Annotated in this window: 123 protein-coding genes and 1 pseudogene (2 of these 124 cut by a window edge); 82 read left to right on the top strand and 42 right to left on the bottom strand. The window is 40.1% G+C overall.

Going from position 1 to position 114,395, the window contains the following annotated elements; translation table 11 throughout:
• On the top strand, positions 1–115 hold the final stretch of the coding sequence (locus HNR53_RS00335; protein ID WP_184521379.1) for an AAA family ATPase. Its footprint begins 2,876 nt before the window's first position; only the last 115 of its 2,991 coding nucleotides appear in the window; its start codon lies off the left edge, out of view; the stop codon is at positions 113–115.
• A 58-nt stretch (positions 116–173) separates the two neighbouring features.
• Here HNR53_RS00335 and HNR53_RS00340 read toward each other — a convergent pair whose 3' ends face one another.
• Complete coding sequence (locus HNR53_RS00340) at positions 174–1,412, bottom strand: HD domain-containing protein (protein ID WP_184521381.1); 1,239 nt, start codon at positions 1,410–1,412, stop codon at positions 174–176.
• Positions 1,413–1,619: 207 nt separating this feature from the next.
• Between HNR53_RS00340 and HNR53_RS00345 the strand changes: the two genes are divergently transcribed.
• The gene (locus HNR53_RS00345) at positions 1,620–1,802 is read left to right on the top strand and encodes a sporulation YhaL family protein (protein WP_184521384.1); all 183 of its coding nucleotides are present in this window, start codon (positions 1,620–1,622) and stop codon (positions 1,800–1,802) included.
• A 69-nt stretch (positions 1,803–1,871) separates the two neighbouring features.
• Here the strand turns inward: HNR53_RS00345 and HNR53_RS00350 are convergent, their stop codons facing one another.
• Positions 1,872–2,756, bottom strand: a complete 885-nt coding sequence (locus HNR53_RS00350) for a peptidylprolyl isomerase (RefSeq protein WP_184521386.1) — start codon at positions 2,754–2,756, stop codon at positions 1,872–1,874.
• A 153-nt stretch (positions 2,757–2,909) separates the two neighbouring features.
• On the opposite strand from HNR53_RS00350, the gene HNR53_RS00355 reads away from it, so the two are divergent.
• Complete coding sequence (locus HNR53_RS00355; RefSeq protein ID WP_377802067.1) at positions 2,910–3,026, top strand: YjcZ family sporulation protein; 117 nt, start codon at positions 2,910–2,912, stop codon at positions 3,024–3,026.
• A gap of 76 nt (positions 3,027–3,102) precedes the next feature.
• Complete coding sequence (locus HNR53_RS00360; RefSeq protein ID WP_184522704.1) at positions 3,103–3,189, top strand: YjcZ family sporulation protein; 87 nt, start codon at positions 3,103–3,105, stop codon at positions 3,187–3,189.
• A gap of 63 nt (positions 3,190–3,252) precedes the next feature.
• Here the strand turns inward: HNR53_RS00360 and HNR53_RS23120 are convergent, their stop codons facing one another.
• Together HNR53_RS23120 and HNR53_RS00365 are read right to left on the bottom strand one after the other, a co-directional pair.
• The gene (locus HNR53_RS23120) at positions 3,253–3,432 is read right to left on the bottom strand and encodes a hypothetical protein (protein WP_246439145.1); all 180 of its coding nucleotides are present in this window, start codon (positions 3,430–3,432) and stop codon (positions 3,253–3,255) included.
• 163 nt (positions 3,433–3,595) lie between these two features.
• On the bottom strand, positions 3,596–4,150 hold the full coding sequence (locus HNR53_RS00365) for a DUF3267 domain-containing protein (protein ID WP_184521388.1): 555 nt from the start codon (positions 4,148–4,150) through the stop codon (positions 3,596–3,598).
• Between the two features lie 136 nt (positions 4,151–4,286).
• Between HNR53_RS00365 and HNR53_RS00370 the strand changes: the two genes are divergently transcribed.
• Entirely contained in the window at positions 4,287–4,670 is a 384-nt protein-coding gene (locus HNR53_RS00370) for a DUF1878 family protein (RefSeq protein WP_246439147.1), read from the top strand.
• 4 nt (positions 4,671–4,674) lie between these two features.
• Here HNR53_RS00370 and HNR53_RS00375 read toward each other — a convergent pair whose 3' ends face one another.
• The 5 genes from HNR53_RS00375 to HNR53_RS00395 form a co-directional block, all read right to left on the bottom strand.
• Positions 4,675–5,253, bottom strand: coding sequence for an HTH-type transcriptional regulator Hpr (locus HNR53_RS00375; RefSeq protein WP_184521390.1), 579 nt, complete (start codon positions 5,251–5,253; stop codon positions 4,675–4,677).
• A gap of 280 nt (positions 5,254–5,533) precedes the next feature.
• Positions 5,534–5,920, bottom strand: coding sequence for a YtxH domain-containing protein (locus HNR53_RS00380; RefSeq protein WP_184521393.1), 387 nt, complete (start codon positions 5,918–5,920; stop codon positions 5,534–5,536).
• A 193-nt stretch (positions 5,921–6,113) separates the two neighbouring features.
• Positions 6,114–6,650: a tryptophan transporter gene (locus HNR53_RS00385; RefSeq protein WP_184521395.1), complete on the bottom strand. Its 537-nt coding sequence runs from the start codon at positions 6,648–6,650 to the stop codon at positions 6,114–6,116.
• Positions 6,651–6,754: 104 nt separating this feature from the next.
• A complete protein-coding gene (serC, locus tag HNR53_RS00390; RefSeq protein WP_184521397.1) occupies positions 6,755–7,837 on the bottom strand; it encodes a 3-phosphoserine/phosphohydroxythreonine transaminase in 1,083 nt (360 codons plus the stop codon).
• Between the two features lie 178 nt (positions 7,838–8,015).
• Positions 8,016–8,435 carry an HIT family protein gene (locus HNR53_RS00395; protein ID WP_184521399.1) on the bottom strand — a complete coding sequence of 140 codons (420 nt, stop codon included), beginning with the start codon at positions 8,433–8,435 and terminating at the stop codon, positions 8,016–8,018.
• A 653-nt stretch (positions 8,436–9,088) separates the two neighbouring features.
• Between HNR53_RS00395 and HNR53_RS00400 the strand changes: the two genes are divergently transcribed.
• From HNR53_RS00400 to HNR53_RS00415, 4 genes and pseudogenes are all read left to right on the top strand, one after another.
• Entirely contained in the window at positions 9,089–9,829 is a 741-nt protein-coding gene (locus HNR53_RS00400) for an ABC transporter ATP-binding protein (RefSeq protein WP_184521401.1), read from the top strand.
• Complete coding sequence (locus HNR53_RS00405; RefSeq protein ID WP_184521403.1) at positions 9,822–11,036, top strand: ABC transporter permease; 1,215 nt, start codon at positions 9,822–9,824, stop codon at positions 11,034–11,036. Before HNR53_RS00400 ends, HNR53_RS00405 begins: the two co-directional genes overlap by 8 nt.
• A 58-nt stretch (positions 11,037–11,094) precedes the next feature.
• A complete protein-coding gene (locus HNR53_RS00410) occupies positions 11,095–11,811 on the top strand; it encodes an EcsC family protein (protein WP_184521405.1) in 717 nt (238 codons plus the stop codon).
• Positions 11,812–12,124: 313 nt separating this feature from the next.
• A pseudogene (locus tag HNR53_RS00415) lies at positions 12,125–12,769 on the top strand (phosphatase PAP2 family protein); the annotation flags it as partial.
• A gap of 71 nt (positions 12,770–12,840) precedes the next feature.
• On the opposite strand, the gene HNR53_RS00420 reads toward HNR53_RS00415, so the two are convergent.
• Entirely contained in the window at positions 12,841–13,353 is a 513-nt protein-coding gene (locus HNR53_RS00420; protein WP_184521409.1) for an antibiotic biosynthesis monooxygenase, read from the bottom strand.
• A 235-nt stretch (positions 13,354–13,588) separates the two neighbouring features.
• Here HNR53_RS00420 and hemE point away from each other — a divergent pair, with 235 nt between their 5' ends.
• The 3 genes from hemE (at position 13,589) to hemY (ending at position 17,124) form a co-directional block, all read left to right on the top strand.
• Positions 13,589–14,635, top strand: coding sequence for a uroporphyrinogen decarboxylase (gene hemE / locus HNR53_RS00425; protein ID WP_184521411.1), 1,047 nt, complete (start codon positions 13,589–13,591; stop codon positions 14,633–14,635).
• A gap of 93 nt (positions 14,636–14,728) precedes the next feature.
• Entirely contained in the window at positions 14,729–15,670 is a 942-nt protein-coding gene (gene hemH, locus HNR53_RS00430) for a ferrochelatase (RefSeq protein ID WP_377802068.1), read from the top strand.
• 41 nt (positions 15,671–15,711) lie between these two features.
• Positions 15,712–17,124, top strand: a complete 1,413-nt coding sequence (gene hemY / locus HNR53_RS00435) for a protoporphyrinogen oxidase (RefSeq protein ID WP_184521415.1) — start codon at positions 15,712–15,714, stop codon at positions 17,122–17,124.
• A gap of 148 nt (positions 17,125–17,272) precedes the next feature.
• Here hemY and yhfH read toward each other — a convergent pair whose 3' ends face one another.
• The gene (yhfH, locus tag HNR53_RS00440; protein ID WP_184521417.1) at positions 17,273–17,407 is read right to left on the bottom strand and encodes a protein YhfH; all 135 of its coding nucleotides are present in this window, start codon (positions 17,405–17,407) and stop codon (positions 17,273–17,275) included.
• 187 nt (positions 17,408–17,594) lie between these two features.
• On the opposite strand from yhfH, the gene HNR53_RS00445 reads away from it, so the two are divergent.
• The 5 genes from HNR53_RS00445 (at position 17,595) to HNR53_RS00465 (ending at position 22,901) form a co-directional block, all read left to right on the top strand.
• Entirely contained in the window at positions 17,595–18,329 is a 735-nt protein-coding gene (locus HNR53_RS00445; protein ID WP_184521419.1) for an MBL fold metallo-hydrolase, read from the top strand.
• Positions 18,330–18,523: 194 nt separating this feature from the next.
• Positions 18,524–19,525 (top strand): ABC transporter substrate-binding protein, encoded by a 1,002-nt coding sequence (locus tag HNR53_RS00450; protein ID WP_184521421.1) that lies wholly within the window; start codon positions 18,524–18,526, stop codon positions 19,523–19,525.
• 107 nt (positions 19,526–19,632) lie between these two features.
• Positions 19,633–20,616, top strand: coding sequence for an ABC transporter permease (locus HNR53_RS00455; RefSeq protein WP_184521423.1), 984 nt, complete (start codon positions 19,633–19,635; stop codon positions 20,614–20,616).
• A gap of 59 nt (positions 20,617–20,675) precedes the next feature.
• Positions 20,676–21,470, top strand: coding sequence for an ABC transporter ATP-binding protein (locus HNR53_RS00460; protein WP_184521425.1), 795 nt, complete (start codon positions 20,676–20,678; stop codon positions 21,468–21,470).
• A gap of 153 nt (positions 21,471–21,623) precedes the next feature.
• Entirely contained in the window at positions 21,624–22,901 is a 1,278-nt protein-coding gene (locus HNR53_RS00465; protein ID WP_184521427.1) for a M48 family metallopeptidase, read from the top strand.
• Positions 22,902–23,036: 135 nt separating this feature from the next.
• Here HNR53_RS00465 and HNR53_RS00470 read toward each other — a convergent pair whose 3' ends face one another.
• Entirely contained in the window at positions 23,037–23,267 is a 231-nt protein-coding gene (locus HNR53_RS00470) for an IDEAL domain-containing protein (protein ID WP_184521429.1), read from the bottom strand.
• A 224-nt stretch (positions 23,268–23,491) separates the two neighbouring features.
• Between HNR53_RS00470 and HNR53_RS00475 the strand changes: the two genes are divergently transcribed.
• Positions 23,492–24,103 (top strand): competence protein ComK, encoded by a 612-nt coding sequence (locus HNR53_RS00475; RefSeq protein WP_184521431.1) that lies wholly within the window; start codon positions 23,492–23,494, stop codon positions 24,101–24,103.
• A gap of 65 nt (positions 24,104–24,168) precedes the next feature.
• On the opposite strand, the gene HNR53_RS00480 is transcribed toward HNR53_RS00475, so the two are convergent.
• Positions 24,169–24,549 carry a YhjD family protein gene (locus HNR53_RS00480; RefSeq protein ID WP_184521433.1) on the bottom strand — a complete coding sequence of 127 codons (381 nt, stop codon included), beginning with the start codon at positions 24,547–24,549 and terminating at the stop codon, positions 24,169–24,171.
• A gap of 171 nt (positions 24,550–24,720) precedes the next feature.
• Between HNR53_RS00480 and HNR53_RS00485 the strand changes: the two genes are divergently transcribed.
• Positions 24,721–25,038 carry a hypothetical protein gene (locus tag HNR53_RS00485; protein ID WP_184521435.1) on the top strand — a complete coding sequence of 106 codons (318 nt, stop codon included), beginning with the start codon at positions 24,721–24,723 and terminating at the stop codon, positions 25,036–25,038.
• Between the two features lie 84 nt (positions 25,039–25,122).
• On the opposite strand, the gene HNR53_RS00490 is transcribed toward HNR53_RS00485, so the two are convergent.
• Positions 25,123–25,296 carry a hypothetical protein gene (locus tag HNR53_RS00490; protein WP_184521437.1) on the bottom strand — a complete coding sequence of 58 codons (174 nt, stop codon included), beginning with the start codon at positions 25,294–25,296 and terminating at the stop codon, positions 25,123–25,125.
• A gap of 555 nt (positions 25,297–25,851) precedes the next feature.
• Between HNR53_RS00490 and HNR53_RS00495 the strand changes: the two genes are divergently transcribed.
• From HNR53_RS00495 to addA, 4 genes are all read left to right on the top strand, one after another.
• Positions 25,852–26,805: an LCP family protein gene (locus HNR53_RS00495; RefSeq protein WP_281391600.1), complete on the top strand. Its 954-nt coding sequence runs from the start codon at positions 25,852–25,854 to the stop codon at positions 26,803–26,805.
• 178 nt (positions 26,806–26,983) lie between these two features.
• Complete coding sequence (locus tag HNR53_RS00500; protein WP_184521439.1) at positions 26,984–27,607, top strand: TVP38/TMEM64 family protein; 624 nt, start codon at positions 26,984–26,986, stop codon at positions 27,605–27,607.
• 172 nt (positions 27,608–27,779) lie between these two features.
• On the top strand, positions 27,780–31,277 hold the full coding sequence (gene addB / locus HNR53_RS00505) for a helicase-exonuclease AddAB subunit AddB (protein ID WP_184521441.1): 3,498 nt from the start codon (positions 27,780–27,782) through the stop codon (positions 31,275–31,277).
• Complete coding sequence (addA, locus tag HNR53_RS00510; protein ID WP_184521443.1) at positions 31,246–35,022, top strand: helicase-exonuclease AddAB subunit AddA; 3,777 nt, start codon at positions 31,246–31,248, stop codon at positions 35,020–35,022. Before addB ends, addA begins: the two co-directional genes overlap by 32 nt.
• Before the next feature lie 66 nt (positions 35,023–35,088).
• Here addA and HNR53_RS00515 read toward each other — a convergent pair whose 3' ends face one another.
• The 5 genes from HNR53_RS00515 to HNR53_RS00535 all read right to left on the bottom strand — a co-directional run bounded on the left by HNR53_RS00515 (position 35,089) and on the right by HNR53_RS00535 (position 37,159).
• A complete protein-coding gene (locus HNR53_RS00515; RefSeq protein ID WP_184521445.1) occupies positions 35,089–35,307 on the bottom strand; it encodes a spore germination protein in 219 nt (72 codons plus the stop codon).
• 1 nt (position 35,308) lies between these two features.
• Entirely contained in the window at positions 35,309–35,713 is a 405-nt protein-coding gene (locus HNR53_RS00520) for a spore germination protein GerPE (protein WP_343065249.1), read from the bottom strand.
• A gap of 177 nt (positions 35,714–35,890) precedes the next feature.
• Positions 35,891–36,496, bottom strand: coding sequence for a spore germination protein GerPC (gene gerPC / locus HNR53_RS00525; protein WP_184521447.1), 606 nt, complete (start codon positions 36,494–36,496; stop codon positions 35,891–35,893).
• Positions 36,497–36,567: 71 nt separating this feature from the next.
• Complete coding sequence (locus HNR53_RS00530) at positions 36,568–36,783, bottom strand: spore germination protein GerPB (protein WP_184521449.1); 216 nt, start codon at positions 36,781–36,783, stop codon at positions 36,568–36,570.
• Positions 36,784–36,937: 154 nt separating this feature from the next.
• The gene (locus HNR53_RS00535) at positions 36,938–37,159 is read right to left on the bottom strand and encodes a spore germination protein (RefSeq protein ID WP_184521451.1); all 222 of its coding nucleotides are present in this window, start codon (positions 37,157–37,159) and stop codon (positions 36,938–36,940) included.
• A 254-nt stretch (positions 37,160–37,413) separates the two neighbouring features.
• Between HNR53_RS00535 and HNR53_RS00540 the strand changes: the two genes are divergently transcribed.
• The 3 genes from HNR53_RS00540 (at position 37,414) to HNR53_RS00550 (ending at position 40,185) form a co-directional block, all read left to right on the top strand.
• Positions 37,414–39,006 carry a long-chain-fatty-acid--CoA ligase gene (locus HNR53_RS00540; RefSeq protein ID WP_184521452.1) on the top strand — a complete coding sequence of 531 codons (1,593 nt, stop codon included), beginning with the start codon at positions 37,414–37,416 and terminating at the stop codon, positions 39,004–39,006.
• 90 nt (positions 39,007–39,096) lie between these two features.
• Positions 39,097–39,642 (top strand): signal peptidase I, encoded by a 546-nt coding sequence (gene lepB / locus HNR53_RS00545; protein WP_184521454.1) that lies wholly within the window; start codon positions 39,097–39,099, stop codon positions 39,640–39,642.
• A gap of 195 nt (positions 39,643–39,837) precedes the next feature.
• Positions 39,838–40,185 carry a YisL family protein gene (locus HNR53_RS00550; RefSeq protein WP_184521456.1) on the top strand — a complete coding sequence of 116 codons (348 nt, stop codon included), beginning with the start codon at positions 39,838–39,840 and terminating at the stop codon, positions 40,183–40,185.
• Positions 40,186–40,532: 347 nt separating this feature from the next.
• On the opposite strand, the gene HNR53_RS00555 is transcribed toward HNR53_RS00550, so the two are convergent.
• Positions 40,533–41,093 carry a DUF2777 domain-containing protein gene (locus HNR53_RS00555; RefSeq protein ID WP_184522711.1) on the bottom strand — a complete coding sequence of 187 codons (561 nt, stop codon included), beginning with the start codon at positions 41,091–41,093 and terminating at the stop codon, positions 40,533–40,535.
• 183 nt (positions 41,094–41,276) lie between these two features.
• Here HNR53_RS00555 and asnB point away from each other — a divergent pair, with 183 nt between their 5' ends.
• Positions 41,277–43,124 carry an asparagine synthase (glutamine-hydrolyzing) gene (gene asnB, locus HNR53_RS00560; protein ID WP_184521458.1) on the top strand — a complete coding sequence of 616 codons (1,848 nt, stop codon included), beginning with the start codon at positions 41,277–41,279 and terminating at the stop codon, positions 43,122–43,124.
• A gap of 155 nt (positions 43,125–43,279) precedes the next feature.
• Positions 43,280–44,773, top strand: coding sequence for an alpha-amylase family glycosyl hydrolase (locus tag HNR53_RS00565; protein ID WP_184521460.1), 1,494 nt, complete (start codon positions 43,280–43,282; stop codon positions 44,771–44,773).
• 56 nt (positions 44,774–44,829) lie between these two features.
• Here HNR53_RS00565 and HNR53_RS00570 read toward each other — a convergent pair whose 3' ends face one another.
• Positions 44,830–45,321 (bottom strand): YajQ family cyclic di-GMP-binding protein, encoded by a 492-nt coding sequence (locus tag HNR53_RS00570; protein WP_184521462.1) that lies wholly within the window; start codon positions 45,319–45,321, stop codon positions 44,830–44,832.
• A gap of 167 nt (positions 45,322–45,488) precedes the next feature.
• On the opposite strand from HNR53_RS00570, the gene HNR53_RS00575 reads away from it, so the two are divergent.
• The gene (locus tag HNR53_RS00575) at positions 45,489–46,352 is read left to right on the top strand and encodes a S1-like domain-containing RNA-binding protein (RefSeq protein WP_184521464.1); all 864 of its coding nucleotides are present in this window, start codon (positions 45,489–45,491) and stop codon (positions 46,350–46,352) included.
• A gap of 50 nt (positions 46,353–46,402) precedes the next feature.
• Here HNR53_RS00575 and HNR53_RS00580 read toward each other — a convergent pair whose 3' ends face one another.
• From HNR53_RS00580 to HNR53_RS00600, 5 genes are all read right to left on the bottom strand, one after another.
• Positions 46,403–46,534 (bottom strand): DUF3941 domain-containing protein, encoded by a 132-nt coding sequence (locus tag HNR53_RS00580; RefSeq protein ID WP_184521466.1) that lies wholly within the window; start codon positions 46,532–46,534, stop codon positions 46,403–46,405.
• Between the two features lie 87 nt (positions 46,535–46,621).
• Positions 46,622–47,482 carry a DegV family protein gene (locus HNR53_RS00585; RefSeq protein ID WP_184521468.1) on the bottom strand — a complete coding sequence of 287 codons (861 nt, stop codon included), beginning with the start codon at positions 47,480–47,482 and terminating at the stop codon, positions 46,622–46,624.
• Between the two features lie 161 nt (positions 47,483–47,643).
• Positions 47,644–47,829 carry a DUF3813 domain-containing protein gene (locus HNR53_RS00590; protein ID WP_184521470.1) on the bottom strand — a complete coding sequence of 62 codons (186 nt, stop codon included), beginning with the start codon at positions 47,827–47,829 and terminating at the stop codon, positions 47,644–47,646.
• A gap of 2 nt (positions 47,830–47,831) precedes the next feature.
• Complete coding sequence (locus tag HNR53_RS00595; protein ID WP_184521472.1) at positions 47,832–47,984, bottom strand: hypothetical protein; 153 nt, start codon at positions 47,982–47,984, stop codon at positions 47,832–47,834.
• Positions 47,985–48,093: 109 nt separating this feature from the next.
• The gene (locus tag HNR53_RS00600; RefSeq protein WP_184521474.1) at positions 48,094–48,909 is read right to left on the bottom strand and encodes a Cof-type HAD-IIB family hydrolase; all 816 of its coding nucleotides are present in this window, start codon (positions 48,907–48,909) and stop codon (positions 48,094–48,096) included.
• Between the two features lie 269 nt (positions 48,910–49,178).
• Between HNR53_RS00600 and HNR53_RS00605 the strand changes: the two genes are divergently transcribed.
• The 4 genes from HNR53_RS00605 (at position 49,179) to moaA (ending at position 52,813) form a co-directional block, all read left to right on the top strand.
• A complete protein-coding gene (locus HNR53_RS00605; RefSeq protein ID WP_184521476.1) occupies positions 49,179–49,952 on the top strand; it encodes a prolyl oligopeptidase family serine peptidase in 774 nt (257 codons plus the stop codon).
• A gap of 88 nt (positions 49,953–50,040) precedes the next feature.
• Positions 50,041–50,349, top strand: coding sequence for a metal-sulfur cluster assembly factor (locus HNR53_RS00610; RefSeq protein WP_184521478.1), 309 nt, complete (start codon positions 50,041–50,043; stop codon positions 50,347–50,349).
• 127 nt (positions 50,350–50,476) lie between these two features.
• A complete protein-coding gene (locus tag HNR53_RS00615) occupies positions 50,477–51,592 on the top strand; it encodes a TIGR04053 family radical SAM/SPASM domain-containing protein (protein ID WP_184521480.1) in 1,116 nt (371 codons plus the stop codon).
• A 204-nt stretch (positions 51,593–51,796) separates the two neighbouring features.
• Positions 51,797–52,813, top strand: coding sequence for a GTP 3',8-cyclase MoaA (moaA, locus tag HNR53_RS00620; protein WP_221452166.1), 1,017 nt, complete (start codon positions 51,797–51,799; stop codon positions 52,811–52,813).
• A 101-nt stretch (positions 52,814–52,914) separates the two neighbouring features.
• Here moaA and ric read toward each other — a convergent pair whose 3' ends face one another.
• Positions 52,915–53,610 carry an iron-sulfur cluster repair di-iron protein gene (gene ric / locus HNR53_RS00625; RefSeq protein WP_184521481.1) on the bottom strand — a complete coding sequence of 232 codons (696 nt, stop codon included), beginning with the start codon at positions 53,608–53,610 and terminating at the stop codon, positions 52,915–52,917.
• 119 nt (positions 53,611–53,729) lie between these two features.
• Between ric and mobB the strand changes: the two genes are divergently transcribed.
• The 3 genes from mobB (at position 53,730) to HNR53_RS00640 (ending at position 55,983) form a co-directional block, all read left to right on the top strand.
• Positions 53,730–54,251, top strand: coding sequence for a molybdopterin-guanine dinucleotide biosynthesis protein B (mobB, locus tag HNR53_RS00630; protein ID WP_184521483.1), 522 nt, complete (start codon positions 53,730–53,732; stop codon positions 54,249–54,251).
• A gap of 155 nt (positions 54,252–54,406) precedes the next feature.
• The gene (locus tag HNR53_RS00635) at positions 54,407–54,835 is read left to right on the top strand and encodes a respiratory nitrate reductase subunit gamma (protein ID WP_184521485.1); all 429 of its coding nucleotides are present in this window, start codon (positions 54,407–54,409) and stop codon (positions 54,833–54,835) included.
• A gap of 422 nt (positions 54,836–55,257) precedes the next feature.
• Positions 55,258–55,983, top strand: a complete 726-nt coding sequence (locus tag HNR53_RS00640) for a YwiC-like family protein (RefSeq protein ID WP_184521487.1) — start codon at positions 55,258–55,260, stop codon at positions 55,981–55,983.
• 78 nt (positions 55,984–56,061) lie between these two features.
• Here HNR53_RS00640 and HNR53_RS00645 read toward each other — a convergent pair whose 3' ends face one another.
• The gene (locus HNR53_RS00645) at positions 56,062–56,754 is read right to left on the bottom strand and encodes a Crp/Fnr family transcriptional regulator (RefSeq protein ID WP_184521489.1); all 693 of its coding nucleotides are present in this window, start codon (positions 56,752–56,754) and stop codon (positions 56,062–56,064) included.
• Positions 56,755–57,079: 325 nt separating this feature from the next.
• Between HNR53_RS00645 and argC the strand changes: the two genes are divergently transcribed.
• The 9 genes from argC to clpB all read left to right on the top strand — a co-directional run bounded on the left by argC (position 57,080) and on the right by clpB (position 69,796).
• Positions 57,080–58,114, top strand: a complete 1,035-nt coding sequence (gene argC, locus HNR53_RS00650) for an N-acetyl-gamma-glutamyl-phosphate reductase (RefSeq protein ID WP_184521490.1) — start codon at positions 57,080–57,082, stop codon at positions 58,112–58,114.
• Positions 58,115–58,192: 78 nt separating this feature from the next.
• Positions 58,193–59,425 carry a bifunctional ornithine acetyltransferase/N-acetylglutamate synthase gene (gene argJ, locus HNR53_RS00655; RefSeq protein WP_184521492.1) on the top strand — a complete coding sequence of 411 codons (1,233 nt, stop codon included), beginning with the start codon at positions 58,193–58,195 and terminating at the stop codon, positions 59,423–59,425.
• A 17-nt stretch (positions 59,426–59,442) separates the two neighbouring features.
• Entirely contained in the window at positions 59,443–60,219 is a 777-nt protein-coding gene (gene argB, locus HNR53_RS00660) for an acetylglutamate kinase (RefSeq protein WP_184521494.1), read from the top strand.
• The gene (argD, locus tag HNR53_RS00665; protein WP_184521496.1) at positions 60,212–61,366 is read left to right on the top strand and encodes an acetylornithine transaminase; all 1,155 of its coding nucleotides are present in this window, start codon (positions 60,212–60,214) and stop codon (positions 61,364–61,366) included. The genes argB and argD overlap by 8 nt, the downstream gene beginning before the upstream one ends.
• Before the next feature lie 90 nt (positions 61,367–61,456).
• A complete protein-coding gene (locus HNR53_RS00670; protein WP_184521498.1) occupies positions 61,457–62,539 on the top strand; it encodes a carbamoyl phosphate synthase small subunit in 1,083 nt (360 codons plus the stop codon).
• Positions 62,532–65,645 (top strand): carbamoyl-phosphate synthase (glutamine-hydrolyzing) large subunit, encoded by a 3,114-nt coding sequence (gene carB / locus HNR53_RS00675; protein WP_184521499.1) that lies wholly within the window; start codon positions 62,532–62,534, stop codon positions 65,643–65,645. Before HNR53_RS00670 ends, carB begins: the two co-directional genes overlap by 8 nt.
• On the top strand, positions 65,642–66,613 hold the full coding sequence (gene argF, locus HNR53_RS00680) for an ornithine carbamoyltransferase (RefSeq protein WP_184521501.1): 972 nt from the start codon (positions 65,642–65,644) through the stop codon (positions 66,611–66,613). Before carB ends, argF begins: the two co-directional genes overlap by 4 nt.
• A 265-nt stretch (positions 66,614–66,878) precedes the next feature.
• Positions 66,879–67,058 carry a YjzC family protein gene (locus HNR53_RS00685; protein WP_184521503.1) on the top strand — a complete coding sequence of 60 codons (180 nt, stop codon included), beginning with the start codon at positions 66,879–66,881 and terminating at the stop codon, positions 67,056–67,058.
• A 140-nt stretch (positions 67,059–67,198) separates the two neighbouring features.
• A complete protein-coding gene (clpB, locus tag HNR53_RS00690; protein ID WP_184521505.1) occupies positions 67,199–69,796 on the top strand; it encodes an ATP-dependent chaperone ClpB in 2,598 nt (865 codons plus the stop codon).
• Positions 69,797–69,861: 65 nt separating this feature from the next.
• On the opposite strand, the gene HNR53_RS00695 is transcribed toward clpB, so the two are convergent.
• The gene (locus HNR53_RS00695) at positions 69,862–70,053 is read right to left on the bottom strand and encodes a YjzD family protein (protein ID WP_184521507.1); all 192 of its coding nucleotides are present in this window, start codon (positions 70,051–70,053) and stop codon (positions 69,862–69,864) included.
• A 331-nt stretch (positions 70,054–70,384) separates the two neighbouring features.
• Between HNR53_RS00695 and HNR53_RS00700 the strand changes: the two genes are divergently transcribed.
• Both HNR53_RS00700 and HNR53_RS00705 read left to right on the top strand, forming a co-directional pair.
• Complete coding sequence (locus HNR53_RS00700) at positions 70,385–71,119, top strand: alpha/beta hydrolase family protein (protein ID WP_184521509.1); 735 nt, start codon at positions 70,385–70,387, stop codon at positions 71,117–71,119.
• Positions 71,120–71,213: 94 nt separating this feature from the next.
• The gene (locus tag HNR53_RS00705; protein WP_184521511.1) at positions 71,214–71,993 is read left to right on the top strand and encodes a hypothetical protein; all 780 of its coding nucleotides are present in this window, start codon (positions 71,214–71,216) and stop codon (positions 71,991–71,993) included.
• A 97-nt stretch (positions 71,994–72,090) separates the two neighbouring features.
• Here HNR53_RS00705 and HNR53_RS00710 read toward each other — a convergent pair whose 3' ends face one another.
• The gene (locus HNR53_RS00710; protein ID WP_184521513.1) at positions 72,091–72,447 is read right to left on the bottom strand and encodes a hypothetical protein; all 357 of its coding nucleotides are present in this window, start codon (positions 72,445–72,447) and stop codon (positions 72,091–72,093) included.
• A 235-nt stretch (positions 72,448–72,682) separates the two neighbouring features.
• Here HNR53_RS00710 and HNR53_RS00715 point away from each other — a divergent pair, with 235 nt between their 5' ends.
• The 4 genes from HNR53_RS00715 to HNR53_RS00730 all read left to right on the top strand — a co-directional run bounded on the left by HNR53_RS00715 (position 72,683) and on the right by HNR53_RS00730 (position 76,711).
• On the top strand, positions 72,683–73,615 hold the full coding sequence (locus tag HNR53_RS00715; RefSeq protein ID WP_184521515.1) for a beta-ketoacyl-ACP synthase III: 933 nt from the start codon (positions 72,683–72,685) through the stop codon (positions 73,613–73,615).
• Positions 73,616–73,665: 50 nt separating this feature from the next.
• Positions 73,666–74,904, top strand: a complete 1,239-nt coding sequence (gene fabF, locus HNR53_RS00720) for a beta-ketoacyl-ACP synthase II (protein ID WP_184521517.1) — start codon at positions 73,666–73,668, stop codon at positions 74,902–74,904.
• Between the two features lie 106 nt (positions 74,905–75,010).
• The gene (locus tag HNR53_RS00725; protein WP_184521518.1) at positions 75,011–75,775 is read left to right on the top strand and encodes a DUF2268 domain-containing putative Zn-dependent protease; all 765 of its coding nucleotides are present in this window, start codon (positions 75,011–75,013) and stop codon (positions 75,773–75,775) included.
• Between the two features lie 186 nt (positions 75,776–75,961).
• Complete coding sequence (locus HNR53_RS00730) at positions 75,962–76,711, top strand: YjbA family protein (RefSeq protein WP_184521520.1); 750 nt, start codon at positions 75,962–75,964, stop codon at positions 76,709–76,711.
• 52 nt (positions 76,712–76,763) lie between these two features.
• Here HNR53_RS00730 and trpS read toward each other — a convergent pair whose 3' ends face one another.
• Both trpS and HNR53_RS00740 read right to left on the bottom strand, forming a co-directional pair.
• Complete coding sequence (gene trpS / locus HNR53_RS00735) at positions 76,764–77,753, bottom strand: tryptophan--tRNA ligase (protein WP_184521522.1); 990 nt, start codon at positions 77,751–77,753, stop codon at positions 76,764–76,766.
• A 193-nt stretch (positions 77,754–77,946) separates the two neighbouring features.
• Positions 77,947–78,138, bottom strand: a complete 192-nt coding sequence (locus HNR53_RS00740; RefSeq protein ID WP_184522715.1) for a hypothetical protein — start codon at positions 78,136–78,138, stop codon at positions 77,947–77,949.
• 430 nt (positions 78,139–78,568) lie between these two features.
• Here HNR53_RS00740 and spxA point away from each other — a divergent pair, with 430 nt between their 5' ends.
• From spxA to pepF, 5 genes are all read left to right on the top strand, one after another.
• Entirely contained in the window at positions 78,569–78,964 is a 396-nt protein-coding gene (gene spxA, locus HNR53_RS00745) for a transcriptional regulator SpxA (protein ID WP_184521524.1), read from the top strand.
• A gap of 315 nt (positions 78,965–79,279) precedes the next feature.
• Entirely contained in the window at positions 79,280–79,939 is a 660-nt protein-coding gene (mecA, locus tag HNR53_RS00750) for an adaptor protein MecA (RefSeq protein ID WP_184521526.1), read from the top strand.
• Positions 79,940–79,988: 49 nt separating this feature from the next.
• A complete protein-coding gene (gene cls / locus HNR53_RS00755; protein WP_184521527.1) occupies positions 79,989–81,503 on the top strand; it encodes a cardiolipin synthase in 1,515 nt (504 codons plus the stop codon).
• A gap of 98 nt (positions 81,504–81,601) precedes the next feature.
• Positions 81,602–82,792: a competence protein CoiA gene (locus tag HNR53_RS00760; RefSeq protein ID WP_184521529.1), complete on the top strand. Its 1,191-nt coding sequence runs from the start codon at positions 81,602–81,604 to the stop codon at positions 82,790–82,792.
• Positions 82,793–82,944: 152 nt separating this feature from the next.
• Complete coding sequence (pepF, locus tag HNR53_RS00765) at positions 82,945–84,756, top strand: oligoendopeptidase F (protein WP_184521531.1); 1,812 nt, start codon at positions 82,945–82,947, stop codon at positions 84,754–84,756.
• Positions 84,757–84,950: 194 nt separating this feature from the next.
• On the opposite strand, the gene HNR53_RS00770 is transcribed toward pepF, so the two are convergent.
• The 5 genes from HNR53_RS00770 to HNR53_RS00790 all read right to left on the bottom strand — a co-directional run bounded on the left by HNR53_RS00770 (position 84,951) and on the right by HNR53_RS00790 (position 88,433).
• On the bottom strand, positions 84,951–85,124 hold the full coding sequence (locus HNR53_RS00770; protein WP_184521533.1) for a hypothetical protein: 174 nt from the start codon (positions 85,122–85,124) through the stop codon (positions 84,951–84,953).
• Positions 85,125–85,522: 398 nt separating this feature from the next.
• Positions 85,523–86,416, bottom strand: coding sequence for a ClpXP adapter SpxH family protein (locus HNR53_RS00775; RefSeq protein ID WP_343065250.1), 894 nt, complete (start codon positions 86,414–86,416; stop codon positions 85,523–85,525).
• On the bottom strand, positions 86,413–86,820 hold the full coding sequence (locus HNR53_RS00780) for a globin domain-containing protein (protein WP_184521535.1): 408 nt from the start codon (positions 86,818–86,820) through the stop codon (positions 86,413–86,415). The genes HNR53_RS00775 and HNR53_RS00780 overlap by 4 nt, the downstream gene beginning before the upstream one ends.
• 390 nt (positions 86,821–87,210) lie before the next feature.
• Complete coding sequence (locus tag HNR53_RS00785; RefSeq protein ID WP_184521537.1) at positions 87,211–87,822, bottom strand: lytic transglycosylase domain-containing protein; 612 nt, start codon at positions 87,820–87,822, stop codon at positions 87,211–87,213.
• Positions 87,823–87,845: 23 nt separating this feature from the next.
• Positions 87,846–88,433 (bottom strand): CYTH domain-containing protein, encoded by a 588-nt coding sequence (locus tag HNR53_RS00790; RefSeq protein ID WP_184521540.1) that lies wholly within the window; start codon positions 88,431–88,433, stop codon positions 87,846–87,848.
• 168 nt (positions 88,434–88,601) lie between these two features.
• Between HNR53_RS00790 and HNR53_RS00795 the strand changes: the two genes are divergently transcribed.
• Genes HNR53_RS00795 through HNR53_RS00810 form a run of 4 tightly spaced genes read left to right on the top strand, consistent with a single transcriptional unit; the run spans position 88,602 to position 91,403 of the window.
• Complete coding sequence (locus HNR53_RS00795; protein ID WP_184521542.1) at positions 88,602–88,967, top strand: UPF0738 family protein; 366 nt, start codon at positions 88,602–88,604, stop codon at positions 88,965–88,967.
• 15 nt (positions 88,968–88,982) lie between these two features.
• Positions 88,983–89,621 carry a GTP diphosphokinase gene (yjbM, locus tag HNR53_RS00800; RefSeq protein ID WP_184521544.1) on the top strand — a complete coding sequence of 213 codons (639 nt, stop codon included), beginning with the start codon at positions 88,983–88,985 and terminating at the stop codon, positions 89,619–89,621.
• A 48-nt stretch (positions 89,622–89,669) separates the two neighbouring features.
• Positions 89,670–90,467 carry an NAD kinase gene (locus HNR53_RS00805; protein ID WP_184521545.1) on the top strand — a complete coding sequence of 266 codons (798 nt, stop codon included), beginning with the start codon at positions 89,670–89,672 and terminating at the stop codon, positions 90,465–90,467.
• Positions 90,468–90,506: 39 nt separating this feature from the next.
• Positions 90,507–91,403, top strand: coding sequence for an RluA family pseudouridine synthase (locus tag HNR53_RS00810; protein WP_184521548.1), 897 nt, complete (start codon positions 90,507–90,509; stop codon positions 91,401–91,403).
• Between the two features lie 41 nt (positions 91,404–91,444).
• On the opposite strand, the gene prpE is transcribed toward HNR53_RS00810, so the two are convergent.
• A complete protein-coding gene (prpE, locus tag HNR53_RS00815; protein ID WP_184521550.1) occupies positions 91,445–92,194 on the bottom strand; it encodes a bis(5'-nucleosyl)-tetraphosphatase PrpE in 750 nt (249 codons plus the stop codon).
• Between the two features lie 301 nt (positions 92,195–92,495).
• On the opposite strand from prpE, the gene fabI reads away from it, so the two are divergent.
• From fabI to spoVIF, 9 genes are all read left to right on the top strand, one after another.
• The gene (fabI, locus tag HNR53_RS00820) at positions 92,496–93,269 is read left to right on the top strand and encodes an enoyl-ACP reductase FabI (protein WP_184521552.1); all 774 of its coding nucleotides are present in this window, start codon (positions 92,496–92,498) and stop codon (positions 93,267–93,269) included.
• Between the two features lie 142 nt (positions 93,270–93,411).
• Positions 93,412–94,056, top strand: a complete 645-nt coding sequence (locus tag HNR53_RS00825) for a CotO family spore coat protein (RefSeq protein ID WP_184521554.1) — start codon at positions 93,412–93,414, stop codon at positions 94,054–94,056.
• 58 nt (positions 94,057–94,114) lie between these two features.
• Complete coding sequence (locus HNR53_RS00830) at positions 94,115–94,468, top strand: DUF1360 domain-containing protein (RefSeq protein ID WP_184521556.1); 354 nt, start codon at positions 94,115–94,117, stop codon at positions 94,466–94,468.
• A gap of 140 nt (positions 94,469–94,608) precedes the next feature.
• A complete protein-coding gene (locus HNR53_RS00835; protein ID WP_184522719.1) occupies positions 94,609–95,094 on the top strand; it encodes a sporulation protein in 486 nt (161 codons plus the stop codon).
• A gap of 15 nt (positions 95,095–95,109) precedes the next feature.
• Complete coding sequence (gene spoVAC / locus HNR53_RS00840; protein ID WP_184521558.1) at positions 95,110–95,589, top strand: stage V sporulation protein AC; 480 nt, start codon at positions 95,110–95,112, stop codon at positions 95,587–95,589.
• Positions 95,589–96,602 (top strand): stage V sporulation protein AD, encoded by a 1,014-nt coding sequence (gene spoVAD / locus HNR53_RS00845; protein WP_184521561.1) that lies wholly within the window; start codon positions 95,589–95,591, stop codon positions 96,600–96,602. Before spoVAC ends, spoVAD begins: the two co-directional genes overlap by 1 nt.
• A gap of 12 nt (positions 96,603–96,614) precedes the next feature.
• On the top strand, positions 96,615–96,971 hold the full coding sequence (gene spoVAE, locus HNR53_RS00850) for a stage V sporulation protein AE (RefSeq protein ID WP_184521563.1): 357 nt from the start codon (positions 96,615–96,617) through the stop codon (positions 96,969–96,971).
• 140 nt (positions 96,972–97,111) lie between these two features.
• A complete protein-coding gene (locus HNR53_RS00855) occupies positions 97,112–97,240 on the top strand; it encodes a YjcZ family sporulation protein (protein WP_184521565.1) in 129 nt (42 codons plus the stop codon).
• A gap of 136 nt (positions 97,241–97,376) precedes the next feature.
• Complete coding sequence (gene spoVIF / locus HNR53_RS00860) at positions 97,377–97,631, top strand: sporulation-specific transcription regulator SpoVIF (protein ID WP_184521567.1); 255 nt, start codon at positions 97,377–97,379, stop codon at positions 97,629–97,631.
• A gap of 51 nt (positions 97,632–97,682) precedes the next feature.
• Here spoVIF and HNR53_RS00865 read toward each other — a convergent pair whose 3' ends face one another.
• On the bottom strand, positions 97,683–99,965 hold the full coding sequence (locus HNR53_RS00865) for an ATP-dependent helicase (protein ID WP_184521569.1): 2,283 nt from the start codon (positions 99,963–99,965) through the stop codon (positions 97,683–97,685).
• A gap of 123 nt (positions 99,966–100,088) precedes the next feature.
• Positions 100,089–100,511, bottom strand: a complete 423-nt coding sequence (locus HNR53_RS00870) for a GNAT family N-acetyltransferase (RefSeq protein ID WP_184522721.1) — start codon at positions 100,509–100,511, stop codon at positions 100,089–100,091.
• Between the two features lie 292 nt (positions 100,512–100,803).
• Between HNR53_RS00870 and HNR53_RS00875 the strand changes: the two genes are divergently transcribed.
• From HNR53_RS00875 to HNR53_RS00890, 4 genes are all read left to right on the top strand, one after another.
• Entirely contained in the window at positions 100,804–101,793 is a 990-nt protein-coding gene (locus HNR53_RS00875; RefSeq protein ID WP_184521571.1) for a TAXI family TRAP transporter solute-binding subunit, read from the top strand.
• Between the two features lie 148 nt (positions 101,794–101,941).
• The gene (locus HNR53_RS00880; protein WP_184521572.1) at positions 101,942–102,469 is read left to right on the top strand and encodes a DUF1850 domain-containing protein; all 528 of its coding nucleotides are present in this window, start codon (positions 101,942–101,944) and stop codon (positions 102,467–102,469) included.
• The gene (locus tag HNR53_RS00885) at positions 102,462–104,417 is read left to right on the top strand and encodes a TRAP transporter permease (protein WP_184521575.1); all 1,956 of its coding nucleotides are present in this window, start codon (positions 102,462–102,464) and stop codon (positions 104,415–104,417) included. Before HNR53_RS00880 ends, HNR53_RS00885 begins: the two co-directional genes overlap by 8 nt.
• Before the next feature lie 115 nt (positions 104,418–104,532).
• Complete coding sequence (locus HNR53_RS00890) at positions 104,533–104,787, top strand: hypothetical protein (RefSeq protein ID WP_184521577.1); 255 nt, start codon at positions 104,533–104,535, stop codon at positions 104,785–104,787.
• A gap of 247 nt (positions 104,788–105,034) precedes the next feature.
• On the opposite strand, the gene HNR53_RS23365 is transcribed toward HNR53_RS00890, so the two are convergent.
• Both HNR53_RS23365 and HNR53_RS00895 read right to left on the bottom strand, forming a co-directional pair.
• The gene (locus tag HNR53_RS23365) at positions 105,035–105,169 is read right to left on the bottom strand and encodes a hypothetical protein (protein ID WP_281391611.1); all 135 of its coding nucleotides are present in this window, start codon (positions 105,167–105,169) and stop codon (positions 105,035–105,037) included.
• A gap of 64 nt (positions 105,170–105,233) precedes the next feature.
• The gene (locus HNR53_RS00895) at positions 105,234–105,380 is read right to left on the bottom strand and encodes a DUF2292 domain-containing protein (RefSeq protein WP_246439152.1); all 147 of its coding nucleotides are present in this window, start codon (positions 105,378–105,380) and stop codon (positions 105,234–105,236) included.
• Positions 105,381–105,768: 388 nt separating this feature from the next.
• Here HNR53_RS00895 and HNR53_RS00900 point away from each other — a divergent pair, with 388 nt between their 5' ends.
• The 9 genes from HNR53_RS00900 to HNR53_RS00940 all read left to right on the top strand — a co-directional run.
• Entirely contained in the window at positions 105,769–106,833 is a 1,065-nt protein-coding gene (locus tag HNR53_RS00900) for a sulfate ABC transporter substrate-binding protein (RefSeq protein WP_184521581.1), read from the top strand.
• Positions 106,834–106,975: 142 nt separating this feature from the next.
• Positions 106,976–107,809, top strand: a complete 834-nt coding sequence (cysT, locus tag HNR53_RS00905) for a sulfate ABC transporter permease subunit CysT (RefSeq protein WP_184521583.1) — start codon at positions 106,976–106,978, stop codon at positions 107,807–107,809.
• Positions 107,810–107,819: 10 nt separating this feature from the next.
• Positions 107,820–108,689, top strand: coding sequence for a sulfate ABC transporter permease subunit CysW (gene cysW, locus HNR53_RS00910; RefSeq protein ID WP_184521585.1), 870 nt, complete (start codon positions 107,820–107,822; stop codon positions 108,687–108,689).
• 11 nt (positions 108,690–108,700) lie between these two features.
• Entirely contained in the window at positions 108,701–109,774 is a 1,074-nt protein-coding gene (locus HNR53_RS00915) for a sulfate/molybdate ABC transporter ATP-binding protein (protein WP_184521587.1), read from the top strand.
• A 326-nt stretch (positions 109,775–110,100) separates the two neighbouring features.
• Positions 110,101–111,078: a sulfonate ABC transporter substrate-binding protein gene (locus HNR53_RS00920; RefSeq protein WP_184522724.1), complete on the top strand. Its 978-nt coding sequence runs from the start codon at positions 110,101–110,103 to the stop codon at positions 111,076–111,078.
• A 15-nt stretch (positions 111,079–111,093) separates the two neighbouring features.
• Positions 111,094–111,852, top strand: a complete 759-nt coding sequence (gene ssuC / locus HNR53_RS00925) for an aliphatic sulfonate ABC transporter permease SsuC (protein ID WP_184521589.1) — start codon at positions 111,094–111,096, stop codon at positions 111,850–111,852.
• A gap of 16 nt (positions 111,853–111,868) precedes the next feature.
• The gene (locus HNR53_RS00930) at positions 111,869–112,639 is read left to right on the top strand and encodes an ATP-binding cassette domain-containing protein (protein ID WP_184521591.1); all 771 of its coding nucleotides are present in this window, start codon (positions 111,869–111,871) and stop codon (positions 112,637–112,639) included.
• 212 nt (positions 112,640–112,851) lie between these two features.
• Positions 112,852–113,490: a Bax inhibitor-1/YccA family protein gene (locus HNR53_RS00935; protein ID WP_184521593.1), complete on the top strand. Its 639-nt coding sequence runs from the start codon at positions 112,852–112,854 to the stop codon at positions 113,488–113,490.
• 264 nt (positions 113,491–113,754) lie between these two features.
• A protein-coding gene (locus HNR53_RS00940; protein ID WP_184521595.1) for a class I SAM-dependent methyltransferase crosses the window boundary here: on the top strand, positions 113,755–114,395 show its 5' portion. Its footprint extends 7 nt past the window's final position; the window shows 641 of its 648 coding nt (coding positions 1–641); its start codon is at positions 113,755–113,757; the stop codon falls past the right edge of the window.

Here is a 114,395-nt window from a genome sequence, read left to right on the forward strand (position 1 = left end):
GCTGCATGGACATCAGATTTTGTTTTTTACCTGTCACAAACATCTCTTAAAATATTTTAATCAAGAAGATATCATTGTATTGAATCCGATTCATAAGGCAGTTGCCGAAAAATAATCATGTAAAAAGGAGACCTTAAAGAATGTTTACCAGTCTAAGTGTCTCCTTTTTATCATTATTTAATAGCCTCCGTATTTTCATAGCGGCTGTCCAAATAGTCTACGATGTGAATTAAATATCCCTCAAGAGTCTGTGGTTTTGAGACGCAGGAGCCCCATTCAGGGAGTCCGTGATGGCAGAGAATGCAATGAGACATATGGTGAATATCTTCCAATGAAACAGGGATAGATTCGGATTCTATAACTTTTGTGAGCATGAGCACCCCATATGGAATATGACCAATCATCACTCCTAATTCATCCATAATAATCCCCGTTTGCTTTCGGCTTGCTAAATGAGCGGTATTTGCTGTCGGATATAGAAAGTTAAACTCTGCGAATTTTTTTCCGGCATGATCATATTCGAATATTTTTCCGATGTCATGAAAGAGGATGCTTGTCAGCAGCAAGTCATATTGTGGAACGGAATCCTTAAAGGGCATCATCCCGTAAAACATCGTATATAAATGATCAATTGTATCTTTCCAAACAAGCTGCTGTAGTTTGACCTCATCAGCATTCAACTGGGTCCAAATGTCTCGTTTATGGGCCTTTTCAACACAATTAATCAGCTTGAGTACTGCCTGATAGTGGTCTTCTTCAAATTTAACAACGTAGCGGGTAAATCTCATTAAGCCCACTGTATGCTTCAATAATCCTCCCAAATAATTATGATGATGTCCTTTTGCGGCAGGTCTTATTGAAAATTGATCCCAAAAGCGGCGCAGTGCAGCGAAGGAAATCTCTTTAAAGGGAGATTCCAATTCCTGAAGATAAGAAACTAATTCAACAGTCAATTCCTTCAGGTCTTGCCTTGTATAGGACAGCAGAGAAAAGGGGTTTATCTCCCCGGTGCAGGGCTGAATCCTGTTGATGGTCAGAGATTTATGACCGCGGTAATCATCCACCTTTGCTTCAATATCGAAAACAGAGTATTCCTCCAGTAAAGAAATGGTTTTTTCAACAGAGCCTTGATTATCCCACATTTTCGTGTTAATCGTTCCGGCATTATTGGAAAATCTCATTTTTAAATATTGTTTATTTGTCTTTGTTACTTCCACACTGTATTCATTCAGCAGTAGACGTACTTTCACATTACTGCCGCCGGCCTCTTCCTGTATTTGAAATAGTTCTTCGCCATCCGGCAGCCTTGGCGGCGGAAATTCTCTAAGAATTTTTTCTTTATCCTCAGCGGAAGCTTCGTATTGAACCGGTATAAATTGATAAAAATAGGTTTGTGTTTGTTGTTCAGACATTATATCACTCCAATATGAAGTTACTTGTAATACAGTTATATACTTGACTCTACCATTTTACATCATTTTCAAGGTGCTATTACAACTGATATGTTTTTTCAAAGCTAATATTCGAATCTAATAGTGAAAATAACATAGAAAAGATGGACATAACAAAAGGAAATGATTCATAAAATATAGGGATATTCAAAAAATGAGGTGAATAATATGGATCTGCCATTTTGGATTTATTTTGTTGTGGCTGGAATCATGACTAGTGCTTATATGGTGATTAAAACCGGAAGGGAAGATAGACGTGTCGAAGAGGAAATAATCGAACGGGAAGGGCAAATATATATGGAGCGGTTAGAAAAGAAACGTTCTGAAAAAAAGGAAATGGAACACGGTTGATGCTAAATGAAGGGGCTGTCCCATAAAAAACATCTATGATGTGGACAACCCCTTTGATAAGGATAACGATTATTTCTTTTCTTCTGTTGCTTTGTCGCTAGATTTTGCATCTGTACCCTGAATGACACCCTGCAGATCTTTGTCGTTAATTTTTACGTTAGCAGATTTCATTTCATTATCCATTGCTTTTTGGACGCTGGCTTGATCTATCTTGGACAACTTTAATTGATATTCCATCTCATCTTTAACATCAGCAAATTTTTCTTTTGGCTTTTTATCAAGTAATTGAATGATATGGTAGCCATATTGTGATTGAACAGGCTCACTAATCGCATTTTTCTCTAATGCATAAGCCGCTGCTTCAAATTCGGGAAGCATTTTACCTGGTCCAAACCAGCCAAGATCTCCGCCTTTTGCCGCTGTCCCTGTATCTGTAGAGTATTCCTTCGCTAAATCCTCAAATTTACCGCCGGCATCAAGCTTAGCTTTCACTTCTTTTGCCGTAGCTTCATCAGCAACTAAAATATGACGTGCTTTGATTTCCGGTTTGTATTCCTTGTCGTAATATTCTTTCACATCTTTTTCTGATACTTTGACTGATTTAAGAGCGGCTTTTTCCTGAAGCATGCTTGTTTTGACTGCCGCTTTAAACGCAGCTTCATCTTTATAACCATATTGAAGCAGGGCCATTTGGAAGCTGTCACCTAATTGCGTTTTAATTTCATTAAACTTTTTATTTAATTCTTTATCGGATACTTCGTATTTGTCTGCAAGGACTTTTTCGTACAATAGTTCTTGCAGGGTGGCTTGTCCGTATTTATCCTTCATTGCTTCGTAAAGCTCATCTTTTGTAATTTTTCCAGCGTCCGATTCCACTACTGCTTCCGAACTGTTGCAGGCTGTTAATGCTAATACCCCAGCAGCAAGTGAAAGAGATAAGATCCATTTTTTCACGTAGAAACACTCCTAATTTAAATTGTAGTCATGCTTAATCAACAAAGAATACTATATCATAAATTCGAATTAGAACAAATATTTACCACTTTGCCTTCATGATTTTTTTGAAATCTAGGTATTTAACCTATCCCCAATTTTCCCTTACTTCATATGATAAGACAAAGAGGAAAGGGGGTTAGGATGATGGGTTACGCATGCGGTGGAGGTTTCGCATTAATCGTTGTGCTGTTCATTTTATTAATTATTGTGGGGGCTTCCTTTATTTAAAGTAACAAGTTACTAATAATTCATTTCTGAATATGTTGTATGAGCTGGGAGAGGAATCCTTAAAGGAGGTGTTAATATGGGTGGAGCCGCATACGGTGGAGGATTTGCGTTAATCGTAGTCCTATTTATTTTGTTAATTATTGTTGGAGCAGCGTGGCTGTAAGATAATAAATTATCCATTCAGCAAGAAAGAAAGCGGTGAGAACCCTCTCACCGCTTTTCTAATTCAAGCAAATAAAATTTCTACATAAGATGAAATTAATAAAATGGTCACCAGAATGTTGATTGTGTGAAATACTTTTGGGTGGCGTTCCTCAGGGATCTCCTTTTGAAGACATAGAGTATTTGTCATTTTATTAATATAGAACAAAATAAAGCAGGCAAATAAAATAAAAATGGAGATCATTAATCGTTCCTCCCTTTGAGAGGCGTTTGTAATTGCGTGAAGCTACAAATTCACCTATAGAAAATGACTATGTGTTTACATTAGCAAATAATTGCTAAAAAAGATAGTTTTAATTTGCACCATTTAATAGACTGCCTTTTTGCGGGTGTTCTCTATAGAAAGATTAAATGAATTTTTGTGTCTGTCTTAATAAAATATCGAAGCCGTTTTCAGTCTCTTCAATATATGCCCGATTTGGTGCCGTTAAGACATTTTTAGTACAAATAAAATCTGACACACAGATGCCAATATGGTAGGCTAATAGAATAATCATATAATGTACATAATGACTAAAAAAGTAACAGGAAATCAACAGCAGCGTATTGATCATAAAAAATGGCGTAATTAATGAAAGTAGGAACATCCATTTTGGGATTGGTTCATTCACTCTGATATGAATCTGAGGGAAAATACGATACTTCATCACAAATGACTTTTTAACCTTTTTGCCTAAATGTAAAAGGGGCAATAAATGGAAAAACTTATGGATAAAGAACATAAGCCAGAGACAGGTTAAAAATAGTACGAAATGGTTATCATAAAAAGCCTTTGGTACAAAAACATATGTGGCAGGAACAAAAAGAAAAATAAACGCAAACAACATGGTTAAGGAAGACAGAAAAAATACTCTTTTTGCTCCATATTGTTTATGAATATTAATCGCCTTCCAGCAATTCATCCGATCAGCCTCCGTTAGGAGATATTAAAAAACGTTAACTTACTAGGATAATGTACGATAAGAGTTTAAAAAAATCAATAGAAAAAAAAGCTTTTCATGATGTAATATAAAAAGGGAATCATTTGCAGGATGATTCATGCAGGTATTTAATGAATATGATATTTCAATAATAAAGCGGGGAAGAGAGTATATGGAGTCTATTTTAGCGAGAATAAAACTTCTTGAATATCATCAATCTCTATTACTTAAAATGATCTCAAAATCAACGGATCAGTTCTATAAACTGATTATCGAAAAGGGCCTGGGGGAGGAAGAGGTTCGAAAATTCCAAAAAAAATGTGATGCATTGAGCATAAAGTTTGAAGAACAAAAAGCGGAAGGTTTTGTTTATTTTCATCCGCTTTTTAAGGAATTTTCCATGAATCTGCCTCCCAAAATACAGGCTGAAGAAGTCATTGAAGCATGTATAAGACAAGGCTTATATTTACCATTAATGTCAGAGTTTAAAAAGTATGTGTAATCAGTTACACCAATTCTGTTTCTTCCAAACATTCTTTTTTTCTCAGTTTGCCATCCTCTTCATTAAATTCATTTTCAATATTGTTGAATGATTTTTCAAATATCTCCATAAAGTCATCGCCGTAGATATTTCGGACAATGGTCATCATTTCGATGATTTCAGGGAATTTCCCGAAAATTTCCTTTAATGGCACCGATGCTTGAAATGCCGCATTTTGTTCCGGATCGTATCCTTCAACAATTTGGTGAAATACCTTTTCTCCTTCTTCGGTCAATTGGATATACGTATTCCTTTTATCATTTTCCTTTTTTGAAAATGTCAAAAGTCCGCGTTCTTCTAACTTTTTTGAAAAATTAAACGCTGTTGATACATGCATAACCCCAAATTTTGCCACATCCGAAATGGATGCACCGCCTAAATGATAAGCAATCCATAAAATATGATGCTCATTAATATTCAAATCAAATGGCTTAATCCATTGCTGCCAATCCTTTTCAACTGATTTCCATAAAGCTTTGCTTAGCTGGCCAATGCGCTGACTAAATAACAGAGCCTCTTTTACTGAAAATTCTTTTTCTCCCATCCTCTTAATCACCCTTTTTATTATAACTGTAATTTCATTATGCCAATAAAATAAAAAATAATAAAGTCAAAAAAATGCTAATTTTTTAGATTATTATATCTTCCTCCATACGTTAGTAATTTCACAAAAAAGTTATCACTATTTTCATAGTATATTTATTTCCTCTTTCATGGTGAAATTCCTGCTTTTTGGAAAAGAATATTTTCTAAACAGTGCGAATGTTATAAAATTTTAGTGTTATCGGCATTATTTTTCCTTTTTATCCGAAAATTAGCCTAGATTATTCTGTCGAATTTTCGGTGTTTGTGTGTTTGTGCCTTTTTATCTGAGATTCAAGGGTCCGAATGCTTAATTCTATCGCATTTAATTCTTTTTTTAGGTCTTCTTGATGCGGTTCGATTTTCTTTTCCCAGTCGGTTAAAGCTATCTTTAGATCAGAGACAAAGCTTTTTATCGGATCTGTACTTTCAAGAGATGCTGTTTTTATTGATTCGCTTAAATCGTGAAGACTTTCCTTTATCTCAGATAAATGACTCATCCAAACTTTTGTCTGATCTGCCAGAACCTGCCTTGTTTCTTTTCCTGAAGCTGGTGCAGCAAGTAATGTACAGGCAGATACTGTGATTCCTCCGACAAAAAAGCCGAGTAAAAAGTGTTTTCTATTCAATCAGATCACCACCCGAAAAGTTTTATCCCCATACTATAACTTTCTGCAAAAAGGGAAAATTTCCTCCAAAAAGACAGAAATATTATTCTAATAAAAAATAATAATCCTGGACGAAAGAGAGTAGGATAAGAAAAAACCCGTCGTGTGACGGGTTTTATGTGGATCCAGCCTATTTTAGAAGGCAGGCTCCTTCTTATTGACTAATAGTCTGTTGCCTATTCCCGGTAAGATTCGTGCGTTTTAAAATAGATGCTGCTACTGGATACAATACAATCATAACAATGGTATTCACCGCTGCTGCCGGTAAGACAACGGAAGCAAATAGTGCGGCAAACGGTCCAGGTAATTCGGCAATCAACAGAGCTGAGCCTAAGAAGACTGTTCCGGAAATAATGGTTCCAACTGCAGTCAGCACAGCAACGGAAATGATTGATTTATTGTATTTGTTGAACGCAAGGAACAAAGCAAAAAACACAAATGATGTAACAAGCTTATCGATTATATTCGGAATTTGACCGGCAGGGAAGGAAGTTGTTAATGCTGAAATAATCCCAGTAGCCAATCCAAGAAGCAGGACGCTTTTCTTATCAGGAAATAAAATAATTCCCAAGAACATCATCGTTAACATCATATCCGGTTTCATGCCTAGGAAAAATCCCGGTACAACAGTGTGCAGTACCGCACCCATTCCCACAAGAAGGGCTAGGACAACAAGTTTTTTTGTATTCATTTCTCATCTCTCCTCAACTATGCTAAGTCTTTGCTTTTCCTGCAGTGCACTCATTGCCTGCAGCGAAAACTTGTTATTATTATATCATGATAACGATTTAAATGTTAATAATTTTTTCTGAATTCATTCATGAATTGAGCAAGTCGTTCAACATTTTCTACGGGCACAGCATTGTAAATAGACGCGCGGCATCCTCCGATAGAACGGTGTCCATTTAAGCCAACAAATCCAGCTTCTTTTGCCTGTGCTAAAAAGGCTTTTGAAGCTTCATCAGAATTTAATGTAAACGTAACGTTCATGTTCGAACGGCTGTCAACGTCAGCATGGCCGTTATAGAAGCCTTCGCTGTTATCAATTTCGTTATATAGAAGTGCTGCTTTCTCGTTATTTCTTTTGGCAATTGCCTCAAGACCGCCTTCATTTGTTACCCATTTAAGAACAAGGGATAGCAGATAAATACCAAAAGTTGGCGGTGTGTTATAAAGTGAATTGTTTTTCGCATGTGTATTATAGTTCAACATGGTTGGCAGGCTGTCGTTTGCACGGCTTAATAAATCCTTTTTGATAATGACTACTGTAACACCTGAAGGACCGAGATTTTTTTGTGCTCCGGCGTAAATCAGGTCAAATTGTTCGATGTTCAGCGGTTTGCAAAGAATGTCAGAGGACATATCAGCTACAAGAGGTACATTTAAACCAGTTGGGAATTGCTGCCATTGTGTACCGTAAATAGTGTTATTGCTTGTAATGTGAAGATATGCTGCATCGCTTGGAATAGAAGCACTATCAAGCGCCGGGATATTTTTATAGCTGTTTTCTTTACTGGAAACGGCTACAGCTGTCTGACCGATTTTTTGCGCTTCTTTCAGTGCTTTTTCAGACCATGATCCAGTCAAAGCGTAGTAAGCTGTTTTGCCTTCTTGAAGCAGGTTCATTGGCACCATTGAAAATTGCAGGCTGGCACCGCCTTGCAGGAAGAGAATTTCATAATCTTCCGGAATAGATAGAAGGGAAGTTAATAATGATTTTGCTTCATTATGAACTGCTTCATAGTCTTTGCTGCGGTGGCTCAGTTCCATTACAGACATGCCTGTATCTCTAAAGTTAAGCAATTCTTTTTGCGCTTCTTGCAGAGCCCACTCTGGAAGAGCTGCAGGACCAGCGTTGAAATTAAATGCACGATTCATCTTTTTAGTTCCTCCCTATGTTTAACACATTTACCCGCCATGTTCATTTTTTCACATCAGTATGGTGTAAATGCTTTGCTTATTTTTAACATAATAGTATCAGAAAATGTCGAAATGTACAGAAAGAATCAAATATTTTTACTCATTTAAGAAAAAAATTCTCCGAAAAGGGAGAATTTTAAAGTTTTTCTTTGATTTCTGCAGCCATTTTCTGCAGGTCCTCGAAGCTGTAGTCACTTTGGTTATTTTTCCAAACGGCACCAAATCCATCACCTTTTCCATAGCGGGGGATGAGGTGGACGTGATAGTGGAATACAGTCTGTCCGGCCGCTTCGCCATTATTATTGACCATGTTCAAACCAATAGGGTTATAAACAGCCTTTAGCGCATTGGAGATTTCAGGTACTGCCGCAAAAATATTCTTAGCGCTTTCTGGAGTTAATTCAAATACGTTTTCTTTATGTACTTTTGGAATCACAAGTGTATGTCCTTTTGTTACTTGACTAATGTCAAGAAAAGCCATGACATGTTCATTTTCGAAAACCTTTGCAGACGGAATTTCACCTTGGGCAATTTTACAAAAGATGCAATCGCTCATTTATTTCATTCCTTTCCAGATAGAGTAATTTCTAAATATTGTACCATAAGATGGAAGCTTTTAAAAAGCGGGTGTTAAGACGAAAGGGGTAAGGTAAAAAGGAGAAAAGGCAGGATTCGCATAGAATCCCGCCCTTCTGCAGGGGAATATTACATATACCTACGTTCTATTTCAGGTTATTTTCTGCCGTAAACACCTCATTTTTCGTTTTAGTAAAAAATGCTTGTGTTTATTTAGAAACTGATCCTTTGTTCAAGCTAACCATCCCCTATTTCTTTTCAGTTTTTTACAACTTTAGGAAAGTTGGGTTACGTTATCTTTGATAAACACCTCATTTTCAAATATGTTTGAAACTATCGGTGTATAAGATCATTACGGTCGTGCATTACAACCATCCCCTTATAGAATCGTTGTTAAGCATATGGGTACCAAAATGAACTTGTCTTTAACAGACACCTCATTTCAATGGTTGATGATGTAAATCATCTTTTGTTTTCCCCTACATAAATTAGAATGTCCGCTTTACAAAAAATATATACTAGCTTTACAAATTTTTTTTGAAAAGTGATGAACTGGCCCTCAAACTAGACAAGATGCAAAGCTATTTCTTACAATAAGACTAACCTAACCTAGAGAAGGAAGGAAATGGATGCATGTCACTGTTGCAAATTAAAAACGTTACAGGCGGGTATACAAGAAACCCTGTCTTAAAAGATGTTTCTTTGCAGGTAAATGAAGGAGAACTTGTCGGCTTAATTGGCTTGAATGGGGCTGGTAAAAGTACAACAATCAAACATATTATCGGGCTGATGGAGCCGCACAAAGGTGAGATCACCATCAAAGGCAAGACGATTGATGCGGACAGGGAGGAATACCGAAGACAGTTTACCTTCGTTCCTGAAACGCCTGTTCTTTATGAGGAATTAACCTTGGATGAACATTTAAGACTGACGGCAATGGCTTATGGATTAAAGGAATCTGTTTATAAGGAAAGAATCGCTGGTTTGCTTCATGAATTTCGCATGGAAAAAAGGCTCAAGTGGTTCCCGGCGCATTTTTCAAAAGGGATGAAGCAAAAGGTAATGATTATGTGTGCTTTTCTTATCCAGCCGTCCCTTTATATTGTTGATGAACCATTTGTCGGGCTCGATCCGTTAGGGATTCAATCATTACTGGATTTAATGAAGAAAATGAAGGAAAATGGTGCCGGAATTCTGATGTCGACTCATATATTAGCGACGGCTGAACGTTACTGTGATCGGTTTGTGATTTTGCATGAAGGAAAGGTACGGGCACATGGTACGCTTGAGGAGCTGCGCAAGGAATTTGCCATGCCGGGTGCAACACTTGATGATTTGTATATTGAACTGACAAAGGAAGAAGATTATGTTTGATGAAAAACTGCTCTGGAAGGAACGCTTCAGCCGGACAAGCAGGGAACTGTCCCGTTACCTTCGCTATATTTTCAACGGTCATCTCGTTATTGTTCTTGTCTTTCTCCTTGGTTCAGCTGCCTATTATTATCAGGAATGGCTGAAAGTAATACCTGACAACTTTCCGGCTGCGATTATTATGGCTGCTGCGATAGCATTTCTGTTAACCCTAAGTCCGATATTCACTTTTATGTCAGAAGCAGACAGAATTTTTCTTATCCCATTAGAAACATCCTTAAACGGTTACTTTAAAAAGTCGCTCTTCATCAGCTTTACTTTGCAGCTTTATTTGCTGGTAATCGGTTTAGCAGTATTAATGCCGCTTTATGCTGCTGTCAATAATGGGGATTTTAAAAGTTTTTTCTATTTTTTAGCTGCTGTTATTGTGGTTAAATATGTCAATCTTTTGCTCCGCTGGCATGTACAATACTACCAAGAGAGTACTGTTCTTAAAACGGACTCGCTGATTCGCTTTTGTGTCAATCTTGTTTTTCTCTATTTGTTATTTTCCAATGCTCCCTTGTATTTTACCATTGTGCCATTTGTGATTCTGTTGGGTCTATATATGTATTATAAGGGGCAGACAAAAGGAAAAGGACTGAAATGGGAATTTTTAATCAAGCAGGATGAAAAAAGAATGACATCCTTTTATCGCCTGGCTAATTTATTTACCGATGTTCCGAAGCTTAAAAGTGCGGTGAAGAGAAGGGAGTGGCTCGACTTTCTGCTGGCTAAAATCCCTTTTCAACAAGACCAAACCTTTACCTACCTTTTGGCGCGAACGTTTTTACGTTCCGGGGATTATTTCGGTCTGCTTCTGCGTTTGACCATTATTGGCGCTGGTGCGCTTTATTTTCTTGCTTTTGGCATTGGACAGGTTGTCTTGGTGGTTCTGTTCCTATATTTAACAGGATTTCAGCTGCTCCCATTGTGGAAGCATCATCAATATCATTCACCGCTGGAATTATATCCAATCAGTTCCGAGGAAAAGGAGCGAAGCTTTCTTTCGCTTCTTCGTATCGTGTTATTCATCCAGACGGTTTTTTTATCTGCAGCGGTTCTTGCCGGCGGCCAGATAGCAACAGCTGCCATTAGTCTCATTGCGGGAATTATCTTCACTGTCTATTTTATTTCGCTATACAGTCAAAGAAAGATAAAGAACGGATAATTTTCTGAAACGAACTGCCTGCCTAATGCGTATGTTCATTTAGAAGGAGTGAAACCTGATGGATCAATACGAAGTGCAGGTCAATGATGAAGTGCTGGTATGGAAACGTAAAATATTGAAAAGACCTAAGATGGTTCAGCGTTTGACAAAGCAGGCACAAAGCAAAATCAATGAAAAGATTCCTGATAAGGCACATGAGATCGTAACGGAAGGGATAAAAAATTTCGTAAAAATGACCTTAACCGGTTCAGAAATGACAACGAGAAAAAATTATGGTTCGGATTTAACACTGGAAGACCGGGATAAGCTGCTTAATGAGAAGTTATCCGTCTATCGCCGAACGGCCGTTATTGAAGGAGCGGGAACAGGGGCTGCCGGACTCTTAGTCGGTCTGGCCGACTTTCCACTGCTGATGACCATTAAAATGAAGTTTTTATTTGAAGCAGCTACTGTTTATGGCTATGATATAAAAAAGTATGAAGAACGTATTTTTATCCTTCAAGTGTTCCAGCTGGCTTTCTCCAGCTTGGAAGTCAGGAAGGAGACGCTTGAGACAATCGAGAATTGGGAGGAGCGCAAAGCCGCTTTGCTTGACTTGGATTGGCGCGGGTTTCAGCAGGAATACCGTGACGCACTCGATTTTGTCAAAATGCTGCAGCTTGTCCCGGGAATTGGAGCGGTTGTAGGGGCACTGGCTAATTATAATTTGCTGGACCAATTGGGGGAAACGGCGAAGAATTGCTATCGTCTTCGCCTTCTTAATGAGAAAACCTGATAAAAGGAGTCTGACTTCCGAATGATCATACACGCGGATTCAGGCTCTTTTTTGCAGGTAAGGTTTCTGGACACGGTTTAATGTCCAGCTCCAGCGCCTAGTGTACTTCACCCTTCCTCCCTACGATAAGTCAACATCGAATCGCACTGTCGTGCTCTTCGTGTTTCCTTTATCTCAGTCCGGAGTGCTCCAGTCCATACGTCGCTGAGCAAGGCGCTTACGCTTTTCTAATAGCTTACTATTTTGCTAAAATCAATAGGATTATAGTATAATCTTCCCTGTCTGTTTGTAACAAAATCAATGGCTTTTCAGGGGAAGGCTGGGGGAAATGAGAAGATCAAGGCATACATATATTGTTTTGGGGATTGCTGTCCTCTTATCGATTTTCTTTATCGTAATGGCAGGGAGCAAGGAACCTTTACTTTTTGATCGAGCTGCAGCATATTGGTCTGAACGTGTTTTCTCGGAATCATCCTATTCATTTTTCAATGTGATAGCAGAGCTTGGCGATAAAATCGCCATCGGAATCATTGTCTTATTAATGATTGTCTGGTTTGCTGTCAAAAGGCGTGATTTTCTGGGAATGGCTGTATTGGTACTGGCCGTTGCACTTGGCAATGAAGTAAGCAAATGGATAAAAGAACTTGTTGCGCGGGAGCGTCCTGCTTCGGGAGTAATGGAGGAAAGCTTTAGTTTTCCAAGCGGACATGCCATGGTAGGTTTGGTTTTGTATATGCTAATCGCTTATTTTTTTATAAGAAATGTACAATCAAACAGCAGTAAATGGTGGCTTGGAAGTATGGCGGCGTTTGTTATTCTGTTGATCGGGCTAAGCCGCATTGCCATTCAGGCCCATTATTTAACAGATGTATTAGGCGGATATACACTTGGGATTGTCTGGACCTTTGTTTGGATCCTAATTTATGAATGGCTTCATGAACGATTTGGCAAAAAATAATCTCAAGCGATAATTCGGTGTGCCTGCAGGAAATGAAGCGAAGCTGCTCTTTGGTGCAGGCACACATGATTTTATTCTTTTTCTACGGAGTACCTTGTCATATAGGACGAGCGGGGGAAGATTTGTGGAAGTTTTTTGTCACTCTTTACTTTTGTTTGATTGTTTGAAAACGCTTTATTAAATAATTCTCCCGATTGCCATTTTTTAAAGTCAGCGGCATTTTTCCAAACAGTCAAAATGATATAGGTGTCGGAAGATAGCGGGCGGAGAACGCGGGCAGTATCAAAGCCCGGTACTTTTACCAATTGAGCAGAGAGTGTGTTAAAGCGGTATTCAAAGATAGGACGACCTTCGTCTGTCACAGGAATATAATGAAGAACAGCGTAGCCTTCATGGACGGAAAGGGTTCCTGCACCATCAATGACCTCGTATTTTTTTGGGCTTTTAAAGAGTGAATCACTTTCAGTTTCATGCAGCAGGAGACAAGTATTTTCATTCTGTAAAAAGAGAAAATCTTCATGCGGATAGGTATCCTTTAACGTTTTTAAATACTCGTATGTTCCCATGGCGATGTATAAATTCACGATTAATCACCTCATTTTTCTTTCATTATACATTTCCAAACAAATAGAATGCCAATCTGTTTCATTATTGCTTTTATGTATAATAAAGGCAATTTATTGAATTATAGACATGTAAGCTATACAAAGATAGTAGAAAAAAGGTATGATGTTAAATAGTAAAAAGTATCATCATGAATATTCTTATAATATATATACGGCAAAGTGAATGAACCATGTTTTGAGGGGGATAAGATTAATGACAAAAATAATAAATGAAACTTTTCTTAAAGCCGCAAGGGGTGAAAAAACAGACTATGTACCGGTATGGTATATGAGGCAAGCAGGACGGTCCCAGCCGGAATACCGTAAAATTAAAGAAAAATATTCATTATTTGAAATTACGCATCAGCCTGAGCTTTGTGCCTATGTGACAAGACTGCCGGTAGAAAACTATGGCGTAGATGCTGCGATTCTCTATAAAGATATAATGACACCGCTTCCCGCGATTGGAGTGGACGTTGAAATTAAAAGCGGCATTGGTCCGGTCATCTCTAATCCAATTACATCTTTAGCTGACGTTGAAAAGCTTGGCGAAATCCATCCGGAGGAAGATGTGCCTTATGTGCTTGAAACGATCAAGCTTTTGACTGAAGAACAGCTTTCTGTTCCGTTGATTGGCTTTTCAGGTGCACCATTTACGCTGGCAAGCTATATGATTGAAGGCGGACCTTCAAAAAATTATATCAAAACGAAAGCATTTATGTATTCAGAGCCTAAGGCTTGGTTTGCATTAATGGATAAGCTGGCAGAAGTGACCATTACATATGTGAAATCTCAGATTCAAGCAGGTGCCAAAGCGATCCAGATTTTTGATTCTTGGGTCGGGGCCTTAAATGCGGAAGATTACCGTTACTATATTAAACCTGCTATGAACCATATTTTTAGTGCTCTAAAGGAAGAAAACGTTCCCTTAATCATGTTCGGTGTCGGGGCCAGTCATTTGGCGCTTGAATGGAATGCTCTTCCACTGGATGTTGTTGGGCTTGATTGGCGTCTGCCAATTCAAGAGGCCAGACGTTTAGGAATAAACAAAACAGTCCAGGGAAATCTGGATCCGGCATTGCTTTTAGCGCCATGGAATGTAATTGAAGAAAAAGCCCGGGATATTCTCGATCAAGGCATGGAACAGCCTGGACATATCTTTAACTTGGGACATGGGGTATTCCCGCAGGTAAATCCAGATACATTAAAGAGGTTAACAAGCTTTGTTCATGAATACTCTGCTTCAAAGCTGTCTAAATAAGAGAACATCTTTTCATTGGATTATGTATGAACAACATGATGGGTAAACTTTCATCAAGGGAAATAAGACAAGCAGCGAAGGGATGGATATTTGATGAAAAGAAAGATAGGCTTGCTTGTTATGGCCTATGGAACACCTTATCGGGAAAGTGATATTGAACGTTACTATACACATATTAGAAGAGGGAGAAAGCCTTCGCCGGAAATGCTGAAGGGTCTTTCCGATCGGTATGAAGCCATCGGGGGGATTTCTCCTCTCGCGCATATTACAAAGGAACAGGCTTTCATGCTTCAAGAACGCTTAAATAAGCGGCAGGATACGATTGAATTTAAAGTGTATCTTGGATTAAAGCATATTGAACCGTTTATTGAGGATGCTGTCAAGCAAATGCATGAGGACGGGATAGAGGAGGCGGTCAGCCTTGTACTGGCCCCGCATTTTTCTACCTTCAGCATTGAATCTTATAATGGGCGAGCCCTTAATACGGCTAAGGAGTTAGGCGGACCATCCATTGTCAGTATCGAGAGCTGGTATAGGGAGCCAAAATTTATTCAATATTGGACAGAGCAAATCAAGGAAACTTTCGGCGAAATTCCGGAGGAAGAAAGAAATGAAGCAGTGGTCATCTTTTCGGCACACAGTTTGCCGCAGAAAATCACTGAAATGGGCGACCCGTATCCGGAGCAGCTTCGTGAAACAGCCCAATTAATTGCTGAACAGGCTGATATCAGCCAATATACAATCGGGTGGCAAAGTGCAGGCAGAACGCCGGAGCCTTGGCTTGGACCGGATGTAAAGGATTTAACCCGCGAATTATATGGAAAAGCAGGGTTTAAAGCTTTTGTTTATGTTCCGGTAGGATTCGTATCCGATCATTTAGAGGTTCTCTATGACAATGATTTTGAATGCCAGGCTGTAACAGAGGAAATAGGGGCGCTCTATTACCGGCCGCAAATGCCCAATGTGCAGCCGCTGTTTATAGATGCCCTTGCAGATACAGTATGGAAAAAAGTAATTGGATCATACATGCGTTAGAAAATTCACTGACTTAACTTTTGAAAAGAAGGCGATATGCAGTGTCAGACAATAAAAAAAGGGCTGTGATTATCGGCGGGGGGATTACCGGGTTAACCGCAGCCTATTATTTGCAAAAAGAAGCACGAGAAAAAAGTTTGCCGATAGAGGTTGTACTAGTAGAAGCCTCACAGCGTCTCGGTGGAAAAATGCAAACCTTTAAAAAAGATGGGTATGTCATTGAAAGAGGACCTGATTCCTTTCTTGAAAGAAAAACGAGTGCAGCTCGGCTTGCAAAAGAAGTGGGAATGGATGATAAGCTTGTTAATAATGCAGCGGGAAAATCTTATGTACTTGTAAAGGATCGGCTCCATCCTATGCCTGGAGGAGCGATTATGGGAATCCCGACAGAACTCGGTCCGTTTATTACAACAGGACTATTTTCTATGGGAGGAAAGCTGCGGGCTGCCGGAGATTTTATCCTCCCGCGTTCCAGACCTGTTAATGATCAATCGTTAGGAACCTTTTTTCGCAGAAGATTGGGAGATGAAGTGGTCGAGAATTTAATCGAACCGCTTTTATCGGGAATTTATTCCGGGGATATCGATGAAATGAGTTTAATGTCCACATTTCCGCAGTACTATGCATTGGAGCAGAAATACCGCAGTCTTGTATTAGGAATGAAAAAAACAACACCGCGCAGACCGAAAAGCACCGGCATCAAGAAGAAAGGGATATTTTTGAGCTTTAAAACGGGATTGCGATCGTTTGCGGATGCTATAGAAGCCAAGCTGGATCCGGGCTCTATTAAAAAAGGATTTCGTGCAGAAAAGATAAGCCAAACAAACGAAGGGTATAAAATTGAATTAAATGGCAGTGAAGCTTTGTATGCGGACAGCATTATCATGGCTGTATCTCATCAAACGGTATATAGTATTTTTCCAGAATATGAATTTTTCCAAGGTTTTAAAAATGTACCGTCCACTTCGGTGGCTACCGTTGCGCTTGGCTTTCCTAAGGAGGCTGTAACAAAGGATATCGATGGCACTGGTTTTGTTGTATCTAGAAATGGTGATTATTCGATTACAGCATGCACATGGGTGCACAAAAAATGGCCCCATTCAACACCTGAAGGAAAGGTTTTGCTGCGCTGTTATGTAGGAAGAGCAGGGGATGAAGCTGTCGTTGATCTTTCTGATGACGAAATCGTTCATGTCGTATTGGAAGATTTAGCGAAAACAATGGATATCTCCATGGAGCCGGAACTGGTGGTTATTTCGCGCTGGCATAATGCGATGCCGCAGTACACGGTTGGTCATAAGGACAGAATGGAAAGGGCAACAAACGGTATGCTGAAGGAACTGCCGGGAATATTTTTAGCAGGGTGCTCGTATAACGGTCTTGGTATGCCTGACTGCATCGACCAAGGTGAAGATGCAGTAAAAAAGGTCCTGAAATATCTCCACCTTTCATAAATTGAACTTGTACTATAACAGAAAAAAGAACCAGCCGATCAGCTATCGGCTGGTTTTAAACGTTTAATAGAGGGTAATAGATCTATTAAACTAGTGGTTAGGATTAGAAATAGGAAGATGAATTAAAATGAAATGATACCAAATCTAATTAAAGATCATGCATATCGAGACAATGATCGCATTTGTTGCTGTAGCAATCTGCCTGCTCTTCGATTTTCTCGCCGCATTCAGTGCAGATTTTAGCTGGTAAATTTTTAAAAAACTCAACAATACTTTTTACCATGATGTCCCTCCATACGTTTGCGTCATTAATTGTTTTTATTGTAATATAACAGACTGTTATATGTCAACATTTGTTTTAATACAAAATTTATCATGAGAGAATCATAGAATTCTTCTTAAAAGGTGTAAATGTAAGGGGATTCAGCTAAAATAAAGGTGTAAAACAGATTAGAAAATGAGGTGTTGCAATGAAGCTAACAGTAATTGGCAACTGGGGCGGATATCCAAAGGTAAATGAAGCGAGTTCAGGTTATTTGCTCGAGGAAGACAATTATCATTTACTCCTGGACTGCGGAAGCGGCGTTCTGGCAAAACTGCCAAATTTCCTTGCACCCGAAATGCTTAATGGCGTGTTTCTGACACATTATCATGCTGATCATATGGCTGATATTGGTGTTTTACAGCATGCTCGGCTGATTATCGGGCTGCTTGGTAAAAAGATGGATTGCCTCCCCATTTATGGGCACTCCTTAGAAAGCTCCGAGTTTGCAAAATTGACTTATAAAGAGATTACAAAGGGGGTTGCCTGCCAGGAGAATGAGGCGCTTATTGCTGGTCCTTTTCAGGTCCGTTTTTTAAAAACAAAACACCCTGTTCCTTGCTTTGCCATGAGACTGGAAACAGGTGGAAAAGTCTTGGTATATACAGGAGATACAGCCTATAAGGAAGAATTGATTTCTTTCTCGCAGGATGCCGATCTGCTCCTTTGTGAATGCAACTTTTATGCCCATCAGGACGGAGTAAATGCCGGTCATATGACAAGTGTTCATGCAGGAAAATTAGCCCAACAGGCGAGCGTGAAAAGATTGGTTCTGACTCATCTGCCTCACTATGGCAATATCGAGCAATTAAAAGAGGAGGCCGGAGAATTCTATAAAGGGGAGATTTCGCTGGCTCATTACGGGTTAACGGTCAATATATAGATGAAACAGTTTCACAAGCGCCAGTCTTCTCTTAATAGTCTTAATTAACAAAATAATTTTTCAATATTTATTTGAATAACTTAATAAAATCGATTGAAAAATTATTATTTTAATATTATAATTTACTACAAAAAAGCATAAAAGCGTAAAAGTGTTGAAGTTACTGAAGTGATTGAAAAGGAGGACAAACTGACATGGCAAAGAAAAGGTTAATGGGTTTAGCTGCATTTGGACTGATGGGCTCGATACTATTGAGCGCCTGCGGTACTGATAGTGCAAACAAGGGTGGAGATTCAGCAGGAAAAAAAGAAGCAGAATATCAAGTCGGGATTTCCCAATTTGTTAAGCATCCATCATTAGATGCAGCAACGGAAGGATTTAAGAAAGCGTTGAAGGATGAAGGGCTGTCCGTTGCCTATGATGAGCAAAATGCAAATGCGGATCAAAACAATGTTCAATCGATTGCTAGTAATTTTGCTGGAGACGGTGTTGATTTAATTTTTGCTAACTCCACTCCAAGTGCACAGGCGGCAGTAAATGCTACAAAGGATATCCCTATTGTATTTACATCGGTAACAGATGCCGTTACAGCACAGCTTGTTAAATCAATGGAGAAACCTGGAGGAAATGCAACTGGTACAATCGATAATCATCCGGATGCTATCCCCAATACTGTCAAGTTTATTAATGAAAATTTCCCGGGTAAAACGATTGGCACAATCTATAATGCCGGTGAAGCCAATTCTGTTGCACAGGTAGATATGATCAAAGATGCGATGAAAGGCACAGATTTAAAGCTTGTTGAAAAATCTGTATCCAACACAGCTGAAGTGAAGCAGGCAGCAGAAAATCTGATTGGCTCAGCAGATGTCATTTATATTATTACTGATAATACCGTTGTATCGGCATTAGAATCTGTTGTACAGGTAGCAAATGAAAACGATATGCCATTATTTGTTGGAGAGTTGGATTCTGTAGCACGCGGCGGTTTTGCAGCATATGGTTTTGATTATGAAGATATCGGTTATGAAGCAGGTCTTATGGCTGCACAAATTTTAAAAGGGGAAAAGGAACCGGCTGACATTCCTGTTCAATACCCGCAAAAATTAAAATTAGTCATCAATAAAACGGCTGCTAAAGAAATGAATGTTAAATTAAAGGATGAATGGAATAACGCTGCTGAATATATTGAATAAGTAATTGCCGGATGGAGAGGCTTCTTGCATATGAGGGACCTCTCCATCCGTTTATCCCCTGATAAAAATCAGCGGATTTATAGCTGCTTGCGGAAAGGAAGAAAAGGATGTTTAATGCCATTTTTAGTTCTGTAGAGGCAGGGGTCATCTATGCACTAATGGCTCTTGGAGTGTATCTCTCTTTTAGAATTTTAGATTTTCCCGATATGACGGTTGATGGATCTTTTGTAACAGGTGCCTCTGTTGCTGCGGTAATGATTGTCGGAGGTGCCAATCCGTTTATCGCTACAGCCGCTGCGATTATTGTCGGCTTTTTTGCCGGTTGTGTAACGGGGCTCTTGCATACAAAAGGAAAAATCAATCCTCTCTTGGCCGGAATTTTAATGATGATCGCCCTTTATTCGATAAATTTACGGATTATGGGTCGTTCGAATGTTCCTCTGTTGCAAGAGGAGACAGTTATTACGAAGCTTACTCAGTTTTGGCAGAGTTTAAAGATTGATGAAATCATAACATCATTATTTGTTAGCCTTGGTCTGGGAAATTATGTACCGAAGACATGGGGAATTTTGATTATTATGCTGATTCTTACCTATGTCGTGAAAAAAGGAATGGACTATTTTCTTAAAACGGATATTGGTCTTGCACTAAGGGCGACAGGCGATAATGAGACGATGATTCGCAGTTTCTCCGCAGACACAGATTTTGTGAAGATACTAGGCCTTGGAATAGCCAATGCTTTAGTGGCATTTTCAGGGGCGTTAATCGCTCAATATAATGGTTTTAGTGACGTCGGAATGGGAATCGGGATGATCGTGATCGGTCTTGCATCAGTCATTATTGGTGAAGCCATTTTTGGAGCAAAAACAATTGTCAGAGCTACACTGGCTGTTATCGGCGGTTCGATTCTATATCGCCTCATTGTGACACTGGCTTTACGGGTTGAATTTTTGGAAACAGGAGATATGAAACTGATTACTGCACTTATTGTTATTATTGCTTTAATTGTTCCAAAAATGAATGCGGGCCGTAAAGAAAAGCAGCGAAAAAAGAAACGAATGCTGCAATCAATGGAAAAGAATGCTGTGTAAAGCAGCTTAAATCATATCAATAAAATGAGAGCAGGGCTCTTTGAAAAAGGGTGAAAAAATTGCTGCATTTAGAAAAAATTTTTAAAGTATTTAATGAAGGAACTCCTGATGAAAAGATCGCTATTCAGCAGATTTCGCTTCATTTGGCGCCTGGAGATTTTATTACGGTCATTGGCAGTAATGGTGCTGGTAAATCCACGTTACTGAATATTGTTTCAGGAAAATTGATGACAGACCTTGGAACGATCTCGATTGATGGTAAAAATGTGACAAACGTAAAAGAACATAAACGGGCGAAAATGGTAGGCCGTGTCTTTCAGGATCCGATGGCAGGAACAGCGCCAACTATGACGATCGAAGAGAATCTCGCTATTGCTTATATGAGAACGAACAAGCGCGGCTTAAAAATTGGTGTCTCAAAAAAACGCAGAGACTTCTTCAGAGAGAAGCTTGAAACACTGCATCTGGGCTTGGAAAATCGTTTGGGGGCAAAAGTAGGTTTATTATCCGGTGGAGAAAGACAGGCTCTTTCGTTGTTGATGGCGACCTTTACTGAGCCGAAAATTCTTCTTCTCGACGAACATACTGCAGCACTGGATCCATCCCGTGCTGAATTAATTACAAACTTAACAAAGGAAATCGTCCAAACCTACAATTTGACAACTTTAATGGTTACTCATAACATGCAGCAGGCCCTTGATTTGGGAAATAAGCTGATTATGATGGATAAGGGGCAAATTATTTTCCAAGCGGATGAAGAAGAGAAAAAACAATTAACGATTGAGAAACTTCTCGCTGAATTCCAGCGGATCCGCGGAGAGAAAATGACAAATGACAGAGCGGTATTAATTTAGCAGTCTGACTATCAAGTCAGGCTCTTTTTTTATGCGAAATTCACATAACCAGTTGAGAGTACTTGCTCATAAATGTTTTTTGCTCCAGTGTTCTAAAAGTCCTGAATTTATCTAAACTAGTAATAAGGGTTGTACTTCAGGGAGGGGAAGGGCATGGCGAGAAAGATAGGGTTGTACGGGATACTGGCTTATTTCCTGTACGGCTTATTTTTTTATTGGTATTTATTTTATTTTGCTGATACAAGTCTGCCATTTGAATATCAAGGTACTATGGCAGATCCAGCTACCTTTTTAAACGGCAGGGAATTAATGCTAAGTGAAGAGTTTTCGCGGATCCGGAATTTATTATTTTTCCTCGCAGGACCGTTTGAATGGCTTTTTTACTTATTCATTTTATTATTAGGCTTGTCTAGAATCTTTAAAAATTGGGCGGTTTCATCAGCAAAATACAAATGGCTGCAAACACCGATTTATTTGATCTGGCTGTCTGTTTTCTCCTTTATTGCCAGCTTTCCTTTAAGCTATATCGGCTATTCCCTATCGAAAAGCTATCATATTTCAACGCAAAGTTTTGCTTCATGGATGAAAGATGAGCTGATTGATTTCTGGATTGGCTATGGTTGGCTTCTTATCACCGCTAGTGTTCTGTACTGGCTGATAAGGAAAAGTGCTAAACGATGGTGGCTTTATGCGTGGCTGCTATCGGTACCATTTACGTTATTTATGGTATTTTTGCAGCCGGTCATCATTGACCCGCTTTATAATGATTTTTCACCATTAAAAAACAAAGAATTGGAAGCGAAAATTCTTGAAATCGCGGAAAAAGCAGATATTCCCGCGGATCATGTATTTGAAGTCAATATGTCTGAGAAAACAAATTCGATGAATGCCTATGTCAATGGTATTGGCGCAAATGCCCGGATCGTCCTGTGGGATACAACGTTAAACAAATTATCTGAGGATGAGATTTTATTTATCATGGCACATGAAATGGCTCATTATGTGGAAAAGCATATCTATTTTAGTATTGTGAAGTCGCTGCTCTTCAGTTTATTAGGACTTTATTTAGCCGCAAAATTAATGAACTGGTGTATCAGGCGATTTGGTCCAGCTTTAAAAATTCCATCTATCCAGGATATTAGTTCATTGCCGCTGCTTCTATTGCTGCTCTCGATGCTGACCTTTGTTTCAGACCCGTTATCGCATGCCATTTCCCGTTATCAGGAAACAAGGGCCGATCGGTATGCGATTGAAATGACACGGGATGCAGAAGCGGGTATTACTTCTTTTCAGGAATTAACCCGTTCCGGACTTAGTCAAGTGAATCCGCCTTTTTTGGTGAAATTTTTCCGTTACAGTCATCCCACTATGCTGGAAAGGATTTCAACTCTTGAGGAATATGCAGTCAAGGAGAAAAGGCGGAAAGAATAAAGGTATAAAAAAACATCCTCCTTAATACAAAAGGGGGATGTTTTTTCGGAAGAAAATCATCTTCTAGTGGCATGAGCAGTGTTTGACAGTAGAGGAGGGATTGTGAGGAAAAGTTAGATTGTACCTCCTAAAGATTTAGGTGCCGAAGCGTTTGCACAGTTCACGGTACTGAGAGGATAGCTTCATAAATGCTTCTTCGTCGCGCTCATCGAGTGCTTGATTAATTTGAACAAATAGCTTTTCTTTTTCTGCTTTCAATAGTATCTCTGATAACAGCATCTCAATGTATAAGTCTTGGACATAATTCTTTTTCCCTCTGTTCATGGCACCGGATTTCATTAATTCTGTGTAAGAATTTTCTTTCATCCAAATCACCTCTGATGCTTTTTTATATTATATGGAATTCCCACGCGATATTCAACTTAATTTTTAAAATTTTTTGAAAATTATCTACTAATTTCTTTTATAAACCTATAGACCTATAAAAAAATAAAATTTAAATATTATTTTATGAAAAATGGTCTATTTTTAAAAAATTCATGGTATTATAGTACTGTTTGATGGATTGAATTAAAGGAGATGATAGTTAAATGAACTCAATTGAAAAGAACCGTGAATGCACTATCAATGCACGGACGATGATGATCCTGCCAATTCATTATGGAAATCAGATCTATTCTCGAATTATTCAACTGGATGGAGAATTCCTTTCCCCCTATAAACCAACGTGCATTATAAAAATGAATTGTTTGGACAATGGCAGCAGTTTCGAAGGCAGAGTCAGTTCAAGCCGTCATATACTAGGCTGTTACCAGAAAGTCCCCATCATCATTAACTCCGAAAATCAAATGTATTATTTCCCGACTGCTTCGCCGGAACAAGCTGACTGTATCTGGATTAACCCGATATACATTGATAAAATTAAGCCGCTTGATAAAAAAATAATTTCGGTTCTCTTCAAGAATAAACAAATCATGAAAATTCCTGTATCTTCTCATACGTTTAAAAAACAAATGCATAAAACAATGGAATTGCGGGATAAGAAAACTCAGAAAAACCGCGAAAATGAAGGTAATATATTTTATTTTGAGCAAAATAATGCGAGAAATTCTGAACGTATATCTGAACGCATTACATCTTCGACTTATGGGAGCTTTTCAGAAGCTGTACGCAAACACGAGGGGATGAAACCATACAAATAAGCAGGGAGAAGGCGCATCCATGCAGGAAACTTGGCGGCAGGCAGGACCGTCACCATTGGCTGCGCCTATTCGATGCTCTTATTTTGCAGTGTATACCGCTTATACATGTAGAAGCTAAGCAGTTCCTGAACTTTGTTGCGTATCCGCGGGTTAAAGTAGTTATGCTGTTCTTCATAACCTTTATAAAAAAATAAAAATCCGGTAAAAGCGTCATCGTGACTAACCTGCTGGACCTTTAGTTTTTCTTTCCACATATACTGTTTAACGTCTTTCAGTTCCTTTTGAATAACCTTCATCATTTCTTCGATCAGGTCTAAATAGGGCTGCTTTAATTTAAATGGACTCTTATGGATAACAGTGAGGTCACGATTTAAAATAGTTAATACCATCGGCAGATAGATGGCTTTCTCCATTAAATCCCGATCATTCTCTGGAATTCTCGTCATAATGATTACCTCTCTTTCAAATATAACGAACAAATGTTCCAATTACATCATACGATAAAACAAGCTCTATTTTCAAGCCCTTTTCGTTCGCTCCATTATTTTCCTAAAGGAAGGGATTCCTATTTATGAGTAAGGCTGTGTTAAAGGTCAATGTTGATTTGGAGGACTTTGTTGATTGGAGTGGAAGGCACGAAGACTCCTCCGAAAATGCTGCGCATTTTCATCGTGCGTGGGCGGATTCGAGGAAGCTTATTCAATGTCCTGCGGGAACAGCGAGACAGACGAGACCCCGCAGGCACGAAGTGGCGAGGAGGCTCAGGCGTAGATGAGCGGAAAGCGAAGTGCTTGGAACGGAAATCAACAACCAAGTTTAACAGAGCCATGAGTAAAGGAATTAAACATGAAAACAAGGCTGTACCATTGGGGGAATCCCCTTTTTGGCACAGCCTTGTTTCATTATATATTGGTAATTCTAAGTTTTTGAAATAAAAGATGAATCTCTTATATTCAGCTTAAATGAATCCTGTTTTAAATCAGTTATCCTCCCATTTTGACAACTGAACAACAGTGATATTAGTCAAGAAGAGCTGCGTAAGATTCGTAGATTTCTTTGAATTCACCAGATGTAACAATGAATCCAGCGTTGTCATTGTAGCATTTTTCATGTGTTAAAGTATCCATGATATCTAATACTACTTGTTCGTCATCTTTGAAGTCAGCTTTACAAACACTACAAAATTTTTCCATCTTACATTCCCCTTTTCATTTAAAATTCCTCTTTATTTTACCATGCAAGCGCTTCCGTAAGTGTGACTATTTTGTGAACATTTTCAAAATTATGAATATATGAATATTTGGATATTTGTGTATTTCCATAAAAATAATTTTGATTTAAAAGAATGTTTTTTGTACATTTCATATTTTACAATATTTTATCTATAAATACGATAAAATTCGTGAAAATGTTGTAAACTAAATCTTCATCTTTTTTCATCATATATAAGTGTTAAACTCTCTTTTTATTGTATTCATTTCATAGTATAGGACTGCTTTTTCAGGTAAAATAAAGCATAAAGTAAGGGATTAACGAAATGGTGAACTTTTTGCATAAAACTGTCGGCTAATAAGCTCTTAAAAATTAGGCTGTGTTAAAGGTCAATGTTGATTTTTTTGTCCCTTGTTGATTGGAGTAGAAGGCACGAAGACTCCCGCTCGTCTGTCGCCCTAAGGTGCGCGAAGTGCCTGGAACGGAAATCAACAATCAAGTTTAACAGAGCTAAAAATTAAAAACGGGAAGGGCAAATGTATATGAGGTATGAAAAGTATAGCGAGGAAAGGAAACAAAGGAAAAGGCGAAGGAGAAGAAGGCGGCGGATTGTTCTGCTTTTTCTGCTTTTGCTTTTCGCAGCTGTTATCTACGTATATGGGCAATACCAGCAGGGCATAGCAAAGTCGAGGGATAAAGCGAACGGCGGACAACAGACATATGAATTTAACGGGAAGCAAGACAGATTTGGGGGGACGAATATTCTTTTAATCGGCAGTGACACAAGAGGAGAAGAAAGTGCCCGCTCAGATACAATTATGATTGCCGAGTATCACCCGGATAAACACTCCTATAAGTTAATTTCAATCATGAGGGATACTTACGTTGATATTCCTGAATACGGAAAAAATAGGATTAATGCGGCATTTGCACTCGGAGGACCGGAATTGTTAAGACAAACCATTAAAGAAAATTTCGCTCTCGATACTCAATACTATGCGATTGTAGATTTTGAAGGGTTTGTGCAATTGATTGACGAAGCCTTTCCAAAGGGAGTGAAAATCAATGTTGAAAAGGAAATGACTGAGTATATCAATGTACCGCTTAAACCGGGGATGCAGCACCTTAATGGAGAGGAACTGCTTGGATATGTACGTTTTCGCCATGATGCTATGGGGGATTTTGACCGTGTAAAACGTCAGCAAAAAGCGATGAAGGAAGTAGCGGACCAATTTGCTTCCCTGCAAACTCTCTCTAAACTGCCAAAATTAATCGGTGTAATGAAGCCGTTTGTCAATACAAATCTGGATACATCAGACATTATCTACATTGGCAAAGATTATTTAGCTAAGGATAATCGCGATATTGCCACACTAAGAATTCCAGTGGATGGTGAGTTTGAACCGCAAAGGATCTCCGGCATTGGAGAAATCTTAAGAGTCGATCTGGAGGCAAACTCAAAGGCCATTGAGGAATTTCTAAAACAATAAAGGTGAAAAATGATTAACTTTATTCGGCGAACGTTTCTCATTTCTGTAAGAGGTGAGATTTATCTACGGCGAATTTGATTTTTCCTATACGAGGTGTACAATAATCTATATATGATTGATGTGAAAAAAATCGAATAAACGATCGTGTTTTTTTGCTAAACTAAGGAGAAATCTTTAAATGGATTTTGATACGTTGAAAGAATGGCTTACGCTTGAAAATATTATGAAGTTAATCAATGAATATCGATCCTTTGGTCCTATCCCTGGGATATTGCTGCCATTGTTTGAGGCATTCCTTCCTTTTCTGCCGTTATTTCTATTTATCATGGCAAATACAAATGCTTTTGGTCTTTGGTTTGGCTTTTTATTTTCCTGGATTGGTTCGGTTACCGGAGCTTTGCTCGTTTTTTTGCTTGTAAGGCGGTTTGGTCAGAGAAAGGCTTTACGAATGATTAAAAAGCACCCGCAAGTTCAGAAATTGATGCGGTGGGTGGAACGGCACGGCTTCGGTCCGTTGTTTATCCTATTATGTTTTCCATTTACACCATCAGCTGTCGTTAATATTGTTGCCGGATTATCGAAGATTGGCATTTATCAATATATGCTGGCCGTGATGATTGGGAAAGTAGTGATGATTTTTACGATCAGCTATGTCGGTCATGATATTCGCTCGCTGATAACCAATCCGATAAAAGCGATTATTGTTGGGGTTGTGATTGTGATTCTTTGGTATGTTGGGAAGCAGATTGAAGTAAGGATGAATAAGAAGGTGGAGTTGGAGAAACACCCTGGCGAGGGGTAGAGCGGGATCTCGGTGCTTAGAGAGTCCGGGAAGCTTGGCTTCCCTTTGGGGCGGCGAGGATCAGGGAAATTGGAGTGAAGGTGACGTTTCATTTAATAGGGCTTAATTTGGGTTAAGCCTTATTTGGCGTGCAGTGTGAATAAAAATAAGACTTTGAAGGGAGCAGTGAGTTATGTCGGTACGTTTATTAATCGGCCGTTCGGGGAGCGGCAAAACAACTCAATGTCTTCATGAGATTAGAACGAAATTGATGGAAAATCCGGAAGGAAACCCACTTATATATCTTGTACCGGATCAAATGACTTTTGTATCCGAGTATCAATTAATCCATACACCGGGTCTTGGAGGAATGATTCGAGCTCAGGTGTTTTCCTTTACCCGCCTGGCCTGGAGAATCTTGCAGGAAACAGGCGGAATGAGCCGTTATCATTTAAACAGTACAGGAATCAGTATGCTGATTCAGAAAATTATTGAAGAGAAAAAAGACGAACTGCATCTGTTTAAACGTGCGGCGGATAAGAGCGGATTTATCAGCCAGATGGAACAGATGCTGATTGAGTTTAAACGTTACTGTGTCCAGCCGCAGGAGCTGGAAATACAAAGAAATCAGCAAGCGCAGTCAACACTGCAGGATAAACTTCATGACCTCCAGCTTATTTACGAAGGCTTTGAAGCAGCTTTATTTAATAAATATATTGATACAGAGGATTATTTTCGTCTTTTGTCTGAGCATATTGCACAATCGCCCTATCTTGAAAATGCCGAAATATATATCGACGGGTTTTACAGCTTTACCCCGCAGGAATATATGATCATTGAACAGCTAATGAAGCATTGTCGTGAGGTTACAATTACGTTAACCCTTGATCGCTCCTTTCGTATACAATCCCCGGATGAGATTCATTTATTCCGCCAGACAGGAGAAAACTGCCGCACGCTGTATGAGATTGCTGCTGTAAATGATTTAAAGGTAACAGAGGTACTTTTAAAAGAGCAAAAACGGTGGCAGGATCCGTCTTTACAGCATCTGGAGACCTTTTTCGATTCTCGTCCTGCTCCAGTCTTCAATGCACGTAGTGCCGTTCATATTGCGCAGGCAGGGAACCGCAGGGCTGAAATTGAAGGGGTGGCACGGACGATCAGGCAGCTTGTTCTTGAAAAAAAATACCGTTATCGCGATATTGCCTTGTTTATGCGTAATGGGCAGGACTATCATGAAATGATTGAAACGATTTTTCGTGATTATGAAATTCCGTACTTTATTGATCAAAAAAGAAGCATGCTGCATCATCCTTTAGTTGAACTGATTCGTTCTGTTCTTGAAATTATTAATGGCAACTGGCGCTATGAACCAGTTTTTCGTGCTGTTAAAACAGAACTGTTATTTCCTCTTGGGCAAAATCCGGATACACTAAGGGGGAAAATGGATACCCTTGAAAATTATGTATTAGCCTACGGGATAAAAGGCAGCAAATGGACGAAGAGGGAACGCTGGGGCTACCGCCGTTTCAAGGGACTGGAATTAGAAAATACAGTGCAAACGGATAGTGAAAGAAAAAAAGAACAGGAGTTAAATGAACTGCGTTTGATCATAACGGCACCTGTGCTGCGTTTATCAAGGAGATTGAAAAAAGCCGGGAACGGACGAATGCTTGGTGAAGCACTCTATTTATTTCTTGAGGAACTGGATATCCCGGCAAAGCTGGAAAAATGGAAACTTGCCGAAGAGGAGAGGGGGAATCTAGTAAAGGCGAGGGAGCATGATCAAGCCTGGAATGCGATCATGGATATTCTCGATCAGTTTGTTGAAATTCTCGGTAAAGAAACGATTTCCCTTAAATCTTTTTCAAAAATCCTCGATACTGGTTTAGAAGCCTTAAGGTTTTCATTGGTACCTCCGGCAATTGATCAGGTTTTGGCAGGAGACATAGAAAAGTCACGCCTTTCAGAGATAAAGGCGGCTTTTATTATCGGACTAAACGAAGGAGTTCTTCCGGCAAAGTTCTCCGATAACGGGATTCTCGCCGATGAGGACCGCGAACACATGCTTAAGAACGGCTTGAAAATCGCCCCGTCGAGTAAAACAAGACTGTTAGATGAAGAATTCATCGCTTACAAAGCTTTTGTCACACCGGCAGAAAGCCTGTACATCAGCTATCCACTGGCCAATGAAGAAGGAAAAGCATTAATGCCTTCTCTTTATATAAAAAGGATGCAGGATCTATTTCCAAATCATACCGAACACATATATATGGCTGATCCTGCTGAGCTTGGAGAGGAAGAGCAGCTGAGCTATATTTCACACCATAATAGAAGCCTGTCATTCTTAACCTCTCAGCTGCAGTTAAAGAAAAGGAATTATCCGATGTTTGATTACTGGTGGGATGTCTATAACTGGTATGCAGCCGGAACTTATAAAGAAACAGCGAAACGTGTGCTGTCGAGCTTAAACTATAGAAACCCGGTTAAACAACTGTCAGGGAATGTTAGTCATGATTTATACGGTGAGACGATTCAGACAAGCGTTTCGAGAATGGAGCTTTTTCACAGCTGTCCATTTTCCCACTATGCACAGCATGGCTTGAAACTGCGTGAGCGGCAGGTATTCCGCCTTGAAGCGCCGGATATTGGCGAATTATTTCATGCTGCATTAAAGTATATCGCTGATACGGTGATAGAGAACAGCATTTCCTGGTCATCGCTTACGAAGGAACAGGCGGTACAACTGGCGAAAGAAGCAGTAGAGACATTGGCGCCGCGGCTGCAAAATGAAATCCTGCTCAGTTCAAACCGCCATGCCTATATTAAACAAAAGCTTGAAAGAATTATCAGCCGCGCTTCTATTATATTAAGTGAACATGCAAAAGTAAGCGGGTTTTCACCAGTAGGACTGGAGCTTGGCTTCGGTCCGAAAAGCGAACTGCCGCCATTGTCTTTTCAGCTGCGGAATGGAACGAAGATGCAGTTGGTCGGGCGGATTGACCGGGTTGATAAAGCAGAGAATGACAGTGGTGTTTATTTACGGGTAGTTGATTATAAATCAAGTGCCAGGGAGCTGAATCTTGGTGAAGTCTACTATGGCTTGTCCCTGCAAATGCTGACGTATTTAGATATTATTATTAGCTATTCAGGCACTTTAATAGGGACGGATGCCACGCCTGCAGGAGTCTTATATTTTCATGTCCATAATCCAATGATTAACGCGAAAAGCATGCTGACAGCGGAGGAAATTGAAAAGAAAATTTTAGAAGACTTTAGAATGAACGGTCTTATTTTAGCAGAGGAAAATGCGATTCGATTGATGGATCGCCAGCTTGATACGGGCAAATCGATTATAGTCCCTGCTGAAATAAAAAAAGATGGAACGTTAGCGAAGCGTTCAAAGGCCGCTAGCATTGAGGAATTCGAAAATATTCGTTCTTATGTCCGTAATATGTATGTGAAAACAGGAAATGCCATTATTGAGGGGGATGTCCGGATCTCACCTTATAAATTAAAGGATCGGTCGCCATGTACGTTTTGTTCGTACCAATCGGTTTGTCAATTCGATCAGTCAATGGAGGAAAACCAATATAGATTGCTAGTACCGCAGAGTAAAGAGCAGGCATTGGAGAAAATGAGAGAGGAGATTGTGAGAGATGGCAAAGAACACGATACCCCCGAAGCCTGAAAATGCCACCTGGACAAATGATCAGTGGAAAGCGATTATGGCAGGCGGTCAGGATATTTTAGTAGCTGCTGCTGCCGGATCAGGGAAAACCGCCGTGCTTGTAGAAAGAATGATTAACAAGGTGTTAGCTAAGGTTAATCCGATAAATGTAGACGAACTGCTTGTTGTTACATTTACCAACGCATCGGCTGCTGAAATGCGCAGCCGGATAAGCGAGGCGTTGGAAAAAGCGCTTAATGCAGATCCGGCATCGGTTCATTTACGGAAACAGCTCAGTCTGTTAAATCGTGCCTCGATTTCGACTATTCATTCCTTTTGCCTGGAGGTCATTCAGAAATATTATTACCTAATTGATATTGATCCCGGATTCAGGATTGCGGACGAAACAGAGGCACAGCTGATGAGGGATGAAGTGCTGGAGGAATTATTTGAAGCGGAATACGGTAAAAAGGATAATGAAGCCTTCTTCCGCTTGGTAGACAGCTTTACCAATGATCGCAGTGATATGGCCCTAATGGGCATCATTCGTGAATTATATGATTTTGCCCGCTCGAATCCGGAACCGGAAAAGTATTTAGGGCAGGTTGCCGCTATGTATGATGTCGAGTCTTTCACCTCAATTAATGAGCTGCCGTTTATTGAGCCGCTTCTATTTGATATAAGACTGCAGCTCGATGGCATTAAAGCGATGCTGAAACAAGCCCTTGATCTAACGAAACTGCCGGGCGGACCGGCACCTAGAGCAGAGAATCTTTTAGATGACCTCGTGATTGTTGATACGATGCTGACAGCAAGCAAGGATTCATGGAATCTTTTGTATGAGGCCATGCAAGGCTGGTCCTTCTCCAGAGCCAAAGCATGTAAAGGCGATGATTTTAACAAGGAATTAATCGAACAGGCACAGAAGCTGCGTGACGATGCAAAGAAGAAACTGCAGGATTTACAAAAAGAATTATTCAGCCGAAGACCCGAAAGTTTTTTGCGTGATTTAAAGGAAATGCAGCCGATTATGGAGACGCTTGTCTTAATGGTTCAATCCTTCTCCGAACGGTTTAGTGCCGTTAAAAGAGAAAAGGGGCTTGTTGATTTTGCTGATTTAGAGCATTACTGTCTTGAGATCCTGCTCGACCCTGATGCCAAAAATAACGGGGTGCTCTCACCGTCAAACGCAGCCCTTCATTACCGTGATATCTTTAAAGAAGTTCTCGTTGATGAATATCAGGATGTGAATATGGTTCAGGAAACGATTATCGGAATGGTGACAAAGGATGGCGAAGCAAGCGGCAATCTCTTTATGGTTGGGGACGTGAAGCAGTCGATTTATCGTTTCCGGCTGGCAGAGCCGAATCTTTTTCTCGATAAATATAATCGTTTTACCAACAGCGGGGATAACAGCGGATTAAAAATCGATCTGGCACGGAATTTCCGCAGCCGCAAAGAAGTACTTGCTGGCACCAATTATTTGTTCAAGCAAATTATGGGGGTTATTGTCGGTGAAATTGAATATAACGAAGACGCGGAACTTGTAAAAGGGGCAGCTTACCCCGAGGAAGAGCCCTATCCAATAGAATTGCTGCTCATCGATGTAGAAAAAGACGAAAAGGAAACGGAAGAAGACAATCCAGCAGCAGACACGGTCTTTGATGCAGATGAGCTGGAGCAATCCCAGCTTGAAGCAAGAATGATGGCGAAAAAGATTAAAGCAATGATTGCAAGCAGGGTCTCGGTATTCAATCCAAAGAATAAAACCAGCCGTCCGGTCATGTACCGTGATATTGTCATTTTGCTCCGCTCTATGACATGGGCGCCGCAAATATTGGAGGAGTTTAAACAGCAGGGCATTCCTGCTTATGCCAATCTTTCTACAGGATATTTCCAGGCCACGGAAATGACGATCATGATGTCGCTGTTAAAGGTGATCGATAACCCGTATCAGGACATACCGCTTGCGTCCGTACTGCGTTCACCCATTATCGGATTGGATGAGGAGGAATTAGCACAAATTCGGATCCAGCAGCGCCAAGGAACTTTTTATGATGCTTTAACATCCTTCTGCAGGAATAAGCAAACGGGAGAACAAGAGGAACTTTATGACAAAGTAAAACCGTTTCTCTTAATGCTGCAGGATTGGAGGGCCATGGCAAGGCAGGGCTCGTTATCCGCTCTAATTTGGCAATTGTATCGAGATACACATTTCTATGATTTTGCCGGAGGATTGCCGGGAGGAAAACAGCGTCAGGCTAATTTAAGGGCCCTTTATGATCGGGCGCGGCAATATGAAGCAACGTCCTTTCGCGGTTTATTCCGCTTTCTCCGCTTTATTGAAAGAATGCAGGAAAGAGGAGATGATTTGGGTGCCGCTCGTGCCTTGGGCGAGCAGGAGGATGTCGTACGAGTTATGACGATTCACAGCAGCAAGGGGCTCGAATTCCCGGTTGTATTCGTGGCTGGTTTAGGACGCCGTTTCAATATGATGGATTTACGAAAATCATATTTACTTGATAAAGAATACGGTTTTGCCGCGAAATATGTGGATATAGACAAACGAATTACCTATCCGTCGCTGCCGCAAATGGCCTTTAAACGGAAGAAGAAAATGGAAATGCTTGCGGAAGAAATGCGCGTGCTGTATGTTGCATTAACAAGAGCAAAAGAGAAGCTATATTTGCTTGCTTCGGTAAAAAGTCTGCAAAAAAAGCTGGCGAAATGGGGACAGACTCTCCAGTCTACTGACTGGCTGTTATCCGATTATGAACGGGCTGCTGCTGTATGCTATTTAGATTGGATAGGTCAGGCTCTTATCAGACATCGTGATTTTCAGATTGTTCTTGAGGAAAGTGTACGGGACTCTTATCCAATCTCCCGGGAGTTTGCGGAGCATCCCTCCTCTTGGAGCATTGTGATCGAAAAAGCTGCTGAAACGGCTAAAATCGAGGACGCAGAGGAAAATGCTGAAAAGACATGGCTTGAACAAGTGGAGAAAGGAAGCGTCATCGACATCAAGTCTCCATATAAAGAAGTCATTGGAACGCGGCTTTCCTGGAAGTATCCATTTTCTGCGGCTGCGTCACATCGTTCAAAGCAGTCCGTATCCGAGATAAAAAGGCAAAAAGAAGCTTCTGATGAAGCCAGCGGAACAGAGCTTTTGCGCAGGTTCAAAAAACCATTGCTGAATCGGCCGCGTTTTATGCAGGAAAAAACACTAACACCGGCGGAAATAGGGACGGCCATGCATATGGTGATGCAGCATATCGATTTTTCTGCTCCAATCAATCGTGAAACGATTTTACGGCTGATCGATCAGATGGTGGGCCGCGAACTGCTCACAGAGGAACAAAAAGCAGTGATTGAGCCGGATTTAATTTGTGCCTTTTTTGCAACACCATTAGGGATGCGGATGAAGTTGGCGCAAAAACTAAATCGTGAGGTTCCATTTAGTTTATCCCTTCCGGCTGCTTTAGCTTATGCGGATTGGAAAGGTGAAAATGAAGTGGTCCTGGTACAGGGGATTATCGATTGTTTGTTTGAGGATGAGAGCGGTTTGGTACTTGTCGATTATAAAACAGATGGAATCACGGATCGTTTTCGCGGAGGCTTTACGGAAGCCAAGCAGATCCTAGAAAATCGTTACAAGATTCAAATCGAATTGTATACTAGGGCGGTAGAAGAAATTTATAAACGTCCCGTTGCAGAACGTTATTTATTTTTCTTTGATGGGGCACATGTTTTAAAAATAGAACGGTAAAGATTAGGGGCTGGCCAGTCAGAGGTCAGCCCTGTTCATTTTATAAAGTTAATGATAGTGGGAAGGTTAGTTATTTCCAACATTTGGCTGATCAATCAAATCAGTGTCAAAGTGATTCGTACAGCTAATGCCATTGTTTGTAACGACGAACCCGCCTGTATTTGCCCCCCCTGAACCAAAGGTTGATTTTGAGTTGCTTTTTGGGGCTACATTTAAGGTATCCCCAAATTGAACGTTCCCCCCGCCGATGTTAATGATTTGAACCGGTCCAACAAATGCAGGCATCTTATTTATTTCTCCCTTCTGTTAATCTCGTTTTCGGGGCAGTTTCAAACTGTCTGATATGCAAGATCCGGGCTTCCGCTTGAATATGTTCAGAACTCCCTATATGAAGGACAGGAGAAGCTGACATTGCTGTAACATCAATGGATCCTACTTTTATAATAGGATTTAATGAGGTAAATTGCATCGAGATGGACTCATCTATAGGCGGTAAGGGGAGAGAATAAGAGAAAATACCATGCATGCGAAAATCTTCTTCATTAGTAAAAAACAATTCCTTTTGCCTGTGGACCGCGATGGCTCGGGAAAAGCTGTTGATGAAGGAAGAATCGCCAATCTGGATAACTGAGGCTAAGATTGCTGAATTGATATGGAGAGAATCGACTTTAGATAAACGCCTTTGCATCATATTAACCTGGAGGATTAAGTGGGACAGATGGTCCAATAATCAATGATTCAGCAGGGGTATCGAACAAGGACGTAAGCTGTATGGTATTGGTATCCCCCACTATGAGCAGGCCTGAACTGGCAACTGCTTCTACTTGTATGTGCCCGATACATATATCTCGGTTGACAACTTCATAAATCATTCTGTTTTCATTCCTTTCATATTTTCAGGTAAATGCTGCAGAAAGAGCGAAACCCCATGTTGAATTTCTTTAATTAATTGTTCAAGAATATGATTTGTATATTGTTCGGATGTTTCATTTTCACTCCGAATAGGCTGATTTAAATAGTATTCGATTCTGTTTGGAAGCTGTTTTTTAATATCCTGCAGGATGAATTCATGATAGGTGTCAGCATCTTTAAACTGTAATTGCTCTCCTGCATTTGTAATAATGGAAGAAAGATTTTCGCTAAGATATTCGTTTATAGAATTCTCAATCTCCGTAAACATGACCATTCTTTCCTTTGGAGTAGAAGCTCCATTTTGTTTCGGCAGAGCCAAATCCTCGATGTTCTGTAAATCAGAAGGATTTAACCCAATGTTTAAAGTCCCCTCCAGTGTTTCAACCTTCAGCTGGTCAAATTTATATTCCATTCGCTCTACTTGAATCGGCGGGCGGTTTTGTAATTCAGTGATGCTTTTCTCTAAGGAAATAATTTTTTTTTGCAGAAACTGTATTTTTCTGTCTTGTTGAAACACATAATCCTGTATTGATTGGAGTATATAATAAAACTCTTGGTTCATTCCTCACACCTCACAATACTCGGCTGTCATCAAAAATTCATTACAGTGACATATATAAAGGTTAAAGAAAGCTAACCAGTTGGAGAGGACAATGGAACGGAAGGAAAATCCTGCAGGGTTCCCGGTTTTGGAATTTGAGGAGCGGGTCCTGTAAAACCTCCAGTATTATATAAGTTTGAGACCGGCTTTATAATCCCGGCACTGCCGATTTGGAGCACAGATGAGTTTGTAATGCCTCCAATTTTTAAGAACTGAATTGTAATGGACTGTTGGACATAGAAATTCATAAATTTCACCACTTTTTTGTCTGCTTTAAATAGCTATGGATGTTAGGCGGTTTCATGAAATATATCCACTGTCTATGATTACCCCCACAGAATTGGAAAACTTTTTTTCATTTATCCCTTAACTTTAGAAGTGAAGGGCTTCTGCTGAATGAAGTTAAACATTCAAATAATTTCCTTGATCGACGATATCCGGATCAAAAGTGTTCGTCGAGCTTTGATAGTTTTGCACATGCAGGCTGTCCCCGGTATTAAAGGAACCAGCCCCGGCAAAGGTTTTTGCATTGGACAGAGGGGAAATGCGGTAAACATCTCCAATATGGAAAACGGCGGATGATGCGATAGAAATAACTTGAACAACACCTACGATGGCCGGCATTTGTAACACCCTTTACCTGAGAACATTTAGACTTGGAAAAGTAAATCCCAGCCTAGCTTTTCATATTATATGTGATGAAGCCTGAATGGTGATTCAATTGTCTTCATAACACAATATGATAAAAATCAGATTAATATAATCGTTATTATATGTGAATTTTTTGAAAATTACATAAAAATATGTTGGAAGCGTTGTCATAATTTGTTAGAATATTAATATATTTTGGAAAATTAAATCAAATTTAGGAGGATTTTATGAATATCCCATTATTACTAACCCAATTTCTTGACCGCGCCGTTAAGCTCTACGGCGAGAAAAAAGCCATTATTGCAGACGATCGAATACTAACTTACAATGAGTTAAATTCAAGAGTGAATCAACTTACAAGGGGGTTAAGGAATCTAGGAGTTCAACAGGGAGACAGGGTTGCATACCTGGCACCTAATTCAATGGAAATGCTCGAAGGTTTTTATGGCGTATTTCAACTCGGAGCAATCATGGTTCCATTGAATATCCGTTTAAAGCCGGATGATTATGTGTTTATTCTGAATCATAGTGAAGCAAAGATTCTTTTTGTTGATCAGGATCTATATCATTTAATCAAACCAGTAAAGGATCAGTTTACAACGATTGAAAAAATTATTGTTCATTATAAAGAAGAGGATATAGAGGAAACAGGATATGATGTGTGGCTTGACAGCCAGTCAAGCGAACCTGTTGAGCGGGCGATCATCGATGAAAATGACGTATGCAGCCTTCTTTATACGAGCGGAACAACAGGAAATCCAAAAGGAGTTATGCTGACTCATCGCAACAACTATCTCCATGCAATGAGCGCGATGCATCATCTTCGCGTTCAAGATAGCGATGTGCTTGTTCATGTGCTGCCGATGTTCCATGTGAATGGCTGGGGTTCGCCTTTCTATTACACAGCAAATGGAGCAACGCAGGTTTGTCTGCGAAATGTAACAGCAGAGACCATTTTTGCTGCGATGCAAAAACATGGTGTGACAGTTATGCATATGGCGCCTACTGTCTTGAATTCATTGCTGCAATATTATGAAAAGAATATTCCGGAACTTAAACAGCCAGTGCGGGTCGTTATTGCCGGTTCAGCACCGCCGCCGGCATTCGTGGCCAGAGTGGAGAAAGAGTTAGGCTGGGAATTTATTCAGGTATATGGAATGACAGAGTCAACTCCATTAGTTACCATTTCCAGAATTCGTTCACATTTGTCAGACCTGCCGCTCAAGGAACAATATAATATGAAGGCAAAAGCGGGTTATCAGATGATTGGCAGCGAGGTAAAAGTAGTGAATGATTATGGTGAAGAGGTTCCGCATAACAGTAAGACAATTGGAGAAATTGTTGTTCGAAGCAATACTGTAATGAAGGGTTATTGGAAAAATGAGGAGGCAACGATGGAAACGCTTCGCGATGGTTATCTGCATACCGGTGACTTAGGAACGGTAGATGAATACGGCAACATCGATATTGTTGACCGGAAAAAAGATGTCATCATCAGCGGCGGGGAAAATATTTCTTCTATTGAAGTAGAAGGTGTTTTATATGAACATCCGAGTGTTCTCGAGGCTGCTGTTATCGCAGTGCCACACGAAAAATGGGGTGAAACACCGCATGCCTTTGTTGTCTTAAAAGATAAGCAAGAGGTAAGTGAAAAGGAATTAATTGATTTCTCCCGCTCAAAGCTCGCCCATTTTAAAGCGATCACAGGTGTGACCTTCACGAAAGAACTGCCTAAAACGGCATCAGGAAAAATTCAAAAGGTTCATCTACGGAATGATTATTGGGAAACGCTTGGCAAAACCGGTCGATTTGTTAACTAAATAAAAGTAAAAGAATCTTACAATATTTTAAAGTTCCCAGCTTCCAATATAAGGTATAATAAAGAAATCATATATTGGGGAGGCGTCGTTGTGCAGGAAAGTACAAAAAAAGAAATATACTCATGGATTAAATCATTGGCTTTTGCCTTTATCATTGCTTTTCTTTGCCGCAGTTTTTTATTTTCTCCTACAACTGTTCACGGGGAATCGATGGAGCCGGCTTTTCAGGACCAGGATCGGCTGATTATAAGCAAAACCTCTGAAATTGAGCGCTTTGATATGATTGTCTTTGATGCCCCGGACGCAGATGAACATTATGTTAAGCGGGTTATCGGGCTTCCGGGGGACAGTGTTGAAGTTAAGGATGACATTCTTTATATCAACGGAAAGGCAATGGTAGAGCCGTATCTGGAGAAGAATAAAGAAAATACTTTACTAGATAAACTTACAGGCGATTTTACTTTGGAAGAAATGACAGGAGAGGCAAAAGTGCCACAAGGGTCTTTATTTGTCATGGGGGATAACCGTTTATACAGCAAGGACAGTCGTTATTTCGGCTTTATTTCCGAAAAGTCAGTTAATGGAGAAGTGAAATTTCGCTTTTATCCATTGCAGAAGATTGGCTGGCCAAAGTAAAACGAATAGCTGGCTAAGTCCAAAGGGGAACGGTGTGGAGCTTGTAACTCAGCCTTTTATTTTATATCATTGAAGCTTTGTTAGAATTCATTTATGTGATAATTAACTTTCCTGTATAAAAATCATATAAATAGGTTTTTAAAAGATGATATGGTATGATGGATTCGATTGGATTATAGAGAGGGGAGAATTATAATGCTTCATGCACATATAACATCATGGGTACTAGCAATTATTTTATTCATTATTGCTTTTAGCTTGAATAAACAGGGAAAACAACATGGGTTTAAGACAGTGCAAAGGATCCTGCGTGTATTCTATCTTTTCATTATTATCACCGGGGCGCAGTTGCTTTTTAGCATAAATGTGAACTTTACATATATCATGAAAGCTGTTTTCGGTATCGTAGTAATTGGATTCTTTGAAATGATTCTCAGCCGGGCGGTGAAAAAACAACCGACAGGAGTTTTCTGGGGATTGCTTGTGGTTGCGTTTGCCATCGTTGTTTATTTAGGATATACACTGCCAATGCGTGCTTTCTAACCGTTCGCTTCGGCTTTAATATGAAAAAAGTCAGTCTTCTTAATCTGAAGACTGACTTTTTTATTTAAGCTGTGTTAAAGGTCAATGTTGATTTTGGAGGACTTTGTTGATTGGAGTGGAAGGCACGAAGACTCCTCCGAAAATGCTAGCGCATTTTCATCGTGCGTGGGCGGATTCGAGGAAGCTTATTCAATGTCCTGCGGGAATAGCGAGACAGACGAGACCCCGCAGGCACGAAGTGGCGAGGAGGCTCGGCGGTCGCCCGCGGAAAGCGAAGTGCCTGGAACGGAAATCAACAACCAAGTTTAACAGAGCCTTTATTTAAAATAACTTTTTCAACAGTTGATTTAGCCAATTTTTTCAATGACCATCCTTTTTCCTGTATTTAAGGTGAATTCAAAGCGGTCGCTGGTGTTTTTATTGTAGTAAAAATGATGATGGACACTGCAGATGGAATCGCCATTATCAAAGACAATAAAATTTACCCCGCTTTTCTGGCTGCTGTCTTCAAAAAAGATTAAGTGATTATAGCAATAAATGCAATCGTAAACAGAAAAATCCATTGCATTTAAATTGGTCACAAATTGAAAGAAAGCATCATCATTTACTTCCTGCAGCAGCCTTTCTAAGGAAAAGATAAGATCTTTTCTGATTCTGACCATATCCTGGTCTTTCAAAAGAATGATTTCTTTGCCAAGGCTGATTTTTCCTTGTTCTTGCAATAATCCTTTCCGCCATCTTTTTAAACGGAACACCTCAATTTCCCTATATATCCAATCATCTAATGATAACGCTTCTTCTGTCTCATGTTCAAAAAACACCCATTGATGATTGATATATTCAACCGTCCCTTCCGTATAGGAACGCTGCTGTAATTCAAGTAAATCTGTTCGCTGCTGTTGATTCATCATTCATAAACCTCCATATAGAGAACCCTATGATTTTAAGGGAGTATCCGCATATCTATTTCTGTACAAAAACATCTTGATTTAAACACGCAAATCGGGACGAATAACCATTTTTCATGGAGCTGCATAGATTATACAGAAACTAAAGCTTCGAAAAGTTCCGCAAAGAAAGGATGAGCAACTATGTGCGGTATAACAGGATGGATAGATTATCAGAAGAATATTAAAAACGAGAAAGCAACCCTTGAGAAAATGGCGGAAACTTTAGCGAAAAGAGGACCGGATGATACAAACATATGGACAGATCTGCATGCCGGATTTGGTCATAAAAGACTGGTTGTTGTTGACCCATTGCACGGAAAACAGCCGATGGTCAGGCGGAAGGATAGCTATTCGTATACGATTTGCTATAATGGTGAGCTATACAATACAGAAGATATCAGAAAACAGTTGCTACTAAAAGGATATTCGTTTAACGGTCATTCTGATACTGAAGTTCTATTAGCTGCCTATATAGAATGGAAAGAAAAATGCCTTGAATATTTAAATGGTATATTTGCCTTTGCCGTTTGGGATTCTGAGCGCGATTTAATGTTTATCGGGCGCGATCGGCTTGGGGTTAAACCGCTTTTCTTTTATGAAACAGCTTCAGGACTGATCTTTGGCTCTGAATTGAAAGCAATCCTGGCTCATCCTGATGTCAAAAGTGAGATTACGAGGGAAGGACTTGCTGAAGTGTTTGGACTAGGTCCGGCACGATCTCCGGGAACGGGAGTATTCAAGGGAATAAAGGAGCTTCGCCCTGCTCATGCATTGACATTTTCACGCAATGGCTTGAAAATATGGCGTTATTGGAATGTTAAAAGTGAACAACATCACGATACAACTGCCGAAACAGTGGAAAAGATCCGCTTTCTCTTTACGGATGCTGTGAAACGGCAGCTTGTTTCAGATGTTCCGTTATGTACCTTTCTATCAGGCGGGGTTGATTCCAGTGCGATTACAGCGATTGCCGCTAATGCTTATGCTAACGAAGGAAAGGGAAGTCTGCATACCTATTCGATTGATTATGAAGAAAATGAACAATTTTTTACAGCAAATGATTATCAGCCTAATTCAGATGGTGAATATATTAAACTCATAACGGACACTTTCAAAACCACTCATCACGCGTTAGTCATTACACAAGAGCAGCTGGCAGAGCATTTAATTGAAGCTGTCCATTTCCGGGATTTACCGGGAATGGCGGATATTGATTCTTCGCTTCTCTGGTTCTGCCGCGAAATCAAGAAGGATTTTGTTGTCAGTTTGTCAGGAGAATGTGCGGATGAAATATTTGGCGGCTATCCATGGTTTCACCGGCTCGGGGAATCTGGCAGAACGGGTTTTCCTTGGATGCGCTCCGCTCCGGAACGGCAAGGTTTGCTTAAAAACCATTGGCGAACACAGTTAAAGCTCGAGGAATATTCATTAGGTAAATATGAAGAATTGATAGCGGAGACACCATTATTGGATGGGGAAAGTCCGCAGGAGATGCAAAGAAGGCAGTTATTTTATATCAATATGCTTTCTTTTATGACGACATTATTAGACAGAAAAGACCGGATGAGTATGGGGGCAAGTCTTGAAGTGCGGGTTCCATTTGCCGATCATCGTTTAGTTGAATATGTGTGGAATGTTCCGTGGGGAATGAAAATGTACGGGAATCGAGAAAAAGGCATATTCCGTAAAGCTATGGAGGGGCTGCTGCCAAATGAAGTTCTATACAGAAAGAAAAGTCCTTATCCCAAAACTCATCACCCTCTTTACCGAAAAATTGTCAAAGGAATGCTGGAGAGCGTTCTAGCGGATCGTCAGTCGGCGTTATATGAATTTTTTAATCAAGAAAAACTTCATGAGATTGTCCTTACGGAGGGTGCATCGTTTACGGTTCCTTGGTATGGGCAATTAATGACAGGACCGCAGCTGCTGGCTTATCTGGTTCAATTTCATTATTGGTTCGCGGATTATGGGATAAACATTACAGATTAATATATGGCTTGAACGAAACCCGGCATTCGTTGGGTTTTTTCTTTTGTTTCGATTTTTTAAGATTGACGGGAGCATAAGCGAAAGGCTAATCTAATAGAGATATGTTTGAATATTTACTTAACTTTATAAAGAGATTCGTAAAGGGGGATTGGAAGATGAAACGGGGAGGTTTGCTTCTTGTACTCATTCTGCTTACTTTTCAAAATGTCCTTCCGGCAGCGGCAACTGAAAAAGAAGAACGGAAATGGCAGGATGAGAGTATCTATTATTTGATGATTGATAGGTTTCTTAATGGCAGTCAAACAAATGATACCGATGTTGATATGAATGATCAGCATGCCTATCATGGCGGAGATTTTGCAGGGATTATCAGCCGGCTGGATTACATCCGGGATATGGGATTTACTACGATTGCACTATCACCGGTTTTTGCTAATGAAGGTGGGGGATACCACGGTTTCTGGGTTAATGATTTTTATAAAACGGATGAACACTTTGGTACACTGGCACAGTTTAAAACGTTAGTGAAAGAAGTACATAAACGGGATATGAAGATCATGCTCGATCTAGATGTATACCATGTTGGACCGCATCATCCTTTTCTGGCTGATGCTGATAAACAGGCTTGGTTTATCGCGACAGAAGCCTCAGAACTGCCAGCACTCAATTTGGACAATCCAGAAACGAAGCAATATATGATGGATGCCGCTCAATGGTGGATAAAAGAAACAGATATTGACGGATACCGCCTGCTTTCTGTGAATCATGTACCAATGCAATTCTGGATTGATTTCACTAAGGAAATGAAAAAGCTCAAAGAGGACTTTTATTTGCTCGGAGATGAGAAAATAAGCGGCCCTGAAGAGCTGGCTGTCTATGCAGGCGCAGGCTTTGATGGCTGGATGAATTATCCATTGAATAAAGAGTTAAAAAAGACCTTTGTGCAGCCGGATCATTCCTTTAGCAGTCTATTCTCCTCAATGAAACAGCTGGGAAAAGATGAGCAGGATGCCGCAATGTCAGCAAATTTTATGGACAATGAAAATATTGTCCGCTTTACCCATGATGTCATTAAGAAAAATGAACATCCCGGACCGCGCTGGAAACAGGCCTTGACACTAACATATACGGTTCCGGGGGTACCGCTTGTCTACTACGGAAGTGAAATTGCCCTTGATGGCGGCAGCGGCACAAAAAACCATGACCAAATGAATTTTCGCACGGATAAGGAGCTTTATGATTATATAGCCCAAATAGGAGAATTGCGCTCTAAACTGCCTTCTTTAACTAGGGGAACCATGGAAGTTTTATATGATAAGGATGGAGCGGTCGTATATAAGCGGGTGTACGAGGATGAAACGACAGTTATTGCGATAAACAATTCTAGTAAGACCCAAACGATTAGCCTTTCTGCTGGTGAGCTTGAAAATGAAAAGGAATTGAGAGGGCTGTTAAATGGCGGTCTTGTCCGCAGTGCTGATAAAACATACATGATTACAATTGACCGTGACATGTCAGAAATTTATGTTCTGAGTGAAAAAACGGGCATCAATATTTCCTATATCCTTGCCATGTCAGCTGTTCTGCTGTCCTTTACCATCTTCATGATCCTCGTGTGGAGAAAGTCAAAGGCGAATGCAAGAAGGTAATAGTGATAGGAATAGAGAGTAAACAAAAAGGATGGAATCAGGTTCCATCCTTTTTTCTATCGGTAATTGACAAATTGTACATCTACCGTTAAATCAGCTTCTTTAACAGCCTGAATAATTTTCTGGAGATCATCGCGGCTTTTGCCTGTCACGCGGATTTGGTCATCTTGAACTTGACTTTTGACTTTAATGCCGCTGTTTTTAATCAAGGTGTTAATGATCTTGGCATTTTCTTTATCAATCCCTTGAACAAGCTTGGCCCTTTGTCTGACCGTACCGCCGCTGGCTTTTTCAACTTTACCGTAATCAAGGTTTTTCACAGGTACACCGCGCTTAAATAATTTGCTGAAGAGGACGTCCTTTACCTGATCTAATTTGTACTCGTCATCCGAAACAAGAACTAATTCCTCTTTATCCAGCGAAATGCCGCTCTTACTGCCTTTAAAATCGTAACGGGTTTGAATTTCCTTCAACGCAAGTTGGATCGCATTTGTAACCTCTGCAAAGTCAACGTTTGAAACAATATCAAAAGAAGCTTCTTTAGCCATAATATACCTCCATTATTCTTTCATATTTACGTAATATTTCAACATCAATAGGTGATTTTCCTTTACGATTCAATTATAGTAAAATATAGCAGTTGAGACAACATCCGGTAATATATGACAAGTTTTATCTTCACATAAATGAGCTTGTATGGAAGGAGGAGGTTTTTGTGTCATTGCAGGAATTTATCGGTCAGACCATTTCATTAGAGGTGGCAAGGGAAGCTGACTTTGGCTATTTTTTAACAGATGGTACAGAGGATGTGCTGCTGCATAAAAACGAAACAAATCAAGAGTTGGCATTAAATGAAAAGGTGGACGTATTTTTATACACTGATTCCAGGGGGAGAGTTACGGCTACGACTACGATCCCGAAAATTACAGTTGGGGTATATGACTGGGCTGTTGTAAGTGACGTCAATCCGGGGCTTGGGGTGTTTGTTGATATTGGGATTCAAAAGGATATGCTTCTGGGTGAAGAGGATTTGCCGGTCCACAGCAGTGTTTGGCCTACGATAGGTGACGTCTTATTTATCACCTTAAGAGTCAATAAAAATAACCGTCTTTACGTGAAGCTGGCAACAGATCCCGTTGTTGAGGCACATGCGCAAAAGGCAGAGCGGGCTGTTTTTAATAAAAGTGTTCATGGGTATGTGTACCGGACAGCGAAGGTCGGAAGCTGGATTTTTACCGCGGAAGGGTATAAAGGCTTTATTCATGAATCACAGCGGCGCAAAGAACCAAGGCTTGGACAAAAGGTTGAAGGCAGAATTATTGATGTAAAAGAAGATGGAACGGTAAATGTTTCTCTGCTTCCACGGAAGGAAGAGGCCCTCGACGTAGATGCTGAGCAGATCCTTTCGGTTTTAAACGAGCGGAACGGTGCTATGCCCTATTGGGATAAGAGCATGCCAGATGATATTCAGGAGAAATTCCATATGAGTAAAGCTTCATTTAAACGTGCCCTCGGCCGGTTAATGAAGGAAGGCAAAGTCTATCAGGAAGAAGGCTGGACTTATATAAAAGGGAAATAAAGATATATAAAAGGGTTAGGCTCCCTTATGGAACCCAACCCTTTGCTGTCCTATAGGTGATTTGTTTTCTTTGAATATTGGTTTTTCCCGGCTTTGCGGTTTTTTTCCCGGAGCATATTCTTCTCCATGCGAATAGCGTTATGGTCTGTTGCTTTTTTATCATTATCTGATGTATGCGGCATATAAAAAACTCCTTTCCATCATTGGCATGCAAGCTTATTTTCTGCCAAGATGACCAGGAGTATGTCCGCATATTTTTACCAATTGGTTTAAGAAGGCTGAGCGTTTAAGAAAAAGATCGCAATCGTTCCTGGACCTGTGTGGGAACCGATGACCGCCCCAATATCAGTGATCAATACGTTTTTCGCAGCAAATGCTTCCTCAATTAATTTCTTCATTTCTGCGGCTGTTTCAGGATCATCTGCGTGGCTGATGCCTATTGTTTGCTGGTCTAAGTGTACTCCGCGTTCTGACATTATCTCAATGATCCGGCGGAGCAGTTTCTTCTTCCCGCGTATTTTTTCTATTGGAACGAGCTTTCCGTCCTCTACATTTAAAAGCGGCTTGATATTTAATAAACCGCCAAGAAACGCTGAAGCTTTTGAAACGCGGCCTCCCTTTGCTAAATAATCCAGATCTTCGACTGTAAATAAATGCTCCATGTGGGAGGCAAGGAAGGTAGTTTTGTTGACGATATCCTCAAGGGCTGCGTTTTCCTTTGCTAAACGGGCTGCCTCCATGACCACTAGTCCTTGACCGAGGGAAGCGCATTTCGTATCCATGATCGTGAATTGAAAATCGGGATAAGTTTCTTTTATCTGCTCTAAAATCATGACAGCCGTTTGATAGGTTCCTGATAATTGTGAGGAAAAGGCAATATAGATTCCTTGTTCATTATTTTGCGCCATTTCTGTAAACGTTTTTTCAAAGGTAAGCGGTGATACCTGGGATGTTTTTGGCTGCTGGCCATTGCGGATTTCATCATAGATCGTTTTTGGTTTAATGGTAACCTGATCCTCGTACTCAATCTCATTCAATAAAACCTTTAAAGGGAATAAGGTAATTTGGTTTGCTTCATAAAAGTGTAATGGTAAGTCACAGCCGCTGTCAGTCAAAATTTTAACAGTCATGGGAATCACCTTCTCAGTCAATTTAATGGGAAACAAATTGGTACCGAAGCTGATAAATCATATATTTAAGTGTAACATTTAATGATTTCTGATTAAAGAAATATCCTAGGGAGAAAAAAACAAAGCTGACGAGGATGTCAGCTTTGTTTTTGTTCAAACATCTATGATAGGCTGTCTAACTCTTTTTGCAGTTCGTGGAGCTGCTCTTGTTCAGCAGGGGTCGTGTTGGCCCACGCTGAAGACAGGGCATTTTTGGCTTTAGCAACAGCTTCTGGCTTATTATAGGAATCACAATTCTTCGCTAAGTCAACAAAGAGGCGTGCTTCCTGAAAAAGTCTGTTTCCCATTGCTAAATACCTCCACGTGAAGATTCGTTCACATTGGCCATTTTAAAAGCCTCAGCCTCAGCATAGGTCATGTGATAAGGGATACGCGCAGCATGTTTTGAAACCGAGTCAACACCTTGCTGTACAAAACGTTTTGATTTGTTACGTTTACCCATATGAATCCCCTCCAAAAAAGAGTTTGAAGCTTATATGAGCTTCACTAATAGTATGTTCTATTTTATCAAGAATAGGAGGGGAAATGTTGGAAAAAGCATAGTAGAAAAATCAAATGGCATTCAGGTTTAATAAATCATTTAAATAATAAGCGACGCCGTCTTCTTCATTTGTAAAGGTTACATCATTGGCGATATTTTTAGCTTCATCAATCCCATTTCCCATAGCTACGCCGCAGCCTGCATATTCCAGCATTTCTAAATCATTGTCTTCATCTCCGAAAGCGATGATTCTCGAAGGAGGAATATTAAAATATTCTGAGGTATGCTTGATCCCCACTGCTTTATTCAGTCCTCGTTTAATGATTTCGATTACTGGAAAAGGTGCACCCCAGCTGCGTTGTTCAATTACCTCTGCATGGACATCAGCTAAATAACGGCGTATTTTCTTCACTTGATTCTCCTCAGAGTGAATGAGCATGCTGGTTGGGGAGGCATTTAGAAATTTACGCAAATCGCCGGTTGTGATATGAGGATCACCAAAGCTCAACAAATCAAGCAGTTTTTCATCATGGTAGTGAAGGTAAACATCGTCAATGACTTCGGCAATAATATTGTAAAATTGAAATGAATTACAGGCATCCACAATATCCTTGGCTACAGATATTTCAAGTGGAGAGTGGTAAAATCCCCAGCTGTGATCCTTTGGATGATGAACGAATGCACCGTTAAAATTCACAATCGGTGTATCTAAATTTAGCTCGCGGTAGTACATTTCTGAGGAGCGAAATGGACGACCGGTTGCGATCATGACGATGTGTCCTTGTTCTTTTGCTTTGCTGATCACTTTTTTTGTTTTATCGGAAATGGTTTTATCATCCTTTAATAACGTTCCATCTAAGTCGAGCGCAATTAAATGTTTATCCATATGACTCTCCCTCCAATAATGCAGCTGCATCATAATCGTAAAGCCTAAACTTTAAACAACTTCCGCTAGTCTTATTAGTTTAATCTTTTTGGAATTGAATTGTCCACATGTTACACTTGGAACTGTGATGGTTAGAAAAAGCTATATTTTTTGAACCATGATATAATGTTTTACTACGAAATATGTTTATCTTAGCAGGATATTGTTAACCTTCTGCTTTTGGATTGTAAAATTATATTATTTTTTCAAAAGAACGGAGGATTTAGACTGTGATTATTGTTGAAAATAGGTGTGTCGAACAGATCCCTGTTTTACATATAGTAAATAGGGAGCTTCTTTATGACAAGCTTCCATTTGTCATGTTTGTGCATGGCTTTACAAGTGCTAAAGAGCATAATCTGCATTACGCTTATTTGCTTGCAGAAAAGGGGTTTCGTGTGGTTCTTCCGGAGGCGGCATATCATGGTGAAAGACATGCGGAAGGGCTGAAAACAGAAGAAATAGCGCTTAACTTTTGGAATATAGTGCTTCAGACGATTGATGAACTGGATATCCTGCGCCAGTATTTTGACAGTGCAAATCTAATTGATGCAAATCGAATCGGGCTTGTTGGAACCTCAATGGGCGGTATGGTTACGCTTGGGTCACTGACACGGTATCAGTGGATAAAAGCTGCTGTGAGTTTAATGGGGATGCCGCAATATGAAAAATATGCCCTCTGGCAGCTGGAAATGCTGAAACAACAAGGGATTAAACTCCCGATTCAGCAAGAAGAAATAAATGCCATGCTTGAAAAGCTAAAGCCGGTTGATTTAAGTAAGCATCCTGAATCTCTTGATAACCGCCCATTATTATTTTGGCACGGCAAGCAGGATCATATTGTCCCATTTTCTTATACGTATGATTTTTATGAAAAAGTTAAACCTCTTTACAAAAAAACACCGGAAAAATTGCACTTTATTATTGATGATAAATCAGGTCATAAAGTCAGCAGGGAAGGTTTACTCAAAACGGTCGATTGGTTTGATACATTCCTAGTGTAAAAAGCAACATGGCTGCCACGGTGGATTTTTGAATATTTTGGGTTAAGCTGAAGTAAGTTCAGTATTTATTTTCGGGGAGATGAATAGAATGGATGAAGCCTTAAAGGAAAATATATTAGGGGCTTTAGAATTAGTAGTAGACCCTGAGATTGGGATTGATATCGTCAATTTAGGATTAGTATATGATCTGAAATTGAATGACGAGGGGGTTTTGACCGTTGACATGACGTTAACTTCAATGGGATGCCCGCTTGCCGGTATGATTGTTGACCAAGTGAAAAATGCAGTCAGCGATATTCCGGAAGTGAAGGATACGATGGTGAATATTGTCTGGAATCCGCCATGGTCAAAAGATATGATGTCCCGCTATGCAAAAATAGCACTCGGAATCAAGTGAATTATTGTACCGAATGATAATGATAATCTGTGAGTTGCCTCACTTTGTTCACGGTTTTCATCCATTATAATTTATAAGTGGTATAGTATTCGTTATTTTTACCGTGAACGATCGGAGGGAAGCAGATATGTTTAATCGGGATTTTAATAAAGATCCATTTATTGTGATATGGGAATTAACTAGAGCGTGCCAGCTGCATTGTTTACATTGCCGTGCAGAAGCACAGCTCTCGAGAGATCCAAGGGAGCTAACCTTTGCAGAAGGAAAAAAATTAGTTGATCAAATATATGATATGAATAACCCATTGCTGGTATTTACCGGCGGGGATCCTTTAATGAGGGAAGATGTTTTTGATATTGCCTCCTACGCTGTACAAAAGGGTGTCCGTGTATCAATGACGCCTAGTGCAACACCTAATGTAACAAAGGAAGCGATTGAAAAAGCAAAAGAAGTGGGTCTGTCACGGTGGGCTTTCAGTCTTGACGGACATAATGCACAAATCCATGATCATTTCCGTGGAACAGAAGGTTCATTTGCTTTGACGATGGAACGGATCAAGTATTTACATGAATTAGAAATTCCCATTCAAATTAATACGACGATTTCCCGTTATAATCTGGAGTATTTAGATGAAATGGCGTCATTAGTGGAAGAATTGGGCTGTGTCCTGTGGAGTGTCTTTTTCCTTGTACCTACAGGAAGAGGGCTGGAAAAGGATATGATTTCTCCAGTTGAGCATGAGAGAGTATTTCAATGGTTATATCAATTAAGTAAAAGGGTCCCGTTTGATATTAAAACAACAGCCGCGCAGCATTACCGCCGTGTTGTCATTCAGCAGAAAAAGAAGGAAATGAAACAACAGAAAGATGAAATCCAATATTTAGACGCTTTAACTGAGAAAGGAATGACCGGTTCCATTGACGGTCTTGGCAGGGCACCGAAGGGTGTTAATGATGGCAATGGCTTTATCTTTATTTCTCATATTGGAGAGGTATATCCAAGCGGTCTGCTTCCAATAAAAGTGGGCAATGTCCGGGAAAAAACGCTTTCTGAAATTTATCGAGAATCTCCTATTTTGCAGGATTTACGTAATCCTGATAAATATAAAGGGAAATGCGGTGTCTGCGAATTCAGAAATGTGTGCGGCGGTTCAAGGTCACGCGCCTATGCAATGACCGGTGATTATCTAGAAAGCGAACCGTTTTGTGTCTATATACCGAAAGCACTGAGAAAAAAAGTTTAAATCATAATCCTTACTGATACGGCTGTGTTTTTGCCTTTTTGGAAAAAAACACAGCCTCCTTTTATAAGAAAATGTATCAAAGGGACACAGGATGAATGCCATAAATGTGAAAGCACTATAGGGGTATTGTGATAAAAGTAACATAAAAAAAACAAAATCGCTGATAATATAGGGTATGGCACTCTTTTAAAGGGGTTGATACACATGCAAATAAAAAAGGTTACCGATACATTAAATCGACCGTTAAGAGATCTGCGTATTTCAATCATCGACCGCTGCAACTTCCGTTGTCAGTATTGTATGCCGGCTGATTTGTTTGGTCCCGATTTTGCTTTTTTACCTAAAAGTGAGTTGTTATCTTTCGAAGAAATAGAACGGATTGCGACTATTTTCGTTGGATTAGGTGTAGAAAAGATTCGCCTTACTGGAGGGGAGCCTTTGCTGCGTAATGATGTCCATATTTTGGTGAAAAAGATCGCTTCAATTGAAGGGGTAAAGGATATCGGTTTAACAACCAACGGGGTCTATCTGCCAAAATATGCCAAGGAACTGAAGGCTGCCGGTTTAAAACGGGTCAATATCAGTCTTGATACATTAAATGATGCATTATTCGGCGAGATTAACGGTCGTCAGGTTGGGACTAAGCCTGTTTTGAAAGGGATCATGGCTGCAAAAAAAGCTGGTTTAGAAATAAAAATTAATATGGTAGTTAAAAAGGGCCTGAATGATCATGAAATTATTCCAATGGCTCAGTTCTGTAAAGACCATGGACTTCATCTGCGCTTTATTGAATTTATGGATGTTGGCAGCACAAATGGCTGGAAAATGGATGATGTCATTACGAAAAAGGAAATATATCAAATTCTCAAAAGTCATTTTGATATGCAGCCTGCTAATCCGAATTATTACGGAGAAGTGGCTAAACGCTATATCTATACGGATAATGGGGTGGAAGTTGGGTTTATTACCTCTGTATCCGAAGCCTTCTGTTCTACCTGTACCAGATCCCGTCTTTCGGCGAACGGCCAGATTTATACCTGCCTGTTTAATGGCAACGGGTACGACATTCGTGATTTTATGCGGAATGGTGCCAGTGACGAGGAAATCAGAGCGAGGATTATTGAAATTTGGAATGGAAGAACAGACCGGTATTCTGAAGAAAGAACAGCCGAAACCGCCCGGCAAAGGAAAAAAATTGAGATGTCGTATATTGGCGGTTAAAATAAAAAGTCCCTGAAAAGGGGTTTTTTATTTTAAATGAAAAGAAACGCTGACTTATAAGGAGCAGCTCCACTATAAATCAGCGTTCATTTTTCTTTCTATTAAAAATATCTTGGGAATAAGATGTTATTTTCCAGGTGAACATGCATAAATGTATCTGACTCAAGTGCTTCGAGACGTCTGAAAACTAATGTATATGTTCCGCAAGCGTCGTGTGGCAGGTTATAATCAGCCGTAATATATCGCAGTTGTTTTAGAATGGTACCAGCGAAATCATGTTCTTTTTCAAGTTCCTTGATGGCTTCAATAATTTCAGCGCGGTTTTCCGCGTCAGGATTCTTTTCCAGTGTTAAAATATGTGGAAAGCTCTCTGCTTCCTCTTTCAGAGTGTGTTCGGTCAGGTCTTTCTTTAATTCATAAAAAAGTTCATGGACTTTCAAAAGCTCAGGGTGTCTTTCACCATGCACGCGGGCAATCTTTGTTACATAAGGACTTAAAGCGTTTAATTCCTCCCTTAGCGGCAGGTGATAATGATGAATGATATGGTCGATGATTTCTTCAGATGAACTGTTAAGCCAAACCTTCATGTCATCACTTTGTTCGTGCTTTTCATACACATCAGCCAGCTCATGCATTAATACATCGAGGCTGACGGAGCTTTGGGATACTGCGGTATCTAATGGAGTGTTTCCTCCGCAGCAAAAGTCAATGCGGTATTTTTTAAACACGTCACTTGTTTTTGGTATTTGATTGACAATATCTCGAACTGTTGTTGTATTAGAAAATGGTAATGTCATTTTTGTACCCCCATAATTAGTGATAATCAATCTCATAAATCAAGAATATCGGTTTTACGAGGATATTGTGGTGATGTGCATCACAGATTATGATCGAAAATGAAGGGATTTGATCAAATATGGATAAACCGTTCATATTCCAAATTACGGGATATCAGAATAGCGGTAAGACCACCTATTTAAATAAGCTCTTAACCATATTAGCAAGGCAAAATGTGAGAACGGTTACCCTCAAACATCATGGGCATGGAGGGAAGCCGAATGTTGTGGAAGATGCCGATTCAGCATGCCACATTGCTTCAGGGGCCGCTGCTTCCCTTGTAGAAGGAGGAGGCAGACTGCTGCTGCAGACAGAAAATATTGCCTGGACGTTAGAAGAAGAAATAAATTTATTGACTCTCTTACGTCCTGAACTCATTTTAATTGAAGGCCATAAGCACGAGCACTTTCCAAAGTTAGTATTTTTGCGCGATAGAAATGATGTTCATCTGCTTAGCGATTTGAAGAATATTATTGCTGTTATTTATCAAAATCAGGAACCAGAAGAGGTAGTTAATTTATTCCCTGTGTTTCATCGTAACGACCCTGCATCCATTGCTTGGGTGCTCAATTATATCATGAGTCAAGTGATAAAAAAGTGAACATGAGCACAAGTGTAGTAAATGTCGAAAAAAAGTTAAAAAATTTTCACAAAATTGTCGAAAATGTAACTTTAGTCACTGTTTTTTATAATGTCCTATAGTACTATGAAAATAAGGGAATGTTATAAATTTTATGGGGACTGGGGTGAGCTCAATTGGGGATTTTTCAAATGCTCCTATGGATGATTTATCCTTATATGGTCGTGGTAATTTTTGCAATGGGGATTGTATGGAATTGCGATACGACAGAATTGTTTCAGAATAATAATGAGTTGAACCGTAAAAGCAATGCATTTAGAAAAACTGTAAAAGGATTAATGCTTCTAAGTATAGCGTCAGGAATCGCCATCCTTTTATTTTATGGATTTGACAAGGATTCAATCCATTTATTCCAGTGGTTGGTAAGTGTTGTCTCACTTAACCCTGATATGGAACTGATTTCCAATCTCTCTGTCCTCTCACGTATGCATATTATCTTAGTGTTAACCTGTTTATTAATGCTTTCTTTTACGAAATACATTAATTATATGCTGCACCCATTATTCCATTATCGGAAGCAAAGTGTAAAAATAAGCCATGAGTAAAACCTCCGCATCCATCGAGCGGTTTTTTTATATAAAGGCTGTGTTAAAAGTCAATGTTGATTTTGGAGGACTTTGTTGATTGGAGTGGAAGGCACGAAGACTCCTCCGAAAATGCTAGCGCATTTTCATCGTGCGTGGGCGGATTCAAGGAAGCTTATTCAATGTCCTGCGGGAACAGCGAGACAGACGAGACCCCGCAGGCACGAAGTGGCGAGGAGGCTCAGGCGTAGATGAGCGGAAAGCGAAGTGCTTGGAACGGAAATCAACAACCAAGTTTAACAGAGCTATATAAAAGAAGTTATGAACTGAAATGTGATATGTTTCACTTTTTTTAAAAACAGAATTTGCTATAGTTACGATAGACAGAATTGTCTTAAAAGGCTACATTAATAGGGAGCATTGTCATGTCAGGAGTGAAAGTCATGAAACTTTTTTTGCCAAAACAGCATGGAGCTTGGGCTATGCTGATTATCCCCTATTGGTTAGGTGTTGCTGCGTCTGAATTTATGTGGCAGCATATCCCCTTCTTTATTGGCTGGACACTCATGTATCTGGGAACATATCCATTTCTCCTGATTTTCAAGGGAAAGAAAGTCCCTTTTCACACGAAATGGACGTTATTTTATATGGTTCCAGGGCTGTTGCTGCTGTTGATTCCGCTGTTCGCAAGACCGAGCATTATTTGGTTTGGATTATTGATGCTGCCGTTATTTTCATTAAATATTTACTTTTCCTATACCAATAACGATCGGGCGCTGATGAATGATTTTCTGGCCATCTTCATATTTTCGATTACAGGTTTGGCTAGCAGCTATTTAGCAAAAGGCGGTATAGAAGAGATTGACATAAAATTATTTATGTTAAATTTCTTGTTTTTTGCCGGCTGTACTTTTTATGTGAAAACGATGATCAGGGAGAAAAAAAGCGAAGTATACAAATGGATTTCCTTTTCTTATCATGTTCTTGTTCCGCTCATCTTGCTTGCCGACCGTCAATGGATTGCTGCAGCAGCCCTTTTACCGAGTCTCATTAGAGCATTTTATCTTTATGGTAAGTCCTATAGCATAAAAAAAATAGGTATTATCGAAATTGTAAACGCTGCGATATTTTTTATCCTGATACTGACAGGGCTTCTAACCGTGGTATAGGGAAGCAAATAATAAAACGGTTTGGTCAAAAAGACCAAACCGTTTTATTATTGTCCAGCTCCAGCGCTTCCGCTTTTCTTAGTTAATATTACATATATCAATGGGGCAGTTTTCACAGTTGATTTCAGTTTTCAAGTATTCCATATCGTGAATCGTAATGATCCCTTTTTTAACTGAAAGAGCATTTTGCTTGCGTAAGTCGCTTAACAGCCGATTGACAACTTCACGGGAAGTTCCACAAAAGTTAGCCAGCTCTTGGTTAGTCAAAGGTAAATTTATGAGAATGCCTTCAGGGTTTTCTAAACCATAGCTGTTTGCCAGACGAATCAGCGTAGAATACAGCGCCCCTTTTTTGCCGTGAAGGACTAAATCGCGAAATTTTGTTTGTGATTTTCTATGCTGTAAATTCAGCCATTTCATAAATTCGAGCGCTAATTCGCTGTCCTCTTCAAGTTTTTGTTCCAACTCTTCTTTGAAGAGTACGGCAACTGTGCCGCCTTCAATAACCTTCGCATTAAGCATATATTTTGCAGCCGGCTGGAATAAGGACAGTTCTCCGACCAAGTCCCCTGAAGAACACAAGCGAATAGTGAGTTCCCGCCCGTCTTCCACCATTTTACTTACTTGAATCATCCCGCTTTGAATAATATATAATTCAGATGCTGCCAGTCCTTCTTGATATAGGTAAGTACCTCTTTCGATTTGACGAATATGGTGAACAGACTGAAGAATTTGGGAAAGACCATTTGAAATATTGGATAAAGTGATCATGACATGCTCACCTCTTCTATGGTTAATAAACCACCCATTGTTATATTGGTAAAACAAAAGAGTGATACGTGTTATTATATAATATAATAAGGGGAAAATTAATATGTAAAATAATACTATCACTATAGTGTTATATCTGTAAAGTATTAAAGGAGGCAAATGACCACTGCTTCGAGGTTTCTTTTTCACGGTGATTTTATAAGGTTACAATGAAAAAAAGATTGATTTTATAATACTTAGTTTTTATAATAGTAGGAGCATAAGTTATATTTATTAAATATAATGAGTAAATATTCAATAGAAGTTTTTACGGAGGTGGAAGGAAATGAAGGTTGCAGTTATAGGTACAACAGGATATGGTGGTGTTGAACTGCTTAGGATATTACAAAGGCATTCTGTATTTCATATTCAATCCATCCACTCGTCAAGAGGCGAAGCACCGATTTGGGAAGAATATCCCCATTTATATCAATTAAATAATCAAACACTGGAGACAATTGAGCCGGAAAAAATTGCCGCAGAGGCAGATCTTGTTTTTCTTGCAACTCCATCAGGTGTTTCAGGTCAACTTGCTGCCCAATTTGCCGGGATGGATATTAAGGTTATTGATTTATCAGGTGATTTACGTTTAAAGAATCAAGATGATTATGTGAAATGGTATAAACGTGAAGCGGCACCACAGCATGCTATTGATAAAGCAGTTTACGGATTAAGCGAATGGAACCGCGAGCAGATTGCCGGCGCAGATTGGATCTCCAATCCTGGATGTTATGCAACTTCTGCACTCTTAGGATTAGCGCCTGTCGTAAAGGAAAAACTAATCAATCCGGCAGCGATTATTGTAGATGCAAAGTCAGGAACATCCGGTGCAGGCCGAAAACCGACAAGAATGAATATGTACGCAGAAATGAGCGAAAATTTTCAAATATATAAAGTAAACGAACATCAGCATATTCCTGAAATAGAGCAGCAGCTCATGGAGTGGAATGAAGATATTAAGCCAATCACTTTTTCCACACATTTACTGCCAATTTCCAGAGGGATTATGGCCACGATTTATGTGCAGCTGCAAAAAGAGCTCAACATTGCGCAGTTGAATCAACTTTATCAGGAACATTATCAAAATGCTCCATTTGTCCGTGTTTATCCGGAAGGACACTACCCATCGATTAAGGGTGTGAGCGGATCGAATTACTGTGATATTGGTTTGCATCTAGATGTAAGGACGGGCAGATTAACCATTGTTTCGGTGATCGACAATTTAATGAAAGGGGCTGCCGGTCAGGCGGTTCAAAATGCAAATATTATGTACGGATTGGATGAAACAACAGGAATTGATTTCATCCCAATGTATCCATAATAAAAATGATTATATGCCGCAAAATAGTCATGATTGCTTTAGGCAATGAAAGATAGATGTTAAAGGGAGGAACCATCAGTGCATGCACTATCAAATACAAAGGAAGTAAGGGAAGTTACAGATGGCAGCTTTTTATCGCCGAAAGGTTTCAAGGCTGCCGGAGTCGAGGCCGGAATTAAAGGAAACAAAAAAGATATCGGCTTGATCGTGAGTGAAGTACCGGCCGTTTGTGCAGCTGTTTATACAACGAATCAATTCCAGGCGGCCCCTTTAAAAGTTACGCAAGAAAGTATTGCGAAAGAAGGTCGTATTCAGGCTGTCGTTGTGAATAGCGGCTGTGCCAATGCATGCACTGGTGAACAGGGACTTAAGGATGCCTATGAAACAAGAAAGATGGTTGCAGATAAATTCTCCCTGCAGGAACATCTTGTTGCAGTAGCTTCTACAGGAGTTATTGGGGTGAACCTGCCTATGGAAAAAATCACAAAAGGAATTGAACAATTGAATCCCGGCTCTTCTGCTGCGGCTGCGGCTGATTTTCAGCATGCCATCTTAACAACAGACACAGTCATGAAAACATGCTGTTATTCTGCAGTTATCGATGGAAAGACGGTAACAATGGGCGGTACATGCAAAGGATCGGGGATGATTCATCCGAATATGGCAACGATGCTGGGGTATATCACGACAGATGCCTTGGTTGATCAGGCGGCCTTACAGCTGGCATTAAGAAATGTAACGGAAAAATCATTTAATCAAATCACGGTTGATGGAGATACATCTACAAATGATACGGTAATAGTCTTAGCAAATGGTATGGCTGAAAATAAAACATTGAATGCGGCTCATCCGGAATGGGACGTATTTATGGAACTCCTAACAAAAACAAGTGAGAGCCTGGCGAAACAAATCGCTAAAGACGGAGAAGGCGCAACGAAGCTGATTGAAGTGGAAGTACGAGGCGCGCAAGATTCCCTAGATGCAAGAATGATGGCGAAACAAATAGTAGGTTCAAGTTTAGTCAAAACGGCGGTTTACGGTGCCGATGCAAACTGGGGAAGAATCATCAGCTCAATCGGTCAGACGAAAGGCGCAATCAATCCGGCTGCAGTTGATATTGCCATTGGTCCAATCGTGATGTTGAAAAACAGTGAACCAGCTGCTTTTTCAGAGGAAGAGGCATTGGAATATCTCAAAGGGGATTTTGTCCAAATATTTGTCGATTTACACAATGGCGATGCATCAGGAAAAGCATGGGGCTGCGATTTATCCTATGATTATATAAAAATCAACGCAAGCTACCGAACATAATAAGAGAGATGAGCACAATGAAAAAAATATTAATCAAATGCGGGGGCAGCGTTCTTGATGAGCTGACTCCCGACTTTTTTAATTCTTTGAAGGAATTGCAAGCGAGTGAATACCAATTGATATTCGTTCATGGCGGCGGTCCTGATATCAATAAAATGCTTTCCCTGTATCAGGTTGAACCGGAATTCCATAACGGATTACGAAAAACAACAAAAGAAACGCTTGAAATTGTTGAGTTAGTCCTCTCCGGGCAAACAAACCGGAAGCTGGTTGGAAAACTAACGGAAAATGGTCTTCATGCCGTCGGATTAAATGGCAGTGACGGCGGTTGTTTGCAGGGCAAGCTGATCGATGAAGCTGCTTTAGGATTTGTCGGAGAAATTACTGCTGTGAATGATAAGGTGATTTCTATCCTTATGGAAGAGGGTTTTATTCCCGTTATTACCCCTATCGCTGTCAATGAGGAAGGACAGAAACTGAATATCAATGCTGACTATGCTGCTGCTGCAGTAGCAGGCGCTGTAGCAGCTGAAACTTGCATCTTTGTAACGGATGTGCCAGGGATCATGGTAAATGGTGAAGTGGTTCCGCAAATGACCAAAGCAGAGGTTGAAGTCTATCTGGAGGACGGTACCATATACGGTGGGATGATTCCAAAGGTAACATCAGCCCTGTCTGCACTTGACAAAGGTCTTGAAAGTGTCATGATTGTATCGGGAAAAACTTCCTTTTTTACCGGAACGGAATGGAAGGGTACGAATATTATTGGAAAAGAGATGAAAAACAATGAGTAATCTGTTCCCAACATATGCAAGATGGGAAGTGGAGCCTGAGCGGGCTGAAGGCAGTTATTTATATGGAAAAGACGGTAAGAAGTATTTAGATTTTACATCCGGTATCGGGGTATGTAATCTTGGACACCGTCCCGCAGCTGTTGAAGAGGCTGTCCAAGCGCAATTGAAAAAGTTCTGGCATGTTTCCAATTTATTTCCTGTTGGAATTCAAGAGACAGCTGCTGAAAAGTTAGCAAAAGCAGCTGGATTGGACCTAGTATTCTTTGCCAACAGCGGTGCAGAGGCGAATGAAGCAGCGATCAAGCTTGCAAGAAAAGCAACAGGACGAAAAAAGATCATTACCTTTTTCCAATCTTTTCATGGACGTACGTATGCAACCATGTCTGCAACTGGACAGGATAAAATAAAAACAGGTTATGGTCCAATGCTTGAAACCTTTACCTATGTTCCTTTTAACGACTTGAAAGGTTTAGAAGCAGAAATGAGTAATGAGGTCGCAGCTGTAATGCTTGAGGTCATACAGGGTGAAGGCGGACTGCATCCGGCTGATTCTGACTTTTTAAAGGGTGTTGAAAACCTATGCAAAAAGCATGGTGCTCTTTTCGTTATTGATGAGGTTCAAACGGGGAATGGACGTACTGGTAAACCATTTGCATTCCAGCATTATGGATTGAATCCGGATATTGTTTCTACTGCAAAAGGTTTGGGCAGTGGTTTTCCAATCGGGGCGATTATTGGGAAAGAAAGCTTAAAGGAGTTTTTCGGACCAGGGTCCCATGGTACAACTTTCGGAGGGAATCCACTAGCAGTTTCAGCTGCTATTGCGACGATGGATATCATTTTTAATGAGGAATTTTTAGCGAATGTTAATCAAAAGGCTGATTTCTTAAAGAGCTGTCTGAAGGAAAATTTACAATCGCTTTCTATCGTCAATGAAATTAGAGGCCTTGGTTTGATGATTGGAATTGAAATCAATCAAAGTGCTGCACCTATTCTTGCCGATTTAAGAGCTGCTGGTTTTATTGCCCTTTCAGCAGGAGAGCAAGTGATAAGACTGCTTCCGCCGTTAACGGTCACGGAAGATGAGCTGCAGCAGGCCGTTGAAATCATTGCCAATATCTTAAAGGAAAAGGTGAAAACAGCCTAATTTATTAGGCTGTATAATTTTTCAGTTGACTGCATAAATATTAGTTTAGTACAATAAATATACAATTCAACATGCAATGGGGTGTAGGGGATGAAAGGCTATTTACAGCTGAAAAGCGGTGATTGTTTTCACGGCAAGTGGTTAACGGATGCACCTAACGGAGAAGTTAAGGGTGAAATTGTATTTTTTACTGGGATGACAGGCTATCAAGAGGTATTAACGGACCCTTCCTATAAAGATCAAATTATTGTCTTCACCTATCCTTTAATAGGTAATTATGGAATAAATGAAGTCAACTTTGAAAGTGAAAAACCGCACGTTGCCGGGGTAATCGTGTATGAAGCAAAACAAACAGCCTACCATTATGAAGCGAAATTTACATTAGTCGATTATTTGCAAAAATGGGGCATTCCAATGCTTGGCCATATTGATACCCGGGCAGTTGTGAAAAAAATCCGCAACGATGGTTCAATGCCGGCAGTGATGACCAATCAAATAATGGAGAAGGAACAGCAAATCGAACTTTTGCAGGATATAAAGGTAAGCAAGGTGGCATCTTTAAGACCACAGAGCTACGGTGACGGAGATCATCATATTGTATTAGTCGATTATGGAACGAAACACTCCATTATAAAAAGTTTAGTCAAGCGCGGCTGTAAAGTAACTGTTGTACCAAACGGAATGTCTTTTGATGAGATTCAGCATTTAAAGCCTGATGGCATTCTTCTATCTAATGGACCTGGGGATCCAAAAGACTTGATGGCAGAATTGCCGACAGTTAAAAAGTTAATCAGGCACTATCCGACACTGGGGATTTGCCTTGGACATCAACTTGCATCGTTGGCTCTCGGAGCAAACACGAAAAAGTTAACATTCGGACACCGCGGGGCCAATCATCCTGTAACAGACTTGCAATCAGGCAGAGTATTTATGACCTCGCAAAACCATAGCTATGTTGTAGAACAAAATAGCCTGAAGGGGACAGGACTGAGTGTGCGATTCACCAATCTTCATGATCAATCCATTGAAGGTCTGGAACACAATGTGTATTCACTGCAGACGGTTCAATTCCATCCGGAAGCACACCCAGGACCAGGTGAAAGTGATTATATTTTTGATGAATTTATAGAAACAGTAAAAGATAACAACGGGAGAGTAATTGCATATGCCTAAAGATACAACCATCCATTCTATCCTTGTTATCGGCTCCGGGCCGATTGTCATCGGCCAGGCAGCTGAATTTGACTATGCAGGAACTCAAGCCTGCATGGCATTAAAAGAAGATGGTTATGAAGTCATTTTAGTGAACGATAATCCAGCAACGATCATGACGGATCACAGCTTTGCTGATCGCATATATTTTGAACCGCTAACCTCAGATGTTTTGAAGAAAATCATTGCAAAGGAAAAACCTGATGGCCTTCTGGCAACACTAGGAGGACAAACAGGTTTAAACTTAGCTTTTGAATTAAGCGAAAAGGGCATTCTAAACAAATACGGTGTCAAACTTCTCGGTAGTTCGATTGAATCCATTAAAAGGGGAGAGGATCGGGAAGCCTTTCGTCAATTAATGTATGAACTAAATGAACCTGTTCCTGAAAGTACAATCGTTCACACAATGGAGGAGGCTAAAAGCTTCGCGAAAGAAATCGGCTTTCCGATTATTGTGCGCCCGGCCTATACATTAGGCGGAACGGGCGGCGGTATTGCGGACACAATGGAAGAACTGCAAAAATTAGTGACGAGCGGATTAAAGGAAAGTGCCATTCACCAGTGTTTAATTGAAAAAAGCATTGCAGGATATAAAGAGATTGAATATGAAGTAATGAGAGATGCAAACAACACTTGTATTACGATTTGTAATATGGAGAACATTGATCCAGTCGGGATACACACTGGTGATTCAATCGTTGTTGCCCCATCCCAAACCTTAACGGATGAAGAATATCAAATGCTCCGTTCGGCATCCATTAAAATAATTTCTGCCCTTGAAATTATCGGCGGCTGCAACATTCAATTTGCCCTTGATCCGAAAAGTAAAAATTATTATTTAATTGAAGTAAACCCGCGGGTCAGCCGTTCATCGGCACTGGCATCAAAGGCAACAGGTTATCCCATTGCCCGGATGGCAGCAAAATTATCAACAGGTTATTTACTGAATGAAATCATTAATCCTGTGACAGGAGATACGTTTGCCAGCTTTGAGCCTGCTCTCGATTATGTAGTGGCAAAAATACCAAAATGGCCTTTTGATAAATTCCCATCCCTTGAACGGAAACTTGGTACACAAATGAAGGCAACTGGTGAAGTCATGGGAATCGACCGGAATTTAGAGCGTTCATTATTGAAAGCCATTCATTCCCTCGAGGTGAAAGTGAATGACTTGCAGCTCCCAGCGCTGCATGAAATGAGTCTGGAAGATTTGGGGACGAAATTACTCCAGCAGACAGATGAGCGCTTCTTTATTCTTTTTGAGCTGCTGAGAAGAGGAGTAACGATCGAAGAGCTGCATGTCCAAACGGGAATTGATTTATATTTCCTTCATTGCTTTAAAGGAATGGTTGCACAGGAGCAGGAGATATTAAATGCAAGTCTCAACACTGTGACAAAAGAACAGTTGCAGGAATGGAAGGAAAAAGGCTTCAGCGACCAATTTCTCGCTAGTGTGTGGAGTGTTGCAGAGAGCGACGTCCGCAAAAAACGAAAGGATTTATCTATTCTTCCTGTATACAAAATGGTTGATACTTGCGCGGCAGAATTTGAAGCAAAATCGAATTATTTTTACTCCAGCTATTTCGGTGAAAATGAGCAGATTCCTAGCACAAAAAGAAAAGTAGCCATTATCGGGAGCGGCCCAATTCGAATCGGCCAGGGGATTGAATTTGATTATTGCTCCGTGCATGGCGTTCGCGCTTTGAAGCAGGAAAATGTTGAAACGATTTTAATTAATAATAATCCTGAAACCGTAAGTACAGATTTTGCAACGGCTGACCGTCTTTATTTTGAACCTTTAATCCTTGAAACCATCTTAAACATTCTTGAAACAGAAGGAATTTCAGAGGTAATTATTCAGCTGGGCGGACAAACAGCGCTTAATCTGGCAAAACAGTTAGAGGAAAACGGTATCACTTTACTTGGCACGGATTCACATACGATTGATGTGCTGGAAGATCGCAATTTGTTTTACCAAATGCTTGATAGTTTAAATATTCCTCATATACAAGGGGATATCGCCTATAATGCAGAGCAGATTGTTTCATTAGTGGAGCAGATTGGCTATCCTGTCCTGATTCGTCCATCATACGTGATTGGGGGAAAGGGTATGGAGCGAATTAATGATGAAGCTGATTTATCCATATACTTACAAAATAGCGATATTCCTTATCCGGTGCTTGTCGACCAATTTATGCAGGCAGCGGAAGCAGAACTTGATTTAGTAGCAGACGGTACTAATATTTGTGTTCCAGCTATGATGGAGCATGTGGAAAAGACTGGTGTCCACTCAGGTGACAGCCTTTCTATTTTACCTGCGGCAAACTTAACAAAAAATGCTAAAATAAAGATGAAACAATTTGCTGAAATGATTGTCCAAAAAGTAGCCTATAAAGGACTCATGAATATTCAATATATTGTTGATGGGGATGATGTCTATCTTCTTGAGGTCAATCCGCGCGCCAGCCGTACAGTACCAATTGTAAGCAAAGTAACGGGTGTTCCTCTGGTACAGCTTGCGACAAAAATATTGCTTGGGAAATATTCATTGTCGAAGGAAGAAATTGAATTAGACACACATATCCCGTATGTATGTGTCAAGTTCCCTGTGTTTTCAAACTATGCATTAAAAGGACTTGATTCAAAAGTCAGTCCGGAAATGCGCTCAACGGGTGAAGGGATTTCAATTGCGGCGTCATATGAAGAAGCATTACGAAAAGCATTTCATGTTTCATTAAAGAAAAAATCCGGGCATATCGTTCTCGTAAGTACAATGGATAATCTGGAAAAGGCGGATGAGTTTGCCGCTAAAGCCGGTGTTCAGCTTGTTTTGGCTGAGGATCCTGAGAAGGAATTGGCAGATTCGGAAACAGTAGCTTATTACAATCCCAACGGACTGGATGAAGCGAAGTACTTCCGCTCTTTGGCGACAAGAAATCGCGTCATTACGTTTACTGAAAAAGAAAGCCTAATCGCCTTTCTAACCGCATTAACAATTAAAGATTTTACAGTACATTCTATTGAGGAATGGCATAATTTGCTAAAAAGGGACGTGGATGCAGTATGATCACAACTACTGAGAAAGAACTCAATCTAGTAGAGCTAAATCTAAAAGGAAAAGATTTTTTAACGTTGGCCGATTTTTCTGAAGCGGAAATTTTGGGCTTATTGGAAAATGCGAAGAAAATCAAAGAGGCTCTTCGTAAAGGGATAGCATTCCAGCCATTACAAGGGAAAAATCTTGGTATGATCTTTGAAAAGTCTTCTACAAGAACCCGTGTTTCATTTGAAACAGGTATGCTTCAATTAGGAGGACATGCTTTGTTCTTGAGCAGCAATGATTTACAGATCGGCAGAGGTGAACCAATCTCTGACACAGCACAGGTTTTATCAGAATACTTAGATGGAATTATGATTCGTACCTTTGAACATGAAAAAGTGGAAGAGCTGGCAAAGTATGCATCGATTCCTGTTATTAACGGATTAACAGACATGTTCCATCCATGCCAGGTATTGGCTGACCTTTTAACCATTCAAGAATGTAAAGGGAAAGTAAAAGGATTAAAGATGGCTTATATTGGTGACGGAAATAATATGGCGCACTCATTGATGATCGGAGCAGCGAAAGTTGGAATGGATATTTCTATTTCTTCACCAAATGGATATAAACCAAATGAAGAAGTAGTGAAGAGAGCAGAAGGTTTTGCAAAAGAAAGCGGCTCTACCATTGTGATCACAGAGAATCCAGTGGAAGCAGTGACCGATGCAGATATCATCTATACAGATGTATGGGCAAGTATGGGACAAGAAGAAGAAAGTCAAGCCCGTATCCAAGCCTTTGCTGCTAACTATCAAGTAAATGAAGAACTTGCAAAGCATGCGAAAGACGACTATATTTTCCTTCATTGCTTACCTGCACACCGCGGTGAAGAAGTAGCAGCTGAAATTATAGACGGCAGCCATTCTGTTATCTTCCAGGAAGCAGGCAACAGAATGCATGCGCAAAAGGCATTATTAGTAGAGGTACTAAAATAACTTAAAGGGATTTTTGTTTAGAATGGCGGGGCTTAGAGGGTTCGTGAAGCTTTGCTTCACTCTTGTGTTGGCTGAGTTTTGCACGCAGGGGTTTTATTGGTTTCGTTTGCGGCTCTTCGAGCCTCTTTAAACCCGCACTTTCCTTATGAAGTGCGGGTTTTTATATACCATGTTCCACACAACCTTCCTGTCTTCATTTTTCTCTCATGAACCATGTAAATTGGAGCATAATAAGAAGGATAAATGACAAAGGGGGATTTAGTGTATGGGACAAAATCGTCAATTTAAGCCCGGTCAGAAAGCACCGAATAACGGCATCTACACTGAGATTGGTGAAACAGGAAGCACTGTAAACAATCCACAAAGATTGAAGCTTAAAGCCGGAGACGTATTTCCGGAAAATTCTAATCATAATCGTGTCTGGACATATCAAAGAAAACCATAATAAACTTTGCGGCCGCCCGGGACAAGGGCGGTCTTTTGCTTGCAATGGAAGGTCTGTTAAAGAAGTGTTTCGCTTTTATTTTTTATAAAAGGAGGGTATAATAAATTTAAAGGTCAAAGAAGGTCAAAGGAGGGGTTGAAATGGATATGAATCAAATGACGGAAAAGGTGCAGCAGGCGATTATGAACGCTCAATCGATCGCTATACGCGAAGAGCACCAGGAAGTCGATGAGGTTCATTTATTTCTCTCGATGCTGGAAGATGGCGACAGTTTGCTGGTCTCGATTCTTGGAAAAACCAATCTAAAGCTTACTGATATTAAGGATGAACTGCAGCGGATTCTGCTGAAGAAACCTCGTGTATCCGGCAGCGGTGCAGAGAAGGGGAAGCTCTATATTACTAGTCAGTTGCAGCGGATCTTGGCTGAATCAGAGACCATTATGAAGCGTTTTTCCGATGAGTACCTTTCGGTTGAACACATTATTCTTGCGGCTGTCTCGCTGCCGTCTGAGTTTGGCAGATATTTAATGAGTAAAGGGCAAAATCTGCAAGTCCTATTGAAAAGCGTACAAGAAATTAGGGGGAATCAACGAGTGACTTCACAAAATCCAGAAGGTACTTATGAGGCATTGAAAAAGTACGGCAGAGATTTGGTGGCAGAGGTACGGTCCGGAAAAATTGATCCTGTGATTGGCAGAGATAGTGAAATCCGTCACGTAATTCGGATATTATCAAGAAAAACGAAAAATAATCCTGTCCTAATTGGGGAACCGGGTGTAGGGAAAACGGCTATTGTTGAAGGGTTGGCATGGCGGATTGTCCGCAAAGATGTACCGGAGGGGCTAAAGGATAAAACGATCTTTTCCCTTGATATGAGTTCCTTAATAGCCGGTGCCAAATTCCGCGGTGAATTTGAAGAAAGATTAAAAGCAGTCTTACATGAAGTGAAGAAAAGCAATGGACAGATATTACTATTTATTGATGAAATTCACACGATTGTTGGTGCCGGAAAAACGGAAGGTGCGATGGATGCTGGCAATATGTTAAAACCGATGCTGGCACGCGGTGAACTTCATTGTATCGGGGCGACAACACTTGATGAATACCGGAAATATATAGAAAAGGACCCTGCGCTGGAAAGGCGCTTTCAGCAGGTGCTTGTGCAGGAACCGGATGTTGAGGATACGATTTCAATTTTAAGGGGACTGAAAGAACGCTTTGAGATTCATCATGGTGTTAATATTCATGACCGGGCATTGGTAGCGGCAGCAACACTTTCCGATCGTTATATTTCCGATCGTTTTTTACCGGATAAGGCGATTGATTTAATGGATGAGGCCTGTGCGATGATTCGGACTGAAATTGATTCAATGCCTTCCGAGCTGGATGAAGTGACGAGGAGAGTGATGCAGCTTGAAATTGAAGAGGCTGCACTTGCCAAGGAAACAGATGATGCAAGTAAAGAAAGACTTCAATCGTTGCAAAAGGAATTAGCCAACTTAAGGGAGCAGGCCAATGCCATGAAAGCAAAATGGCAGCTGGAAAAAGAGGGCATTCAAAAGGTGCAGGAAAAACGTGAGCTGCTGGAAAAATTACGCCGTGAATTGGAAAAGGCGGAAAATGATTATGATTTAAATAAAGCTGCCGAACTGCGCCACGGACGGATTCCCGCTTTGGAGAAAGAATTAAAGCAAATGGAAGCGGAAATTAATCAGGTCCAGGGTGAAAGATTACTGCGGGAAGAAGTAACGGAGGATGAGATTGCCGACATTGTGGCCCGCTGGACTGGAATTCCGGTAGTCAAGCTTGTTGAAGGGGAAAGAGAAAAGCTCCTCAGGCTTGAAAGTATTTTACATGAGCGGGTAGTCGGACAGGATGAAGCTGTCGGGCTTGTGTCAGATGCAGTTTTAAGGGCAAGAGCCGGGATAAAGGATCCGCGCCGGCCGATTGGTTCTTTCATTTTCCTTGGACCTACAGGAGTGGGGAAAACAGAACTGGCGAAAACCTTAGCGCAAAGCTTATTTGATAGTGAAGAACAAATCATTCGTATCGATATGTCTGAATATATGGAGAAGCATGCTGTTTCAAGATTAATTGGGGCACCGCCGGGGTATGTCGGATATGAAGAAGGCGGACAATTGACAGAAGCAGTTAGAAGAAAGCCGTATTCTGTTATTCTCCTGGATGAAATTGAAAAAGCGCATCCAGAGGTATTTAATATTTTGCTGCAAATGCTGGATGACGGCCGGATAACTGATTCGCAGGGACGAACTGTGGATTTTAAAAATACCGTTATTATTATGACATCCAATATCGGATCGCAATTTTTACTTGACCGTCATGAGGGAGAGGAAGAGATCGACCCTGAAACAAGAGATCTGGTCCTGGGGCAGCTAAGAAATCACTTCCGGCCTGAGTTTCTCAACAGGGTTGATGAGATCATTCTTTTCAAGCCATTAACTTTAAAGAATATTAAAGATATCGTAGTCAAGTTAATGAGAGAATTGCAGGCAAGATTACAAGAGCAGCAGATTAAATTAGCGATTGATGACGAAGCAAAGGAGTACCTCGCTCAGCATGGGTTTGATCCGGTATACGGCGCACGCCCGCTTAAAAGATTCATCCAAAAAAATGTGGAGACAAAGCTGGCACGTGCCATCATTGCAGGAGAAATTCGTGATAACCAGGAAGTCACCATTATCGTCGAAAATGATAAAATTGCACTTGCCATTCATTAACAGCAGGCATACGAAAATAAAAAGGCTGACCCGTTATGACTGGGTCAGCCTTTTACCTTGCATCATTAGTGTGCAGCATGATCACTTTTTGAATCTTCCGGCAGAACGACCGAAATAAGCAAGATCACGATAACAGCCACAACCGTTAGGATGCCTGCTGTTGTTAAGTTGAACGCAATACCTGACATGGAACCAACAACATATGTAAGCATTGCCGCTAAAAGAAATGTCCAGAAAAGAGCCCAAAAGAATCGCATTGAATTCACCTCTCGCATTATAATATCCTTATTAATCTTAGCATATTAGCTTTAAATAATAAATCTTATTCTGAACACTTTTCTGCTTAAGTCAGATAATGCTGAGTATTCTTTTACCCAAATTTGCTTTGTCGAATTTTCGCCATTATCGTGCCCGTACGAAAAATTCCCTGTAAAAATTTATCAGCAGAATCTTCCATATAGGCAGGCTCCCATTCATTTTATCTAAGTCCACATACATTAATTAATGATAAGTATTTTTTATAGAAGGAAGAAATTTTTTTAGGGAAAGTGCTGTTATGATTTCAATTCATTCAAGGAGGGAGAGCCAATGAAGAGCCGGAACTTTCGTTTAGATACCGAATGGAACATCATTCATTATCCCGAAAAACCCCAGGGTTTCGGTATCCTGATCATTGGGGATGAAAGACATTTTGTTGATGAGAATACTAGCTTTTGGCTGCAGAATGAAGGGAAAAAGATCCTCATTAACAATCTTCGCGAAGCAGGATATACGATATTTTATAGTAATCTATTTGGAAGAAATTGGGGAAGCGATAATGCCGCAAAAATGACTAAACGGCTTTATGAATATGTTATGCGCATGGAAATATTAAACGAAAAGGTGCATATTATTGCAGAAGGAATGGGGGCATTAGTCGCTCTCAAATTATTAGAGGAAATGAAATCATCGATTCGCTCTTGTTTTCTTATCAACCCGATATTTTCATTAAAACACCATTTGGAACTTGAAAAGGACCGTAAGTTTTTTTATAAAAGGCTGGTAAAAGAACTGGAACAATCTTATGAAATGAAGGTCCAGGAATTAATGAGCAAACTTAAGGAAACGGATGATTATCCTTGTATCAGTACGGCTGTGCCAATGAAAATTATTCATGTACTGGCTGGAAATCGGGGCTACAAACAGTCAAGATTTTTAAATGAATTATCGGCAAAATGGGAAGATGCCAAAAAGCCCTTTTCAGTGTGTTACATGGTCCCGGAGAAAAAACAGCAAATTTCACAGCAAATGATTCGTTTTTTTAAAGCACATGAGGATATTTGATGCAGGAACTCGAATATTTAATGAAGAAATAAATACTTTCCCCGCAGCATAGAATAGTATATCTGGAATTTTTATGTGTTCGGGGAGGATTTTCATGGACAAGGCGATTATTATCGGTGTTTATGATTATATAGGATTTCATCTCTGTCTTACGTTTCTTGAGCAGGGATTAGAAGTGACGGGTGTGCATTTCGGGACAGACGATACAGATATATTTTTTGCCGAAAAGAGCCTTTTAATTGGCAGAAACAGTAACTTCACAGAAATGGATTTAGCGGCTCTTGCTGTAGAAGAAAGATTAGAAAGTACGTATATGTTTATAGATTATTACAGCAGCTACTATTCTAAGCAAGAAATGAAGCTTATATCCGCTTTGGAAAAACAATTTGCGGGGATTAAATTGACAAGCATGGTTTCGCTGCTGCCAATACAGATGGGCGGGGAAAGGATGGAGAAGCGGCAAACCTTTCTCCAATCAGATGATAGGGAATGCAGATCTTCCTTTTTTTATTTGCCGGCCATATACGGACCGTGGCAGCCATTATCATTTGCTTTGCAGCAATCATTGTATGCTCCCGAAAAAGAGCTAGTGGTCAGTGAAAGAGAATGGACGGAAGATGCCGTTTATATTGATGATGCGATTGAAGTGATAGAGAGGCATTTTGAAAAACCGGGTATAAATAAATATGTAGTAAGAAGCAATATTCATCACAACTGGCAGAAAGTAACAGGAGTAGAACAAGTTATGCCAATGGTAAATCCTTTAACGAAGGCGGAAGAGGATATTATCGTATTAAACGTCGGCGGCATGGATCCTGAAAAAGGAATTTCGAAGCAAAGAGAACATTTATTTCGATTATTGGGAAAAAAATAACAGCAGTATTTCGTGTTCTATTTAAGAAATTTTAGCACCAAGCTAGTGAAACAAACTGCTGACCCATATAAGCTGATTTTGGGCCAGCAGTTTGTCATTATTTAATCCATTTCTTCAACAATGGAGTAACTTGCTTTATGAGCGGTTTAAACTGTGACGCAGTTGACATGAGCGTATCAATATTACCGCTAAGTTTTTCTAAATCAACCTGATTTAATAACTCGATAAACGGTATGTCCCCGTTATGGGATTTATTCCTGTCTTTTTTCTTCTCCTCTTGACCCCTGTGTCCAATGAACCAATCATCTGCCAAATGTCTCCTTTGCGCGAAAGAAGCTGCTTCAGAATGATCAGCATTTCTGTGTTCTTTGCGATTTTTTGTTCCTCCAAACATGAAATCTGTCAAATGGTCACGTTGAACGGGCTGCATATCGCTTTCGTTTTCTTGTTTCATGCCGGCACCTCCCTGCACTTTTCTCTTATTAAACTATGAAGCATCGAGTGAAAAGGAATGGACGTTTCATGGATTTTTACACAGGAAGGTGAAGGTATATGGAAATTATGTTGCGAAGGTACTCCTTTATTTGTTAGAATTGGTACCAAGTCATAATAATTACTAATAGAATGGAATAGTAAGGAAGAATAAGATATCCTATATGTATAGAAAGTATGATAAAGGAGATGGAACAATGAATGCAGGTGTTTTAGGAATTGGAAGATTTTTACCCGAAAAAATATTAACAAATTTTGATTTAGAAAAAATGGTAGATACGAGTGATGAATGGATTCGTTCTAGAACGGGTATTGAAGAGCGCAGAATTGCCGATGATGCAACAAAATCATCTGATATGGCCTATGATGCCGCTGTAAAAGCACTAAAGAATGCAAATCTGACTGCTGAAGATATTGATTTAATTATCGTTGCTACTGTTACACCAGATACCCCATTTCCATCGATTGCTTGTATCATCCAGGAGCGTTTAGGTGCAACAAGAGCTGCTGCAATGGATGTAGGGGCAGCTTGTGCCGGATTTATGTATGGGATGGTAACGGCTAAGCAATTTATTGAAAGCGGAACATATAATCATGTGCTCGTAGTGGGTGTTGAAAAACTTTCAAAAATTACGGACTGGAAAGATCGGAATACAGCTGTCCTGTTCGGCGATGGCGCCGGTGCTGTTGTCATGGGAAAAGTATCAGAAGGCCGCGGTATTTTATCGTTTGAGCTGGGTGCTAATGGCGCAGGAGCGAAGCATTTATACCAGGATGAATATATCATCATGAATGGTCGGGAAGTATTTAAATTTGCCGTTCGGCAAATGGCGGATAGTTCTGTTAATGTGATTGAAAAAGCTGGATTACAAAAGGAAGATGTGGATTTCCTTATCCCGCATCAAGCTAATATCCGCATTATGGAAGCATCACGCCAGCGGTTAGGTTTGCCGGAGGAAAAAATGTCTAAAACGATTAAGAAGTATGGGAATACCTCTTCCTCCTCGATTCCAATTGCTTTAGCAGAAGAGGTTGACGCCGGAAAAATCAAAGATGATGATGTCATTGTCATGGTAGGCTTCGGCGGAGGATTGACATGGGGTGCGATTGCCCTGCGCTGGGGACGTTAATCTAAACAATATAAAGTAAAAATAGGTTATAAATAAGGAGATGTACGTGAATGGAAAAGCGAAGAGTTGTGGTTACAGGCATAGGGGCTGTAACACCGCTTGGCAAGGATGCAGAAACAACCTGGAATAATGCGATTAATGGGGTATCAGGAATCGGACCGCTGACAAGAGTGAACGCAGACGATTTTCCGGCTAAAGTAGCTGCGGAAGTGGAGGATTTCGATCCGACATTATTTATGGAGAAGAAAGATTCACGGAAAATGGACCGCTTTACCCAATTTGCTGTGGCTGCATCGATTATGGCGGTAAAAGATGCTAATCTTGAAATTACCGAAGAAAACTCAGATCGAATCGGTGTTTGGATTGGCTCTGGTATCGGCGGGATGGAAACTTTCGAGAATCAATTTGAAACATTTCTTAATAAAGGATACCGCAGAGTAAGCCCCTTTTTTGTGCCAATGCTAATTCCAGATATGGCCGCAGGTCAAGTATCGATTACACTCGGGGCAAGAGGCTTTAACTCATGTACGGTTACCGCCTGTGCCACTGGAACAAATTCAATCGGTGATGCTTTTAAAGTTATTCAGCGGGGCGATGCGATTGCCATGGTTACCGGCGGCGCCGAAGCACCTATTACTAGAATGTCTGTAGCCGGTTTTTGTGCCAATACGGCTTTAAGTACGAACCCTGATCCAAAAACAGCATGCCGTCCATTCGATGCGGACAGGGATGGATTTATTCTTGGCGAAGGTGCCGGAATTGTTGTCCTTGAAGATTTAGAACATGCGCTGGCGCGCGGGGCAAAAATCTATGCTGAAATCGTTGGCTACGGTTCAACAGGTGATGCTTATCATATTACAGCACCGGCTCCAGCGGGAGAAGGCGGGGCACGTGCCATGAAAATGGCGATCAAGGACGGAGGTCTTGAACCGAACGAAATTGATTATGTAAATGCACACGGAACGAGTACGGCTTATAATGATAAATTTGAAACAGCTGCGATTAAGGAAGTGTTTGCAGACCATGCTGGTAAGCTCGCAATCAGTTCCACTAAATCAATGACAGGTCACTTATTAGGGGCTGCAGGCGGCGTAGAAGCTATTTTCACCGTGAAGGCGATTCAAGAGGGAATTATTCCGCCGACGATCAATTATGTCACACCGGATCCAGAATGTGACCTGGATTATGTTCCAAATCAGGCGAGAAAGCAGGAAATTAAAGCTGCTATGAGTAATTCGCTTGGATTCGGCGGACATAACGCCACTATTGTCTTTAAAAAATATGAATAATCCGATAAACGGGCTGCGAATAAGCAGCCTGTTTTTTTTTCCGCTCATCCTCAGCTTTAACAAGTTTCTATTCATTTCATAAATTAAGAAGAGAGGAGGCGGTCAGATGGGCATCAAACGAACAGATGAATGGCTGGAGAAAGATTTTTATCATCCGGAAAAATTATGCCGCAGAATATTATTATCTGCTGAGGAGGACCCGGGAAGGTTTTATCGCTATTTGCTCCGCTTTGGAATGTATCGTCCCGGCAGAATGGCGCAGGAAACCTATAAAGAATTAGTCAAGAAAGGGGTATGGCCGAAGGTCCGAAATATCTACGAGCACTACCGCGACATTTGGAATGGACCCGATATTCCTGTCTATATTTTTCCTAAAAATAGATTAATAAACGATACCGACCCGGACAAATCCGGAGTTTCCTTTAAAGATAAAATGTTACTCTTTTTAAATGATATAAAGCATAAAAAGGAATTGGAGGCATTGATTGTACATGAGTACCATCATGTATGCCGCCTGAACAGGATAAGTAAACCGGTGCAGGAGTATACCCTTCTCGATTCGATGGTGATCGAGGGGCTGGCTGAATTTGCCGTAACAAAATATTGCGGCAAGAACTACAATGCAAAGTGGACGTCATCTTACTCAAAAGAAGAGCTGTCTCATTATTGGAAAAAATATATCGAGAAAAGTCTTACCGTTGATAGAACCAGCCCCCTTCATGACAGGCTGCTGTATGGTATGGGAAGGTATCCGGCCCTCTTGGGATATGCTTTAGGATATCATCTAGTAATGAATCAAAAGGAGAGCCAAACATGGAGCATTCACGATTCTTTCACGATTAAGGCAGAAGAGATGGTATCCCCGTTTTGAGCATCGCATCCGGCTATTATAAGTCTCTTATACGATAAGAACCCCTGTAATATAAGATTCTCTTTGGTTATTTTATGAAAAATTAAACGAAATAAAAAATGGTTGAAAGCGCACTTTTAGGAATAATTTAACACTTATCTGCCTATACTGATTGACAAATAGTTAGTTGAAGCGAGGGGTTAATTTATGTTGTATCTTCATGATGTATGGGTTAACTGGTTTGAAGGAGAAGAGAATGGCTATAATGTCTGCCATTTTCATGAATGGCGTAAAGATGATGGAGTTGAATTGCTTGACCAAGTGCCTTTATTAAAAATAGACCCTATTCTTTTTAACTACATAGAAAATGACTTGGCAGAGCTTCCAAAGCAATTATTAGATGATATTTATCAAAAAGCGTTTTTACGAAAAAATCATGAGCGTTGCCAGCTTGATTATTGTTTCGTTGTGTCTGACGGCAAAGGAATAGCGGCAGTCGATACAATCGGATATACAATTCCGATCCGAAAAAGCAGACTCATTCCGCGCCAGGAACAGCTGGCCTTTGAAATGCTGGATAATCAGGAAACGATTCATTATGATTTTACTCCTGGTCAGACCCAAATGAAGGAATTCCACATACTTTCTCCACAGCCAGGTCTGATGAGGGGACTTACACGCAAAGAGAGACAGCTGAAGCAGCTTCTATTTATGGCACTTGACCAATTATATTCTTCAAAGAACGTCGCTGAAGTGAGATACTGGTATACAGAGTGGAGACCTGATTTATACCGTGTCATCCAGCATTTAGACTTTGAGGAAGCCTGGGAGCAGCTGTATGAAGAGTCAAAAGGGGGCTGGGGCAGTAAGCATGAAAGCTTTTGCGAAAATATAATCAAAGGACAACCTTTTTTTGAAAAGTTATGGGACATGGAGCATGGACATAAAGTGAATTAAAAAGGGGCAGAGAATCATTCTCCGCTCCTTCTTTGTTTGCCCAAAATCTTTATTATCTGCGTTTGCGGCCCAAGCCCATGGCATTTTCCATTTTTTTGAGCATTTTATTAGCAACTAGTCTTGCCTTTTCTGCTCCCCGGTCAAGGATATCGTCTAATTCACTGGATTCCATTAATTCATTATATTTGCTTTGAATAGGTGTCAATGCTTCTATGACGACCTGAGCAAGGTCACCTTTGAAAGCTCCGTAGCCTTTTCCATCGTATTGAGCCTCTAATTCTGTAACTGTCTTTCCTGAGAAGATGGAATAAATAGAGAGAAGATTTGAAACTCCTGGTTTATTCCCGACATCAAATTTGACGATTCCGTCTGAATCCGTTACTGCACTTTTGATTTTCTTTTCAATTTGTTTTGCATCATCCAGCATTGAGATAAATCCTTTTTGATTGGGGTCGGATTTACTCATTTTTTTCGTTGGATCCTGCAGCGACATGATACGGGCCCCAACTTTAGGAATTCTAACCTCCGGAATAGTGAAAATATCATTGTACTTTTTATTAAAGCGTTCAGCTAAGTCACGTGTCAGTTCAAGATGTTGTTTTTGATCCTCTCCTACCGGGACGAGATCTGCGCTGTATAATAGAATATCAGCAACCATAAGCGGTGGATAGGTTAAAAGCGCAGCAGAAACAGCATCTTTTCCTGCTGACTTATCTTTAAACTGTGTCATACGCTCAAGCTCGCCGATATAGCTGATACATTGCATCATCCACGCTGCCTGCGCATGCGCCGGAACCTCTGATTGAATAAATAAAGTAGCTTTTTCAGGGTCGATTCCAACAGCCACATACAATGCGGCCAATGAGCGGATATTTTTTCTGAGTACAACCGGGTCCTGCGGTACTGTAATCGCATGCTCATCGACAATGCAAAAATAACAGTTATATTCATCCTGCAATTCAACAAATTGACTTAGTGCTCCAATGTAATTTCCAAGCGTAATGGTCCCGCTTGGCTGAATACCGGAAAAAATCGTTTTCATTTTTAAATTTCCTCCAAACTATCAACAAACTCTATGTAGGTCTATGCTTCATTGTACTACATTTTCATACCACACATAAATATCACTTATCTTCGGATTATAAGAAATTTCCCTATAATTAGCAAGATCAAGTAACTTGGCATTCTTTAATGAAGCCTTCTTAATAAAAAAACGATCTCGATGAGATCGTTTGTTAGTTTCCTTTATGTCCGCCGCCGACTTGTTTCCAGCCGCTTTGGATTTGTGCGGATTTGTCAACATATTCTGATTTATGCTTTCGTCCAATGAATTTTTCACCAAAGCCATTTACTAAGACGCCGTTAATAGCTGTAATCCCTATGATAAGTCCGGCAACAAGAATAAAATCTACAATATAAGCTCCCATCATATCCCCCATTTCACATTATCTAATCAAGTCTATTCATTAATGGAAACGTTCTACTCTATCTATTTTACCGATCTTTTTATATAAATGAAAGGGTTTATCCTTTCCAAGTCGAATAATTATTTAATAAAGATATTTCATTTTCATTCTTTGAAATATAATTGAGAATTAATGAAGAAAAAAATTATAAAAAAAATTGAAGAAAATGAAACTTTATGATTAATAAATCGTATTATCTAACAAGAAATGGTTTAGTATGGATTTTTCATCATTAAATTAACTTTAATCTTTTTAAAAAAAGGATACCCATTCAAAATTTATTGGTGTATAATAAATAATATAAATTACTTGATTAAAGTTATTTTAATTTAAGAACAGAACAAGAAATTTTCAGAATAGATCATATGTCTAATAAAGGAGTGTTGTTAATATGGTAACTTTATACACTTCACCTAGTTGTACATCTTGCCGCAAAGCGAAAGCATGGTTAGAAGAACACGATATTCCTTACACAGAAAGAAATATTTTTTCTGAACCGCTATCCATTGATGAAATAAAAGAGATTCTGCGTATGACGGAAGATGGGACAGATGAAATCATTTCTACCCGTTCTAAATCTTTTCAAAAACTAGATGTTAATCTTGAGACAATGCCATTACATGAATTGTTCCAATTGATTAAAGATAATCCAGGATTATTACGCAGACCAATTATTATCGATGAAAAAAGGCTGCAAGTTGGTTATAACGAGGATGAAATCAGAAGATTTTTACCGCGTAAGGTACGTACATTTCAATTACGTGAAGCACAGCGCTTAGTAAACTAAAGAAGCCGGCCCATTAACGGGTTTGCTTCTTTTTTTTTCAATCAGCTGCATAATTAAAGCAATCATACACTCTCTTCTAAAGGGAGCTTGATTACTTTGCAAATACAGTTGTTTTTGCTACAATACATGATAAGATAATGAGAAATGAATGATAAAAAAGTTTGGCTTTTTCATTCCCTTTATTGTCTTTTTGTCATAAAATAAGAGTACAAGGTATAGACTAATATTTATCTTGTATTCGGTAAAAGAATAGCGTTGTTTTCGGCTTTAAGGGGGAATTTCCCTTCAACAAAAGCAGGAAGGGAGTGTTATGAATTGGATATTGAGCGTATTAATGATTATACCGTTAAGTTTTATATTTCTTACCTTGATATGGAGGAAAGAGGCTTTGACCGTGAGGAAATCTGGTATAACCGCGATCGAAGTGAAGAACTTTTCTGGGAAATGATGGATGAGGTTCACAATGAAGAGGAATTCTTAGTGGAAGGACCTCTCTGGATTCAAGTTCAGGCTCTTGATAAAGGCTTAGAAATTGTAGTAACCAAGGCTCAAGTCTCTAAAGATGGTCATAAGTTTGAACTCCCGATACCTGGTGATAAATTCAATGATGCAGATGTGGATGGTCACCTTGAGGAGCTGCTCGACAATTATTCATCAATGTCTGATGATGATTTACTATACGATGATCATTTGGAGTTTATGGTCAAGTTTAAAGATTTAGAAGACTTAATTGCTCTTTCAAAACGAACTAGTTTAGACGAATTAACAGCAAAACTGTATGTCTTTGAAGGAAGATACTATATGTTTTTTGATTTTTCAGCAGACTTGTTTGAAGAGAGTGATATTGATAATATAATGAGTGTGATACTGGAATACGGACATGAATCAGCAGTAAGTATTCATCGGATTGAAGAATACGGAAAATTGATTATGGACTCACCGGCAATACCTCAAATAAGAAAGTATTTTAAATAATAATGCCGATTCTACTAAGAATCGGTTTTTTTCTTGACGGAGGTCACGGATGAAAAATACCGTAAAGATTCTACTTTTTCTGCTTGGATTAGGTATTTTTTTATATTTCACAAATAAATATGTCGTTATCATAAATGGGCTGATTGGTTATGTAAGTATTTTAATTACTATAACCGTCACGGTGATTGGTTTTGTCATTTTTATGGAGAACCGTCATCCGACGCAAACGTTAACCTGGCTGGCAGTATTAGCGGGATTTCCAATACTGGGCTTTATCTTCTATTTTTTATTTGGGCGCAATTTTCGCAAGGAAAAGATGTTCCGCAAGAAATATTTTCTTGATAAGCAGACCTTTTTACAATACGAAGGGCAGGATCCGGTTAGTGAGGAGAAATTAAATCGAGCAAGCCTTCCGTATCAAAAGCTGTTTTATTTAGCGCAAAAATTAGGAAACAGTCCGATCTCCTTTGGGACAGATACAAAAGTATTAACGAACGGAGAAGAAACTTTTACTTACATCTTACAAGAGCTGCAAAAAGCCGTTCATCACATTCATCTAGAATATTACATTGTCAGAGATGATGATATTGGCCGGAGAATTAAATCTGTATTGATCCAAAAGGCAAGAGAAGGGGTGAAAATCCGCTTTTTATTTGATGCTGTTGGTTCATGGAAATTATCGAAAGAATATATTCATGAATTAAAGGCCGCAGGAATCGAAATGGTTTTGTTTGGTCCGGTAAGGCTCCCTTTTTTAAATAGCAAATTCAATTTTCGGAATCATAGAAAAATTATTGTCATTGATGGCAGTATAGGTTTTGTCGGCGGATTAAATATTGGTGATGAGTATTTAGGCAGAAATGAGAATTTTGGTTTTTGGCGTGATACCCATTTATTGCTAAAGGGGGAGGCTGTCCGTTCTCTGCAATTATTATTTCTGCAGGACTGGTATTACATGACCAATTCCAGCTGTCTGACGGCGGAGTATTTGTCCCCTGTACTGAAGGAAAATAGATATGGCGGGGTTCAATTAATTGCCGGTGGTCCGGATAATGAGTACAGTGTCATTAAAAATATCTTTTTTGCGATGATTACATCAGCGAAGGATTCTGTATGGATTGCCTCTCCGTATTTTATCCCGGATGAGGATATTTTTTCAGCATTGAAGATTGCTTCTTTAAGCGGTATCGATGTCAGGCTGCTCGTACCGAAAAAGCCGGATAAAAAAATTGTGTTTCATGCTTCGCGCTCCTATTTTCCGGAATTATTAGAGGCCGGTGTGCGAATTTATGAATATGAAAAGGGATTTATGCATAGCAAAATTATCATTGTTGATCATGTGCTGGCATCCATTGGAACATCGAACATGGATATGAGGAGTTTTCATTTGAATTTTGAGGTCAATGCCTTTTTATACAGGACGAATAGTACGATAGATCTGGTGCAAGAGTATAAAAATGATCTTATGAATTCACGGGAAATTGATGCTGAAATTTTTAGCAGAAGGCATCTGGGATATCGTTTGCTCGAGTCCACTTCACGTCTTTTGTCTCCGCTGCTATAAAAAATAAATCCATCTTTAGGATGGATTTATTTTTTTATAAGCAGGACTTTTGTCTTGTGGTGGAGAATGTTTTTAAACATGAAAGGAGGAGAACTATATTGTTTTCAGCTGTGCAAAAAGATGGAAAGACATTATATTTATTTCCCAGACATTCAAGAAAGTGGCTGCAAGAGAAAAAACAGAACGAAGAGTTTTTTTGTCCGGAGTGTAAAGAAAAAGTGGTGTTGAAATTAGGGAGACAGCGTATGGAGCATTTTGCCCATCAGAAAGGAACACATTGTACAGAAGGCTTTGAAAGAGAGTCGGACTATCATATGAGCGGAAAACTACAATTATATCAATGGCTTGAAGAGAAAAAACTAAACCCGGTGCTTGAACCCTATTATCCTTCAATACGCCAGAGACCGGATGTTGCTTTTTTTCACGAACAAAAGTCCTATGCCCTGGAATTTCAATGTTCTGCGATTCCCCCTGACTTAATGGAAAAACGAACAAAGCAATATCGAAGAATTCAGTCTTCTGTCTTATGGATTTTAGGAGGAAAAAACATTAACCGAAAAGGGGAAAGAAAAGTTGCTTTAACGAACTTCGATTATTTCTTTGCCGCAAAAAGCCCCGCAGGTTCCTGGTTTATACCCGCTTACTGTCCGGCAGCCAAAATCTTTATCCTCTTAAACAATCTCACACCCATTACCACTAAAAATGCTTTTGCCAATCTTTCCATCATTCCTTTCCATCAATTTACTTTGGAGCGTCTGTTTGCTCCCTCACATAAATATTCATTCAGCAGTGAAGAATGGAAAAGAGAAATCCGCAGTCAAAAGCTGAATCTACAAATGCGGTGCCGCAAGCCGCATGACCTAGTGCACGAGTTATATTCTTTAGGCTTAAATATTTCTTTGCTGCCCCCCTTCATCGGGATTCCTGTCCGCAGTGCCATTTTGCTGGAATCACCTCCGCTTATTTGGCAAACCTATTTGTTTATGGATCATTTGTTTAGCCGCAAGGCTGGTGAAATATTTACCGTTAATGATATTTTTCACGGCTTTGCCAGGCGTCTTGATGAGGGAATGCTGCATGCGAGAATCCTGCCTTTAGCTTCAGACTACAGTCAGCTTACTCCTATTATGGAATATCTTCATGTGCTGGAAAAAGTGAGGGTATTAGAAAGTTTGAATACGAATACTTTTAAATTAATACAGAAAGTGGAAGTGCCGGATCATGTTGTTAGGCAGCAGAATTTAGAAGAGCAATTTTATAAACAATATGAGAAGATGTTATTTTTTTAAAAGGAAGGAAATTGCGGTAAACTAATAGAAGGTAATATGAACCCGTTTGGCGGATGCCCCAGATTTTTTAATGGAAATACCTGCGCAAGCTTGATAAAAATCTGGGTGCAAATTTGCCAAGGCGAATTTGATAGAAGGAATGGAGGATTATCATGGCAAATGAAACGACTGTAAATAAACTTCCTTCACGGAATGAACTGCCGGTTGAAGACACATGGAAACTGGAGGATATCTTTGCTTCGGATGAAGAGTGGGAGAAGGAGTTTCAGGAAGTAAAATCATTGCTTCCCGGTGTAAAACAATATGAGGGAAAACTCGGGGAAAGCGCAGCTATTCTCTATGAAGCATTGCAAAAGCAGGATCAGTTATTAGAGCGGTTGGGGAAATTATATGCTTATTCCCATATGCGCTATGATCAGGATACGACGAATTCATTCTATCAAGGTCTTGATGACAGAATGAAAAATTTATATTCCCAGGCTTCAAGCAGTCTGGCCTATATTGTGCCAGAACTCTTGGCTATTGATGAAGCAAAGTTAAAGGGATTTTTAGCAGAAAAGCAGGAATTAAAATTATACGAGCATTCGCTGGAGGAAATTAATTTACAGAGACCTCATGTCTTGACTGCGGAGATGGAGGCACTGCTGGCTGAAGTTTCTGAAGTATTAGGGTCGTCAGAAAATACATTTGGCATGTTAAATAATGCCGACCTTGAATTCCCTTCAATTAAGGATGAGAACGGGGAAGAAGTGGAGGTAACCCACGGACGTTACAGCCGTTTTCTTGAAAGTGCCGATCGCCGGGTCCGCCGTGATGCATTTAAGGCTGTATATGATACTTATGGCAATTTCCGCAATACATTTGCCAGTACACTAAGCGGAAATATCAAGAAAGATAACTTTTATGCGCGTGTCAGAAAGTATTCATCGGCTCGCCATGCCGCACTTGCTGAGAATAACATCCCTGAAAGTGTCTATGAAAATCTCGTCAGTACAGTGAACGACCAGCTTCCTTTGCTTCAGCGTTATGTCGAATTACGCAAAAGGGTTCTTGGTCTTGATGAACTGCATATGTATGATTTATATACACCGCTGGTGAAGGATGTAAAAATGGAGATTTCCTATGATGAAGCGAAGGATATCGTTTTAAAAGGACTGGAACCGCTGGGGGAAGAATACATTCATGTCCTGAAAGAAGGCTTCGACAACCGCTGGATCGATGTACACGAGAACAAAGGGAAGAGAAGCGGCGCCTATTCCTCCGGTTCCTATGGAACGAATCCATATATTTTGCTCAACTGGCAGAATAATGTAAATAACTTATTTACCCTTGTTCATGAACTCGGTCATTCTGTTCACAGCTACTATACAAGAAAGACTCAAGCCTATCCATATGGCAATTACTCTATTTTTGTAGCGGAAGTAGCATCAACCTGCAATGAGGCATTGTTAAATGATTATTTATTAAAAACCATGGATGACGAGCAGAAGCGAATCTATTTATTGAACCACTATTTAGAAGGCTTTAGAGGAACTGTGTTCAGACAGACCATGTTTGCGGAATATGAACATCTTATCCATCAAAAAGCACAAAATAACGAGGCTTTAACAGCGGAATCACTAACAAAGGATTATTATGATTTAAACAAAAAATATTATGGTACAGATATTGTAGTAGATGAGGAAATTGGGTTAGAATGGTCACGAATTCCTCACTTCTATTATAATTATTATGTATACCAATATGCGACGGGATTTAGTGCAGCCACTGCATTATGCAATGGTATTCTAACTGAAGGAGCGCCTGCAGTCGAACGATATATTGATTTCTTGAAAGCGGGAAGCTCTGACTATCCAATTGAAGTATTGAAAAAGGCAGGCGTTGATATGACAAGCAAAAAGCCGATTGAAGATGCCTGCAAAGTATTTGCTGAGAAATTATCAGAACTTGAACAGTTATTATAATAAATGAGAAAAGGACTGAATCAAGGGTTCAGTCCTTTTCTGCCACTTTTATCATTTCCCGACAGAAGACTCCCACTTCTATTTTTGCGACGGGGATAGCCTGCTAAATAACTGAAGGATACTTCGGTGTTCGCAGGAATCTCCATCTTTAAATTTCGTCAGAAATTAAGGTGGAGTAGTTCAAAAGTGCAGTATTAAAAGCCCTTAAAGCGGTTTCGATTATTGAGGAAAATAAAAAATAACAAGAGAGATACGAATAGTATAGGTGAAGTAAGGTAGAGCGGGATCAGTTCCATTAAACCAAGGAGCTGCAGGAAAAAAGAAAACATGATAACCAGGATCAGGAGAAGGGGATAGAGTTTTTTCATCGTGAGGGTCTCCTTATATTGGAATAGTAAGGTGTTAGCTATATCACATTATAATTACAAATATATGCAAAACCCCCTAAAATAAGCCTACTTTATGACAAAGGTGTGAAACAAAATCCAAACGTCTTGCGAGGGATTTATTCATATGATATATTAAGACCGTGAAGTTAATCACAAGCAAACATATACCCCTTTGTTTGACCGTGAAAAATTTCTCCCATCCCCTTTGTTCGTATTTAATAGAAAAAAAGACTCTGCGCTGCAGGGTCTTTTTTCTTGTGTAAAATAGTGAATCCCTTTTCAATTCCTGTCGATTAAAAAGGGCTGTTCCCCCGATTGAAGGCAAAATGATTTATACAAAATCAATAACTGATGTTTTTCAAATGGAGTAACAACCTTTACCGTGCAAGGTTTTTTCTTGTATTAAGCTTCCAAAAGGCTCCGTGTTTTGCCGGTACCTTTTCCACTATCTGTTTTAACTGAAGTTTCTTTAATTCCCGTTCTACATCCTGAACATTCATATTGTAGATCAATGCTATTTCCATGGAGGAAACAAAATGGTAATGCCTTAAGAAAATTTCGAGCGGTGGAGGTTCTGATCTAACAGGTTTTTCCTCAAGCATTTCCTCCATAATTTGAACGTAAATTTCGTATGGATAAATACCCGTAATTTTAATTCCCTCTTCTTCAATATTTTCATTGAAAAAGACAAGAGTTGGAATTTCTGTCACATCCATTTCAGATGTGATTTTCAAGTCGCATTGAAAAGCTTTCGCAGCGCTGTCAGAGTGAATATCGCAGACAAATTCCTCCACATCAAGACCTGTGAGGTCTGCACATGTAATTAATACATCTAAAGTTGCAACATTTTGTTTTTCAAGGAAAAGCATTTCCTGTAATTTGCGGAGAAAACGAATTCCAGCCTTTCTGCCCTGTAACTCGGCTGCTTTTATCGCTATGAAAGTCAGATATGGTGCTGAAATAGGGTTTTCCAGCCATAGGCTGCCATCACAAGACATCCCAAAGCGGCTGCCTGTTTTTTCCCAAAGCTCTTGGCTCTTTTCGAAGTTATGTTTCCTGCCTAAATTCAAGTTGGCCAATCGTCCGCTGACAACATATTTAAATGTAAAATATTGCCCGTATTCGATGTGCAATTTTTTTAAAACGGGCTCAAGAGCCCAGCATTCTGGGCATAACGGATCGATGAACATATAGATTTCAAGCGATTTTTTATCATGACAGTGACAAGGGTAGGAAGATGAATTACGTGCGAATACTTCTCGCTTTGTCACATTTCCTCACCCTTCATACTTTGGTTTTCATCTGTATTAATCATATGCTGTGCCGTCAGAACAAGTCTTGCATAGTATTCGTCACGTATCGGACCTGTCAGACCCACTTCGTCCATTGCTTCTGTCATACATTGCAGCCACGCTTTGGCACGTGTTTGTGTAATTTCAAAAGGCAAATGACGCGCCCGCAGCATTGGATGTCCATGCTCGGCAGAATAAAGGGCAGGACCGCCCAAATATTGAGTCATAAATTGCTTTTGTTTACGAGCAGTTTCCGTTAAATCATCAGGAAAAATGGGAGCGAGATGTGGATGTTTACTAACGCGGCGATAGAAAGCGTCAATAAGCTGGTGAAGTTTTTCTTCACCTATCATATCGAATGGAGCAGGTACTTTCTCGATCATCAATAACCCCCCTTTAACATGTAGTATGATCATTTCGTGCATAGAAAATAAAACTAAATCATGCTTTTTGTTAAACTTCATTCAGCAGAAGTCCTCCACTTCTATAAGTGGTGGATGAATGCAAAGTAGTTTTCCGATTCAGTGGGGTCCAAACCCTGGCTGAATGAAGTTAAGCCTCCGGCGGATGCCTCGATTTTTCAAAGGGAATTTTTCGAGCGAGCTCGAAAAAAATCGGGCGCAAATTCGACAGGGCGAATTTGATATTCTCCATTATTTTAGCAAGCAAATATTAATATCTCAAATAAATAGCTTATACATCATTTTAGTAAAGGCCTATGAACTGAAAAAGATCCCTCAGAACGGCGGCCATATATATAATCCTTCGTTGTTTTACGCTAAATAGCTGCGTTTGACTTTTTGGACATAATTTTGTGTTTCTTTAAAAGGTGGGATTCCATTGTACTTGTCAACGTTTCCGGGACCAGCATTATAGGCTGCAAGTGCCAGCTCTGTATTGCCGTTATATTTTTTAAGCATTTGACCTAAGTATTTAGTTCCTCCCATGATATTTTGCTCAGGATCATAGATATTTTGCACACCAAGAGCTCGAGCGGTCTGTGGCATTAATTGCATAAGCCCGGCGGCACCTGACGGAGAGGTTGCATTGGGATTAAAGTTAGATTCCTGCTGAATAACGGCATTAATCAATTGTACAGGTACTTTGTAGCGGTCCGATGCAGACTGAATGATGTCAACATAATTTTGCTTGGAACCTGCTAGTTTTGATAATTGTACAGGAGGCAATGTAAATGAACGGAGTAATGATGCAGATACTGGTTTGTTATCGGCTTTTTCATCGGATAGCAGCGCTGTTTTTTCGGATAAAACACTATTGAGCAGATATTGAAATAATGGGTTTTGCTCGAGATTATTGCTGCTTTTTGTATTTAAATTCTGCATCGCCTTCAGTTCAAGCATGATTTTGAATTGATTAACATTCATTTTCGCATTCTCCTCATGTTCCTTTATTGGAGTTCTTGCGCCATTTTCCGTTCGTAAAACCGCTTGACTTTATTTTTTGTCTTTCGAATGGGGATATTTAATTCTGCAAGCAGTTGAAGAAAAACAGCTTCTCCTTTCGCACGATCGGTTACTTCATATTCTAACTCATAATCCCGCATATTTAAATAGGTGCTTGAATCGAAGACCATCACACCTCCTTGATATTCTATCTCCGCCCGTTCTGTCACAAGGGAACCAAAAAACAATAGCTGTTCAGCGTTGATCTTCATATGCGACAGCTGTTCTTTAATCAGCCCATCAGGCAAAGGAGTACCTTGAAGCAGGGCTTGTGCTTTTTCGTTTGTTAATTTTTCAGTTGTTTCCAACAGCCCATCGGGGTGCGGCTGTTTCAATGTCATTTCAAACCCGCTCTTTTTTTCCCTGATTCTTAACGCACATCCAGATTGTTTTAAAGAAAAATCAGGGGTGTCAAAGTAATAATTTTCCTGTATAAAAAATTGGCTTTCATTCACGTTGAAATGTTTCAGCAGTATATGGAAATCGCTCTCTGTAAGCAGATTCTTGAATTCTATTTCAATATTTTGCGGCATCGCAGGCAGTCCTTTCCAGTATGTCTATATCAGCAAATAGCAAGGTGAAAGCAATGAAAACACGGCTTCTCTTTTCTCATTATCAACCTTAATGAGTTTGAAGGCAATTTTTAGTATAATGGTATTTCCTATGATAAAATAAGAAAGTATCTGGAAGGAGATAAAATAATGAATGATGTACTGAACATTAACCATACAATCCTTAAGCCTACTGAATTAATCCTTGAAATAGACAGCAGTTCTATTTTAGGTAATATGAAGCCAACGGGGCAAATGCTAGTTGATTCCGTGGGTCTGTCTTTTGTTTATTTACTTGAAAACGATGATTCCTATACATATATGAAAGTACCTGAAATCTTTTGGAATGATTTAAAGGAGGCATTGAGCTGCAGAATATCCGTTTCTGTAACAAACGGAAAAGAGAAAATCTATTTGGAACAGTTCCTCGAGGAATTGTCCTATCTAATTGAAAACATCAAAGGGAACAGCAATTATGGCGAAGAAATGGTTAAGAAGATAGAAGCAACATTTTAAGAAGGTGGGGTTTGGGTGAAGCACTGGGATTTGTTTTTAGCTCCATATAAACAGGCTGTGGAGGAGCTGAAAGTAAAATTAAAAGGGATGCGCAGTCAATTTGACTTGCAGGGGAATTATTCTCCGATTGAGTTTGTCACCGGAAGGGTTAAACCGATTGCCAGTATACTAGACAAGGCAAACCAAAAAGGGATTCCGCTTGATCGATTAGAATTGGAAATGCAGGATATTGCAGGACTCCGAATGATGTGCCAATTTGTTGATGATATAAGCAGAGTGGTAGAGTTAATCAGAAAAAGAAATGACTTTGAAATCGTTGAGGAAAGAAATTATATTACACATAAAAAAGCGAGCGGCTACCGTTCCTATCATGTCGTAATCCGCTACCCGGTTCAGACGATTCAAGGGGAAAAGAAAATTCTTGTAGAGATTCAGATTCGTACATTAGCGATGAATTTCTGGGCAACGATTGAACATTCACTTAATTATAAATACAAGGGGCAGTTCCCTGAAGATATTAGAATGAGGCTGCAAAGAGCAGCTGAAGCTGCCTTCCGCCTTGATGAGGAAATGTCGCTCATTAGAGGAGAAATACAGGAGGCACAGGCTTTTTTCAGTATGAAAAAGGAAACCAACAAAAAAACGGACGGATAATAGAGAAGCGGAAAATACTTTATGCACTAAAAAGGAGGCTTAGAAACGATGAAATTTGCCATCACATCAAGAGGAGATTCAAATTCAACTTCATATGTATACAGAATAAAAGAGTATTTAATTGATTTTAATTTGACTTATGATGAGGAAAATCCGGATATTGTTATATCCATTGGCGGAGACGGTACTCTGCTTTGTGCTTTTCATCGTTATAGCAGCCGCCTGGATAAAACGGCTTTTGTCGGAATACATACCGGTCATTTAGGCTTTTATGCGGATTGGGTACCGGAGGAAATCGAGAAGTTGGTCATTGCGATTGCAAAAACTCCTTTTCAGGTAGTTGAATATCCTCTTCTTGAAGTCATCATTCGTTATAAAAATGATGCAAAAGAGTCGAAGTATCTGGCCCTGAATGAATCTGCGGTTAAATGCAGTGAAGGTACACTGGTGATGGATGTTGACATAGGCGGACAGCATTTTGAGCGTTTTCGCGGGGACGGGTTATGTATGTCAACACCGTCGGGCAGTACGGCTTATAATAAAGCATTAGGCGGAGCGATTATTCACCCGGCAATTTCAGCCATCCAATTGGCTGAAATTGCATCCATTAACAATCGGGTGTTTCGCACCATCGGATCGCCGCTTATTCTTCCAGCACACCACACCTGCTTATTAAAGGCAGTCAGTGATAACAATTTTTATATCACGATTGACCATTTGAATGTATTGCATAAGGATGTCAAGTCGATTCAATACCGGGTTTCGGAGCAGCGGATTCGTTTTGCTCGTTTCCGCCCATTCCCATTTTGGAAAAGAGTGCATGATTCGTTTATATCTTCTGAATAATAAAAAAATTGTTACATCATGGAATAGGAGCCAGATGGAATGTCGCCATTTACCATGCAATGGACTATAGATTCTCTGAATGAGGGAAAATTAGTCCGGGAGTTTTTGAAAGAACAGCAGATATCCAAGACGGCCTTAACAGATATTAAGTTTAAGAACGGCAGAATCATGGTTAATAACCAGGATGTCACAGTCCGTTACCCGCTGCAGCTTGGCGATCAGATTACTGTTCAATTTCCTGACGAAGAACCGAGCGAGGGCGTTAAAGGTGAAAAGATTCCGCTTGAGATTATTTATGAGGATGAATATCTTCTCGTTGTCATGAAACCCCCGGGGATGAATACCATTCCTTCACGGGAGCATCCGAGCGGCAGTCTTGCCAATGCGCTGATAGGCTATTATGAGCAAATCGGTCTCAGCGCAACGGCACATATTGTAACGAGACTTGATCGGGATACATCAGGAATTGTATTAGTCGCAAAGCACCGCCATACCCATCATTTATTAAGTGAACAGCAAAGAAAGGGGACTGTTAAAAGGACATATGAAGCATTTGCTCATGGAGTGTTTCTTGAGCCAGAGGGCAGGATTGATCAACCGATTGGGAGAAAAAGTGACAGCATAATCGAACGGATGGTACGTGAGGACGGTCAATATGCAGTGACTAACTTTTCAGTCAAAAAGAGCTGTTCTCATTTTACCTGGCTGGCGCTTCAATTAGAAACAGGCCGAACCCATCAAATTCGTGTTCATCTCGCCTATATTGGTCACCCCCTCTTAGGAGATGATCTCTATGGCGGAAATCTTGACTGGATAAAGAGGCAGGCGCTGCACTGCCGGAAAATTTCCTTCGTCCATCCTTTTATGGGGAAAAGGGTTACATTTACTTCTGATTTGCCAGAAGATATGAAAGAACTACTAATTCAGGGCAACTAACTCTTAGTGGGGGATAAAACCCCCACTGAGGGAAGTTTACCTTATGGAACCGCTTTGTCGAGTTCACGAAATTTCTCTGCAACATATGGCATGGTGGAAGGAACAGAAACGATCTCTAATTCCGGAAAACGAATTGCAGATAGTTTACCGCCGAAGACGGCACCCGTATCAATGTTATACGTTTTTCCTACTTTTCTTACCTCTCTTACCGGCGTATGACCATAGACAACATATGGTTCGCCTTTATAATTTTGCGCCCAGTCCCTGCGGACAGGTGATCCATCCGGGTGTTTTTCACCAGTGATATCACCGTATAGAACAAAAGTTTTGACCCGCGAGTTTTGTTTTCCAATTAACTCTTCGCTAATACCCGCATGTGCGATTACAAGTTTTCCTTGGGCTAGAACATGATAGAGCGGGGCATTTTCATAAAGTTGAATAAATGCCTTTCTTACTTGCTGCTGTTCTTTTTTTTCCAGTGCCTCATATTCTGCTGCCGTTGTCTCTAATCCATGAGTAACCTGTACTTTATTGCCGAGAAAATAGCGGTATAGCTTATTGCAATGGTTTCCGGGAACATAATAAGCCAAGTCTTTCTGGACCAGCCGATAGACGGTGTTCATCATTTTGAGTGATTGGGGTCCGCGATCGGTGATATCACCGACAAATGCCAGTTTTCTTCCTGCGGGAGAAACCGGAATGTCTTGTTTCCATTGGTATCCAAGCTTGACTGTTAACTCATGAAATTCATGAAAGCATCCATGAATATCACCAATAATATCTAGCTTCATATTTTCTTACTCCTTTTGTTTATGATCTAAATGTAATCATCGATTTTCTTAAATTGTAGCAAGCTTCAAAGTTTTATGATAAAAGATCATTAGACAATAGACCGTATTTCTGTTTATCATATGTATTATACTGCTTTTCTATCAATGTAAAGGGGAAATCCATGGAACATCATGCATGGTACTAGTTGATATTACCTTATTCAACAATGATTTTTTATCCATGATCCTTTCCTTTTGTACACATTTATAGTAATGTTGGTACTAGGTACTAATATCTTGTGGTAATTTTGGGGGTAATCAAATGACTTTAAGTTTAGCTGGTAAAACATTTGTCGTAATGGGAGTTGCCAATAAACGCAGTATCGCCTGGGGAATCGCGCGATCGCTTCACAATTCTGGGGCGCGTCTGATTTTTACATATGCGGGAGAGCGCTTAGAAAAAAACGTGCAAGAGCTGGCTGCTTCACTTGAAGGAAGCGATTCACTTGTCTTGCCTTGTGATGTAACAAATGATGAAGAAATTGCAAAATGCTTTAATGAAATAAAAGAAGAAGTTGGAACGATTCACGGAATCGCTCATTGCATCGCCTTTGCCAATAAAGAGGAACTAGTTGGCGAGTATTTGAACACAACTCGTGATGGTTTTCTGTTAGCACAAAATATCAGTTCTTACTCATTAACAGCGGTGGCAAAAGAAGCCCGTGCTTTAATGACAGAAGGCGGAAGTATTGTGACACTGACCTATCTTGGCGGTGAGCGGGTCATGCAAAATTACAATGTAATGGGAGTGGCAAAAGCCTCCCTTGATGCAAGTGTAAAATATTTAGCTGCTGATCTAGGTAAAGACGGTATCCGCGTGAACTCGATTTCTGCAGGGCCAATCCGGACTCTTTCTGCAAAGGGCATCGGTGACTTTAATCTGATTTTAAATATTATTGAAGAACGTGCCCCATTGCGCAGAGCCACTACTCCGGAAGAAGTTGGCGATACAGCAGTATTTTTATTCAGTGATATGGCTAGAGGAATCACTGGTGAAAACATCCATGTTGATTCTGGTTATCATATTCTTGGATAATGATGGCAATACATGATTGGAGAACCCATTTTCTATTAAGGAAAATGGGTTTTTTGATCTTTTTTATGTATATACAGAAACATGAAGCAGCTTTTGCATATACATATAGGTGAATTGTCTAAGAAGGAGGCTTGAGACTTGAATGCCAAAAAAAACACCTGAACCCCTGCTTTATATTCAGCAGCCGGAGATAGACTTTCCAGAATCGGATATGCAGGAAATTTATATGATTAAAAAAACAGAGGGAAAAAGCCAAATGAACAATGTTGTTCAAACTCAAAAAAATGGCAGTTTAAAGGACTCCGCTCAAACTGAAACGGAAGAAGATTTTTCATTGCAAAACGAACCATTATTAGAGAAATTAACGGGCTTCAAGCAGGATTCTTTAGATAAAACGGAGGAACTTCCGAATTTGGCTTCTCCGGAAGGGATGGATTTAGCAGATGGCCACCTTGAACTACAGCAAATAATCGCCAATTACGAACTGGAACGGAGGTATGAAACAGAATCAAAACCGCTATCTTCGAAAAAAAGACATACGGTTTCCTTGAAACGGGTGAAAAGCTTTAAAGAAATGGACATGGAAGAAAAGTTGGAATACCTAGAGCACTTCCCAAAGCAGCTCCCGCCTGCCCCCTGCATTTTTACAACCGGTAATCGTTTCATTAGGGGCTTTTTACTTTCAAAAATGGAACATGAAATCGAAATCAAAACATTTGACGAAAAGGCGCTCCAAATTTCAATCAGTGAATTAAAAGATATACAAATGATTGGCGAAGAGAAATAAGAGTCATCCGGGTGATCCCTTTTTATGGATGATTCAGTGATAATAAAGGGTGAGTGAGATGGACGTTAGTATTTTGGATTTACTCGTTTTAGGTCTGGCATGTTTTCGTTTGACGAGACTGCTGGTTTATGATCGGATAACCACCTTCATTCGCAGCCCTTTTATGGAGGAAATGGAGGAAATAGGTGAAAGTGGTCAGAAGGAAATTTATCTTGTGCCAAAAAAAGGGGTTATAAAAGGTTTTTTTGGAGAATTATTAAGCTGCTATTGGTGCACAGGAATATGGTCAGCCATTGGAATACTCATTTTTTATTATGTGGCCCCTTTGTACGCAGTACCTGTCATAATGGTTCTGGCAGTTGCAGGGATAGGAGCGCTAATTGAAACATTCGTGCAAAAAATAATGCAGTAATGCGGCACCTATTCATGGGTGCCGTCTTTTTTTTTGAAAATATGGGAATTATTGCTGTAGGGAGAAAGCGTTCATAATTTGTTTTGTTAAGCAGAAAATATAGGTACGAGTTTTCATAGGGAGGGTTGTATGTGAAAAGGATGCAAATGGTGTTTTATGTTTATGTACTGCTCGGTGCTTTAGCTATTATGGCTGGCTGTAATGCCAATAATGCCAATAATGCTGAGAAAAAGGACGAGCAATTAGCACTGATTAAAAGAACCGACCCAGATCCTGTAACATTAGTTTCTCATAATAAGGAGGAGGAACCTATTTCTGATCTGGATAAGACTGTTGAGTCCTTTAATGAAATATATGATGTTGCAGCGATAAGAGGAAAAAATGAAACACTGATTGTTTATAAAGTAAAGCATATGCACCGATTCCGCATGAAGGAAATTGAAAAGGAAATCAATTCAAAGCTGGAGAAAAGATACCCTGACGAGAATTTTGTTGTCTCCAGTGATTATAAAATATTTTTAGAAGCAGTTAAACTAGGCAATAAAATGAAAGATCCAAATTATTCGAAGAAAAAGGCGAATGACGAATTAGATAAAATTATCAAACTAAAAGAAAAATTAACATAGGAAAGGGGACAAATTATGGGGAATAAACAAAAGCAGACTAAAACTCCAGAACAGCAGCAATATGAACAGATGCAGCAAAAGCATGAAACAAAGCGGCCGGTATTAAAAAATTGTATAAAAGCCTTTTTTGTCGGCGGGTTTATTTGTACGATTGGACAGGCGATAAGCTATTTTTATATCTATTTTTTTAATTTTACGGAACAAACTGCGGCAAACCCAACTGTCGCTACAATGGTGTTTATTTCGATGCTGTTAACAGGCTTTGGTTTCTATGATCGTATTGGACAATTTGGCGGTGCTGGCAGTGCGGTACCTATAACCGGATTTGGTAATGCCGTGATCTCCGCGGCAATTGAACACAAAACAGAAGGATTTGTCTTAGGTGTCGGCGGCAATATGTTTAAATTAGCAGGTTCAGTGATATTATTCGGGGTTTTTTCCGCATTTGTTGTTGCCTTAATCAAAACTACTCTGCAAATACTGGGGGTTATATAATGCTTGTCGGTAAACAATCATGGGTATTTGAGCACCATCCCGTTATCGCCGCAACAGGTGTTACGGGCGGTCCTTTTGAAGCAAATGGCAAACTTGCTGATGACTTCGATATTCTCCACGATGATTTATGGATGGGGCTTGACTCTTATGAAAAGGCAAATAAAAAGCTGCTGGAAGAAGCAGTTCAAACCGTGATGCATAAAAAGAATTTACAAAAAGAGGATATTCAATTTTTAATTGCAGGTGATTTAATTAATCAAATTACGCCAACAAGCTTTGCCGCTCGAACGGTCCAAATTCCTTACTTTGGGATTTTTGGTGCTTGTTCCACTTCAATGGAGGGATTGGCTCTTGCTTCTTTTATCGTGAATTATGGCGGAGCGAAGAATATTATCACTGGCGCCTCAAGCCATAATGCGGCAACGGAGAAGCAGTTCCGCTATCCAACTGAATACGGAGGGCAAAAGCCGCCTACTGCGCAATGGACGGTAACCGGTGCAGGGGTGGCATTAATTACAGAGAATACGAATCAGGAAAGTCTCCCCTTTACCACATCTGCGACCATTGGCAAAGTGGTCGATATGGGATTAACCGATCCCTTTAATATGGGAGGGGCGATGGCACCAGCCGCTGCAGATACCATTTTAGCCCATTTTAAAGATTTACAGCGTGATCCATCTTATTATGATCTGATTGTGACAGGAGATTTGGCAAGGATTGGCCGGGAAACTGTTCTGGAATTAGTGAGAAACAGTGGGTTAACAGTGAATCCAGAGCGCTTTTTAGACTGCGGATTATTGATCTATAAGGAGGATCAGCCGGTGCAGGCTGGTGCAAGCGGTGCCGGGTGTTCCGCAACTGTTTTCTACGGCCATCTGCTTAATCAAATGAAACAGGGTGTGTTTAAAAGAATACTGGTTGTTGCGACGGGAGCTTTGTTGTCCCCCCTCAGCTTCCAGCAAAAAGAAAGCATTCCCTGCATTGCACATGCTGTTTCCATTGAAATGAAGTAAGGGGGTAGAAAAATGCTGGCGATGTTTTTTTGGGCATTTGTTGTTGGAGGATTAATTTGTGTCATTGGCCAATTGTTATTTGATGTGGCAAAGCTGACTCCCGGTCACACATTAAGTTTGATGGTAGCAATAGGTGCCATACTTGATGGTGTTGGATTGTATGAACCATTGGTTGATTTTGCCGGAGCAGGTGCAACCGTTCCCATAACCAGCTTCGGAAATTCGCTCGTTCACGGGGCGCTGCAGGAAGCAGAGCAGCACGGTATCATTGGTGTGTTAACTGGAATGTTTGAAGTGACAAGCTCAGGTATTTCCGCCGCGATCGTCTTTGCCTTTATAGGAGCTTTATTATTCAGACCAAAAGGATAACTTGTTGAAGAAAATATCTCTAGAAAATCCGCCCTATTAAAGGCGGTTTTTTGATCGTTAGATGAAAAAAGCTTGCTTCACCAATTTAAGCCCATCTACATATGTTATTAGGGACTAAAAGAGAAATGAGGTGAAGGGTTATGTTCGGATGCGGTGGATTCGGCTACGGCGGCTACGGTTATGGCGGCGGCTATGGCGGCAGCACATTTGTATTAATCGTTGTGTTGTTCATTCTATTAATTATCGTTGGTGCAAGTTTCTATAACTAATTCATAAAAAGTCAGGAGGGGAGCAGCTCTCACTTGAGTTGCTCTCCTTCTGTTTTCATCCCTGCCTGTTTCTTTTTCACGTTTTTCATCCTGCTTCATAAAATATAGAGTAGCAAGAGGGAGGAGTCACAACAGAATGGAAAATAATTTCTTTAAAAATGTAGAGAAAAAAACAGGCGTGAATATGAAGGATATATTCGAATTGGCCAATTCATTACAAAATGCCAATTTTCAAGATGAGAAAACAGTGCGTAATGTGATTCGCCGCGTATCTCAGATCGCTAATAAACCTGTTTCCAGGGAGATGGAGGAGCAAATTGTTCAATCCATTGTAAAGGATGGAAAGCAGCTCGACTTAAATACCATTTCACGAATGATGAACAAAAAATAATACTCTACTTGAGCTGCCTGTGATTAGGCAGCTTTCTTGTCCATGCAGTTTTTAACGTATATCTGTTAAAAATCTCGATTTACGGCTTTTCTTCCCGCGCCAATGCTCCGGGATGGAGATGAACAATTCCTCCATGGCTCTTGTTACAGCAACATAAAGCAAACGTCTTTCTTCTTCGAGCGGTTCATTGCTGCCTGAACGGAAGGATTCTAAAGCAAAATCATGCGGGATGCTGCCATCAACAGTACCAATAATATAAACGGTTTTATATTCCAGACCTTTGGCACGGTGAATGGTACTTAAAGTCACAGCATTCTTCCTTTGTTTACTTTGCAGCTTCATTTCTTTATTCATCGCTGTCATATGGTCAGCATGTTCAAGAAAATCCTGAATGGATGCAAAGTTCGTTGCAGCTACTTTTAAGTCACGAATATCATCGGATCCCTTTTCCCACCGATTGCCTTCATTTCCTCTTTTCTTTAAAAACTCCTGAAAGCCAAGTTCTTTATCCACTTTTTCAATGGCTGAAAACGGTGAAAGCTTAGAGAGTGAGCGAATCACCGGGAGCAGTTTTTTTAGCTTGCGTTCTTGAAAAGAGAAGCCTGTTTTCGTTTTGCTTAGACTTTCAAGCAGAGTACAGTCATTTAATATACTATCCGCTTTCAGGTCACGGAGCAGCGACTGTTTAACAAATAAAGCCGGAAGAATACTGGTAATGGCCGTTTGATCTTCCTCATTTAATGCGAGCCTTAAAAAGGAAAGCATGCTTCTAACGATAAAACGTTCATAAAAAGATTCGATATCCTGCTCAATTTTGAAAGGAAGGCTGGAATGGGCTAACCGTTCAAAAACAGCCCTGCTTGCTGTATTGGTTCGAAATAATATCGCAAAATCCTCTGGTTCAGCGCCAAGGGTAATCTTCTCACCAATATCAGTGATAATCATCGTGGCTTCTTCCTCTTCATTATCTGGAAAAAAGAAAATAGGAACTTGCTCGCTGTTAAATTGGGCGTGCATCTGTTTCGGACGGCGTTTTTTATTTTGCGTAATAATTTTGTTGGCCGTTGCCACAATCTTATGAGAAGAACGATAATTTTCATCCAATATGATAACATCCGCCTGTGGGAAGTCCTTTTCAAAATCAAGCAAATACCGCGGATCGCTGCCGCGGAAGGAATAGATCGATTGATCATCGTCCCCGACGGCACATACATTTTTTGATCGGGCTGAAAGGAGTTTTATCAGTTCATATTGTACTTTATTCACGTCCTGAAATTCATCTATTAGAAAATGATCGAACCGCTTTTGATAATGCTCCAGCAGTTCTGGCTGCTCTTGAAATAAGGCAATGCAGCCTGTCAGCATATCATCGAAATCAAATAAGTCATGCGCTGCCTTGTGCTCTTCATACCGTTTAAACAAAAGGGCAGTCTTTTCCTCCCAATCGGATTCAGGCTTAATCTGAACGGGTGTCATTAAAGAATTTTTCCAAAATCCAATCTGCTGCAACGCCGCATCATAGGCAAATTCTTTATCGTCCAAACCGAGTTCTTTACCGGCATCCTTTAATATTTGTCCCCGCATCCATTCTTTATTTAATAATTTCCTGCCATCCCATTTTAGGGGATTGTGGTGGATTAGAATTCGGAAAAAGATACTATGGAAGGTACCCGTAACAAGCCGCTTGATCTGTGCTGCTGTCATATATGGATAATCTAACAGTCTTGCTTTCATTTCATTTGCGGCCTTAGCCGTGAAAGTGACCAGCATAATCCGGTTTGGTTCAATCTTTTGTTCAGCAATAAGAAAAGCCGTTCTAGCTGTTAGTACTCGTGTTTTTCCGCTTCCTGCCCCAGCGATCACAAGCATGGCACCATTAGGATGGGCGACTGCTTTTGCCTGCTTTTCGTCTAAATACACATCTGCCTTTTGCAATGCCTCAATGTAGGAAGAGTTTTGTGTGTTTATTCGGTTTTCTCTTGCAGTATAAGGGGGGAGCTGACTAATCGATTGTGTTGCGCGAAAATGATTGACCTCTTGTCTAGAGGCAGTGATTACCCTGGATTGGGGTAAATGAAAACCGTTGATATCCCGCTTAATGTTCTCTGTAGATGGTTTGCTTAATTCAATTTCCGGGTCTGAACAGATTCGATCCCGGGATTTGACATGCTGAAAGTGGGGGGCAGAACTAATTCCTAAAATAAATCGAACCTGCTCCGAGCAGACAGGACAAGTTAATAGCCCTTTTTTTCCATCATCATGCAGCCGCTGGTAAGATGAGCGGTCTAATTTATCGAGATGGATCCATTCGTTTCCTTTTTTTGCTGTTTTCATTACACTGATTCATCCTCTTAAAGTTCTATTAAAAATTAGACAATCTTAATCATATCAAAAAAGACCTTTATGAGAAAGGACTGTATTCTTAGCAAAAAAGAAAAACCCCTGTATGGAGTTTTCTTAAAGACTTTTCGCCATGGATTTATGAGGAATCCCCGCTTCATAGAACTCATCCGATGCTATTTCATAGCCTAAATGGCTATAAAAGCCAATCGCATGGGTCTGGGCATTTAACTTTAATTTGGAAATTCCCTCATTTTTGGCATACTCTTCAATTTTTTTCATGATCGCCGTTCCTGCCCCGCTCACCCTGCGCTCTTTGAGAACGCAGATCCGTTCTACCTTGCCATATCCTTCTAATAGGCGCAGACGTCCTGCTCCCGAAGGAACCTGATCAATATACAGAATAAAATGGATCGCCTCATTTTCAAGATCATCAATTTCCAGTTCTGGTGCTACATGCTGTTCTTCGACAAAGACCTTTTTTCTAATATAATAAGCATCGTTTAATTGCTGTTCATTAGAAACGATTTGTACATCAATAGATTTTACATTCATGTCTGTATTCCTTTCCTAGATAAACGATTTAGCAATCTAACAAAAAACACTGTACTTAAAAGATTATTTTACCTTAATAACAGGCCAAATGTAATAAATGATTTTTTGCCAATAGTCTAAAATAGCATTCATTTTAAACGTAATTTTAAAAAATCTTATATAACATACGAAATTACTGTAGATTGCCCCCAAAAAGAGGAAAATATGGTAAAATTATATTCAGAATATTACTTCTATTATGAGTGGTATTCATAGATTAAGAGAAGGGGGAAAATACTTGAAAAAACGAAGTTTGCTTTTTACAACAGGATTGTTATTGATTGTATCTTTGTTTTTATCTGCTTGCAGTAACGAGGCGGCTAATGATGCAAATCAATCAGCGGAAAGGGAGACACCAAAATTTATTAGTCTCTTAACAGGGGGTACAGGTGGTACGTATTATCCGCTTGGAGGGGCCTTTGCCAATATTATTTCAGAGAAGACTGGAATTGAAACAAATGCTGAAACCTCCGGTGCTTCTGCTGAAAACCTGACAACTCTTAAGGATGGCAATGCTGAAATCGCGTTTACACAAACAGATATTGCTGCCTATGCGAAAGACGGGGAGCAAATGTTTGAGAACGTAAAAGTAGACAATGTACAAGCAATTGGAACCCTTTATCGCGAGACCATCCAAATTGTTACGACGAAAAAATCAGGCATCAAATCAATTGAAGATTTAAAAGGGAAAAAGGTTTCTGTAGGGGCGCCAGGATCAGGGGTTGTCCCGAATGCAGAGCAAATTCTTGAAGTTCATGGTATGACATTTGCAGATATTGCAAGAAAAGACCTTTCATTTGATGAGTCTACTGCCGGAATTCAAGATGGAACCATTGATGCTGCTTTCGTAACGGCGGGTACACCAACAGGTGCAATTGAAGGATTATCTGCAACAGAAGATATTGTTATTTTACCGATTGCTCAGGATAAAATAGACGCATTAATCGAAAAGTATCCATACTATATTCAAGATGAAGTACCAAAAGGGACTTATAAATTAGCTGAAACTGTACCAACTGTTGCCGTTCAGGCCATGCTCGTAGTAAGAAAGGACCTCTCTGAGGATCTAGTTTACGATATTACAAAGGCAATTTTTGAAAATCTTGATCAAGTTACACACGCCAAAGCAAAAATGATTAAAGCTGAAAATGCTTTACGTGGTGTTGGGATTGAAGTACACCCAGGGGCACTGAAATACTTTAATGAAAAAGGAATAAAAGCCGAGTAAAAGGATGACTACCCGACACATGACGGGTCTTGTCAAAACTCTCTTCGGCAATGCAAATGCTAGCAATTGGCCGATCTCAATCCAGTGTTGAAAGATCGGCCTTTTTATCAGACATGATTTAAATCTATCAAAAAGGACGGGAAGAAAAATGGCGAGAGGAAAACGAAGCCGGAAATTCATTATGACAGTTCTCCTTCTTCTACTCCTTTTTCTTACCGTCTATTTTACCCCTTTTAAAACGGCACTCGTTTTCCAATATCAAAACAGCGGACGTGTTCTGGCATATATTCCTGTCACAAAAGGAGACAAATTCCAAATCAAGTATACCCATTCGATTCATCTTTCTGATGTCATTGAACGATATTCGGTGGCAGAAGATCAGCAAATCAAATTATATGCCATGTCGTATGAGGATTTTGCCGTTGGGATGCCGGAAAACGCACTTGAGGGAGAAAGGTTTGAACATAAAAATGGACATTATTACATATCGGATATGAACCGGCTTTTTCCATTCTTTGATTTAAGAGTTGGAAAAGTGCGGGCGAATCATATTCTTATTTTGGCCGGTCATGAATACCCAATGTCCCGCTATTTGGAGCCCGGTACGTGGGTAAGAATAAAAATAGACAGACTCAATTTGTGGCAGCAATGGAAAGGAGTAAACATACATGAGTGAAAAATACAAGGCACTCTCTGAGGAAGAGCAGCAGGAACTGTTGGAAAAGTATGATCCTGAAGCCGGTACGAGAAAGCTTAAAGGGATTGTCGCCTGGGTAGCATTACTTGGTCTCTTGGCTTTTTCACTTTTTCAGGTCTACACTTCCGTATTTGGGGTCTTGACCGCACAACTGCAGCGTTCGATTCACTTGGGATTTGCTTTAGCTTTAATCTTTTTACTTTTTCCCGCAAGGAAAAATAATGCAGGTATGAAAAATAAAGTTGCCTGGTATGATCTGATTTTTGCTGCTCTTTCAGTAGTGGTTGGGGCCTATTGGCCGTTGCTGATTGACGAGCTGGTAAACCGGGTGGGGCGCTTAACGGATATTGATTTTCTCGTTGGTCTGCTCGCCGTTCTGCTGGTACTCGAAGCCACTAGGCGTACAGTTGGGCTGCCGATCATGATGATTGCGTTGATCTTTATCGGATATGCGCTTTTTGGACCGTATATGCCTGGAGCGCTTGCACACAGGGGGTTAGAGCTTGACCGGCTTGTTCAGACATTGTTTTTTACTACGGAAGGAATTTTAGGTACGCCGATAGGAGTATCCTCAACGTTTATCTTCCTGTTTTTGCTATTTGGAGCCTTCCTCATTAAAACGGGTGTCGGAGAATACTTTAATGATCTAGCAATCGTGATTGCCGGCAGAAGAATCGGAGGACCGGCAAAGGTGGCGATTTTTTCAAGTGCATTGCAGGGAACAATCAGCGGCAGTTCTGTGGCGAATGTTGTTACTTCAGGGGCATTTACGATTCCGATGATGAAAAATTTAGGGTATCGCAAGGAATTTGCCGGTGCAGTAGAGGCCGCTTCATCAACAGGGGGTCAGATTATGCCGCCGGTTATGGGTGCCGCGGCTTTTTTAATGGCCGAATTTATCGGCATTTCCTATATTGAAATTGCAAAGGCAGCGGCCATTCCAGCCATCCTTTATTTTACCGGAATTTGGATTGTCACCCATTTTGAGGCAAAAAGAATTGGCCTGCGGGGATTAACAAAAGAAGAAATCCCTGATAAGAAAGTTATTATGAAAAAACTTTACTTACTGATTCCAATTATTGCTATTGTTGTCCTTCTTATGACAGGGATGAGTGTCATGCTGGCGGCATTGTATTCTATTCTCATTTCCATTATTGTCAGCGCCTTTAGCAAGGAAACAAGAATGGGCATAAGCGGCTTGATTGATGCGTTAGTGGACGGTGCACGGACCGCACTTCCGGTTGCCGCCGCTACGGCAGCTGCTGGGATCATTGTCGGAGTAGTCACTAAAACAGGACTTGGTCTAAAACTTGCTAACGGTTTGCTTGATATTGCCGGTGGTGCGTTAATTCCAACCCTGATCTTAACGATGATTGCCTCGCTGATTCTAGGCATGGGTTCACCAACGACTGCTAATTACGTGATTACTTCCACGATTGCCGCACCTGCGATTATTATGCTTGGAATTCCGGATTTATCAGCCCATTTGTTTGTTTTCTATTTTGGCATCATTGCCGATATAACACCGCCAGTAGCGCTGGCTGCTTTTGCTGCTGCAGCTATATCAGGCGGGGAGCCAATCAAGACTGGGATGGACAGTTCGAAACTGGCGATAGCAGCATTTATCATTCCGTATATGTTTGTGCTCTCCCCTGAACTGCTATTAATCGATACTTCGTGGACATATGTGATTTGGATGTTCCTAACGGCCATGTGCGGGATGATTGCCATTGGCGGAGGGGTAGTAGGTTTCTGGTATCGAAGATTGTACTGGTATGAACGCATTATGGCGATGATTTCAGGTCTGTTGTTAATTTATCCGGAAAACATGTCCGATATTGTAGGACTGGCCATGTTCGCTGCTCTTATTGCCGTTCAATTGATCTTTAAAGGTCACAACACGCCAAAAGCGCAAATATCAGGATAAAAGGAGAACCCCCGATTTTTTGTCGGGGGTTTTGAATATTTTCTATGTCTGTAACACGGGGTATTTTTTTCGCCTAGACACATACTAAAACGGATAAGAAAAGGAGGTTAGAAAAGTGGAAAAGGAGAAAGTGTCTGCGCAAAAAACAAAGGAAGTCAATCTTAAATTAAATCAGGAACTGAATGATGCTGATAATATTCCGTTTGCTTTTGGCGGCGGTGAAATTAATTCTGCAACAGGAGCCAATATTAATATTCAAGAAGCGCTGGAAGGAGACCATGGTCTCGGGGAAAACATAGGGGACAGCGTCCTGCCGACATATATGACTAACAATGCCCCAGCCATTAAAATAACCGGCAACAATAAGTGAAGAGGAAAAGGCTGACCCGTTAAGGAGTCAGCCTTTTCTAAATTAAGCCGTCATTTTTGCCCCACATTTAACGGGCAGTAAGACTCCTGTCTCAAGATTCTGAGTATCCAAAGAAGATAGGTGGGAGATCAACTGCCCGTAAAGATCCGACAAGACCTTTTCTTAGAGCTTTAGCTCTTAGAAAAGTCAGTCAGGCTCTGCGTGATAAGTGCGACTAACCATTAGTGGGGGATGAAGGAACCCCCCACTAATGGAAGTCTTCTTTATCGTTCTTTGCTTTATTTCGCTTATTACCCTTACTGTTGTCACCGCTTAAAGGTGCCTGACCATGTGCTTTAGGTGAATTTTGATTATGGCTTCCTCTGTTGAACTTTTTTGTCATGATGGAGCTCTCCTTTCTTGTTGTCAACAACAGTTTGCCACATTTGCAAAGAACTTATGAAAAACTATTTTTGCAACCGGTGCTTCTCAATCACTTCCAATTGTGTGATTTGTCCTTCATGGACCACAATTGTCAATGATCCGAATTTGATTCTTTGTAACAAAGATAAAATCTCATTTATTTTTACTTGATCAGCTGCAGCCATCATCATCCCTCCGTGTATTTTAAATGATTGATTGGGTATGAAATTACCGGTGGAAAACGAAAGGCACCTGCCCATTTTCTAATGGTTAGGCGCCTTTGGTGGACCAATCAGCGGTACGTTCTTTACTCATTATAATAAAACATATAATTCCAATCAGTCAAGTTAGTTTTAATAAAATTTCGAATTATAAAAATAGATTATTTAATTCGTAAAACACAGTTGACGTATAAGAATAATGAGTATAGAATAATGAGTAATAAAAGAATATAAAGATGCTGATCAGACAACTGAAGGCACACAACTATAAGCATAGTGAATGATCTTATATTCACTCTGTCTATTTCGTTGTGTGTCTTTTTGTTGTGGTCAAATTTGTCCATTGGGGGAACTTTATATGAAACAGTTAAAAAAACATGGCTTTTTAAAAGCCGCAGCAGTATTAGTCACATCGTTTGTGTTGCTTGCAGGATGCTCTTCAGAAACGACAACAGGCAATGAAAGCAGTGAAGGTAAAAAGGAAACGAAAAAAGAAGCGATTGAATTATTGAATGTGTCATACGATCCAACAAGGGAATTGTATGAAGAGTTTAACAAAGAATTTGCGGCACATTGGAAGAAAGAAACAGGTCAGACGGTGACAATCAAGCAATCCCATGGGGGTTCAGGAAGCCAGGCACGTTCTGTCATTGATGGCTTAGAGGCTGATGTGGTGACATTAGCGCTTGCCTATGATATTGATGCGATAGGAGAGGAAGGGCTGATTTCAGAGGATTGGCAGCAGGATTTTGCCCAGAATTCTACCCCCTATACATCGACAATGGTATTTCTTGTCCGTAAAGGGAATCCGAAGGGGATTAAAGATTGGAACGATTTAGTTAAAGAGGATGTATCCGTGATCACCCCAAATCCGAAAACTTCCGGAGGTGCTCGTTGGAACTACTTAGCTGCATACGGTTATGGATTGAAGCAAAACAACAATGATGATGTAAAGGCGAAAGAATTTGTGAAAAAGCTGTATGCCAATGTGGAAGTATTGGATTCAGGCGCCCGTGGATCGACGACAACCTTTGTTGAAAAAGGCATTGGCGATGTATTAATTGCTTGGGAAAATGAAGCACTTTTATCACTTAAAGAATTAGGCGAAGATAAGTTTGAAATTGTGGCACCTTCTGTCAGTATCCTGGCTGAACCGCCGGTAGCAATTGTCGACGAAGTGGTCGACCGAAAAGGAACAAGAGAAGCCGCAGAAGCTTATTTAGACTATTTGTATACGGAAAAAGGGCAGGAAATTGCTGCGCAAAACTATTACCGTCCGCGTAATGAAAAAGTAGCTGAAAAGTATGGTTCTCAATTCCCGAAAGTTGAATTATTTACAATTGACGAGGTATTTGGCGGATGGGATAAAGCACAGAAAACACACTTTAGTGATGGCGGAGTATTTGATTCGATTTATCAGTAATGCCCGATTTGTTGAATGGTTTGTAAAAAATAAGATAGTTTCTTAGAATTTCGTGAGGTGCCTGATTCTGACATGGACCTGTTCATTGAAGCCCCTGTAAGAGCAGGTGCCTTGCGCTCTTTTATTGAGGGGTAGGAAAAACATGAAAAGCAGAAAAAAGAGAGTCCTTCCGGGTTTTGGTTTGTCGCTGGGCTTTACAACACTGTATATGAGTTTATTAGTCTTAATTCCAATTTCCATGGTATTTATTGAAACATCCCAGCTTGGCTGGGTGAGATTTTTTGAAATTGTCACAAGTGAAAGAATCGTTCATTCTTACAAAATTAGTTTTGCAACAGCTTTTGCCGCAGCAGCTGTCAATGCTATTTTCGGTCTATTAGTGGCCTGGGTTTTTGTCCGTTATTCATTCCCCGGAAAACGAATATTGGATGCGTTAATTGATTTACCTTTTGCGCTGCCTACAGCGGTCGCAGGAATTACTCTGACAACGCTATATTCAACGAATGGCTGGATTGGACACTTATTAGAGCCCCTTAATATTAAAGTAGCCTTTACACCGCTGGGTATTTCGCTGGCACTTGCTTTTATCGGGCTGCCGTTTGTCGTTCGGATGGTTCAGCCTGTTTTGCAAAATATCGAGAAGGAAGTCGAGGAGGCAGCATCCAGCTTAGGGGCATCACGGCGGCAAATTTTTCTTAAGGTGATTTTCCCGCAATTGCTGCCTGCGCTGTTATCCGGGTTTTCCTTGGCATTTGCACGGGGACTTGGTGAATATGGGTCTGTTGTTTTTATCGCCGGGAATATGCCAATGAAAACGGAGATTGCTCCTTTAATGATTATGACAAAGCTTGAACAGTTTGATTATGCCGGGGCAACGGCCATTGCTGTCGTGATGCTGCTCATTTCCTTCCTCTGTTTAATCGTAATTAATATCATCCAAGTATGGAGCCGCAGGCATGAGCTTGGCCAGGAGTAGGTGAAATAGAATGGAACCATCATTAATGAAACGACAAGTTAAAGTAACCAAGGAAAAACAAAAAAACAGAACAGAGTCCAATAGGGTCAAACTTGTCCTGATAACCATTGCCATTTTGTATTTATCCTTATTACTATTTGTTCCTCTGATTGCAATCTTTTTTAAAGCATTTGAGCAGGGAGCAGCCGTATATTTCGCGGCCATTACAGAAAGTGATGCCCTGTCAGCTATCCGCTTAACCTTGCTTACAGCGATCATTGTCGTACCGTTGAATACGGTATTTGGAATGGCGGCGGCATGGGCTGTGACCAAATTTCGCTTTAAAGGAAAGCAAATATTATTGTCCTTGCTGGAATTGCCTTTTGCTGTTTCTCCAGTGATTGCCGGTCTTGTTTTTGTTCTGCTTTTCAGTCCCCGGGGGGTGCTCGGTCCCTGGCTTGTTGACCATGGAATAAAGATTATCTTTTCCGTTCCTGGGATTATCATTGCGACTATTTTTGTTACCCTTCCGTTCGTCGCCCGTGAGTTAATTCCGGTCATGCAGGCTCAAGGGTCGTCAGAGGAAGAGGCAGCTGTATCGCTGGGGGCTGGCGGCTGGCAGATGTTCTGGCGTGTGACCCTTCCGAATATTAAATGGGGGTTAATGTATGGAATGATCTTGTGTAACGCAAGGGCTATCGGTGAGTTTGGCGCTGTGTCTGTCGTATCCGGCCGGATACGGGGAATGACGAATACCATGCCGCTTCATGTAGAAATTTTATATAATGAGTATCAATTTTCTGCATCGTTTGCGGTGGCATCACTGATGTCCATTATGGCCATTATCACTCTTATCATTAAAAGTATCATTGAGTGGAAAACAGAGAAACAAGAAGTCTGAGGAGTGTATTCATGTCAATTCAAATTCGAAATGTTTCAAAAAACTTTGGAACATTCCAAGCCTTAACGGATATAAATTTAGATATAGCGGATGGAAAGCTCGTGGCCCTGTTAGGTCCTTCAGGTTCAGGAAAAACAACCCTTCTTCGTGTCATTGCCGGCTTGGAAGCAGCGGATAAAGGGTCGATCCTATTTGATGGAAAAGACTTAACGGATGCCCATGTAAGCAATAGGGAAGTAGGTTTTGTCTTCCAGCACTATGCTCTGTTTAAGCATATGACCGTATTTGAAAACATTGCATTCGGATTAAAAGTGAGAAAAAGAAGAGACCGCCCTTCACCATCTGCGATAAAGGAAAAGGTGAATGAGCTGTTAAAGCTAGTGAAGCTGGACGGATTTGCCGGGCGTTATCCTGCTCAATTATCAGGAGGGCAGCGGCAGCGGGTCGCACTGGCACGGGCATTAGCGGTGCAACCGCGTATTTTGCTGCTTGATGAGCCGTTTGGTGCTTTGGATGCAAAGGTGAGAAAAGAACTGCGCCGCTGGCTGCGCAAGCTGCATGATGAAGTTCATATTACCAGTATTTTTGTGACACATGACCAAGAAGAGGCACTGGATGTTGCCGATCAAATTGTGGTGATGAACCAAGGGAGAATTGAGCAGCTTGGGACACCGGATGAAGTGTATGATCATCCGCAAAGTCCGTTCGTCTATGATTTTCTCGGCAATGTGAACTTATTTCGCGGACGCCTGAATCATGGACGGTTTGTTCTTGGTTCGGCCCAAATTGAAGCACCGGAACATTTACATGCAGTAGATACAGAAGCAGTTGGTTATGTACGTCCGCATCATTTGGCCATTGAAAGAGAAAAGAAAAGTGGAGATGTCATCCCTGCCAAGGTCATTTATACTCATGCAGTCGGTCCAGTTGTTTATATCGAGATGAAAATACTGGAGTCAGAAGAGTTTGTAGAGGCAGAGATTAGCAAGAATGAATTTAAAGAATTAGGACTTCTGATTGGTGAAGAGGTCTATGTCCGTCCGAAGGAAGTCAGAGTATTTGTTCCTGAGGATTTTGTGATTTAAGCAAGGGTGAACAAGTACTGCTATTTTTGTAAGAAATATCATTAAAGCCGATTAAATTTATTGGAATAATCAAAATGGTATTGACGCAATATTGGAAGTTCTGTTAATATTCAAATATAAACAGAACCACAGCATGATAACTGAATGAATCAGAAACGATTAGAATCGACTGGACAACCAGAGATTCAATAAAGAGAACACCCCCTCTCTTTGTTGAGTCTCTTTTTGTCATTTTTTGGCATCAAAATTAATGGGAAAAGCTCAGCTCATTTATTGCGGCAGCAAATTATATCATTATATTGGAGGAAACAACGTTGTTTAATCGTATGCAGAAAAAAACTTGGATTCTTTTATTATCATTAACTCTTTTATTTGTATTAAGCGCATGCAATAAAGCTGCTTCTAATGAAGCTGAAATGCCGCAAAAAGAAGATGAGTCAAAAACGCTGCAAATTGGCTATCAAAAATATGGCACGTTGAATTTTGTTAGAGCGAAAGGGACATTAGAAAAAGAATTAGAGCCACTTGGTGTTAAGGTGGAATGGACTGAATTCCCAGGCGGTCCGCAATTATTAGAAGCATTAAATGTCGGCAGCATTGATTTTGGTCATACTGGGGAGGCACCTCCGATATTTGCTCAGGCAGCAGATGCTCCATTAGTTTATTATGCAAATGGACCTTTAAATCCAAAAGGGGAGGCCATTGTGGTTCCAGAAGATTCTCCGATAAAAAGTGTGGAAGATTTAAAAGGGAAAAAAATCACTTTAAATAAAGGGTCTAATGTTCACTATTTACTGGTCAAAGCTTTAGAAAAGCATGGTATAAGCTATGAAGATGTTGAAACAGCTTTTTTACCGCCATCTGATGCGAGGGCAGCATTTGAAAAAGGTTCCGTTGATGCATGGGTGATTTGGGATCCATTTTTAGCGGAAGCTGAAAAGAAAGCAGGCGCCCGTATATTAGCGGATGGAACCGATTTAGTTAATAACAGAGAATTTTATTTAGCTTCAAAAGAATATGCAAAGGCGCAGCCCGAAGTTTTGGAAATTATTTATAAGGAAATTGAAAAAACAGAAAACTGGATCCAAGAAAATCAGAAAGAAGCAGCCGAACACTTAGCTCCGCAAATCGGTATGGATCAGGCAACATTAGAATTGGTATTGGAGCGCAGAACATATGGAATCGAAAAAATCACCGCTCAAGTAATCAGCGATCAACAACAAATTGCCGATCAATTCTATGATTTAAAGCTCATTCCAAACAAAATTAATACAAGTGAGGCTGTTTTGAAAACGACAAAATAAAGGGGAAGGTTGAACATGAATAATAAACGAATATTGCCATGGATGATCCCAATTATTTTGATTGGGTCATGGCAGTTATTTTCCTCACTAGGCATTCTATCGGCGAGAGTATTGCCTAATCCTTTAGATATTTTTACAGCGGCAGCAGAATTAATTAAGAGCGGGCAACTGTTCTCTGATGTATGGATTAGCACACAAAGAGCATTTTGGGGATTTATTATCGGTGGAGGTATCGGCTTTCTTTTGGGATTAATCAACGGTCTATCAAAAACATCAGAAGGTTTATTCGATTCTTCCATCCAAATGATTCGCAATATCCCGCATTTAGCTTTAATCCCAATTGTCATTCTTTGGTTTGGGATAGGGGAAGAAGCCAAATTATTTCTTGTCGCATTAGGAACGTTTTTTCCCATTTATTTAAACACGTTTCATGGAATTCGTTCTGTTGACAGAGCCTTAATTGAAATGGCATATGTTTATGAACTGAAAGGATTCTCATTGTTTTGGCATATTATTTTTCCGGCAGCATTGCCTTCTATCCTTGTCGGGGTGCGATTTGCATTGGGAATTACGTGGGTAACGTTAATTGTAGCGGAAACGATTGCTGCTGATTCTGGAATTGGATACATGGCCATGAACGCAAGGGAGTTTATGCAGCTTGATGTCGTTGTCTTGAGTATTATGCTATATGCACTATTAGGAAAACTATCTGACGTAGCGGCAAAAGTAGCGGAAAGAAGATTCTTAAAATGGCATCCAAGCCATCAGAAATGATTGGAAGGTGAATAGGGTGGCAGCTATACAAGGAAATGAGCCGATCTTAAAATTATCTAATATTGGTAAATCATTTGCCAATAAAGAAGTATTAAGAAATATAGACTTACAAGTCAATCCTGGTGAATTTATTGCTATTGTTGGAAAAAGCGGCTGCGGGAAGAGCACTTTATTGCGCATTATTGCAGGACTAGAAGAAATCAGTTCTGGAAGTGTAATAGTTCATGGTGAAGAGCTAAATGGCAGGAATAAAATGGCGAAAATCATGTTTCAGGATGGACGGCTTTTACCATGGAAAAAAGTATATGACAATGTAGGTTTAGGCTTAAAATCTGATTCACAAAAGCAGCAGATTTCGAAAATCCTGGAACAGGTTGGATTAGCCGATCGCTCGAAAGCCTGGCCGGTCGAATTATCTGGCGGACAGAAACAAAGAGTAGCACTGGCTAGAGCACTCATCCATGAACCGCAGTTACTTTTGCTGGATGAACCATTGGGAGCACTTGATGCCTTAACAAGGATTGAAATGCACGAACTAATTGAAAATCTCTGGAGAGAAAAGCAATTAACCGCCATTCTCGTCACACATGATGTCGAGGAAGCCGTGGCATTGGCTAATCGAGTAATTTTAATTGAAGAAGGAGAGATTGTTATGGATCTTCCGATTCGGCTCCCTTATCCACGACAGCGGGAAAATCCAATATACTCTAAACTGGTTAGTCAAATTTTGAATCGGATTATGAAGAAAAGAGGAAATTTAGTTTCCGAATTATCGCTAACGAAGTAATGGACTTTTCAGTTGCTAAATAAAAGGAAAAATCAAAGAAAACGGGTAGGAAGCATATTCCAAACCCGTTTTTTCGTGTATTTTCTATAGGGGGAATCTCCCATACATCGCAAGCCTTAAAAAAATGAATGAAGAAATTGAAAGTTTTTTGAATCCTTTCGGCATAGTTTTCCGTATAACATATTAAAATCAATATGAGGTGAAAAGAATTTATGTATGCTCAACAAACAGCGGGTAACTATTTGCCCTCGGTATTACGAACTTTTGCGTTCTCGTTAGCCATTGCCTTTCTTGGAACGATGGCAGGTGTCTTTGTGCCGCCGGCATTATTTTTACCGTTAGTCATTCTTGAAGTGGGGATGCTGATTTTTGCTTTTATCATTCGCAGAAAAAAAGCGATGTCCTACAGCTTTTTATATGCTTTTACTTTTATTTCCGGGCTTACTACATATCCTATAGTCAGTCATTATTTAGCGGCTGTCGGTCCGGCTCCGGTGATTTCTGCGTTTGGTACAACAACGGTAGTATTTGCCGGTTTAGCGCTTTATGCGTCAACAACAAAACGTGATTTATCATTTTTACGCGGGATGCTGATGGCAGCATTGCTCGCACTGATTGCCATTTCGATATTTAATCTAATCTGGCCATTAACAACTACAGGAATGCTCGCTTTTTCATTCATCGGTGTTCTTGTCTTCAGCGGTTACGTGTTATTCGATTTTAACCGCATGAAGCATTACGGAGTGACAGCGGAGGAAGTTCCGTTAATGGCACTCAATTTGTATCTTGATTTTGTGAACCTGTTCATTAATATTTTAAGGATCTTTGGCATTCTTGGAAGCGACGATTAATAACAAAAACCGTTTAAAGGTGAGTCTCCTTTTAAACGGTTTTTTTTGTGATGCTTGGAAACCTTGTCATTCTTCAGGCTGCTGGTATCCTACATCGCAGGTCCGAGGTTGAAATAAAACGGAGGCTCATTGTTAGTCAGTATTCAATTCCAATTCAATATTGTTTGTTACCTTGGCTATTTGCTGTTTGGAAGACAGCCATAAAGGAACAGCCTTTTTATTGGAAAGGCAGCGTGACTATGTTAAATTGATAAAAAGATTCAGATGATTTTTCGCGGAAAGGGTGAAGAAGGATTGGGAGAGTATCTTAATCATTGGGATAAGCGATTTGATGAAGAACAATATATTTATGGCAAGGCACCTAACCAGTTTTTAGCGGGGTTGGCCGACAGGCTTTTGCCAGGCGAAACACTAGCCATTGCAGAAGGGGAAGGACGTAATGCTGCTTACTTGGCGAAGAAGGGCCATCGTGTGACAACTTGGGATTATGCGCCTTCTGGAATTCGGAAAACATTAGCGCTGGCGGAAGAAATGGGAGTTGAAGTCAGAGCGGAATTAAAGGACTTGGAACAGGCGGTTTGGGAAGAAAACAAATGGGACAATATGATCAATGTCTTTGGGCATTTTCCAACTCCTTTACGAATGAAAACATTGAAAGGAGTCAAGCAAGCAGTTAAGCCGGGAGGATTTTTCCTAACTGAGGTCTATTCTGTTCATCAGTTGGTGTATAAAACAGGAGGACCAAGGGATATTGAACTGCTCTATCGTCCTGAGGAATTCTTGCAGGTATTCGCAGATTGGAAAATTATCCACTTTTTTATGGGCGAGGCAGAACGCCATGAGGGTGAACTTCATAACGGGAAATGTCACGTGATTCAATTGCTGGCGCAAAAAACAGAAGCAAA

The organism is Bacillus benzoevorans (assembly GCF_014207535.1).
Taxonomy (GTDB): Bacteria; Bacillota; Bacilli; order Bacillales; family Cytobacillaceae; genus Bacillus_BD; species Bacillus_BD benzoevorans.

Excerpts from the sequence above, each read along its gene's own strand:
- cysT (WP_184521583.1), top strand. The coding sequence starts at position 106,976 with ATGAAAAGCAGAAAAAAGAGAGTCCTTCCGGGTTTTGGTTTGTCGCTG.
- argC (WP_184521490.1), top strand. The coding sequence starts at position 57,080 with ATGAAGGTTGCAGTTATAGGTACAACAGGATATGGTGGTGTTGAACTG.
- HNR53_RS00565 (WP_184521460.1), top strand. The coding sequence starts at position 43,280 with ATGAAACGGGGAGGTTTGCTTCTTGTACTCATTCTGCTTACTTTTCAA.
- HNR53_RS00740 (WP_184522715.1), bottom strand. The coding sequence starts at position 78,138 with ATGGGAGCTTATATTGTAGATTTTATTCTTGTTGCCGGACTTATCATA.
- HNR53_RS00700 (WP_184521509.1), top strand. The coding sequence starts at position 70,385 with ATGAAGAGCCGGAACTTTCGTTTAGATACCGAATGGAACATCATTCAT.
- HNR53_RS00395 (WP_184521399.1), bottom strand. The coding sequence starts at position 8,435 with ATGAGCGATTGCATCTTTTGTAAAATTGCCCAAGGTGAAATTCCGTCT.
- HNR53_RS00490 (WP_184521437.1), bottom strand. The coding sequence starts at position 25,296 with ATGGAAAAATTTTGTAGTGTTTGTAAAGCTGACTTCAAAGATGACGAA.
- asnB (WP_184521458.1), top strand. The coding sequence starts at position 41,277 with ATGTGCGGTATAACAGGATGGATAGATTATCAGAAGAATATTAAAAAC.
- argB (WP_184521494.1), top strand. The coding sequence starts at position 59,443 with ATGAAAAAAATATTAATCAAATGCGGGGGCAGCGTTCTTGATGAGCTG.
- HNR53_RS00535 (WP_184521451.1), bottom strand. The coding sequence starts at position 37,159 with ATGCCGGCCATCGTAGGTGTTGTTCAAGTTATTTCTATCGCATCATCC.
- HNR53_RS00515 (WP_184521445.1), bottom strand. The coding sequence starts at position 35,307 with ATGCCTGCATTTGTTGGACCGGTTCAAATCATTAACATCGGCGGGGGG.
- HNR53_RS00475 (WP_184521431.1), top strand. The coding sequence starts at position 23,492 with ATGAACTCAATTGAAAAGAACCGTGAATGCACTATCAATGCACGGACG.
- HNR53_RS00725 (WP_184521518.1), top strand. The coding sequence starts at position 75,011 with ATGGGCATCAAACGAACAGATGAATGGCTGGAGAAAGATTTTTATCAT.
- hemH (WP_377802068.1), top strand. The coding sequence starts at position 14,729 with ATGAAAAGAAAGATAGGCTTGCTTGTTATGGCCTATGGAACACCTTAT.
- carB (WP_184521499.1), top strand. The coding sequence starts at position 62,532 with ATGCCTAAAGATACAACCATCCATTCTATCCTTGTTATCGGCTCCGGG.
- HNR53_RS00500 (WP_184521439.1), top strand. The coding sequence starts at position 26,984 with ATGGATTTTGATACGTTGAAAGAATGGCTTACGCTTGAAAATATTATG.
- HNR53_RS00610 (WP_184521478.1), top strand. The coding sequence starts at position 50,041 with ATGGATGAAGCCTTAAAGGAAAATATATTAGGGGCTTTAGAATTAGTA.
- spoVIF (WP_184521567.1), top strand. The coding sequence starts at position 97,377 with ATGGAAAATAATTTCTTTAAAAATGTAGAGAAAAAAACAGGCGTGAAT.
- HNR53_RS00915 (WP_184521587.1), top strand. The coding sequence starts at position 108,701 with ATGTCAATTCAAATTCGAAATGTTTCAAAAAACTTTGGAACATTCCAA.
- yhfH (WP_184521417.1), bottom strand. The coding sequence starts at position 17,407 with ATGGTAAAAAGTATTGTTGAGTTTTTTAAAAATTTACCAGCTAAAATC.
- prpE (WP_184521550.1), bottom strand. The coding sequence starts at position 92,194 with ATGAAGCTAGATATTATTGGTGATATTCATGGATGCTTTCATGAATTT.
- HNR53_RS23120 (WP_246439145.1), bottom strand. The coding sequence starts at position 3,432 with ATGATCTCCATTTTTATTTTATTTGCCTGCTTTATTTTGTTCTATATT.
- HNR53_RS00825 (WP_184521554.1), top strand. The coding sequence starts at position 93,412 with ATGCCAAAAAAAACACCTGAACCCCTGCTTTATATTCAGCAGCCGGAG.
- HNR53_RS00615 (WP_184521480.1), top strand. The coding sequence starts at position 50,477 with ATGTTTAATCGGGATTTTAATAAAGATCCATTTATTGTGATATGGGAA.
- HNR53_RS00590 (WP_184521470.1), bottom strand. The coding sequence starts at position 47,829 with ATGGGAAACAGACTTTTTCAGGAAGCACGCCTCTTTGTTGACTTAGCG.
- HNR53_RS00885 (WP_184521575.1), top strand. The coding sequence starts at position 102,462 with ATGAGTGAAAAATACAAGGCACTCTCTGAGGAAGAGCAGCAGGAACTG.
- HNR53_RS00340 (WP_184521381.1), bottom strand. The coding sequence starts at position 1,412 with ATGTCTGAACAACAAACACAAACCTATTTTTATCAATTTATACCGGTT.
- ric (WP_184521481.1), bottom strand. The coding sequence starts at position 53,610 with ATGACATTACCATTTTCTAATACAACAACAGTTCGAGATATTGTCAAT.
- HNR53_RS00830 (WP_184521556.1), top strand. The coding sequence starts at position 94,115 with ATGGACGTTAGTATTTTGGATTTACTCGTTTTAGGTCTGGCATGTTTT.
- HNR53_RS00520 (WP_343065249.1), bottom strand. The coding sequence starts at position 35,713 with ATGATGCAAAGGCGTTTATCTAAAGTCGATTCTCTCCATATCAATTCA.
- HNR53_RS00645 (WP_184521489.1), bottom strand. The coding sequence starts at position 56,754 with ATGATCACTTTATCCAATATTTCAAATGGTCTTTCCCAAATTCTTCAG.
- HNR53_RS00410 (WP_184521405.1), top strand. The coding sequence starts at position 11,095 with ATGGATCAATACGAAGTGCAGGTCAATGATGAAGTGCTGGTATGGAAA.
- HNR53_RS00385 (WP_184521395.1), bottom strand. The coding sequence starts at position 6,650 with ATGAATACAAAAAAACTTGTTGTCCTAGCCCTTCTTGTGGGAATGGGT.
- HNR53_RS00880 (WP_184521572.1), top strand. The coding sequence starts at position 101,942 with ATGGCGAGAGGAAAACGAAGCCGGAAATTCATTATGACAGTTCTCCTT.
- pepF (WP_184521531.1), top strand. The coding sequence starts at position 82,945 with ATGGCAAATGAAACGACTGTAAATAAACTTCCTTCACGGAATGAACTG.
- HNR53_RS00685 (WP_184521503.1), top strand. The coding sequence starts at position 66,879 with ATGGGACAAAATCGTCAATTTAAGCCCGGTCAGAAAGCACCGAATAAC.
- HNR53_RS00695 (WP_184521507.1), bottom strand. The coding sequence starts at position 70,053 with ATGCGATTCTTTTGGGCTCTTTTCTGGACATTTCTTTTAGCGGCAATG.
- HNR53_RS00920 (WP_184522724.1), top strand. The coding sequence starts at position 110,101 with ATGCAGAAAAAAACTTGGATTCTTTTATTATCATTAACTCTTTTATTT.
- HNR53_RS00785 (WP_184521537.1), bottom strand. The coding sequence starts at position 87,822 with ATGAATGTTAATCAATTCAAAATCATGCTTGAACTGAAGGCGATGCAG.
- HNR53_RS00360 (WP_184522704.1), top strand. The coding sequence starts at position 3,103 with ATGGGTGGAGCCGCATACGGTGGAGGATTTGCGTTAATCGTAGTCCTA.
- HNR53_RS00865 (WP_184521569.1), bottom strand. The coding sequence starts at position 99,965 with ATGAAAACAGCAAAAAAAGGAAACGAATGGATCCATCTCGATAAATTA.
- argF (WP_184521501.1), top strand. The coding sequence starts at position 65,642 with ATGATCACAACTACTGAGAAAGAACTCAATCTAGTAGAGCTAAATCTA.
- HNR53_RS00710 (WP_184521513.1), bottom strand. The coding sequence starts at position 72,447 with ATGAAACAAGAAAACGAAAGCGATATGCAGCCCGTTCAACGTGACCAT.
- HNR53_RS00365 (WP_184521388.1), bottom strand. The coding sequence starts at position 4,150 with ATGAATTGCTGGAAGGCGATTAATATTCATAAACAATATGGAGCAAAA.
- HNR53_RS00540 (WP_184521452.1), top strand. The coding sequence starts at position 37,414 with ATGAATATCCCATTATTACTAACCCAATTTCTTGACCGCGCCGTTAAG.
- HNR53_RS00400 (WP_184521401.1), top strand. The coding sequence starts at position 9,089 with ATGTCACTGTTGCAAATTAAAAACGTTACAGGCGGGTATACAAGAAAC.
- HNR53_RS00810 (WP_184521548.1), top strand. The coding sequence starts at position 90,507 with ATGTCGCCATTTACCATGCAATGGACTATAGATTCTCTGAATGAGGGA.
- HNR53_RS00600 (WP_184521474.1), bottom strand. The coding sequence starts at position 48,909 with ATGGATAAACATTTAATTGCGCTCGACTTAGATGGAACGTTATTAAAG.
- HNR53_RS00730 (WP_184521520.1), top strand. The coding sequence starts at position 75,962 with ATGTTGTATCTTCATGATGTATGGGTTAACTGGTTTGAAGGAGAAGAG.
- ssuC (WP_184521589.1), top strand. The coding sequence starts at position 111,094 with ATGAATAATAAACGAATATTGCCATGGATGATCCCAATTATTTTGATT.
- HNR53_RS00370 (WP_246439147.1), top strand. The coding sequence starts at position 4,287 with ATGCAGGTATTTAATGAATATGATATTTCAATAATAAAGCGGGGAAGA.
- HNR53_RS00895 (WP_246439152.1), bottom strand. The coding sequence starts at position 105,380 with ATGATGATGGCTGCAGCTGATCAAGTAAAAATAAATGAGATTTTATCT.
- mobB (WP_184521483.1), top strand. The coding sequence starts at position 53,730 with ATGGATAAACCGTTCATATTCCAAATTACGGGATATCAGAATAGCGGT.
- HNR53_RS00835 (WP_184522719.1), top strand. The coding sequence starts at position 94,609 with ATGCAAATGGTGTTTTATGTTTATGTACTGCTCGGTGCTTTAGCTATT.
- HNR53_RS00375 (WP_184521390.1), bottom strand. The coding sequence starts at position 5,253 with ATGGGAGAAAAAGAATTTTCAGTAAAAGAGGCTCTGTTATTTAGTCAG.
- cysW (WP_184521585.1), top strand. The coding sequence starts at position 107,820 with ATGGAACCATCATTAATGAAACGACAAGTTAAAGTAACCAAGGAAAAA.
- HNR53_RS00585 (WP_184521468.1), bottom strand. The coding sequence starts at position 47,482 with ATGACTGTTAAAATTTTGACTGACAGCGGCTGTGACTTACCATTACAC.
- serC (WP_184521397.1), bottom strand. The coding sequence starts at position 7,837 with ATGAATCGTGCATTTAATTTCAACGCTGGTCCTGCAGCTCTTCCAGAG.
- gerPC (WP_184521447.1), bottom strand. The coding sequence starts at position 36,496 with ATGAACCAAGAGTTTTATTATATACTCCAATCAATACAGGATTATGTG.
- HNR53_RS00465 (WP_184521427.1), top strand. The coding sequence starts at position 21,624 with ATGGCGAGAAAGATAGGGTTGTACGGGATACTGGCTTATTTCCTGTAC.
- moaA (WP_221452166.1), top strand. The coding sequence starts at position 51,797 with ATGCAAATAAAAAAGGTTACCGATACATTAAATCGACCGTTAAGAGAT.
- HNR53_RS00495 (WP_281391600.1), top strand. The coding sequence starts at position 25,852 with ATGTATATGAGGTATGAAAAGTATAGCGAGGAAAGGAAACAAAGGAAA.
- HNR53_RS00790 (WP_184521540.1), bottom strand. The coding sequence starts at position 88,433 with ATGCCGCAAAATATTGAAATAGAATTCAAGAATCTGCTTACAGAGAGC.
- HNR53_RS00770 (WP_184521533.1), bottom strand. The coding sequence starts at position 85,124 with ATGAAAAAACTCTATCCCCTTCTCCTGATCCTGGTTATCATGTTTTCT.
- HNR53_RS00445 (WP_184521419.1), top strand. The coding sequence starts at position 17,595 with ATGAAGCTAACAGTAATTGGCAACTGGGGCGGATATCCAAAGGTAAAT.
- HNR53_RS00355 (WP_377802067.1), top strand. The coding sequence starts at position 2,910 with ATGATAAGACAAAGAGGAAAGGGGGTTAGGATGATGGGTTACGCATGC.
- hemE (WP_184521411.1), top strand. The coding sequence starts at position 13,589 with ATGACAAAAATAATAAATGAAACTTTTCTTAAAGCCGCAAGGGGTGAA.
- HNR53_RS00805 (WP_184521545.1), top strand. The coding sequence starts at position 89,670 with ATGAAATTTGCCATCACATCAAGAGGAGATTCAAATTCAACTTCATAT.
- HNR53_RS00595 (WP_184521472.1), bottom strand. The coding sequence starts at position 47,984 with ATGGGTAAACGTAACAAATCAAAACGTTTTGTACAGCAAGGTGTTGAC.
- HNR53_RS00480 (WP_184521433.1), bottom strand. The coding sequence starts at position 24,549 with ATGACGAGAATTCCAGAGAATGATCGGGATTTAATGGAGAAAGCCATC.
- HNR53_RS00530 (WP_184521449.1), bottom strand. The coding sequence starts at position 36,783 with ATGAATTTCTATGTCCAACAGTCCATTACAATTCAGTTCTTAAAAATT.
- HNR53_RS00900 (WP_184521581.1), top strand. The coding sequence starts at position 105,769 with ATGAAACAGTTAAAAAAACATGGCTTTTTAAAAGCCGCAGCAGTATTA.
- HNR53_RS00935 (WP_184521593.1), top strand. The coding sequence starts at position 112,852 with ATGTATGCTCAACAAACAGCGGGTAACTATTTGCCCTCGGTATTACGA.
- HNR53_RS00405 (WP_184521403.1), top strand. The coding sequence starts at position 9,822 with ATGTTTGATGAAAAACTGCTCTGGAAGGAACGCTTCAGCCGGACAAGC.
- trpS (WP_184521522.1), bottom strand. The coding sequence starts at position 77,753 with ATGAAAACGATTTTTTCCGGTATTCAGCCAAGCGGGACCATTACGCTT.
- HNR53_RS00450 (WP_184521421.1), top strand. The coding sequence starts at position 18,524 with ATGGCAAAGAAAAGGTTAATGGGTTTAGCTGCATTTGGACTGATGGGC.
- HNR53_RS00705 (WP_184521511.1), top strand. The coding sequence starts at position 71,214 with ATGGACAAGGCGATTATTATCGGTGTTTATGATTATATAGGATTTCAT.
- HNR53_RS00570 (WP_184521462.1), bottom strand. The coding sequence starts at position 45,321 with ATGGCTAAAGAAGCTTCTTTTGATATTGTTTCAAACGTTGACTTTGCA.
- HNR53_RS00345 (WP_184521384.1), top strand. The coding sequence starts at position 1,620 with ATGGATCTGCCATTTTGGATTTATTTTGTTGTGGCTGGAATCATGACT.
- HNR53_RS23365 (WP_281391611.1), bottom strand. The coding sequence starts at position 105,169 with ATGACAAAAAAGTTCAACAGAGGAAGCCATAATCAAAATTCACCTAAA.
- addA (WP_184521443.1), top strand. The coding sequence starts at position 31,246 with ATGGCAAAGAACACGATACCCCCGAAGCCTGAAAATGCCACCTGGACA.
- spxA (WP_184521524.1), top strand. The coding sequence starts at position 78,569 with ATGGTAACTTTATACACTTCACCTAGTTGTACATCTTGCCGCAAAGCG.
- HNR53_RS00780 (WP_184521535.1), bottom strand. The coding sequence starts at position 86,820 with ATGATCGAGAAAGTACCTGCTCCATTCGATATGATAGGTGAAGAAAAA.
- HNR53_RS00580 (WP_184521466.1), bottom strand. The coding sequence starts at position 46,534 with ATGCCGCATACATCAGATAATGATAAAAAAGCAACAGACCATAACGCT.
- spoVAE (WP_184521563.1), top strand. The coding sequence starts at position 96,615 with ATGCTGGCGATGTTTTTTTGGGCATTTGTTGTTGGAGGATTAATTTGT.
- HNR53_RS00795 (WP_184521542.1), top strand. The coding sequence starts at position 88,602 with ATGAATGATGTACTGAACATTAACCATACAATCCTTAAGCCTACTGAA.
- addB (WP_184521441.1), top strand. The coding sequence starts at position 27,780 with ATGTCGGTACGTTTATTAATCGGCCGTTCGGGGAGCGGCAAAACAACT.
- HNR53_RS00455 (WP_184521423.1), top strand. The coding sequence starts at position 19,633 with ATGTTTAATGCCATTTTTAGTTCTGTAGAGGCAGGGGTCATCTATGCA.
- fabI (WP_184521552.1), top strand. The coding sequence starts at position 92,496 with ATGACTTTAAGTTTAGCTGGTAAAACATTTGTCGTAATGGGAGTTGCC.
- spoVAD (WP_184521561.1), top strand. The coding sequence starts at position 95,589 with ATGCTTGTCGGTAAACAATCATGGGTATTTGAGCACCATCCCGTTATC.
- HNR53_RS00470 (WP_184521429.1), bottom strand. The coding sequence starts at position 23,267 with ATGAAAGAAAATTCTTACACAGAATTAATGAAATCCGGTGCCATGAAC.
- HNR53_RS00670 (WP_184521498.1), top strand. The coding sequence starts at position 61,457 with ATGAAAGGCTATTTACAGCTGAAAAGCGGTGATTGTTTTCACGGCAAG.
- HNR53_RS00640 (WP_184521487.1), top strand. The coding sequence starts at position 55,258 with ATGAAACTTTTTTTGCCAAAACAGCATGGAGCTTGGGCTATGCTGATT.
- HNR53_RS00715 (WP_184521515.1), top strand. The coding sequence starts at position 72,683 with ATGAATGCAGGTGTTTTAGGAATTGGAAGATTTTTACCCGAAAAAATA.
- spoVAC (WP_184521558.1), top strand. The coding sequence starts at position 95,110 with ATGGGGAATAAACAAAAGCAGACTAAAACTCCAGAACAGCAGCAATAT.
- fabF (WP_184521517.1), top strand. The coding sequence starts at position 73,666 with ATGGAAAAGCGAAGAGTTGTGGTTACAGGCATAGGGGCTGTAACACCG.
- argD (WP_184521496.1), top strand. The coding sequence starts at position 60,212 with ATGAGTAATCTGTTCCCAACATATGCAAGATGGGAAGTGGAGCCTGAG.
- HNR53_RS00555 (WP_184522711.1), bottom strand. The coding sequence starts at position 41,093 with ATGAATCAACAGCAGCGAACAGATTTACTTGAATTACAGCAGCGTTCC.
- cls (WP_184521527.1), top strand. The coding sequence starts at position 79,989 with ATGAAAAATACCGTAAAGATTCTACTTTTTCTGCTTGGATTAGGTATT.
- HNR53_RS00855 (WP_184521565.1), top strand. The coding sequence starts at position 97,112 with ATGTTCGGATGCGGTGGATTCGGCTACGGCGGCTACGGTTATGGCGGC.
- HNR53_RS00550 (WP_184521456.1), top strand. The coding sequence starts at position 39,838 with ATGCTTCATGCACATATAACATCATGGGTACTAGCAATTATTTTATTC.
- clpB (WP_184521505.1), top strand. The coding sequence starts at position 67,199 with ATGGATATGAATCAAATGACGGAAAAGGTGCAGCAGGCGATTATGAAC.